At 35.4% G+C, this 115,343-nt stretch carries 115 protein-coding genes (2 of these 115 cut by a window edge); 72 read left to right on the top strand and 43 right to left on the bottom strand.

Annotated features, from left to right (window positions below; genetic code table 11):
• Both SIB89_RS06320 and gldJ read right to left on the bottom strand, forming a co-directional pair.
• Positions 1–250 carry the 5' portion of a Mur ligase family protein gene (locus SIB89_RS06320; protein WP_412561578.1) on the bottom strand. It extends 221 nt beyond the left edge of the window, so the window shows 250 of its 471 coding nt (coding positions 1–250); it begins with the start codon at positions 248–250; its stop codon lies off the left edge, out of view.
• Positions 251–313: 63 nt separating this feature from the next.
• Complete coding sequence (gene gldJ / locus SIB89_RS06315) at positions 314–1,993, bottom strand: gliding motility lipoprotein GldJ (RefSeq protein WP_412561577.1); 1,680 nt, start codon at positions 1,991–1,993, stop codon at positions 314–316.
• A gap of 326 nt (positions 1,994–2,319) precedes the next feature.
• Here gldJ and porU point away from each other — a divergent pair, with 326 nt between their 5' ends.
• The 8 genes from porU to SIB89_RS06275 all read left to right on the top strand — a co-directional run bounded on the left by porU (position 2,320) and on the right by SIB89_RS06275 (position 12,587).
• The gene (porU, locus tag SIB89_RS06310; RefSeq protein WP_412561576.1) at positions 2,320–6,171 is read left to right on the top strand and encodes a type IX secretion system sortase PorU; all 3,852 of its coding nucleotides are present in this window, start codon (positions 2,320–2,322) and stop codon (positions 6,169–6,171) included.
• Between the two features lie 64 nt (positions 6,172–6,235).
• Positions 6,236–7,465, top strand: a complete 1,230-nt coding sequence (porV, locus tag SIB89_RS06305; protein WP_412561575.1) for a type IX secretion system outer membrane channel protein PorV — start codon at positions 6,236–6,238, stop codon at positions 7,463–7,465.
• An 80-nt stretch (positions 7,466–7,545) separates the two neighbouring features.
• Positions 7,546–8,028, top strand: coding sequence for a cytidine deaminase (cdd, locus tag SIB89_RS06300; protein ID WP_412561574.1), 483 nt, complete (start codon positions 7,546–7,548; stop codon positions 8,026–8,028).
• Between the two features lie 92 nt (positions 8,029–8,120).
• A complete protein-coding gene (gene pdhA / locus SIB89_RS06295) occupies positions 8,121–9,122 on the top strand; it encodes a pyruvate dehydrogenase (acetyl-transferring) E1 component subunit alpha (protein WP_412561573.1) in 1,002 nt (333 codons plus the stop codon).
• A gap of 4 nt (positions 9,123–9,126) precedes the next feature.
• Positions 9,127–10,800: a pyruvate dehydrogenase complex dihydrolipoamide acetyltransferase gene (locus SIB89_RS06290; protein WP_412561572.1), complete on the top strand. Its 1,674-nt coding sequence runs from the start codon at positions 9,127–9,129 to the stop codon at positions 10,798–10,800.
• Between the two features lie 105 nt (positions 10,801–10,905).
• A complete protein-coding gene (locus tag SIB89_RS06285) occupies positions 10,906–11,064 on the top strand; it encodes a hypothetical protein (protein ID WP_412561571.1) in 159 nt (52 codons plus the stop codon).
• A 7-nt stretch (positions 11,065–11,071) separates the two neighbouring features.
• Positions 11,072–11,911, top strand: coding sequence for a M28 family metallopeptidase (locus tag SIB89_RS06280; RefSeq protein ID WP_412561570.1), 840 nt, complete (start codon positions 11,072–11,074; stop codon positions 11,909–11,911).
• On the top strand, positions 11,904–12,587 hold the full coding sequence (locus SIB89_RS06275) for an SDR family NAD(P)-dependent oxidoreductase (RefSeq protein WP_412561569.1): 684 nt from the start codon (positions 11,904–11,906) through the stop codon (positions 12,585–12,587). Before SIB89_RS06280 ends, SIB89_RS06275 begins: the two co-directional genes overlap by 8 nt.
• A 4-nt stretch (positions 12,588–12,591) precedes the next feature.
• On the opposite strand, the gene SIB89_RS06270 is transcribed toward SIB89_RS06275, so the two are convergent.
• Both SIB89_RS06270 and SIB89_RS06265 read right to left on the bottom strand, forming a co-directional pair.
• Entirely contained in the window at positions 12,592–12,888 is a 297-nt protein-coding gene (locus SIB89_RS06270) for a chaperone modulator CbpM (RefSeq protein ID WP_155090023.1), read from the bottom strand.
• Positions 12,889–12,890: 2 nt separating this feature from the next.
• Positions 12,891–13,805, bottom strand: coding sequence for a DnaJ C-terminal domain-containing protein (locus tag SIB89_RS06265; protein ID WP_412561568.1), 915 nt, complete (start codon positions 13,803–13,805; stop codon positions 12,891–12,893).
• Between the two features lie 215 nt (positions 13,806–14,020).
• Between SIB89_RS06265 and SIB89_RS06260 the strand changes: the two genes are divergently transcribed.
• The 4 genes from SIB89_RS06260 to SIB89_RS06245 are packed head-to-tail and all read left to right on the top strand — an operon-like array spanning position 14,021 to position 21,249.
• Complete coding sequence (locus SIB89_RS06260; RefSeq protein ID WP_412561567.1) at positions 14,021–18,064, top strand: FG-GAP-like repeat-containing protein; 4,044 nt, start codon at positions 14,021–14,023, stop codon at positions 18,062–18,064.
• Between the two features lie 32 nt (positions 18,065–18,096).
• A complete protein-coding gene (locus tag SIB89_RS06255) occupies positions 18,097–18,699 on the top strand; it encodes a SprT-like domain-containing protein (protein WP_412561566.1) in 603 nt (200 codons plus the stop codon).
• Entirely contained in the window at positions 18,689–19,771 is a 1,083-nt protein-coding gene (locus tag SIB89_RS06250; protein ID WP_412561565.1) for a mannose-1-phosphate guanylyltransferase, read from the top strand. The genes SIB89_RS06255 and SIB89_RS06250 overlap by 11 nt, the downstream gene beginning before the upstream one ends.
• Positions 19,772–19,773: 2 nt before the next feature.
• Complete coding sequence (locus SIB89_RS06245; protein ID WP_412561564.1) at positions 19,774–21,249, top strand: DUF389 domain-containing protein; 1,476 nt, start codon at positions 19,774–19,776, stop codon at positions 21,247–21,249.
• Here the strand turns inward: SIB89_RS06245 and SIB89_RS06240 are convergent, their stop codons facing one another.
• Together SIB89_RS06240 and SIB89_RS06235 are read right to left on the bottom strand one after the other, a co-directional pair.
• Entirely contained in the window at positions 21,250–22,017 is a 768-nt protein-coding gene (locus SIB89_RS06240; protein WP_412561563.1) for an ABC transporter ATP-binding protein, read from the bottom strand. It lies immediately after the preceding gene.
• Entirely contained in the window at positions 22,017–22,754 is a 738-nt protein-coding gene (locus SIB89_RS06235) for an MlaE family ABC transporter permease (protein WP_155090017.1), read from the bottom strand. The genes SIB89_RS06240 and SIB89_RS06235 overlap by 1 nt, the downstream gene beginning before the upstream one ends.
• Before the next feature lie 112 nt (positions 22,755–22,866).
• Here SIB89_RS06235 and pafA point away from each other — a divergent pair, with 112 nt between their 5' ends.
• Positions 22,867–24,534, top strand: a complete 1,668-nt coding sequence (pafA, locus tag SIB89_RS06230; RefSeq protein WP_412561562.1) for an alkaline phosphatase PafA — start codon at positions 22,867–22,869, stop codon at positions 24,532–24,534.
• A gap of 61 nt (positions 24,535–24,595) precedes the next feature.
• Here the strand turns inward: pafA and SIB89_RS06225 are convergent, their stop codons facing one another.
• The 4 genes from SIB89_RS06225 to SIB89_RS06210 form a co-directional block, all read right to left on the bottom strand.
• Positions 24,596–26,185 (bottom strand): T9SS type A sorting domain-containing protein, encoded by a 1,590-nt coding sequence (locus SIB89_RS06225; RefSeq protein ID WP_412561561.1) that lies wholly within the window; start codon positions 26,183–26,185, stop codon positions 24,596–24,598.
• Positions 26,186–26,366: 181 nt separating this feature from the next.
• Positions 26,367–26,978, bottom strand: coding sequence for a hypothetical protein (locus SIB89_RS06220; protein WP_412561560.1), 612 nt, complete (start codon positions 26,976–26,978; stop codon positions 26,367–26,369).
• Positions 26,979–27,054: 76 nt separating this feature from the next.
• Complete coding sequence (locus SIB89_RS06215; RefSeq protein ID WP_412561559.1) at positions 27,055–29,766, bottom strand: CHAT domain-containing protein; 2,712 nt, start codon at positions 29,764–29,766, stop codon at positions 27,055–27,057.
• 65 nt (positions 29,767–29,831) lie between these two features.
• Positions 29,832–30,482, bottom strand: a complete 651-nt coding sequence (locus SIB89_RS06210; protein WP_412561558.1) for a hypothetical protein — start codon at positions 30,480–30,482, stop codon at positions 29,832–29,834.
• Positions 30,483–30,583: 101 nt separating this feature from the next.
• Between SIB89_RS06210 and SIB89_RS06205 the strand changes: the two genes are divergently transcribed.
• Positions 30,584–31,147 (top strand): RNA polymerase sigma factor, encoded by a 564-nt coding sequence (locus tag SIB89_RS06205; RefSeq protein WP_412561557.1) that lies wholly within the window; start codon positions 30,584–30,586, stop codon positions 31,145–31,147.
• Between the two features lie 2 nt (positions 31,148–31,149).
• A complete protein-coding gene (locus SIB89_RS06200; RefSeq protein ID WP_412561556.1) occupies positions 31,150–31,935 on the top strand; it encodes a hypothetical protein in 786 nt (261 codons plus the stop codon).
• Between the two features lie 5 nt (positions 31,936–31,940).
• Here SIB89_RS06200 and SIB89_RS06195 read toward each other — a convergent pair whose 3' ends face one another.
• The 4 genes from SIB89_RS06195 to gcvP form a co-directional block, all read right to left on the bottom strand.
• The gene (locus SIB89_RS06195) at positions 31,941–32,789 is read right to left on the bottom strand and encodes a glycosyltransferase (RefSeq protein WP_412561889.1); all 849 of its coding nucleotides are present in this window, start codon (positions 32,787–32,789) and stop codon (positions 31,941–31,943) included.
• A 74-nt stretch (positions 32,790–32,863) separates the two neighbouring features.
• The gene (locus SIB89_RS06190) at positions 32,864–33,385 is read right to left on the bottom strand and encodes a methyltransferase (protein WP_412561555.1); all 522 of its coding nucleotides are present in this window, start codon (positions 33,383–33,385) and stop codon (positions 32,864–32,866) included.
• A 31-nt stretch (positions 33,386–33,416) separates the two neighbouring features.
• A complete protein-coding gene (locus SIB89_RS06185; protein ID WP_155090014.1) occupies positions 33,417–34,472 on the bottom strand; it encodes a 3-oxoacyl-ACP synthase III family protein in 1,056 nt (351 codons plus the stop codon).
• Positions 34,473–34,578: 106 nt separating this feature from the next.
• The gene (gcvP, locus tag SIB89_RS06180) at positions 34,579–37,428 is read right to left on the bottom strand and encodes an aminomethyl-transferring glycine dehydrogenase (RefSeq protein WP_412561554.1); all 2,850 of its coding nucleotides are present in this window, start codon (positions 37,426–37,428) and stop codon (positions 34,579–34,581) included.
• Between the two features lie 123 nt (positions 37,429–37,551).
• On the opposite strand from gcvP, the gene SIB89_RS06175 reads away from it, so the two are divergent.
• Entirely contained in the window at positions 37,552–38,385 is an 834-nt protein-coding gene (locus SIB89_RS06175) for a hypothetical protein (protein WP_412561553.1), read from the top strand.
• Here the strand turns inward: SIB89_RS06175 and SIB89_RS06170 are convergent.
• From SIB89_RS06170 to SIB89_RS06130, 9 genes are all read right to left on the bottom strand, one after another.
• On the bottom strand, positions 38,368–38,625 hold the full coding sequence (locus tag SIB89_RS06170; RefSeq protein WP_155090011.1) for a hypothetical protein: 258 nt from the start codon (positions 38,623–38,625) through the stop codon (positions 38,368–38,370). The two genes, SIB89_RS06175 and SIB89_RS06170, sit on opposite strands and share 18 nt — an antisense overlap.
• A gap of 39 nt (positions 38,626–38,664) precedes the next feature.
• A complete protein-coding gene (locus tag SIB89_RS06165) occupies positions 38,665–39,219 on the bottom strand; it encodes a sigma-70 family RNA polymerase sigma factor (RefSeq protein WP_273289529.1) in 555 nt (184 codons plus the stop codon).
• A gap of 67 nt (positions 39,220–39,286) precedes the next feature.
• Positions 39,287–40,165, bottom strand: a complete 879-nt coding sequence (locus SIB89_RS06160) for a methyltransferase domain-containing protein (protein ID WP_412561552.1) — start codon at positions 40,163–40,165, stop codon at positions 39,287–39,289.
• 3 nt (positions 40,166–40,168) lie between these two features.
• The gene (locus SIB89_RS06155; RefSeq protein ID WP_412561551.1) at positions 40,169–40,606 is read right to left on the bottom strand and encodes a hypothetical protein; all 438 of its coding nucleotides are present in this window, start codon (positions 40,604–40,606) and stop codon (positions 40,169–40,171) included.
• A gap of 383 nt (positions 40,607–40,989) precedes the next feature.
• Complete coding sequence (locus SIB89_RS06150; protein ID WP_273289526.1) at positions 40,990–41,493, bottom strand: GbsR/MarR family transcriptional regulator; 504 nt, start codon at positions 41,491–41,493, stop codon at positions 40,990–40,992.
• Positions 41,494–41,540: 47 nt separating this feature from the next.
• Entirely contained in the window at positions 41,541–42,311 is a 771-nt protein-coding gene (locus SIB89_RS06145; protein WP_412561550.1) for a hypothetical protein, read from the bottom strand.
• 94 nt (positions 42,312–42,405) lie between these two features.
• Positions 42,406–44,442 carry a M3 family metallopeptidase gene (locus SIB89_RS06140; protein ID WP_412561549.1) on the bottom strand — a complete coding sequence of 679 codons (2,037 nt, stop codon included), beginning with the start codon at positions 44,440–44,442 and terminating at the stop codon, positions 42,406–42,408.
• A gap of 186 nt (positions 44,443–44,628) precedes the next feature.
• Positions 44,629–45,108, bottom strand: coding sequence for a 5-(carboxyamino)imidazole ribonucleotide mutase (gene purE / locus SIB89_RS06135; protein ID WP_412561548.1), 480 nt, complete (start codon positions 45,106–45,108; stop codon positions 44,629–44,631).
• A gap of 3 nt (positions 45,109–45,111) precedes the next feature.
• A complete protein-coding gene (locus SIB89_RS06130) occupies positions 45,112–46,266 on the bottom strand; it encodes a 5-(carboxyamino)imidazole ribonucleotide synthase (RefSeq protein ID WP_412561547.1) in 1,155 nt (384 codons plus the stop codon).
• Between the two features lie 154 nt (positions 46,267–46,420).
• Here SIB89_RS06130 and SIB89_RS06125 point away from each other — a divergent pair, with 154 nt between their 5' ends.
• The 5 genes from SIB89_RS06125 (at position 46,421) to SIB89_RS06105 (ending at position 50,755) form a co-directional block, all read left to right on the top strand.
• The gene (locus SIB89_RS06125; RefSeq protein ID WP_412561546.1) at positions 46,421–47,530 is read left to right on the top strand and encodes an adenylate kinase; all 1,110 of its coding nucleotides are present in this window, start codon (positions 46,421–46,423) and stop codon (positions 47,528–47,530) included.
• A 93-nt stretch (positions 47,531–47,623) separates the two neighbouring features.
• Positions 47,624–48,622, top strand: coding sequence for a GTPase ObgE (gene obgE / locus SIB89_RS06120; RefSeq protein ID WP_412561545.1), 999 nt, complete (start codon positions 47,624–47,626; stop codon positions 48,620–48,622).
• 18 nt (positions 48,623–48,640) lie between these two features.
• Positions 48,641–49,354 (top strand): ion transporter, encoded by a 714-nt coding sequence (locus SIB89_RS06115; RefSeq protein ID WP_412561544.1) that lies wholly within the window; start codon positions 48,641–48,643, stop codon positions 49,352–49,354.
• Positions 49,355–49,425: 71 nt separating this feature from the next.
• Positions 49,426–49,947 carry a DUF4136 domain-containing protein gene (locus tag SIB89_RS06110; protein WP_412561543.1) on the top strand — a complete coding sequence of 174 codons (522 nt, stop codon included), beginning with the start codon at positions 49,426–49,428 and terminating at the stop codon, positions 49,945–49,947.
• A 79-nt stretch (positions 49,948–50,026) separates the two neighbouring features.
• On the top strand, positions 50,027–50,755 hold the full coding sequence (locus tag SIB89_RS06105; RefSeq protein WP_412561542.1) for an SDR family oxidoreductase: 729 nt from the start codon (positions 50,027–50,029) through the stop codon (positions 50,753–50,755).
• A gap of 183 nt (positions 50,756–50,938) precedes the next feature.
• On the opposite strand, the gene SIB89_RS06100 is transcribed toward SIB89_RS06105, so the two are convergent.
• Positions 50,939–57,043, bottom strand: coding sequence for an alpha-2-macroglobulin family protein (locus SIB89_RS06100; protein ID WP_412561541.1), 6,105 nt, complete (start codon positions 57,041–57,043; stop codon positions 50,939–50,941).
• A 317-nt stretch (positions 57,044–57,360) separates the two neighbouring features.
• Between SIB89_RS06100 and SIB89_RS06095 the strand changes: the two genes are divergently transcribed.
• The 6 genes from SIB89_RS06095 to SIB89_RS06070 all read left to right on the top strand — a co-directional run bounded on the left by SIB89_RS06095 (position 57,361) and on the right by SIB89_RS06070 (position 64,999).
• Entirely contained in the window at positions 57,361–58,314 is a 954-nt protein-coding gene (locus SIB89_RS06095) for a tetratricopeptide repeat protein (RefSeq protein ID WP_412561540.1), read from the top strand.
• Between the two features lie 116 nt (positions 58,315–58,430).
• On the top strand, positions 58,431–59,105 hold the full coding sequence (locus SIB89_RS06090) for a TetR/AcrR family transcriptional regulator (protein WP_273289515.1): 675 nt from the start codon (positions 58,431–58,433) through the stop codon (positions 59,103–59,105).
• Positions 59,106–59,107: 2 nt separating this feature from the next.
• On the top strand, positions 59,108–60,766 hold the full coding sequence (locus SIB89_RS06085; protein WP_412561539.1) for a peptidase domain-containing ABC transporter: 1,659 nt from the start codon (positions 59,108–59,110) through the stop codon (positions 60,764–60,766).
• 11 nt (positions 60,767–60,777) lie between these two features.
• Positions 60,778–62,127, top strand: coding sequence for an HlyD family secretion protein (locus SIB89_RS06080; RefSeq protein ID WP_412561538.1), 1,350 nt, complete (start codon positions 60,778–60,780; stop codon positions 62,125–62,127).
• Positions 62,128–62,130: 3 nt separating this feature from the next.
• A complete protein-coding gene (locus SIB89_RS06075) occupies positions 62,131–63,534 on the top strand; it encodes a TolC family protein (protein WP_412561537.1) in 1,404 nt (467 codons plus the stop codon).
• Between the two features lie 112 nt (positions 63,535–63,646).
• The gene (locus SIB89_RS06070; protein WP_412561536.1) at positions 63,647–64,999 is read left to right on the top strand and encodes a UDP-N-acetylmuramate--L-alanine ligase; all 1,353 of its coding nucleotides are present in this window, start codon (positions 63,647–63,649) and stop codon (positions 64,997–64,999) included.
• Between the two features lie 217 nt (positions 65,000–65,216).
• On the opposite strand, the gene SIB89_RS06065 is transcribed toward SIB89_RS06070, so the two are convergent.
• The 6 genes from SIB89_RS06065 to SIB89_RS06040 all read right to left on the bottom strand — a co-directional run bounded on the left by SIB89_RS06065 (position 65,217) and on the right by SIB89_RS06040 (position 69,889).
• Positions 65,217–65,456 (bottom strand): hypothetical protein, encoded by a 240-nt coding sequence (locus tag SIB89_RS06065; protein ID WP_412561535.1) that lies wholly within the window; start codon positions 65,454–65,456, stop codon positions 65,217–65,219.
• 9 nt (positions 65,457–65,465) lie between these two features.
• Entirely contained in the window at positions 65,466–65,804 is a 339-nt protein-coding gene (locus tag SIB89_RS06060) for a hypothetical protein (RefSeq protein ID WP_412561534.1), read from the bottom strand.
• Positions 65,805–65,927: 123 nt separating this feature from the next.
• On the bottom strand, positions 65,928–67,772 hold the full coding sequence (locus SIB89_RS06055) for a cystathionine beta-synthase (RefSeq protein ID WP_412561533.1): 1,845 nt from the start codon (positions 67,770–67,772) through the stop codon (positions 65,928–65,930).
• A gap of 79 nt (positions 67,773–67,851) precedes the next feature.
• Complete coding sequence (locus SIB89_RS06050) at positions 67,852–68,739, bottom strand: dienelactone hydrolase family protein (RefSeq protein ID WP_412561532.1); 888 nt, start codon at positions 68,737–68,739, stop codon at positions 67,852–67,854.
• 40 nt (positions 68,740–68,779) lie between these two features.
• Positions 68,780–69,370 carry an FMN-binding negative transcriptional regulator gene (locus tag SIB89_RS06045; RefSeq protein WP_412561531.1) on the bottom strand — a complete coding sequence of 197 codons (591 nt, stop codon included), beginning with the start codon at positions 69,368–69,370 and terminating at the stop codon, positions 68,780–68,782.
• Positions 69,371–69,445: 75 nt separating this feature from the next.
• Positions 69,446–69,889 carry a DUF1569 domain-containing protein gene (locus tag SIB89_RS06040; RefSeq protein ID WP_412561530.1) on the bottom strand — a complete coding sequence of 148 codons (444 nt, stop codon included), beginning with the start codon at positions 69,887–69,889 and terminating at the stop codon, positions 69,446–69,448.
• 62 nt (positions 69,890–69,951) lie between these two features.
• On the opposite strand from SIB89_RS06040, the gene radC reads away from it, so the two are divergent.
• Genes radC through SIB89_RS06015 form a run of 5 tightly spaced genes read left to right on the top strand, consistent with a single transcriptional unit; the run spans position 69,952 to position 74,281 of the window.
• Positions 69,952–70,650: a RadC family protein gene (radC, locus tag SIB89_RS06035; RefSeq protein WP_412561529.1), complete on the top strand. Its 699-nt coding sequence runs from the start codon at positions 69,952–69,954 to the stop codon at positions 70,648–70,650.
• 43 nt (positions 70,651–70,693) lie between these two features.
• Positions 70,694–71,989 carry a polysaccharide deacetylase family protein gene (locus SIB89_RS06030; protein WP_412561528.1) on the top strand — a complete coding sequence of 432 codons (1,296 nt, stop codon included), beginning with the start codon at positions 70,694–70,696 and terminating at the stop codon, positions 71,987–71,989.
• A complete protein-coding gene (locus SIB89_RS06025) occupies positions 71,986–72,669 on the top strand; it encodes a YjjG family noncanonical pyrimidine nucleotidase (protein ID WP_412561527.1) in 684 nt (227 codons plus the stop codon). Before SIB89_RS06030 ends, SIB89_RS06025 begins: the two co-directional genes overlap by 4 nt.
• Positions 72,670–72,677: 8 nt before the next feature.
• Positions 72,678–73,448 (top strand): hypothetical protein, encoded by a 771-nt coding sequence (locus SIB89_RS06020; RefSeq protein ID WP_412561526.1) that lies wholly within the window; start codon positions 72,678–72,680, stop codon positions 73,446–73,448.
• Positions 73,449–73,450: 2 nt separating this feature from the next.
• Positions 73,451–74,281, top strand: a complete 831-nt coding sequence (locus SIB89_RS06015) for a hypothetical protein (RefSeq protein ID WP_412561525.1) — start codon at positions 73,451–73,453, stop codon at positions 74,279–74,281.
• A 6-nt stretch (positions 74,282–74,287) separates the two neighbouring features.
• Here the strand turns inward: SIB89_RS06015 and SIB89_RS06010 are convergent, their stop codons facing one another.
• A complete protein-coding gene (locus tag SIB89_RS06010) occupies positions 74,288–75,565 on the bottom strand; it encodes a replication-associated recombination protein A (RefSeq protein ID WP_412561524.1) in 1,278 nt (425 codons plus the stop codon).
• A gap of 104 nt (positions 75,566–75,669) precedes the next feature.
• Here SIB89_RS06010 and SIB89_RS06005 point away from each other — a divergent pair, with 104 nt between their 5' ends.
• Positions 75,670–76,422, top strand: coding sequence for a rhomboid family intramembrane serine protease (locus SIB89_RS06005; protein ID WP_412561523.1), 753 nt, complete (start codon positions 75,670–75,672; stop codon positions 76,420–76,422).
• A gap of 9 nt (positions 76,423–76,431) precedes the next feature.
• On the opposite strand, the gene rlmB is transcribed toward SIB89_RS06005, so the two are convergent.
• From rlmB to SIB89_RS05990, 3 genes are read right to left on the bottom strand one after another with little or no spacing between them, the layout of a single operon-like run.
• Positions 76,432–77,166, bottom strand: coding sequence for a 23S rRNA (guanosine(2251)-2'-O)-methyltransferase RlmB (gene rlmB / locus SIB89_RS06000; protein WP_155089975.1), 735 nt, complete (start codon positions 77,164–77,166; stop codon positions 76,432–76,434).
• A 49-nt stretch (positions 77,167–77,215) separates the two neighbouring features.
• Positions 77,216–78,841, bottom strand: a complete 1,626-nt coding sequence (locus SIB89_RS05995) for an aryl-sulfate sulfotransferase (protein WP_412561522.1) — start codon at positions 78,839–78,841, stop codon at positions 77,216–77,218.
• Positions 78,842–78,893: 52 nt separating this feature from the next.
• Complete coding sequence (locus SIB89_RS05990) at positions 78,894–80,582, bottom strand: POTRA domain-containing protein (protein ID WP_412561521.1); 1,689 nt, start codon at positions 80,580–80,582, stop codon at positions 78,894–78,896.
• 188 nt (positions 80,583–80,770) lie between these two features.
• On the opposite strand from SIB89_RS05990, the gene rpsL reads away from it, so the two are divergent.
• From rpsL to SIB89_RS05805, 37 genes are all read left to right on the top strand, one after another.
• Positions 80,771–81,145: a 30S ribosomal protein S12 gene (gene rpsL, locus SIB89_RS05985; RefSeq protein WP_008269190.1), complete on the top strand. Its 375-nt coding sequence runs from the start codon at positions 80,771–80,773 to the stop codon at positions 81,143–81,145.
• A 22-nt stretch (positions 81,146–81,167) separates the two neighbouring features.
• The gene (gene rpsG, locus SIB89_RS05980) at positions 81,168–81,644 is read left to right on the top strand and encodes a 30S ribosomal protein S7 (RefSeq protein ID WP_155089972.1); all 477 of its coding nucleotides are present in this window, start codon (positions 81,168–81,170) and stop codon (positions 81,642–81,644) included.
• 5 nt (positions 81,645–81,649) lie between these two features.
• On the top strand, positions 81,650–83,779 hold the full coding sequence (gene fusA, locus SIB89_RS05975; protein WP_155089971.1) for an elongation factor G: 2,130 nt from the start codon (positions 81,650–81,652) through the stop codon (positions 83,777–83,779).
• A gap of 12 nt (positions 83,780–83,791) precedes the next feature.
• Positions 83,792–84,097, top strand: a complete 306-nt coding sequence (gene rpsJ, locus SIB89_RS05970; protein WP_155089970.1) for a 30S ribosomal protein S10 — start codon at positions 83,792–83,794, stop codon at positions 84,095–84,097.
• Between the two features lie 194 nt (positions 84,098–84,291).
• Positions 84,292–84,909, top strand: a complete 618-nt coding sequence (gene rplC, locus SIB89_RS05965) for a 50S ribosomal protein L3 (RefSeq protein ID WP_155089969.1) — start codon at positions 84,292–84,294, stop codon at positions 84,907–84,909.
• On the top strand, positions 84,909–85,538 hold the full coding sequence (rplD, locus tag SIB89_RS05960; protein WP_155089968.1) for a 50S ribosomal protein L4: 630 nt from the start codon (positions 84,909–84,911) through the stop codon (positions 85,536–85,538). Before rplC ends, rplD begins: the two co-directional genes overlap by 1 nt.
• Positions 85,539–85,545: 7 nt before the next feature.
• Positions 85,546–85,836, top strand: coding sequence for a 50S ribosomal protein L23 (gene rplW, locus SIB89_RS05955; protein WP_162306983.1), 291 nt, complete (start codon positions 85,546–85,548; stop codon positions 85,834–85,836).
• An 8-nt stretch (positions 85,837–85,844) separates the two neighbouring features.
• Positions 85,845–86,672, top strand: a complete 828-nt coding sequence (gene rplB, locus SIB89_RS05950) for a 50S ribosomal protein L2 (RefSeq protein ID WP_155089967.1) — start codon at positions 85,845–85,847, stop codon at positions 86,670–86,672.
• A gap of 10 nt (positions 86,673–86,682) precedes the next feature.
• Positions 86,683–86,961, top strand: a complete 279-nt coding sequence (gene rpsS / locus SIB89_RS05945) for a 30S ribosomal protein S19 (protein WP_008269180.1) — start codon at positions 86,683–86,685, stop codon at positions 86,959–86,961.
• A gap of 5 nt (positions 86,962–86,966) precedes the next feature.
• A complete protein-coding gene (rplV, locus tag SIB89_RS05940; protein WP_155089966.1) occupies positions 86,967–87,374 on the top strand; it encodes a 50S ribosomal protein L22 in 408 nt (135 codons plus the stop codon).
• A gap of 9 nt (positions 87,375–87,383) precedes the next feature.
• Positions 87,384–88,097, top strand: coding sequence for a 30S ribosomal protein S3 (gene rpsC, locus SIB89_RS05935; protein ID WP_155089965.1), 714 nt, complete (start codon positions 87,384–87,386; stop codon positions 88,095–88,097).
• A gap of 20 nt (positions 88,098–88,117) precedes the next feature.
• Complete coding sequence (gene rplP / locus SIB89_RS05930; protein WP_155089964.1) at positions 88,118–88,537, top strand: 50S ribosomal protein L16; 420 nt, start codon at positions 88,118–88,120, stop codon at positions 88,535–88,537.
• Between the two features lie 12 nt (positions 88,538–88,549).
• Entirely contained in the window at positions 88,550–88,741 is a 192-nt protein-coding gene (gene rpmC / locus SIB89_RS05925) for a 50S ribosomal protein L29 (protein WP_155089963.1), read from the top strand.
• 17 nt (positions 88,742–88,758) lie between these two features.
• On the top strand, positions 88,759–89,016 hold the full coding sequence (rpsQ, locus tag SIB89_RS05920; RefSeq protein WP_155089962.1) for a 30S ribosomal protein S17: 258 nt from the start codon (positions 88,759–88,761) through the stop codon (positions 89,014–89,016).
• Between the two features lie 2 nt (positions 89,017–89,018).
• Positions 89,019–89,387, top strand: a complete 369-nt coding sequence (gene rplN, locus SIB89_RS05915; RefSeq protein WP_155089961.1) for a 50S ribosomal protein L14 — start codon at positions 89,019–89,021, stop codon at positions 89,385–89,387.
• A 12-nt stretch (positions 89,388–89,399) separates the two neighbouring features.
• Positions 89,400–89,711 carry a 50S ribosomal protein L24 gene (gene rplX, locus SIB89_RS05910; protein ID WP_155089960.1) on the top strand — a complete coding sequence of 104 codons (312 nt, stop codon included), beginning with the start codon at positions 89,400–89,402 and terminating at the stop codon, positions 89,709–89,711.
• Positions 89,712–89,713: 2 nt separating this feature from the next.
• Entirely contained in the window at positions 89,714–90,265 is a 552-nt protein-coding gene (gene rplE / locus SIB89_RS05905) for a 50S ribosomal protein L5 (protein WP_155089959.1), read from the top strand.
• 2 nt (positions 90,266–90,267) lie between these two features.
• Positions 90,268–90,537, top strand: a complete 270-nt coding sequence (gene rpsN, locus SIB89_RS05900; protein WP_007094975.1) for a 30S ribosomal protein S14 — start codon at positions 90,268–90,270, stop codon at positions 90,535–90,537.
• A 62-nt stretch (positions 90,538–90,599) separates the two neighbouring features.
• Complete coding sequence (gene rpsH / locus SIB89_RS05895; protein ID WP_155089958.1) at positions 90,600–91,001, top strand: 30S ribosomal protein S8; 402 nt, start codon at positions 90,600–90,602, stop codon at positions 90,999–91,001.
• Between the two features lie 12 nt (positions 91,002–91,013).
• Positions 91,014–91,556 (top strand): 50S ribosomal protein L6, encoded by a 543-nt coding sequence (gene rplF, locus SIB89_RS05890; protein ID WP_412561520.1) that lies wholly within the window; start codon positions 91,014–91,016, stop codon positions 91,554–91,556.
• 10 nt (positions 91,557–91,566) lie between these two features.
• The gene (gene rplR / locus SIB89_RS05885) at positions 91,567–91,923 is read left to right on the top strand and encodes a 50S ribosomal protein L18 (RefSeq protein ID WP_155089956.1); all 357 of its coding nucleotides are present in this window, start codon (positions 91,567–91,569) and stop codon (positions 91,921–91,923) included.
• Between the two features lie 6 nt (positions 91,924–91,929).
• A complete protein-coding gene (gene rpsE / locus SIB89_RS05880; RefSeq protein WP_155089955.1) occupies positions 91,930–92,454 on the top strand; it encodes a 30S ribosomal protein S5 in 525 nt (174 codons plus the stop codon).
• A gap of 7 nt (positions 92,455–92,461) precedes the next feature.
• Positions 92,462–92,641, top strand: a complete 180-nt coding sequence (gene rpmD / locus SIB89_RS05875) for a 50S ribosomal protein L30 (protein ID WP_114300031.1) — start codon at positions 92,462–92,464, stop codon at positions 92,639–92,641.
• Between the two features lie 15 nt (positions 92,642–92,656).
• Entirely contained in the window at positions 92,657–93,109 is a 453-nt protein-coding gene (gene rplO / locus SIB89_RS05870; RefSeq protein ID WP_155089954.1) for a 50S ribosomal protein L15, read from the top strand.
• Between the two features lie 10 nt (positions 93,110–93,119).
• Positions 93,120–94,487, top strand: a complete 1,368-nt coding sequence (secY, locus tag SIB89_RS05865; RefSeq protein ID WP_155089953.1) for a preprotein translocase subunit SecY — start codon at positions 93,120–93,122, stop codon at positions 94,485–94,487.
• A gap of 79 nt (positions 94,488–94,566) precedes the next feature.
• Entirely contained in the window at positions 94,567–94,782 is a 216-nt protein-coding gene (gene infA, locus SIB89_RS05860; protein ID WP_007094967.1) for a translation initiation factor IF-1, read from the top strand.
• 26 nt (positions 94,783–94,808) lie between these two features.
• Entirely contained in the window at positions 94,809–94,925 is a 117-nt protein-coding gene (gene ykgO, locus SIB89_RS05855) for a type B 50S ribosomal protein L36 (protein ID WP_008269159.1), read from the top strand.
• Positions 94,926–95,023: 98 nt separating this feature from the next.
• Positions 95,024–95,398 (top strand): 30S ribosomal protein S13, encoded by a 375-nt coding sequence (gene rpsM, locus SIB89_RS05850; protein WP_155089952.1) that lies wholly within the window; start codon positions 95,024–95,026, stop codon positions 95,396–95,398.
• A gap of 101 nt (positions 95,399–95,499) precedes the next feature.
• Positions 95,500–95,883, top strand: coding sequence for a 30S ribosomal protein S11 (rpsK, locus tag SIB89_RS05845; protein ID WP_155089951.1), 384 nt, complete (start codon positions 95,500–95,502; stop codon positions 95,881–95,883).
• 178 nt (positions 95,884–96,061) lie between these two features.
• Entirely contained in the window at positions 96,062–96,667 is a 606-nt protein-coding gene (gene rpsD / locus SIB89_RS05840) for a 30S ribosomal protein S4 (protein ID WP_155089950.1), read from the top strand.
• Between the two features lie 95 nt (positions 96,668–96,762).
• Positions 96,763–97,755 (top strand): DNA-directed RNA polymerase subunit alpha, encoded by a 993-nt coding sequence (locus SIB89_RS05835; protein ID WP_273289491.1) that lies wholly within the window; start codon positions 96,763–96,765, stop codon positions 97,753–97,755.
• 140 nt (positions 97,756–97,895) lie between these two features.
• A complete protein-coding gene (gene rplQ / locus SIB89_RS05830; protein WP_155089948.1) occupies positions 97,896–98,372 on the top strand; it encodes a 50S ribosomal protein L17 in 477 nt (158 codons plus the stop codon).
• Between the two features lie 152 nt (positions 98,373–98,524).
• The gene (gene carA, locus SIB89_RS05825; protein WP_412561519.1) at positions 98,525–99,628 is read left to right on the top strand and encodes a glutamine-hydrolyzing carbamoyl-phosphate synthase small subunit; all 1,104 of its coding nucleotides are present in this window, start codon (positions 98,525–98,527) and stop codon (positions 99,626–99,628) included.
• A 158-nt stretch (positions 99,629–99,786) separates the two neighbouring features.
• Positions 99,787–101,079 carry a phosphopyruvate hydratase gene (eno, locus tag SIB89_RS05820; protein WP_412561518.1) on the top strand — a complete coding sequence of 431 codons (1,293 nt, stop codon included), beginning with the start codon at positions 99,787–99,789 and terminating at the stop codon, positions 101,077–101,079.
• 180 nt (positions 101,080–101,259) lie between these two features.
• Positions 101,260–103,908: a T9SS type A sorting domain-containing protein gene (locus SIB89_RS05815; protein ID WP_412561517.1), complete on the top strand. Its 2,649-nt coding sequence runs from the start codon at positions 101,260–101,262 to the stop codon at positions 103,906–103,908.
• A 219-nt stretch (positions 103,909–104,127) separates the two neighbouring features.
• Positions 104,128–105,414 (top strand): citrate synthase, encoded by a 1,287-nt coding sequence (locus tag SIB89_RS05810; RefSeq protein WP_155089945.1) that lies wholly within the window; start codon positions 104,128–104,130, stop codon positions 105,412–105,414.
• A gap of 65 nt (positions 105,415–105,479) precedes the next feature.
• On the top strand, positions 105,480–106,391 hold the full coding sequence (locus tag SIB89_RS05805; RefSeq protein WP_273289487.1) for a dimethylarginine dimethylaminohydrolase family protein: 912 nt from the start codon (positions 105,480–105,482) through the stop codon (positions 106,389–106,391).
• 2 nt (positions 106,392–106,393) lie between these two features.
• Here the strand turns inward: SIB89_RS05805 and SIB89_RS05800 are convergent, their stop codons facing one another.
• The 6 genes from SIB89_RS05800 to rsfS all read right to left on the bottom strand — a co-directional run bounded on the left by SIB89_RS05800 (position 106,394) and on the right by rsfS (position 111,179).
• A complete protein-coding gene (locus tag SIB89_RS05800) occupies positions 106,394–106,660 on the bottom strand; it encodes an acyl-CoA-binding protein (RefSeq protein WP_155089943.1) in 267 nt (88 codons plus the stop codon).
• Positions 106,657–107,310 carry a phosphatidylserine decarboxylase family protein gene (locus SIB89_RS05795; RefSeq protein ID WP_273289486.1) on the bottom strand — a complete coding sequence of 218 codons (654 nt, stop codon included), beginning with the start codon at positions 107,308–107,310 and terminating at the stop codon, positions 106,657–106,659. Before SIB89_RS05795 ends, SIB89_RS05800 begins: the two co-directional genes overlap by 4 nt.
• Positions 107,300–108,121, bottom strand: a complete 822-nt coding sequence (locus SIB89_RS05790; RefSeq protein WP_273289485.1) for a phosphatidate cytidylyltransferase — start codon at positions 108,119–108,121, stop codon at positions 107,300–107,302. The genes SIB89_RS05795 and SIB89_RS05790 overlap by 11 nt, the downstream gene beginning before the upstream one ends.
• Complete coding sequence (locus SIB89_RS05785; RefSeq protein ID WP_273289484.1) at positions 108,121–108,729, bottom strand: LUD domain-containing protein; 609 nt, start codon at positions 108,727–108,729, stop codon at positions 108,121–108,123. Before SIB89_RS05785 ends, SIB89_RS05790 begins: the two co-directional genes overlap by 1 nt.
• A gap of 102 nt (positions 108,730–108,831) precedes the next feature.
• Positions 108,832–110,775, bottom strand: a complete 1,944-nt coding sequence (gene ftsH, locus SIB89_RS05780) for an ATP-dependent zinc metalloprotease FtsH (RefSeq protein WP_155089939.1) — start codon at positions 110,773–110,775, stop codon at positions 108,832–108,834.
• Between the two features lie 32 nt (positions 110,776–110,807).
• Positions 110,808–111,179, bottom strand: a complete 372-nt coding sequence (gene rsfS, locus SIB89_RS05775) for a ribosome silencing factor (protein WP_155089938.1) — start codon at positions 111,177–111,179, stop codon at positions 110,808–110,810.
• Between the two features lie 93 nt (positions 111,180–111,272).
• On the opposite strand from rsfS, the gene SIB89_RS05770 reads away from it, so the two are divergent.
• Positions 111,273–112,004 (top strand): biotin--[acetyl-CoA-carboxylase] ligase, encoded by a 732-nt coding sequence (locus tag SIB89_RS05770; protein ID WP_273289483.1) that lies wholly within the window; start codon positions 111,273–111,275, stop codon positions 112,002–112,004.
• Here SIB89_RS05770 and SIB89_RS05765 read toward each other — a convergent pair.
• Entirely contained in the window at positions 112,001–112,396 is a 396-nt protein-coding gene (locus tag SIB89_RS05765; RefSeq protein WP_273289482.1) for an SRPBCC family protein, read from the bottom strand. The genes SIB89_RS05770 and SIB89_RS05765 overlap by 4 nt on opposite strands.
• Before the next feature lie 110 nt (positions 112,397–112,506).
• Positions 112,507–113,151 (bottom strand): orotate phosphoribosyltransferase, encoded by a 645-nt coding sequence (gene pyrE / locus SIB89_RS05760; protein WP_273289481.1) that lies wholly within the window; start codon positions 113,149–113,151, stop codon positions 112,507–112,509.
• 122 nt (positions 113,152–113,273) lie between these two features.
• Between pyrE and SIB89_RS05755 the strand changes: the two genes are divergently transcribed.
• Complete coding sequence (locus tag SIB89_RS05755; RefSeq protein ID WP_155089934.1) at positions 113,274–113,855, top strand: NUDIX hydrolase; 582 nt, start codon at positions 113,274–113,276, stop codon at positions 113,853–113,855.
• 116 nt (positions 113,856–113,971) lie between these two features.
• Here the strand turns inward: SIB89_RS05755 and SIB89_RS05750 are convergent, their stop codons facing one another.
• Positions 113,972–115,343, bottom strand: the 3' portion of a protein-coding gene (locus tag SIB89_RS05750) for an isocitrate lyase (RefSeq protein WP_273289479.1). The gene runs 260 nt beyond the window's last position; the window shows 1,372 of its 1,632 coding nt (coding positions 261–1,632); the start codon falls outside the window, past its right edge — the gene reads right to left on this strand; its stop codon occupies positions 113,972–113,974.

Here is a 115,343-nt window from a genome sequence, read left to right as displayed (position 1 = left end):
GGTATGTCGCTAAGTTCTGTAGTGTTGTTAATACATCATCTACTATAAAACAATCATCGTTTAGTACAGCCTTATTATTATCAACTACACAATATTTTGCACCTCCGTTAAAAGCTTGTTCCACAAACTCATTACCATCAAAATTATCGCCTTTTAGTGCGAAGTACATACAACCTTCAGAGAGTTTTCTGGTATCAGTTGATATGCCTGAACTCTTTTTGAACTTTTGATATAAGCTTTCAATTTTCATTGTCTAAAAATAAAAAAGTCCTGATTAACAAATCAGGACTTTTCTAAATATTATTTAACGATTTTAATTACGTTTCTTTTGTGATTTCACAGATTTTGAACCTACTCTAGATACTGCACATCTAAACCCGATGTAGTCCGTTGCCATATCCTGAGGGAAATAACGACGTTGCGCAGGATCAATCCAGTATGCTCTGTCTCTCCAAGAACCACCTTTGTAAACTCTCACTTCGTCATTGATTAAAGATGTTCTATTATTGGACTTATCATATTCTCTAATAAGTTTACCTTCAACAGAATCTACTTCAACTCTATGTCTAGGTGAATTGTACATTTTGTCTGTGGCATTAACTCTATCATCACCTTCATCAAAACTTTCTCTGTAGTAACGCGAAGAACGCTTATCACCATCTCTAAAGTTTCTATTATCACTCTTATCGAACTGAGTTCTTAAATAAGTTTCTTTTTCATCAACAGGTATTTTTGCAATTTCACCAGGTAAGTTTCTTGCAACGATTTTACCATTGCTTAAAGTATCGTAAACAATTTCATCTACGGTAACTACCTTCACAGTACCATCTTCGTTTAAGGCATTCTTTGTATAAACGTTACCTCTATAGTAGTTGAAGTCATTAAACTCATCATCAACGATAGGACGATAAACATCAGCTACCCATTCAGCAACATTACCAGCCATATCATATAAGCCATAATCATTAGGCTCGTAAGATTTTACTTCTGCAGTAATATCTGCACCATCATCAGACCATCCGGCAATTCCGCCATAGTCTCCTTTACCTTGCTTAAAGTTTGCTAACTGATCGCCACGATTTACACGCTTACCAGATCTAGTGTATTGACCATCCCAAGGGTATTTTTTACGCCCTCGGTATACGTTATAACTTCTTAGATCACTCATCCCAAGAGCGGCATATTCCCACTCAGCCTCCGTTGGGAGTCTAAATTTTACTGGGATTAATCCAGATTCTCTGTTAGCGTAAATATTTATTGGATTGCCATCAGCATCAGTTTGTTGTCTTCTTTTACCGCCTTGTAAAACCTCTTCGCTTCCGCCATAAGTTTCTGTAGGGGCATTAATATAGGTGTCAACATCAAATGTGCTTTCTGCACTTAAGTCAGTATATTGCGCATCTCTCTTTATGTAACCAGCTTCTTGTAATGATTGCTCAGCAACGCGGTTAGATCTCCAGTTGGCATATTCAACAGCTTGAATCCAGCTTACACCTACAACAGGGTAATTAGCATATCCTGGATGACGCAGATAGTTTTCTGTCATCATTTCATTATAACCTAAACGGTTTCTCCATACTAAGGTGTCTGGAAGTGCACCTTTGTATATTAAGGCATAATTTGGATCGTCTGGAGGATATACTCTCTTTAAATAATCTAAATAGAACAAGTAGTTGAGGTTAGTCACCTCATTCTCGTCCATGTAAAAAGACTGTATGTGCTGCTGTGTGGGAGTGTTGTTCCAATCGTGCATAGGGTCATCCTGTACTTTACCCATTGTAAACGTTCCTCCTTCTATAAAGGCAGTGCCTGGAGGTGTTTCTTGTTCTTTAAAATTGGTATTGTACTGAAAGCCGCCATTTTTATCATTGATTTTCCAGCCTGTAGCACTATCTACATTGCTAGAATTTGATGATCGCTTACAGCTAACTATGCTAGCACAGACTGCTAAAGCGATTAAAAATTTGAGGTTTGAGACATTTTTCATATCCATACGTTTAAGTAAGCTCGTTAAATATTAGTTCCGCAATATAACAATTAAAGGTAAACTGACAACTTTTTTTTGCATGAAAAATCAAAAAATCGTGCATTTCATCCTTTTTTTTGAACACAATAACGGATTTTTTGCATAATATCGGTGTATTTTGCTCTTTAATAACGAGCCTTGAAATAAAATATTGTTGTATTTTTGAAATAAAAGTCAAAGCCTCATAATAACACTTTATATTAGGCGTTATTTTACTGTAAATTTATATCAAAGTCAGGTTAGTGATGTTTTAAAGTGAAATTTACGGAAAAAACCAAACCATCGAATCTTAAATGAAAAATTGCTATATCTTATTTTTTTTGCTTTTAGCTATGCTTTCTTATGGGCAGCAAAAACAATTCAATATTAATTGGAGTGGTGAAAAAGAACTTGAAACTGCTTACGGCAAGATGGTTGTTCCTGCTTTTGAGAAGACGCACTTTAATTATGATGATAAAAAAGGCTTAACATTTTTTGCACAATGGGATAGTAACGGAAATGCAATTGACGAAAATTCAGTAACGCTATCTAACGTTTCCTATGAAACCATCAGCGAATCCGATTTAAAGAACCTAAATTCACAGCTTATACCTAAATCGCCCAAGTATAAATTTTACAACACTAACGCTAGAGGAAAGAGAGCTTACTATTTTGAAATTAGCCCTATTGTAAATGATAGAGGTGTATATAAAAAAATCACGTCTTTTTCCATTAACTATAACACATCAGCGAGTAGAACACAAACGGCATCAAGAAATGAAATCACAAATTCAGTATTAAGTAGTGGCGAATGGTATAGATTTTATATAGAAGAGTCTGGCGTGTTCCAATTAACAAAGGGTTTCTTGAATAGTTTGGGTGTTAACACAAATTCTGTAGATCCCAGAAATGTGAAAATTTATGGTAATGGTGGTAGAATGTTACCCTTGTTGAATTCTGCTGAATATCCTTTTGATGTTGTAGAGAATGCTATAAAATTTGTTGGTGAAGAAGATGGCAGTTTTGACAATAGTGATTATATATTATTCTATGGTGAAGGACCAACCACATATAGTCAAGAAAGTGGTACCAACTTAAATCTATATACGGATAAGACGTATTACTATGTTAATGTAAGTCCGGGAAATGGAAAACGTATTCAGGCTATGCCAAATATAGTTGCAGCTGCAGACATCGAGATTGATACATTTCAAGATTATCAATTTTACGAAGTTGATGAACACAACTTAGCGAAATTGGGTCGTCGATGGTTTGGTGATGATTTCGATATAGAAAATCAACGTGTTTACAATTTTCAATTTCCAAATTTAGTGGCTAGTGAACCTGTACGTTTTGATATAGCCGTTGGTTCTGTTTCAGAAACAGCTGGTTCTACAATGGGAGTCACTATTAACGGTAATTTCGTTTCGAGCTTAAATTTAGGGGTAATCAGTCCAGGTTCGGTTTTAGGAACTTCAGCATCATTTGGGGAGAACCTTAATATTTCGTCCGATGCCATTACAGTGACATTAGATTATAACAATAACGGAAATCCTTCAGCAAATGCGTACTTAGATTTTATTAATATAGAAGCAACAAGAGGATTGATCTATGAAGGAGAGCAATTAGTGTTTAAAAACAGAGATGTTGTAACTACACCTGGTATTGCACAATATAACTTGGCTAACGCTTCTGGTATTCAAGAAATATGGGATATCACCGACCGATTTAATGTTGCAAATCTACTCAACACAGACAGTCAAGGTAACTTATCTTTTAAAGCCCAGTCTGGTGAGGAGCGCATTTATTTGGCATTTTCTACTTCAAATACGTTGCAGCCTAAAAAAGACAATAATTCTGTTGTAGCCAATCAAAATTTAAAAGGAACCATCTTCAATAATGCTCAGGGAGCTTTTGAAGATATTGACTATATCATTTTAACTCCAACTCAGTTGTTATCTCAGGCTGAGCGTTTGGCTCAAATTAATAGAAATCAGTATAATTTAAATGTAAAGGTTGTAGACCTACAGACTATATATAATGAATTTAGTACTGGCAGTCAGGATATAGCAGCCTTAAGAAATTTTGTGAAATACGTCTATGATAATGCCAGTACTCCAAGTAATAGATTGAAATATTTATGCCTGTTTGGTGAAGGTTCATATGACTATAAAGATAGAATTACTAATAATACCAATTTAGTGCCTTCTTGGTATTCCACTCAAAGTTTTAGCCTTACCAATTCTTTTGTGTCAGATGATTTTTATGCCATGTTGGATTTCAATGAGGGCTCAATGAGTAATGCGGATAGAATGGATATTGCCGTAGGAAGAATTTTAGCTGAAGACGTTCAGCGCGCTAAGGAAATGGTAGATAAGATAGATGCGTACTATCAACCTGAAGCTTATGGGAGTTGGAGAAACAATGTGCTGCTCATTTCTGATGACGTAGATATACAGTGGGAAAGAATTTTACAGGAAACTACTGATGGCATAGGTGCAGAGATAGAGGATGAAAAACCATTTTTTAATGTCGTGAAAATTCATACGGATGCTTTTGAGCAAGAATCCTCGGCGGCAGGAAATAGATACCCAGAAGTAAATAATGCAGTTAAGGATGCTATTGAGGTTGGTGCGTTAGTCGTAAATTATTTCGGACATGGTGGTGAGGACGGATTAGCTAAAGAACGAATCTTTGATAAGTTTGATGCGCAAGAAGTAAATAATGTATGTAAATTCAACTTATTCATAACTGTAACTTGCGAATACACCAAATTTGATGATCCTCAAAGAGATACAGCAGGTGAGTTTACATTCTGGAACAAAAATGGCGGTGCAATTGCGCTTATTACAACTACTAGGCAAATTTTTGTGACAGTAGGCGTGGCTTATAATGAAATACTTGACGATTATTTATTCGCTTTTGGCTCAAATGATTATCCAACAATTGGTGAAGCCTTAAGACTTACAAAAACAGATAATAGTATATCTGGGATTACACAGAAGCGTTTGGTGTTTTTAATTGGTGACCCAGCAATGAAACTGGCTTTTCCTAAGCCCGATATTAGGTTGACTAAGGTTAATGATGTAGTAATCACACAACCTATCGATACACTCAAAGCACTGAGTTATACAAAACTGGCAGGAGAAGTGACCGATGTCAACGGAAACTTATTATCTAATTATAACGGGACTTTAACGGCAACTGTATTTGATAAAGAAATTGATCGCCAAACTTTAGCAAATGATGGTGTAACCGATAGCAACGGGGAAATAATCTTAGACTTTACCACTCTGGGTGAGATTATATTTAGAGGACAAGCTACGATTGAAAATGGGCAATTTGAGTTCGATTTTGTTGTCCCTCGAGATATTGGTATTCCAGTAGGAAATGGTAAAGTGAGCTTTTATGCACAGACAAATAATCCACTATCAGATCAAACAGGTGCCAACTTCGATATAAAAGTTGGAGGCATAAACGAAAATGCACCAGAAGATAATATTGGGCCAGTAATTAATTTATTCATGAACGACGAGAATTTCGTTTCTGGTGGTATAACCAATGAGTCTCCAAATTTATTGGCTAAACTTCAAGATGATAATGGTATAAATACCGCAAGCGGTATAGGTCATGATATAACGGCTATTATTGATGGTGATGAAACCAACCCAATAGTCTTAAATGATTATTATCAGGCCAATGTAGATGATTATACTAACGGTACGGTAAGCTACCCTTTTAGAGATTTAGAACCTGGCTTGCATACGCTAACCCTAAAGGCTTGGGATGTTTATAATAATTCTTCTACAGCAGAAATTCAGTTTACTGTATTCGATAAAGATGAAGAACTTGTAGTTACCAATGTATTAAATTATCCAAATCCTTTTGTTAACTATACAGAATTTTGGTTTAACCACAATAGTATAGAGCCTTTAGACGTTTCAGTACAGATATTTACAGTTTCCGGTAAATTAGTAAGAACTTTAAACGGACAAACTACTGGAGGCAGTAAGTCCGTAAGCTCTCTATCTAAAGACATTGTATGGGATGGAAGAGACGATTTTGGAGATAAAATAGGAAAAGGTGTCTATGTCTATAAACTAAAAGTGAGATCTAACCGTTTAAATAAGCAAGTTGAAAAAATTCAAAAACTTGTCATACTCTAATAATAAATTATATTTGCAAACCAATTGATGCTAAGGCATTAGCATTAATAACTTAATATTTAATATGAATAAATACGCAATAACCCTTATCGTTTTTGTAACGCTTAGCTTTACTTTTGCTCAAGAAACCATAACATTTCCTGACCAATCTTCTGTAATAACTACAGGAGTTCCTTTTATGCTCATAGCGCCAGACGCAAGATCTGCCTCAATGGGAGATATGGGAGTCGCTACGTCAATGGACGGGTTTTCACAACAATGGAATCCGGCAAAATATGCCTTCTCAGAAGCTAAATCTGGAGTAAGTTTAAGTTACACTCCATATTTAAGCAAATTGGTTAATGATATATCAATCAGTTATGCCACCTATTTTAATAGAATAAATGAATATAGTGCAGTCTCTGCAAGTTTCAAGTATTTTAGTTTAGGTGAAATTACATTAACACAAAGTGAAAATGATCCTGGTGTAAACGTTAAGCCTAATGAATTTACGGCTGATGTAGCATATACTTTAAGATTAGCAGATCAATTTGCTATGGCAGTAGCTGTGCGATACATGAGGTCTGATTTAAGAATAGATCAAGTTGATCCTAATGCTGATGCTGCAAGTACATTTGGTGCGGACCTAACAGGTTATTATCAAAGTGAAGAAGAAGCCTATAACGATTTTAATGGTCGTTGGAGAGCAGGTTTTGCGATTCAGAATTTGGGACCAAAGTTTAAATACGATGATGGTGGTAGAGAAAACTTTCAACCAACAAACCTTAGGTTAGGTGCTGGCTTTGACTTTATATTCGATGAATATAGTAAGTTAGGAATCACTGCTGAGGTAGCTAAATTACTGGTGCCAACACCACCAAAGTTTGGTTTTGTAGATACCAACGGAGACGGTGAACAAACGGAAGATGATCCGAGTACACCAGATGTAAATGAAAATGAGCCAACCATAATAACCCAAGGACAAGATAATAATGTAAGTTTTTTAAATGGAATTTTTCAATCCTTTGGTGATGCACCAGGTGGATTCAGTGAAGAGCTAAGAGAGTTTACTTGGGCATTGGGAGCTGAATACACTTATCAAGAAAACTTTGCATTTAGAGCAGGTTACTTTAACGAAGCTGAAGATAAAGGAGCTCGTAAGTTCTTTGCCTTAGGAGCAGGATTTAAATACACTACTATTAATATAGATTTGTCATATTTGTTCTCGGCATCAAGGGTGCAAAGTCCGCTTGAGAATACATTGCGTTTTTCTCTTACTTTCAATTTTGGAGATGGTGAATATGATGAGTATTAGAAATTAAAAATAATCATAACACAAAAAACTATTGTTTTACAAAAAGCAATAGTTTTTTTGTCTAAAATAAAGTCAAGATTATGAAGGAAGTGAAAATAGAAACTGAACTAAAGGTTTATGATGATGTTAGCGAACTTCCAACTGATGTTCAAGAATTAATGAAATCGGCCCTAGAGGCTAGGGAAAATGCCTATGCTCCTTATTCTAAATTTAAGGTTGGTGCCGCAATATATTTAGATAATAATGAGGTTGTTATTGGTAGTAATCAAGAAAATGCGTCTTACCCTTCGGGCTTATGTGCTGAGCGAACAGCGATATATTATGCTGGTGCTAAACATTCCAATGCCAAAATCTTAAAAATGGCATTAACGGCTTCTTCACAAAATCAAATTACAGACACACCTATTCCACCTTGTGGAGCCTGTAGACAAGCTATTGCAGAATACGAAATTAAACAAAATCAACCCATTGAAATTTATTTTATGGGTGCTAAGGGAAAGGTTGTAAAATCAAACTCATTGGCCAATTTATTGCCTTTAGGTTTCGATAGAAGTTTCCTGTAACGTTTTCGTAACAAATTTTACTATTTTCAGTTTCTCCTTTAGTTTCTAATATGTTATTTTTGTTAATCCGATAATAAAGAACGAATCAAAAAATGCAAAAAATAACTAAAGAGGTTTACCTAAAGTGGTATGAGGATATGTTATTCTGGCGAAAGTTTGAAGACAAACTTGCTGCAGTCTACATTCAGCAAAAAGTAAGAGGATTTCTTCATTTGTATAATGGACAAGAGGCTGTTTTAGCCGGAGCCTTACATGCCATGGATTTAACCAAGGACAAAATGATTACTGCTTATCGTAATCATGTTCAGCCTATAGGTATGGGAGTAGATCCAAAGCGCGTAATGGCAGAATTGTATGGTAAAGCAACAGGGACATCTCAAGGCCTTGGTGGATCTATGCATATATTTTCTAAAGAACACCGTTTTTATGGAGGTCATGGTATCGTAGGTGGGCAAATCCCTTTAGGTGCTGGTATTGCATTTGGGGATAAATATCACGACAGTGACGCCGTAACTCTTTGTTGTTTTGGTGATGGTGCTGCGAGACAAGGTTCGTTACACGAAACGTTTAATTTAGCAATGCTTTGGAATTTACCAGTAGTTTTTGTTTGCGAAAACAATGGATATGCTATGGGAACTTCAGTGGAGCGTACAGCCAACCATTCAGATATTTGGAAGCTTGGTTTAGGTTACGAAATGCCATCAGGTCCAGTTGATGGAATGAATCCTATTAAAGTAGCCGAAGCTTTTGATGAAGCTATTCAACGTGCTAGAAAAGGTGGTGGACCATCTTTCTTGGAGGTTAAAACATACCGTTACAGAGGACACTCTATGTCTGATGCACAACATTATAGAACAAAGGATGAAGTTGAGGAGTACAAGAAAATAGATCCTATTACCCAGGTGAAAGAAGTTCTTTTAGAAAAGAAATACGCTACAGAAGAAGAGATTAAGGCAATTGATAAGCGTGTGAAGGCTCGAGTTTCTGAATGTGAAAAATTTGCAGAGGAATCACCATTTCCAGAAAAGAGTGTGATGTACGATGCTGTTTATGAGCAAAAGGATTATCCATTTATAGACCATAAAATAAGATAAAACTATGGCAGAAGTAATAAATATGCCGCGTTTGAGCGACACAATGGAAGAAGGAACTGTTGCTGCTTGGTTAAAGAAAGTTGGTGACAAAATTGAGGAAGGAGATATTTTAGCTGAAATTGAAACTGATAAAGCGACCATGGAGTTTGAATCTTTCAACGAAGGTACTTTACTTCATATTGGTATTGAAGAAGGTGAGACTGCCAAAGTAGATACACTTTTAGCAATTATTGGTGAAGAAGGAGAGGATATTTCGGACTTAGTAAATGGAAGTGCTTCAGAAGCTGAAGCGAAGGAGGATACAGATAAAGACGATTCTAAAACTTCAAACGAAAAATCTGAGGAAGATTCGTCAGAAGATACATCTGAGGACAGCTCAAAATCAGAAAGCGAAACTGAATTGCCAGAAGGTGTTACTGTGGTTACTATGCCTCGTTTGAGTGATACCATGGAAGAAGGAACTGTGGCAACATGGTTAAAGAAAGTTGGGGATGAAGTAGAGGAAGGTGACATTTTAGCTGAGATTGAAACTGATAAAGCCACTATGGAGTTCGAATCATTTCAATCGGGTACACTTTTACATATTGGATTAGAAGAAGGTGAATCTGCAAAAGTAGATGCGCTGTTAGCAATAATCGGTCCTGCAGGAACTGACGTTTCAGCTATAGCCAAAAACTTTAAATCAGGAGGTGGATCTTCAGAGGAAAAGAAAAAAGAAACACCTAAGAAAGAAGATAAGAAAACCGAATCTAAGAGTGAAGAACCAAAGAAAGAGCTTAAATCCAATGACTCTGTCACGTCGAGCGCAGCCGAGACGTCTTCTGGAGGACGCATTTTCGCTTCGCCATTGGCTAAAAAAATGGCAAATGAAAAAGGCATCAATCTTAATCAAGTCAAAGGTTCAGGTGAAAACGGTAGAATAGTAAAACGAGATATCGAAAACTATACACCAAGTTCTTCAACAGCATCTGTTGGGAAATTTGTGCCAACTGGCCAAGAGGATTATGATGAGGTTGCCAATTCTAATATGCGTAAAGCCATTGCCAAAAATTTAGCGAAATCTAAGTTCAGTGCACCGCATTATTATTTGAATGTGGAATTTGACATGGAAAACGCCATTGCCTTTAGAGCGCAATACAACTCTTTACCAGATACTAAAATATCTTATAACGACATGATTGTTAAGGCTTGTGCCTTAGCATTAAAGCAGCACCCACAAGTCAATTCACAATGGTTCGACGATAAAATGCGAATGAATAATCATGTACATATTGGTGTTGCGGTTGCAGTGCCAGATGGTCTTGTTGTGCCAGTTGTAAAATTTGCAAATGAGCAATCTTTACCACAGATCAATGCTGCAGTAAAGGAATATGCAGGTAAGGCAAGAAACAAGAAATTAACGCTTGATGAAATGGAAGGTAGCACCTTTACGGTTTCAAATTTAGGAATGTTTGGTATCGAAAGTTTTACCTCTATTATTAATCAACCAAATTCGGCGATACTTTCTGTTGGTGCCATTATTGAAAAACCAGTGGTTAAAAACGGGCAAGTTGTTCCTGGGAATACAATGAAATTATCCATGGCATGTGACCACAGAACAGTTGATGGTGCAACGGGAGCACAATTCCTTCAAACATTAAAAGGGTATATTGAGAATCCTGTAACCATGTTGGTTTAATGCGACATGTCATTCTGAACTCTATTCAGAACCTATAATATTATAAATCCTGTTTTATCTTTTTGAAACAGGATTTTTTTATCTTTAAAATCTAAACACAATTCTATGAAACAAGTAAAATTCTTTATTCTCTTTTTTGTTGTAGTGGCATGCTCATCGACCCAAAAAAAGATTGATAGTCAGCCAGAAGAAAAGAGTCTGCCACAAGAAGTGATTGTAGCTTCAACACCAGCATTCCCTATTGTAAACACCCGAGGCGATTAAAGAAAGTATGGAGTATTTGGCTTCCGACGAGTTAGAAGGTAGGGCTACTGGTAGTGAAGGTATAGAAAAAGCAGCTGTTTTTATTGAGAACTATTTTAAGAAAAATAATATCAAACCATATTTTGAAACTTATCGAGACACTTTTAAGCTTGGTGACATTATTGGTTATAATGTAGTAGGGATGATAGAAGGGAATGATCCAAAATTAAAAGATGAGTTTATCATATTAGGTGGGCATTACGATCATATTGGAGAGGGTAAAGAGGTCAACGGTGATAAAATTGCCAATGGAGCAAACGATGATGCCTCTGGTACTATTGCAGCTATGGAGTTTGGAAAACACTTTGCTAATTCAAAAACCAACAAGCGCAGTATTTTAATAACATTATATGCTGCAGAAGAAATGGGATTAAAAGGCTCTGCTCATTTGGCTAAGCGACTAAAGGATAATGGCTTAAACGCATATACAATGATAAATTTTGAAATGATTGGTGTACCAAGATCTGAAGATAAGACCATGGCATATATGAGTGGTTATAATCGCTCTAATTTTGCGCCAACTTTAAATAAATATGCGGGTGAGGAGGTCGTTGGTTTCTTTCCAAAGGCTAAGGAATTCAATTTGTTCTTTAGATCAGATAACTTTCCTTTCTATAAAGAGTTTAATATGCCAGCACACGCCATATCAACATTCGATTTCACGAATTTTGAGTATTATCATCATGTAGATGACGAAGCCGATAAGATGGATTATAACCATATGGCAAGTTTTATCAATAAAATGATTCCCGGATTAGAAGGGATGATGAATGCTCCAACCAAAGAAGTGACTTTAAGCGATGAGTAAAAATATAATTATCACAGGAACTAGTAGAGGTATGGGTTTTGAGTTGGTGCACTTGTTTGCCAATCAAGGGCATAATGTTTTGGCATTATCTAGAAATGCTCAGCCAGTAAACAATTTGAATTTTGATAACATCACATCTTTCGCTTTTGATTTATGTAAACAAGAAGACTATTTAAAAGTTAAAGAATTTATTGAAACAGAATGGGAACAAGTTGATATTCTTATAAATAATGCAGGCTTATTATTAAATAAACCTTTTGCGGAAACTAGCTTTAAAGATTTTACGCAAGTATATCAAACTAATGTTTTCGGTGTTGCTGAAATGACCAGAATCGTATTGCCGTTTATGAAGAACGATGGGCACGTAGTGACCATCAGTTCCATGGGTGGTATTCAAGGCAGTGTAAAATTTGCGGGACTTTCTGCATATAGTTCTAGTAAAGGAGCTGTGATTACCTTAATGGAACTTTTAGCTGAAGAATACAAGGAATCAGGTCCTCAGTTTAATACATTAGCTTTAGGTGCTGTGCAAACCGAAATGCTTGCTGAAGCATTTCCTGATTATAAAGCTTCTACTTCTGCGCCTCAAATGGCAGAATATATTCATGATTTTGCGCTCAATGGCAATAAATATTATAATGGTAAAACGCTACAGGTTTCAAATTCTACTCCTTAGTTATTTAAATATCCTCAAAACGTTTTAACCGATTTTTGGTCCTGGTCAATTCTTGTTTTAGGTGGTCAATTTTCTTTAGAAGATTAAAAACGGTATCGATACCTTCAAAATTTAAGTTGAGCTCTTGGTGCATGCGAATCATTTTTTCAACATCTGCAATATGATCGCGATGAAGACAATGTTTTTTTTCAACGGTTATGGTTTCTATAAGCCCGTATTCTTTTAGCCCATTAAAAAAAGACATTTCAATTTGATAATGTGTGCATAATTCTGGTAATGCTATATAATATGTGTCTTTCATTGTTATTGTAGTTTTGCTAATTCTTCAAAAAGTTCTTTTTCCTTAGAGCTTAGTCTTTTTGGAAGCTCAACATTGTATGTGACATATAAGTCACCATATTCATTTTCTTTTTTATATTTAGGAAATCCTTTGCCTTTCAGTTTAACTTTCGTGCCATTTTGGGTAAGTGGCTTAACCTTTAATTTAGCTTTACCATTAAAGGTTTCAATTGTGATTTCCCCTCCTAATACAGCCGTATATATATCTATATTTTCTGTTTTATAGAGGTTAGCACCGTCTCGTTTAAAGGGCGTGTTATTCAAAATTTTAAACTCAATATAAAGATCGCCGTTTGGCCCATTATTTACACCTGGTCCACCTTTACCCTTAATTTTTATGACCTGACCATCTGTAACTCCCGCTGGTATTGTAAGTCTAATGTTTTTACCGTTGACAGTGAGTACTTGCTTTTGGGATGTATAGACATCTGTAAGGTTGAGCTGCAATTGTGCATTAAAATCCTGACCTCTAAATTTTATGTTTTGTCCTCTACCTCTCCCTGAAAAGCTTCCGCCAAACATGGATTCAAAGAAATCTGAATAATCAGACCCAGCACCAAACCCTTCAAATCCTTCAAACCCTTCAAATCCATCGGCACCTTGATATTGACCACGAGATTGTTGTTGCTGTCTAGCCTGTTCGTAAGCTTCACCTTCTTTCCAATGCTCTCCGTATTTATCGTATTTCTTTCTAAATTCTGGATTGCTCAATACTTCATTGGCCTCGTTGAGTTGTTTAAATTTGATTTCTGCCTCCTTGTCATTAGGATTTAGATCTGGATGGTATTTTCGTGCCAGTTTCCTATATGCTTTTTTAATTTCAGATTCTGAAGCATCTTTATCTACACCGAGAATTTTATAATAATCAATAAATGCCATGAATTTTTTAAACTATTTAAATTTGAACGATTACTAAGTTAAAAGATTTTTTGCGCTTTTTCAATGAATTTATTGACTGAATAAGAGTATTGTCTAATTGTGTTATGTGTGTTAAAAAGTAAAAAACATCGATAAAAATAAAAGGAGTCTGTTAAAACAATAATATATATTTAATTATTTAGTATTATTATTATATTTATGAAAAATTTGAGGATATGATAAAACAACTACTCGACTATAAACTATATCTTTCTTCAATATTCATTGCATTAACCTTTATGTTCAATGGTTACGCTCAGACTTTTGACCGTGTGGAAACCATCGTAGGATTAGGTGAACTGCAAAATAACAACGGAATCGCAGTTGCCGACTACGATGGCGATAATGACCTCGATATATTTGTTGTGGCAAAAGCAATCGATGATCCTGAGAATCCTATAACACTTAGCAGACTATTTAGAAATAATAATGATGGATCTTTCACGGATGTTACTGAAGAGGCCGGTTTTTCCGAAATGTACGCTCCAGAAATGGAACCTGAAGAATTTACAGGTCTAGATGGTTATAAATTTGGAGCATCCTGGGGCGATTATAACAACGATGGTTTCCCAGATTTATTTATGACGTTTCTCGATGAGGTGCAGTTATGGCGAAACTTGGGCAACGGAACGTTTGCAGATGTAACAGAGATTTCAGGTATAACAAGTGTTAATGATTGTGGCAATACAGGCGCAACTTGGTTTGACTATAATAATGATGGTTTTTTGGATTTGTTTATCGCAGATTGGGCAAGATGTTCAAAAAGTACACTGTATTTAAACGATGGCGATTCAACATTCACGGATGTTAGCCAAACTACGGGTATTTCTAACATTAACATATATGCGAGTTTTGTAGGATTACCTTTTGATTTTAACTCTGATGGTTTTATCGATCTATATGTTTCTAATGATCTCGGTGAGCCTAATGAATTATTTATAAACCAAAGTGGAACTAGCTTTGTTGATGAGGCTGTAAGCTATAATGTCAACACAACAGGAGATGATATGGGAATAGCTGTTGCTGATTACAATTTAGATGGCTTGTTTGATATTTTTGTTACTGCTATAGATGACAATTTTCTGTTAACAAATAATGGCGATGGTACTTTTTCAGAATTGGCAGATGCTAATGGCGTTGGTAACTCATTATGGTCTTGGGGAACACGTTTCTCGGATTTTGATTTAGATGGTGATGAGGATTTATTTGTTGCAAACGGATTTGTTCCTAACCGTAGAGGTGAAGAACCAAATTTTTATTATAGAAATATGGCTTCACAGGGTTCGAGTTCATTTGTTGATTTTTCTTCTCAGTTGGGTTTAAATGAACTAGGAATAAGTGTTGAAGCTAACGATTTTGATTATGACAATGATGGAGATGTCGATTTGCTGGTTACCAATAGTGATAGATCTGTATTCTTTTATGAAAACAAAACGCTCAACTATGATGACACCGTAAGTACTTTAAGTTGGTATAAGGTGGTTTTACAGGGAACAACGTCTAATAGAGATGCCATAGGAACAACGGTTACTTTAACGACTGATATAGGTGTATTTAAAAGATATTACGCAGGAGTTGGTTTTTTAAGTCAGAATCTACAACCATTGCATTTTGGGTTAAATAACGCAACAGAAATTACACAGATACAAATTGAGTGGCCTTCTGGATTGGAGGAAATATACAATAACTTAGAAACAAATAAAACCGTTAAGGTTGTTGAAGGTCAAGGAATTGAGGTGTTAGATATTCAACCTAGTCAAAAAGTGTATGGTTGTACAGACCCTGTATCCTGTAATTATAATCCGGATGCAACCTTAGATGATGGCTCGTGCACCTATTTGCCATCACAAGTAATAATAGGTAATACAAATTCTTCTTTTCTAAGAACCGAAACTTATTCTTACAACATTGCACCAGGTTCAACAGCTAATTGGCAAGTTTCAGGAGGAGAGATTTTAAGTGGACAAGGAACAAATAGTATAATGGTAAAGTGGCATTTAGAGGAATCAGGGCGCGTAGCTGTTACTGAATCTGACGATGAATGCTCAAGTTTAGAAGCCTCGATTGACGTAACATTAGGTGTTGATAATCTTCCCGAAGGTATATCCATTGCAAGATTGTGGAATGAAGCCTTGCTTGAGGCAATCAGGGATGATTTTGCCAGACCAACGGTACATGCCAGAAACTTGTTTCATACCAGTGTAGCTATGTATGATATTTGGGCAATTTATGATGACGTTGCTACACCTTACTTAATTGGTAATACGGTCAATGGTTTCTCGAGTACACTTGAAGAATTCACACCAACTGAAGATTTAGAGACTTCTTTGAGCAAGTCCATTAGCTATGCTATGTATCGTTTAATGTTACATCGCTTTCAGAATTCGCCAGGATTAGAGGAAACTCAAGCAAGATTGAATTTATTAATGGAAAAATTGGGCTATGATACAAACTTTACATCGTTAATGTATGAAGACGGAGATGCAGCAGCCTTTGGGAATTATGTAGCACAAAATTTAATTGACTATGGTTTACAAGATGGCTCTAGGGAAACCACAGGCTATGATAATGCTTATTACGAACCGGTTAACGATCCGTATGCTTTAGATGCTAATAGTGGAGAGAATCCACCGATTATAGATCCTAATCGCTGGCAACCGTTGGCACTAAACATCTTCATAGATCAAGGAGGTCAAATTATTGATGAAGACACTCCACCGTTTTTGAGTCCAGAATGGGGAAATGTATCTGGATTTGCTTTATCCGAAGACGATAAAGTAACGTTTCAAAGAGATGGTAATGATTTTCATGTTTTTCATGACCCTTCAGATCCGCCTTATATCAGCTGGACAGAAGATAACGTAGAAAGCGATGCCTATAAATGGGGATTTTCAATGGTTTCGGTTTGGCAATCGCATTTAGATCAAAATGATGGAGTGATGTGGGATATCTCCCCAAATTCCATCGGTAATGCTGATATCAGTACGTTCCCAACAGACTATGCTGACTATCCCAGTTTCTATAACTTTTTTGAAGGAGGTGCCAATGGCAACGGCCATGCTTTAAATCCTGTAACAGGTAACCCATACGACGTTAATATGGTACCACGTGGAGATTATGCAAGAGTATTGGCAGAATTTTGGGCAGACGGCCCAGATTCTGAAACTCCTCCTGGCCATTGGTTTACAATTTTAAACTATGTGAATGATCATCCACAATTCGAAAAGCGTTTTGAAGGTGAAGGAGACATTTTAGACCCTTTAGAATGGGACGTAAAAGCGTATTTTATTTTAGGAGGAGGTATGCACGATTCAGCGATTTCAGCGTGGAGCGTTAAGGGTTGGTATGATTATATTCGACCGATTTCTGCAATTCGCTCTATGGCAGAACGAGGACAGAGCACAGACAATACTTTAGATAATTACGATGTTGGAGGCATTCAGCTTATTGATGATTATATAGAAATTGTTGAGGAAGGTGATCCTTTGGCAGGTTTTGCCAATCAACACGTTGGTAAAATAAAATTATACACTTGGAAAGGTCATGATTTTATTGGTAATACAGAAACCGACCAAGCAGGAGTAGGCTGGATTTTAGCAGAGGATTGGTATCCGTATCAACGCCCCACATTTGTTACACCGCCATTTGCTGGCTATGTGTCTGGGCATTCTACTTTTTCAAGAGCTGCGGCAGAATTGATGGCTATGATGACGGGTAGCGAATTTTTTCCAGGTGGATTGGGAGAGTTTACCGCAAAAGCCAATGAGTTTTTAGTATTCGAAGAAGGTCCTTCAGTGGATGTAGTCTTGCAATGGGCAACCTATAGAGATGCATCTGACCAAACGAGTTTAAGTAGAATTTGGGGAGGCATTCACCCACCAGCAGATGATATTCCTGGTCGTTTTATAGGTCAAGTGGTTGCAGAAGATACTTTTGATTTTGCCGTGCCATATTTTAGCGGACAACTAAGTGTTGAAGAACTTGATGCGCCTATCAAGATATATCCAAACCCAACTGTTGATAGGGAAATTTTTATTGGTCAAACAGATGGTAGTGAAACTATTGAGGTTTTTGATATCAGTGGGAGACGAATAGAGTTAGCCAATAGAACTTATGACGAATTAAATCATACTACCTCACTAAAGTTTAATGATACAGCCTCTGGATTGTATTTGATAAGGGTTAACGATACTTCTAAAATGATTGTGGTTAAGGATTAGGAGTCTAAATAATTACAATTATTTTTGCGTCAATGCGAACACAGCTTTTAGATTTTATACCTACAGAAGCGCAACCACAGGTCGATACCTTATTGGCTGAAGATAATCTTGTCGTTAAAGTTAAGAACGAACGGAAGACTAAACATGGTGACTATAGGCAGTTGCCCAATGGTAAGCATCAAATTACGGTAAATGGTAATTTAAATCCGTATCGTTTTTTAATCACGTTGATTCATGAAATAGCACATTTTGAAGCTTATAACAAATTTGGTCGTTTTATAAAACCACATGGCAAAGAATGGAAGCATACCTTTCAGTATTTAATGTTACCATTTTTACGACCAGAAATCTTTCCAATGGAATTATTACCATTATTGGCAAGCCATTTCAAAAATCCAAAAGCATCTAGCGATACCGACACAAAATTGGCTTATGCCTTAAAACAGTTTGATGAAGGTGAAGACAAAACCTTTGTGTTTGAAGTACCTATTGGAAAAAATTTCAAATTATATAACGGTAGAATTTTTAAACGTGGGAACCAAAGAAGAAAACGTTTTGAATGTGTAGAAGTTAAAACAGGTAAGTTATATTTGTTTAATCCTAATGCAGAAGTAGAATTATTTGATGAAAAATAAAAATTATTACGCCATACTAATGGCAGGTGGAGTTGGCTCTAGATTTTGGCCTATAAGTACGCAAAACTTTCCGAAGCAGTTCCATGATATGCTGGGTACAGGAGATACCTTGATACAAAAAACCTTTAATCGTCTGGCAAACCTTATTCCAGAAGAAAATATTTTCATTCTAACCAATGAGCGATACAATGATTTGGTGTTTGAACAATTACCTGGTGTCACTAAACGTCAGGTGGTTTTAGAGCCAGCTATGCGAAATACAGCGCCATGCATTCTGTACGCATCTTTAAAAATTCAGAAGGAAAATGAAGATGCCGTAATGATTGTAGCACCTAGTGACCATTGGATTGAGGACGAAGAGGCTTTTTCAAATAATGTAAAAACAGCCTTTGATTTTTGTGAATCTAACGATGCGTTAATGACTTTAGGAATTACGCCAACATTTCCGAATACAGGTTATGGCTATATTGAGTACGATAAATCTTCAACTTCAGAAATTAAGTCTGTAAATCAATTCAGGGAAAAACCAGACTACAACACAGCGAAGTCGTTCTTAGAGCAAGGCAATTTCTTATGGAATGCTGGTATTTTTATGTGGAGTGTTAAAACTGTGATTTCTGCTTTTAAAAATAATCAACCTGAATTATTTCAACTATTTGAAAGTGGTTATAGTGTCTATAATACTGAATTTGAAGATGACTTTATAAGGGATAATTACGGTAAGGCTGAAAACATCTCAGTCGATTATGCGTTAATGGAAAAGAGCGATAATGTTTATGTAATTCCGGCAACCTTTGATTGGAATGATTTGGGCACTTGGGGAAGTCTTTATGATAAATTGGATAAGGATGAAAACAACAATGCAGTAGTAAATTCTAAAGTCCTGGCGGAAGATGCATCTGGTAATATGATTAGATCTAAAAAGGATAAAATTGTTGTTATTGATGGTTTAAAAGATTATATCATTGTAGATAAAGATGAAGTTTTACTTATCTTTCCTAAGTCTAAAGAGCAAGATATTAAGAAAGTACTCCAAAATGTAAAAGCCAATTTTGGGGAAGAATATGGTTAATTATGAGTGACGAAAATAAATTCAACTTTTCTGAAGAAGAACAACAGCAAGTAGATAAGGAAAAGGCTGTTGAAGAAAAAAAGGAAGCCGTAAAGAAGGATGCGAAAGGGTTAGTTGCCAGTATTTCTAACTTTTTGAGTGAGCTTTTAGATTTTAGGGAAGATACAGATAGAGATGCTACAATTGCTGCAATTAAGGCAGATATTCCTTTTAAAGGTGCAACAGCTTGGATTTTGGTCTGTTCTATTTTCGTAGCTTCCGTTGGTCTTAATGCAGATTCACCTGCTGTTGTTATTGGAGCGATGTTAATTTCTCCATTAATGGGCCCTATTCTAGGCCTTGGTCTCTCAATAGCCATAAACGATATAGACACCTTAAAACGGTCACTGATCAATTTGGCCATAATGATTGTATTGAGCTTATTAACTGCTTTTTTATTCTTCAAGTTTTTTCCTACTGCAGATATAATGACAACTGAGTTGTTCGGTAGAACTAAGCCAGATTTGAGGGACGTCCTCATAGCGTTTTTTGGTGGTGCGGCACTTATTATTGCTCGTACAAAAAAGGGCACTATAGCGTCAGTTATATTTGGTGTGGCAATTGCAACCGCACTTATGCCTCCATTATGTACAGCAGGCTATGGACTCGCTCATGACTTTGATTACTTTAAAGGAGCGATGTATCTCTTTACTATTAATACCATTTTTATAGCTTTAGCAACCTTCTTAATACTTAAGTTGCTGCGATTTCCTATGCTTAAATATGCAAATTCCAAAAAACGTAAATTCATCGCAAGATTGGCTTCTGTTATCGCTATTTTAGTTATGGCACCTGCTATTTGGACATTCATTAATGTCCTTAATGAAAAGAATTTTGAAAGAGATGCCATAAGTTTTATAGATAATGAACTAGAAGGCTTGCCTCATTCGGAATATATTAAGGCTAATGCTTTTCATGACTATAAAAGAGATTCCATTTCCAGGATCACGTTAAATACGTTTGGTCTAGACGAAATATCCGAGACATCAATAAGCTTACTAAGAGGTAGAATGAAAGAGTATAGCGCTTTAAATGAAACCGAACTGATTGTTAATCAAAATAAACTAAGGAATTTGGATAACATTCGCTATATGGAAGAATTACGTTCAAGGGATTCTTTGCAATTGATGAGTCAACAAGAAAAAATTGCATTTTTAGAAAACAAGGTGCAAAGTCTTTCTAAACTAGAACGAGATCAAATTCCGTTTCAGGATATTATTAAGGAGTTAAAGATCAATCACGAAAATCTAGAGAGTATAACTTTTTCTAATGAAATATCTTCAAATTTAAAGACTTTAGACACGCTAAAAGTGTTTAGATTAAAATGGAATGACTCTTTGATAAATTCAGAAACAAAACAAAAAGAAACCCAAAAAATAAAAGCCTTCTTAAAGGAAAGGCTAGATTTGGATACGCTAGATGTACAAATAAGAAATTAATTACTGATTTTCTTCTATATACATCTTACGTACTTTTTTAAACAGTTCTGAAGAATACACAAAATCAGTCACAACTTCATTATCTGTTCTAAATATGGTTTCTTTTGAGCCTTCCCAAGCTTTAAGACCATCTTTTAAGAAAACGATTTTCTCGCCTATTTCCATAACGGAATTCATATCGTGAGAGTTTATGACTGTAGTGATTTGATATTCGTCTGTGATTTCTTGTATAAGATTATCTATAACTATAGCTGTTTTTGGGTCTAGCCCAGAGTTGGGTTCATCACAAAATAGATACTTAGGATTGTTAACGATGGCTCTTGCAATAGCAACTCGCTTTTGCATTCCACCAGATGCTTCACTGGGCATTTTATGATGCGCATCATCTAAATTAACACGTTTTAAAACAAAATCTACCCGATCTTCCATTTCGCTTTTACTCTGTTTAGTGAACATTCTTAATGGGAACATCACATTTTCTGCAATGGTCATGGAGTCAAAAAGCGCACTGCCTTGAAAGACCATGCCAATTTTTGATCTTAATTCTGTTTTTTCATCGGTACTTAGTTTGCTAAAAACTTTACCATCGTATGAAATACTGCCTTCTTCATATTCAAATAGGCCAAGTAAGCATTTTAAAAATACAGTTTTACCAGAGCCACTTTGACCAATAATGAGATTGGTTTTTCCTTTTTCAAAAGAGGTAGAAATGCCCTTTAGAATATGAGCATCACCAAACGATTTATGTAAGTCTTTCACCTCTATCATTAGCCCAAGAGTAAACTGGTTAGTAAAAAGTTCAATAAAATAATCACAACACTAGTCCAAACAAAAGAGGTAGTACTAGCCTTACCAACTTCAAGTGCTCCACCTTTCATAAAATAGCCATAGAAGGATGGAATCGTAGCAAGGATAAATGCAAAGACCATAGTTTTTATAAAGGCATAGACCATATGAAATGGTATAAAGTCATTTTGCACACCTTCAATATAGTTTTCCAATGTTCCATAACCACCATACACACATGCTGCTAAGCCACCTAAAATCCCCAGAAACATAGCAATGGAAATCACAAAAGGATATAATGTTAAAGCAACAAATTTTGGAAATACTAAATAATTAATGGCATTAATTCCCATAACCTCGAGAGCATCTATTTGTTCAGTAACTCTCATAGTGCCTATGCTCGATGTGATAAATGATCCGACTTTACCAGCCATTATTATGGAAATAAAAGTAGGAGCAAATTCTAAAATTATAGATTGGCGCGTAGCAAAACCAACCAGGTATTTTGGAATCAGTGGATTGCTAATGTTTAAGGAGGTTTGTATGGCAACAACTCCTCCAACAAAAAATGCAATAAAAGCAACAATACCCAGAGAACCTATGATAAGATCATCAATATCTTTAAGAATTAAGGGTTTCATCACAGACCACTTGGTAGGTTTGCGGAAAACATTCTTAATCATTAAAAAGTAAGCGCCAATATTATGGAGGTAACTCATGCAAGAATTTATTATGCTAAAGTATGAAAAAAGATGAGTTTATTAATGTTAATTTAAATTAAGATAGTCTAAAAAACGTATTTTTGAAACTCAAAAGAATGACAATTTTATAATGAAAAACATCTTCACAATAATCTTATCTATGACTTTGGTTTTGTCTTGTGGGTCACAAGAAAAGACAATGAATTCAAATGAAGACATAAAAAAAAGTGACTCTAATTCTAAACCAAAATTGGTTGTTGGTATTGTTGTGGATCAGATGCGCTATGATTATTTAACTCGTTTTGAATCTAAGTTTGGTGACGGTGGTTTTAAGCGTATGATGCGAGAAGGGTTTAATTGTAAGAACAATCACTTTAATTATGTACCTACTTATACTGGGCCAGGGCACGCATCGGTTTTTACTGGTACAGTACCAAAATACCATGGAGTGATTGGTAATAATTGGTATGATAAGCAGACGAAAGAAACGGTGTATTGTGCAGGTGATGATAAGGTTGAATCGGTTGGTACAGATCACATGGCAGGTAAAATGTCTCCGCATAGAATGCAAACTACCACATTTGCAGACGAAAACCGTTTATTTACGCAATTACAAGGGAAAACCATAGGTGTTTCTTTAAAAGATAGAGGTGCTGTGTTGCCTGCTGGCCATACAGCGAATGCGGCATATTGGTTTCATGGAAGGGACGAAGGGGTTTGGATTACTAGTAGTTTTTATATGCAAGATTTACCAAATTGGGTTAAGGAATTTAATGCTTCTGACATAGCAGAAACTTACTTTAAAGTTTGGAACACGCTTTATGACATAACTACTTATACCGAAAGCGGTACAGATGACAACACGTTTGAAGGAGGATTTAATGGAAAGGAAAAAGCAACGTTTCCTTATGACTTGCAGGCCTTACGTGAGCACAATCGCAATTTTGAAATCCTTAAAGCAACACCTTACGGCAACAGTTTAACTACAGATTTTGCAATAGCGGCTATAAAAGGTGAGCAATTGGGTGAGGATGATGTTACGGATGTCCTTACACTTAGCTTTTCGAGTACGGACTATGTTGGTCATAATTTTGGGGTAAATTCAAAAGAGGTAGAAGACACTTACATTAGGTTAGATAAAGATTTGGAACGTTTTTTCAATTATCTCGATGAGACAGTTGGGGTGGGAGAGTATACGGTATTTTTAACAGCTGATCACGGTGCAATAGATGTACCTAACTATTTAAGAAGCTTAAAGATTCCTGCTGGGTATTTAAACAACATGGCGACAAAAACCAGATTCGAAGAATATTTACTGCGCACATTCAATAATTCTGATTTGATTGAAAATGTAAGTAATAATCAAATATTCCTAAATAGAAAGCGCATTGATAGTTTGGGACTAAATATTAACACAGTGACCGAGCAATTCGTTAACGAATTAATACAGTATGAACATGTCGATAAAGTATATTCTGCAAAAACCATGACGACGACGGATTTTACTCAGGGAATAGAAACACTACTTCAAAATGGTTTTAACCAAAAACGGTCTGGTGATATTATATTGGTGCCAGACCCAGATTATATTTCTTACGGAAAAACGGGCTCTACACATGGTAGTGGATTAAACCACGACACTCATGTACCGCTTTTATTCTTCGGAAAAGGCATAAAGCATGGTGCCACATTTGAAAAAACGGTAATACCAGATATTGCACCAACAATGTCTGCTTTGTTGGGCATTAGTTTTCCTAATAGTGCAACAGGAAGTGTTTTGGGTTTTGTGATTGATTAGTTATATAGAAAAAGGCTTTGAAATTAATCAAAGCCTTTAACATAACTAAAAAAAAAGGATACTATTTTACGATAATTTTCTTTTGAATAATACCCTGTTTAGTTGATATTTTAATAAAGTAAATACCTGTATTAAGGTTGCCTAATCTAATCGAATCAGCTTTTGTTTTTTGTGTAAATTTTATATTGCCAAACATGTCTACCACTTCGATGGCATTTACGTCATAAGACTCTAAACCTTGAATCTTAATACTAGAACCAGCTTTTACCGGATTTGGCGATACCTTAATGGATTCAGCTTTTTTTCCGAAGCCACCTCCGTTTCCATTACATTCTGGGAATGTATTGCCATTGGCATCAGTATTTGGTATAGCACAGGCAAAAGTTTTGCTCACGGTTTCTGTACACTCCTCATAAGAAACAGTTACAGTTGCTGATACAATTCTGTCATTTATTGATGCCGAAACCAAAATAGTATCTCCACCACTATATGATTGCGTTAAACCACTCTGACGTGTAGTTGTCCAATTATAAGTAGCACCAGACGGATAATTGCCATTTGCCATTAAATACACATTGTCAGAACCACTCTGTGTACCATCTATATATTCATCTAAAATGGCCACCCAAGAGCTCTCGCATTCATCTTCCTCTTCACAATCAATGAATGTTATCTCCTTACCTTGATGTCCAAAAGCGGCACCAGTATTATCAGAAAAGTTAGCTATAACCACTAAATCGTACTCTAGTGTTGGGTCTAAGTTAAGACTCAAGGGATTAATGGTAAACGAATAATTAGGATTTGTGAAATCTCTTTGAGCAATAACTTCGGATGAAACATATTCTCCTGTTAGAGAATTGAAAGAATCAAGATATAATGTTACGTTAGCTTCATAAGTAGCATCGCAACTCGGAATTATATAATATCCAGACACGATAAATCTTTTTGACGGACAATTGATTTTAATTAGGTCCATATAAACACTACCTTCTTCACAAGGTCCAGCAGTTTTTTCTTTTTTAGACAAACCTCCTCCACCTTTTCTATTACATTCTGGAAATAAATCACCATTGGCGTCAGAATTAGGGATTGCACAAGCAAATGTTCTATTAACGGTCTCAGAGCACCCTTGGTAAGAAACTGTTACTGAAGCAGAAGTAATTCTATTATTTATTGACGCATCCACTAATCTTGGATTGTCCGTAGTTGTAGCGTAAGTTTGTGTTAACCCACTCTGGCGTGTTGTTGTCCAGGTATAGGTAGCACCAGATGGATAATTGCCATTTGCCATAAGATAAACGTAATCTGACCCACTCTGGGTGCCATCTATATACTCATCTAAAATTGCAACCCAATAGTCATCACAGCTATTGCCACCACCGCAGGTATAGGTTTCACAGGCTTCTATACAATTACCATTTATAAAGCGTGTTACTTTAATTTTAAAAGTTCCGCTAGAACAACTTACATTAACTGTTTGGGAAGTATTAGAGCCTTGAATTGTGGCATTACCTTCGCATATTTCCCAAAAGTAAGCCTGAGCACTTGTAGCTTCAAAAACATTATCTGAAATTTCTGAAATTACATTAGATGGATCTGAGCAATTGCTGCATTGAGCATAAGATGTTATCCCTCCTAAGAAAAGTAACATAATAAAGATAGTTTTTTTGATTCTCATAATTTTGATTATTTAATTGAACAATTTGTTTTATGCCCTATTGTTCCTAATTAATTAGTTTGTTACCCAATTACTTTCTGATATTATCATATATATAAAAAAAGGTCTTTCAATTATTTGAAAGACCTCTTCTGTTATGTTTAATAACCTGGTTTTATTCAAACCCAGTATCGTTTCCATTATCTGCATCTATATCATCGCATATACCATCACCATCTTGATCATTACCCTCTGCACAAGGACTTGAAGACTCGCATTTAGGAAGTTCACCAGTAGTGGTTCTCCATGAACAACTGTTATCAAATGTTGAATTTGATAAGTTAAGAACGTTGGCAATTTTCACTGTAACAGCAACTGTTTCTATACCATCATACTCTGGATCTTGCCCTAAACCGTCACCGCAATCAATTACCGCTGCATTATTAGATACATTTTGGTTAGCAGGAATGGTCACATAGGCTACATCAGCAACAACTTCATTGCCCTCTTCGCTTAGCATGGTCAAATAAATTTCAACTCTTCTATCGTAGTTTTTAGTATTTGTACCAGTTGATGCATAAACTGTGTAAGGTGCACCAGTGGCGGCAGTTTCGTCTACAACCATTGCTGGAGTAATTATACAACCAGTAGGTGGGTTTCGTTCTTGTAAGGATAAATCTGTTGTGTTTTTTTCGGATTCAATAAAGTTATCTTCTACACTGTCCTTAGAGCAGGATGTCATAAACAATAAAGTAAAAAGAATCAGTACAATTGAATTTGTTTTCATAATGTTAAATATTTAATTAGACAATTTGTTTTATACCCTACTGTTCCTAATTAAATATTTTGTTACCCTATAAAACCTAATTCTTTTTTAGTCTGACTATTAAAAATATGATTATCAATGCGATAAGTCCTAAAACAAAATAGTGAAGTGTTGTAAATCCCGTATTTAAATCTATGGTATTAGCATCACCCAAAAGGATAAACGAAGACCAATAGTATGGTGAAGCTTCAGATAAAGAGTGGGATGAAATGTAGTTAAGCTTGGCTTCTCTTAATGCTTCTGATTTAGACTTGCCATCTTTGAGTTTTTTGTAAAAATCTTTCATTAAGAATGATGTAGATTTATCGTTGACTGTCCAAAGTGTGGTCAAAACACTTTGAGAACCACTATAAAAAAAGCCTCTGGCCAAACTCATTACACCTTCACCTGTATATATTTCTCCTAGGGAAGTGTTGCAAGCACTTAGTACCACTAAATCTGCTGAAGTGTTATGATTAAATAACTCGTTAAGGTGTAATTTTTTATTATGGAAGGAAATCCATGGACTTATTGTGTCACTGGCATTGGCATGCGATGCAATATGTATAATTTTGGCATTCTCGCTGTTTTTGTAAAAATTAGATTTACTGGCATCTTCGTAAAGAAAGAGATTAGATGAACTTAGTTCGTTTAAGGATTTTAGCTCTTCTTCTGTATGAGTTAAACGGGCTAAATTATCCTCAAAATTTATAGGTGCAAATGCTACGATACTGTTATCATTTTCTCTTTTTAATTCCCTGTTTTTTATTAAGAATGTTATCGAATATGAGTAGTTAATCTCATTTCGAAATATTAAATAACTTCTGGCATCCTCTTTATTAATTATTAACGATTCAAAAGGTATGTTTTGTAAATTGTTGTCTGGGATTATGGTGATTACTTTTTGACCTATTGCCTCTCTTATATCTTCTGGGAATAATATATTATATAAGGTATGAGATGTTTCAGTAAACTGATCTAAGTCGACGTTGTTTGTAATTGGAGTGTTGAGGTACTTTCTGTAGTTAATAGTGAGATCTTTTAATTGGTCGGCATTAGGTATTTCAAAAAGGATGAGATCACCTTTAGAGATTAACAGACCATAACCTATTTCACTATCATGTATATATGCTATATAAACCTCATTTGGTGATAAATGATTTTGATTTAAGGTATCAAAATCAATTACCTCTATAGGCTTTTCTAATTTGTATAATAATTTTACATCTTTATCTAAGCCATCAATAAATTTGTTATAATTTTCTTTGGCAACAATTAATTTTCTACTTATTTCTGCTGTTGGTGTTGTGCTTTTTAGTGTTTCTAATTTTGTGATTTTAGCTTTTAAAGCTTTCTCTTTTTTAGAAATAGTATTTGGTATTTGTGTAGTTTCTCTTATGGACTTTAAATTGACATCTTCCAGTAACTGCAAGGCTTTGCTTTTTTCAATATAATAAAAGGCATCCCTTGGTCTATTAGTCTTATAGCAAACCTCTACAGCTAGTAAATACAAATCTGTAGCTGTTTTTCGCCAAAATAATTTCGATTTATATTCAATATCAGATAACCTAGCATTATCAATTAGCCAATCCCCTAATTCTATAGTTTTAATGGCTTGTTCATAATAGTAATCTTTTTTAGAGTTTACTTCAGCTAACTCTAACCAGATATCAGCTTTTGCGATAAGACTTGAAATAAGTTGATTTTTAAATTTATTGGAAATTAAAGTTTCTCTATTTGGTAATTCTTCTAAATTATTAGTTCGTTTTGAGATTAGAGGTTCAATGGATTTTTGAGCACTTTTTATGGCAAAGTCAAAGTTTTCAAAATGTTTATAATGCTTAGCTAAATTTCTTTGTATGACGGCATACATTTCTTTGCTCGTTCTACATTTTAAGGCTTTTTTAAAAAAGTTTTCAGCCTCTGGTCGTTTATCTTTTAAATGAATTAACCCAAGATCATTATTAATTAAACAAACTTCTTTGATGTTGTCAGTACTTTCTGCAATTTTTAAAGCTTTATTGAAGTTTTGTATTGCTATATCAAAATTGTAATCACTTCTGTCTGAATGTAAGTTACCGAGTAACTTATAGATTTGTATAATATACTTATCAGATATTTTCATAGAGGGTGAATTTTCTATATAGTCAATAGTATTTGACGTAATGCTGATTGCTTCTTGAATAGATTTATCTGTATTAATAATTAGATTAGATTTGCCAATGCCTAAGGTTGACATAGCTAAGTACGTATCGTTATTAAGTTTTTCTGAGATTAACCTGCAAAGTTTATAATACTCTAAAGATTTATAGTAATCACCTACTATATCATAGTATATTTCCGCAATTTGGAACGCTCCCCTTAAGGCATATTCATCAGATTCGTTATATCTCAGTAATCTCTTTAAAGTGTTTAGTGCATTTTCCGTTTCTCCTTGTCTGGATTCATAAAATCCTAGACTATAAATATTGCGTCTGTAAAAAGCCTTGTCCTCATATTTTATGGAGTCCATTATAGCTAAATTCCTTCTGTTGAGTTTAATTGCTTTCATTAAATCATCAGTTCCCCTATACCACCTTATAATTTCAAAGGATTCAATAACTAAGGAATCAAATTTTTTTTCTTGGATATATCGTTGCATCAAGGAGTCAAACTTCTCACTTTTTTCTTCATTAGTTAAACTTTGATTATTGTATATGGATTCAAAGTTATTCTGAGAAAATGAAGAACTAAAGAAAAATATCAGTAGAATGATAAAAAGATTTTTCATAATTATCCAAAATAGAAAAACGGATAGTAATTACCTATCCGTTCTTATAGAATTATCAATTAATTTTAAAAACAGCCCTCATATTCAGTAGGTACTAAATTATCCTTAGGTTCTACATCACCATCATCTGGATTCGTTCTAGGTTTAGGATTAGTGGTTACATTACCATCTTCATCTCCCCAACCTTCATCTGGTTCTGTATTGCTGCTACCTGATGATGTACTAGAATTGTTATTGCCATCTCCATTGTTAACTGCAGAAACACCACTGTGGTATCCACCAATAGAATCAACATAAATATCGTATTCTTCTTTGGAAACAACCCAACGTTCTATGTTTCCGCAACTAGCATTGGCATACTCTACAGTATGTATTGTAAAATGATTAGACATTTCGTTGAAGTAATGTTGACTAAAGGAACCAAAATACTGGCCATTGTAATTAGCTTCTATATAATCCATGTCTAAATAAAGCGAGTAAGTTTCTACCGGATTACCATTTTCGTCGTAGTAATTCACCTGAGAATTATCTACATTTCTTTGATAAGAAGTAGAACTAGCTTTAGTGTCTGATTTTGAACTGGATTCTTTAAACTTTTCGTTAATATCGGAAATTTCTATACTTTCCTCTGTTGGTGATAGGTACAATTCTTCCTTTTCACATCCAAAACTTACTGCCACTAATGCCAATAAGCATACATAAATTAAATTTTTCATCGTTTTTTTATTTTAAAGTTACAACCCTATGTTCAAGGAAAATAAAATTGTTACCCATAAATATAAAAGTTTATTTTTGTTTTGTAGTATAAATTATACAAGTGATTGACAATTCTCTTTATTTAAAAGCTTTGCTTAATAATGATTCTAAAATTATTAAGCATATCTATAATGATAATTTTTTTAAGGTTAGGGCTTTTGTGGTTAAAAATAAAGGGCAGCAGCAAGATGCAGAAGATATATTTCAAAAAGCATTACTGCAATTGGCAGTACGATACAAGAAAGAAAAGTTTATTATAAAGACGAGTTTTGAGGCTTATTTATTTACGGTTTGCAAAAATCTTTGGAGAAGGGAGTTAAATAAATCCAAAATTAAGGTAACAAACAATGAATTTATAGAACCTAAGGATGAAAATGAAGATATAGCATTAGCAGTTTTAGAACAAAAGCGTTGGGAATTATTTACAGAATGCCTAGAGCTTATTTCTGAAAATTGTAAACAAATATTGAAGTTATTCTTTGCTAAAACCTCTTATGCCAAAATGGTTGAGCTATTTGGTTATAACTCAGAAACTGTGGTGCGGCAACGAGTTTTTAAGTGTAAAACTAAATTGAAAGAATTAGTAAAAAAGGATAAGCGTTTTGCAGCTTTGATTGAACTATAACAATGGAAGACGAAATTTTAATTGATAATTACCTAAAAGGTGAGTTGTCTAAAGATGAAGAGAAAGCATTTTTAGAACGACTAGAGTCTGATATTGCTTTTAATGAAAAGTTTCAACTAGAAAAACAACTGTTTGATGCTTTGAATGAGGATAGCTGGAGCTTCACTAAAAAAAGGAACAAAGAACTAGAAACGTATAAAACACTGTTAGAGTCAGAAGATATAGAGGCTTTAAAAGATACTTTAAAAAGTACTACTGCAAGTTTTAACACATCTGATCAAAATAATAAGAGCAGAAGAATTTATTATCACCTAGCGGCTGCGTCTGTTGTAGTATTCTTGGGCTTTCAATTCTTTTTTAATCAGAATGTTTCTAATCAAGATTTGTATAATGATTATGTTGGGTTAAGTGATTTACCATCCTTTGTTTCTAGAAATGATGAAGCAAATACACTATCTGAAGTTCAAAACTTGTTCGAAGCCAAAAAGTATGACGAGGCATTGACTATTTTTCAATCGCAGCCAGATGATGTTGAGAATAAAAGTATTGTGTTAATATACCAAGGGATTGCTCAAACCGAACTTGGTAGGTATAAGGAAGCAGAAGTAACATTCAACAGCTTAATAAACAGCGATCTTTTAGATGCTAACAAAGGATACTGGTATAAGGCGTTGATGTATTTAAAACAGAGTAGGGTAGAAGACACCAAAGAGATTTTAAACAGAATTGTTTCTGAAAACTTATTCAATAAAAAGAAGGCGCTAGACTTATTAAGTGAATTGCAATAGTTGAGTTAGCTCAACTTATTATAGATTCCCTTCCAACGTAGTTTTCTGATGAATTTTCCCTCGTCTTTTGAGACTAAGAATTCCGTTCTATTGGATTTAGCTTTAAAGTAACCTTTCATATAATCCTTAAATAATCCAAAGCTCCTTTTTTTATAGGCGAATTTTACTGCCGAAATGAATGTAATCCAAAATCCATAGCGCATTTTATACATGGCTTCACCTTGCAGATATTTTGAAGCCTTGTTGTAAGATTTTCCAGTTGGCTTTAGGTGTTTTACTTTAAGAGATTCATCTGTGAGAATTTCCCAACCGTGATATTTGGCTAATAGCTCATCGACTGTATCCCAACCCATTGATGGTTTAAGTTGACCAATCTGCTCAAAACATGTTTTGCGATAAGCTTTCAATGCACCTCTAACATGGTCCTTGTTGGTTAAATTTTCCAAAACCCAATCTCCATCTTTTTCAATGAAACAGAAACCGGATGCCATACCAAGTTGTTTATTGGTTTTGAAATGATTTGAAATCACTTTTAGATAATCTCTCGGAAAGATTAAATCAGCATCAAATTTACAGATAATGTCGAAATTGTCATCTAAGGTTTCTAGTCCTTTGTTAAAGGCATGGATAATTTTGGATCCTGGTAGATGCTTATCTGATGAGGTGATTTTGACTAAAGAAATCCAGTTGTATCTTGAAGCAAAATCTTTTACAATATTTTCGGTTTTGTCAGTAGAATTATCATTAACCACAACAACTTGTTTTGGCAATTCAGTTTGCTCCACCAGAGATTGCAAGGTCTTGCCAATATAATCTTCTTCGTTGTGTGCTGGTATGATGATATAGAAGTTCAAATCCCAATTATTAAATTTCAAAAACCAAAACTACGCAAACCCATTTGGAATTTAGAGTTTTAGGTTTTGGAATTTTAAAACCTTTCTGCATAGACGATATAATAACGTGGAGTGAACCTCCTAAGAATTGGTCTTATACCAAGCTTCTTTACAGGGTTGGTCCATTTTTGTCTGTCTTTAATTTTCCATCCGGTTTTTTCTAATAACCAGTCGAGTTGCCAATCTTCAAACTCATGGTAATGTCTATCCCACTTGTCGGTCTTGCTCTTATATGCAGAGGCAAACCATAATCGCAAAGGGACACTTATAACAAGTTTTTCAGATTTTATGGATTTTAAAACTTCATAAGGAGAGAGCAAATGTTCAAAAATTTCAAAAGCTGTTACTACGTCTGCTGACGAATTTCCCAAGGCAGAACGGTCTTCGTCCAGATCTTCTCCTGTTGTATTTTCAACCGAAAAACCTTCAGAAATCAGAATTTCTGAAAAGGGATTTTTAACGCCTAAATCTAAAATAGATTCAGAGGTTTTAATGTGTTTTTTTAGGAATTGAAGCGTAAGTTTATAACGCTTATTCGGATATGTTTTTTCGTACATGTTATTACCGCGAAAGCGTTATATTTTAAAATCAATACCTATACGTCATTGCATTTATATGCATTCCTGCACCAACGCTAGCAAAGATGATAACGTCACCTTTTTCAATACTATGGTCTTTCATTTTGTTCTTTCTGATAAGGTCAAAAAGTGTTGGCACAGTGGCGACAGAACTGTTACCCAACTTATGGATGCTCATTGGCATAATGCCCTCAGGAACTGGTGTTTTGTATAATCTGTAGAATCGCTTTATGATGGCCTCATCCATTTTCTCATTAGCCTGATGAATCAATATTTTCTTAACCTCAGAGATGTCAATTCCACTATTATCCAAGCATGTTTTCATGGCGTTGGGAACATTGTTCAATGCAAATTCATAAATCTTTCGGCCATGCATTTTAATGTACTTTGTATCCTTGCACAACTCTTGGTTGTTCGATTTTCCGAAGAATAAATAATAAGCCTCGTCGTACGTAAAACTGGCAGTTTCGTGGGCCAAAATTCCTTCTTCTTCCGATGCCTCAACAATTGTCGCTCCAGCACCATCTGAATAAATCATAGAATCTCTATCGTGCTTATCTACTACACGAGATAATGTTTCAGAACCGATAACCAAACAACGTTTAGCTATTCCTGCTTTGATAAAAGCTTGTGCCTGTATAACGCCTTCTAACCAACCAGGACATCCAAAAAGAATATCATATGCAACACACTTTGGGTTTTTGATTCTTAAGCTATGTTTTACTCGAGATGCCAAACAAGGCAGTAAATCACTTTGAATGGTATTGGCTTTTACATCACCAAAATTGTGGGCGCAAATAATATAATCTATTTCTTCTGGGTTAACATTAGCGTCGTCAATAGCTTTTTGAGCCGCTAAAAAACCAATATCAGATGAGGTTAGTTGCTCATTTGCATAACGTCTCTCAGCTATACCAGTAATAGCTTTAAACTTATCTACAATGATTTCATTTGGATAGTCGATAGATGTCCCATCTTGATTGAGAAATCTATGCTCATGAAAATCTTCATTCTTCTCTATACTCTTCGGGATATAACTACCTGTTCCCGTTATTTTAACATTCATAATACCGTGTCTGAAATTATATTTTGCAAATCAACCTACAATTTAACTATATTTTATTTAATAGTTTTTAAAAAATGTTCAATTTTACGATGTTCAACAGCAAAAATTATGCCTCAATAAAATCTTCTATTGGAGCACAACTACACATTAAATTCCTATCGCCATAGGCATCATCTACACGTCTAACACTAGGCCAGAACTTATTGTTTTTTACATAGTCTAATGGAAATGCAGCTTCTTGTCTAGTGTATGGCAACAACCATTCATCTGAAGTCAACATATCCATGGTGTGTGGAGCGTTCTTTAACACATTGTTTGGTTCATCTTTAGAGGTACGGTCTATCTCTTTGCGTATAGAGATCATAGCGTCACAAAAACGATCCATTTCTGCTTTGCTCTCACTCTCAGTGGGTTCTATCATCATAGTACCAGCAACTGGGAAAGATACCGTAGGCGCATGGAATCCATAATCCATTAAACGTTTTGCAATATCCGTGACTTCGATACCATTGGCTTTAAAATCTCGGCAATCTACAATCATTTCGTGGGCAGCACGTCCATTTTCACCTGTGTAAAGTGTGTCGTAATAACCTTCTAATCGCTCTTTGATATAGTTGGCATTAAGTATGGCTGCTTCCGTCGCTTTTTTCAAGCCATCAGCTCCAAGCATTGTTATATAACCATAGGAAATTATACATGCTAGTGATGAACCGAACGGTGCTGATGAAATAGCGGAAATAGCTTGATGACCACCAGTTTTTATGATTGGATTTCCTGGTAAAAATGGCACTAACTGCTCTGCAACACAAATTGGTCCAACACCTGGGCCACCACCACCATGTGGAATAGCAAAAGTTTTGTGTAAGTTAAGATGACACACATCAGCTCCGATATTTCCTGGATTGGTTAAGCCTACTTGAGCGTTCATGTTGGCGCCATCCATATAAACTTGTCCGCCATTATCGTGAATGATTTGTGTAATTTCTTTTATGGCCGATTCATATACTCCATGTGTTGAAGGATAGGTAACCATTATAGCTGCTAAATTGTCTTTATGCAACTCTGCTTTTTCTCTTAAATCATCAACATCTATATTACCATTTTCAGATGCTTTGGTCACAACTACTTTCATACCTGCCATTACAGCACTTGCAGGATTTGTACCATGTGCTGATGACGGAATTAAACAAATGTTTCTATGATGGTCACCACGAGATTCATGGTAAGCTCTAATAACCATAAGACCAGCAAACTCACCTTGAGCTCCAGAATTTGGCTGCAATGAGGTGGCTGCAAATCCTGTGATTTCAGTCAACTGATTTTCTAAAGCATTTAGCATTAATTTGTAGCCAGCAGCTTGGTCAGCTGGTGCAAAAGGGTGCATATTTCCCCAACTTGGCCAGCTTAATGGTAGCATTTCTGATGCTGCATTAAGCTTCATAGTACAAGACCCAAGCGAAATCATAGAATGATTTAAGGCTAAATCTTTTCGTTCTAATCGCTTTATGTAGCGCATCAATTCTGTTTCAGAATGATATGAATTAAACACTTCAAAGGTTAGAAAATCGGTCTGTCGTTTCAATTCGCTTGGAATAATATCACCTTCAATGAGTTCAGTAATTTTATCAGCTTTATTTTCAGTAACGATTTCAAAAATTGAAACAATTTCATTTAGATCTTCAATAGTAGTGGTTTCATTTACAGAAATAGTTACAGTGTTACTGTCTGGATAATAAAAGTTGACTTCTTTTTTCTCCGCATAATATTTCACATTAACAGGATCAGCTTTAACCTGAAGCGTATCAAAATAATGTGAATTGACTTGTTCTACACCAAGACTTTCTAAAGCTTTAGCTAATGTTGAAGCCGTATTTTTTACTTTATCTGCAATAAACTGTAAACCTTTTGGTCCGTGATATACTGCATACATCCCAGCCATAACGGCTAATAATACTTGTGCTGTACAAATATTAGAAGTTGCTTTATCGCGCTTAATATGTTGTTCTCTGGTTTGTAATGCCATACGCAAGGCTCTGTTGCCATTGGCATCTTTGGTCACACCAATTATACGTCCAGGAACATCTCGTTTATAAGCTTCTTTTGTGGCAAAATATGCGGCATGTGGACCACCATAACCCATCGGAATACCAAATCGTTGTGTAGTACCAACAACCACATCAGCACCAAATTTCCCTGGTGCTTCAAGCTTAACCAAGCTTAAAATATCTGCAGCTACGGCAACTTTAATGTTAACGGCATTTGCTTTTTCTATAAAGGACTTTATATCCGTAATCTGGCCATTTTTACCAGGATATTGCAGTAAGGCACCAAAATACTCGTCCGAAAGATTGTATTCGGCTTCATTTCCGATTTCTAATTCAATTCCAATTGGTGTTGCTCTGGTTTCTAACAGGTCAATCGTTTGTGGCAGTACTAAATCTGAAACAAAAAACTTATTGACACCAGCTTTTTTCTGGGCTCTGTCCCTTACAGCAAATAGCAAGCTCATCGCTTCTGCTGCAGCTGTACTTTCGTCTAAAAGTGAAGCGTTGGCAATTTCCATTCCTGTAAGATCTATGATCATTGTCTGGAAATTTAAAAGCGCCTCCAATCGACCTTGAGCTATTTCAGCTTGATACGGAGTGTAAGCCGTGTACCATCCAGGATTTTCTAAAATATTACGCTGAATAACCGCTGGCATATTAGAGGGATGATATCCCAGACCTATGTAAGACTTATAGACTTTATTGAGTTGAGACAGCTTATTGATATGGTTTAGGTATTCTTGCTCGCTCATGGCAGGCTCTAAATCCAAATCTTTTTCTAAACGTATTCCCGCAGGAATAGTTTCAGAAACCAATTGGTCTATACTACTCACGCCAATGGTATTTAGCATTTCTTTTTGTTCTTGAGAACTTGGGCCTATATGTCTAAGCGCAAAAGAGGTTGTGTCCATTAAAAAAATGTTGTGTTTGTTTAGTTTTGCAAAAATACAGCTTTACCTCTTTTAATTAGTTAATGAAAACTAAAGTTTTTAACGGAAAGCAAGGGTTATTAACACATTGCCTATTTTTGTTTTATGAAGGTTTTAAAAGCCATTGTTGATTTTTATCTTAATAGCAGTATACATGTAGCACTGGCTGTATATGCCTTTACTTGGATAACCTTGTTACAGTTTGGACTGAATTATGATGAAAGTGTGCTTTACTTTGTCTTTTTTGCAACCATTACAGGTTATAACTTTGTAAAATATTTTGGAGTGGCTAAGTTTCACCATAGAAGTTTAGCAGGATGGCTAAAAGCTATTCAAATATTCTCACTTCTTGCATTTGTTGCTATGTGCTATTATGCACTTCAGCTCAATCTAAAAACCTTGATATATTTATCCGTGTTTGGTCTTATTACGTTTTTGTATGCTGTGCCTTTATTGCCTATGAGTTATTTTAGGGACAGCCAGATGAATTTAAGAGAGATTAGTGGGTTGAAAATTTATGTTATAGCTTTGGTTTGGGCGTTTACAACTGTGCTTTTGCCTTTGATTGAATTGGGCGTTGCGATTGATTCTGATGTTATAATAACAACTGTACAGCGCTTTATTTTAGTCATTGTATTAATGTTGCCTTTTGAGATAAGGGACTTGAATTTTGACAGTTTAAAATTGGGAACCATTCCTCAAAAAATCGGAATCAAAAACACAAAAATCACAGGTGTTTTATTGTTAATGGTGTTTTTCTTTTTAGAGTACTTTAAAGATGAGATGTCAGCAAATGCAATACTTTCTACATTAGTAATGGTATTTGTGACGCTTCTGTTTGTGGTGTTTTCCAATAAGCGCCAATCTATATACTATAGTGCTTTTTGGGTGGAGGGTTTGCCGATTATGTGGCTCGTAATATTATTGGTACTTGGCTAATTCTTCTTCAAACTGTTGTTGAAGCTTACTTCGCTCATCATTTCTTAAATAACTGACTTCAGCCTTCTGTAGCGCTTCAGTTAATTTGTTGTTTTTGCTGGAATATGCTCTAGTTATACGACACCAAGAAAGCCTAAGAGCAAGTTTAATTCGCTCCAATGTTGTAGCTTCAGCATATTGTCTTTTGTCACAAATATGCTTTGCTTCCTCACAACTTATAAATAAAAAACTTTTTTTCATTTCTATCCTAGCCTTCCTAAGAGAAGGGTTTATTATATTTTAAAACCATTTTTCTTCCATGCAATCTGCCAAAGCTGTTCTTGCTCTGTGAATGATTACCCAAAGATTAGACGCAGTGATATTTAATTCATTACAAATTGTTTCAGTTTCGTAGCCTAAAATTGTTTTCATTTTAAAAACTTGGGCTTGTTTTTCAGGTAGTTTGGAGATACAATCGTAAATGGCATCGCCCAATTCTGAATTTTCCAATCGATCTTCGGCCGTTTTATCAAAAGGGTCTGCAACACGTTCTTCTAGCCAGTCACCCTCAGCATCTGTATGGTTACTATAGCTCATTCTAACTTCTGCCTGGCCTTTTTTAGAATTTATTTTGCGATAGTAATCAATGATCTTACGCTTTAAAATTGAAATTAGCCACGTACGCTCACTAGCTTCACCCTTAAAGTTTTTCATAGCCTTAAGTCCTGCCAAAAATGTTTCAGAAACCAAATCTTGAGCAATCTCCCTATTGTTAACTCGCGAAATCGTGTAGTTAAAGAGATAGTCAGAATAAAGTTTTATCCAGTTATTGGGATCTAGTTTATGATTAGTCATTTAGAATATCATTGCAAGACCAAAAATAGGATAAAATATTAACTTCTAATATAAGCCAACTTATTAATTAGCTTTTGGTAGCACTGATGATATAATACCCGAAACTTCTCATATGAAGGCCAGATAGCAAGGCGTAAAATGACCCTTTTAGATTATGAAAACTTTCTTGCTTTAATCTTTTAAAGTTAAAGAGCTTTTTTAAGATAAATCCTGTAATGGCAAAAGGTACGTGCAAAACTGAAGGTGCAACCTTAAATGAAACGTTTTCTACTTTAATGTCAATAAAGCCTAGTGCTTCTAGTTTTTCTCTTATGTAGCCATGTGTTTCTAATTTTTCTAAGCTCCAATGGCTACATAGTTTTTTATAAGCGTATTTGCCACCTCTACACAGCTTAGATTGATCTTTTTTCAAGAAAGCATCTGCAATGACAAAGCGTCCGCCAGGTTTTAAAATACGATATGCTTCCTTTAATGATTTATAATCATGACCAGAATGACATAAACTTTCTATAGCGACCGCTGAATTAAACGTGTTGGATTGAAATGACGTATGGTTATAGTTTTCTTTGAGTATAATTCCGTTTTTGCCTTTAAGAAGTTCATTACCTTGTTTCACCTGAAAATCGGAAAGTGTTATTCCATAGGCAATGATATTTTTGTATTGCTTTAGGGCTTGTCTCATTGTGGCTCCCATGCCGCAGCCCATATCAACCAAACGGGTTTTGGATTTACCAATATGTAAGCGTTTAAGTACTTGACTATTCATTTCATTGAGCATAGAATCACGTTTAAACGGATTGGTTTTAAACGGGATAAAATACCCAAAGTGCATATTGTAATCGTTGCTCCAGAATTCGTAGTCTTCGGTAGCTTCGTTGTAGAAATCTACCATTTCTATTTTGTTCTGTTCAGAATCCGTTGTGTATGTAATTGATTGTGCCTTCATGATTTAAATGGTTTCGTAAATGTTATATAGCAGAAGCCATGTATAAACTACAGCGAATAGTGTAAATAGAAAGTTCATGAAATAGCTTCCAATTTTAAAGATAACTTTTTGAGGTATTTCATACATGGGATAATAGGCAATTTGAGTAGCTACTTTACCCACCCAATAAGCTGCAATGAGACCTGTTATTGCAATTGATAAATTTGTTCCATTTTTTAAATCAGATGGAATAATGATTGCAATTAGACCAAAAGAGAAATTAAGCCCTTGTATGTATCTACCATAGGTTTTAGCGATTTCTTGATTCAAGGGTTTTAACTGTTTAACATCATTATACCAATCAAAAACCTTATGTCTTATGTACGGATAAATAAGCGCTGTGAATATTTGACCGCATCCACCAAGAATAATGAGCCAATTAGGAATATCTGTTTTCATCATTAATATTTTTTAAATTATTTAATAACCAAACAAAATAGATAGCAATAGACATTGGAATAACTATAATACTTAACCACCAAAAATCGTTGAGCTGGATTTCTGATAACCAGGCAATTCCATAAAGAGATACCAAGATCCAGTATATTAAAAATTGCTTTTTATGGTTATCTTTAAACTTCTTCCATATGAAAAAAAGTCCTATTGCACTTATAACTTGAATTCCACCTAATACAATTTGAGCATATAGTCCAAAAAAGAAGGTTAGGTAAAGGATTAGGTTTATAATTAAACAGATCTTGTTAAATTGGTATAATAACTTCATAACTTAATTGTTTTTAAACTTTCAGAAAAAATTGAAAGTTTGATTTAAAAAAATATATTGACTACTTCATCAGTTTAAAAACCGATTTTGTTAACCAATTTTGTTTTTGATTTACAAGCTTGTTCATCAGTGTGTCCAAATCATCTGTCAATTCTCTCAAAGCTTTAGTTTGTTTTATCAATTCTTTGGTGTTTTCTGTACCGTCATCTTTAATGGAAGAGACTTCGTCCAAAACTTTTATCACGGGTTTTATTTCCCTTCGGCTTCGTTCTTTGGCAACGATACGCGCCAACTCTTGTACGTCTTTTTCTGTAGTAAAATATTCTCTGCGCTCACCAGATACCAACACTTTGGTTACAATTCCCCAATCCATGAGTTGTCTTAAATTCATGCTGGTGTTACCACGAGAGATTTTAAGATCCTCCATAATGTCTTCCATAGACAGAGGTTTTGTGGAAATAAAAAGCAAGGCCTGTATCTGTGCCATGGCTTTGTTTATGCCCCAAAGTGAGCCTAAACTTCCCCAAGTGCTAATAAATTTTTCTTTTGCCTCTTTGTATTCCATAATACAAATATACAATAATTTTTAAACTTTCAATAATAATTGAAAGTTTATTTTATTTGTAAATGGATATGATCATCATGTCTTACAGCTTGGCAGCCATGAAATCTAATTTTAGTTTCATTCTCTAAACTTAAAGATTGTTTTAAGTAGGGCTCAATGAATACTTTTTGAGTTTCAGAATGAGAGGATAGGGTTTTTATTAATGTTCTTGTTGATTTAGAATCAAATTCTAGATCGTTATGTAATCCAAATGCTAAATACTTTGGGAAATCATATTGCCAATATCCTTTTTCTAAACAGCTTTTAGATGTCCTGTTATTAGAATTTACATAAGTGCCATAACCCAAGAGTGATGGTTTTTTATTGGTTTTTGTCCCATCTTCATTGGTATATTGAAAACTTAAATCAACTTTTTTACCATCGTCATGACTTAGATGGGGTAGTAGTGAAAAACCATCTAGGAAGGGAAAATTAGCATCGAGATATGTTATTTGTATTCCACTTGACTTAGAACTTTTCAAAAGTAAGTCTCGTAACTCTGGATTCACATAGTTCCTGAATGCTAAAGGATAAAACCAATTTCTAGGTGCTAGATTGTCATTAAACCAAGGAAGTTGTACTCTCCCGAAAAGCGAAGCGACAGGTGGTACAATGATGAGGTTGCATATTAAATACAGGCCAAGAAATACATAACGTTTCTTCTTTCTGAATTTTATAGCAATGATAAGAGATATTAGCCATATAATTCCACCAACTTGAGTAAGGATGGTCAGTATCAAAACAATAGATAAATGACCAAGAAATTTTACAAGCTTCATAGATAGATAACGAACAAACTAATCACTTATTTCTTTAGATTAGTACGTTTCGTCTAGACTTTGGCGTCAAATTCTAGCAAATTTTTTCTAAAATTTACCGCTTCTCAATCAATCCAGCACGTCTTAATAAAGCATCTGGTTGTGGTTCTTTTCCTCTGAATTTTTTATACAACACCATCGGGTTTTCTGTACCTCCTTGCGATAAAACAAAAGACTTGAATTTTTCCGCAACTGTTTTGCTAAAGATGCCTTCCTCCTTAAAATACTCAAAGGCATCTGCATCCAAAACTTCTGCCCACTTGTAACTGTAATACCCAGAAGAATAACCTCCCTGAAAGATGTGTGCAAAAGCGGTACTCATACAATTCTCGGCAACATCTGGATAAAGTTTTGTGCCTTCAAAAGCCTTTAGTTCATGTTGTTTTACATCACTGATACTTGAAGGGTCGATACCATGCCAAGCCATGTCCAGTAATCCAAAACTAATCTGTCTTAAGGTCTGCATACCCTGATGAAAGGTAGAGGAGGCTTTAATTTTTTCAATCAGATCCATCGGAATAACCTCTCCGGTTTCATAATGGGTGGCGAATAATTTTAGCGATTCTTCCTCGTAACACCAGTTTTCTAAAACCTGACTTGGTAATTCCACAAAATCCCAATACACATTGGTGCCAGATAAACTCGGATATGTTGTGTTTGCCAACATACCATGTAAAGCATGACCAAATTCATGGAATAGAGTTGTTACCTCATTAAAGGTTAATAAAGAGGGCTTGCTTTTGGTTGGTTTTGTAAAGTTGCAGACAATAGAGACATGAGGCCTTTCATTCTCACCGTTTTTAACCATCTGTGGTTTGTAGGACGTCATCCAAGCTCCATTGCGCTTACCTGCTCTCGGGAAAAAGTCGGCATAAAAAATGGATACCAATTGGCCTTCACTATCAGTCACTTTATATGTGAGAACATCCTCGTGATATTTGTCTATGGTTTTGATGTCTTCAAACTGCAATCCATATAATTTTTTAGCAACGATAAACGCACCATTGATGACGTTTTCGAGTTTAAAATAAGGCTTCAATTTTTCGTCATCCAAATCGAATAATTTTTGTTTCAACTTTTCAGAATAGTAAGCCGAATCCCATTTTTGAAGTTGATCTATGTGGTCTAAATCTTTAGCAAAACTTTCAAGTTTTTTGAATTCGTTTTCTGCTGCAGGCTTTGCCTTTTCCAATAATTCTTCTAAAAACGCATTGACTTTTTCAGGTGTTTCCGCCATGCGCTCTTCTAGTACAAAATGCGCATGGGTTTTATAGCCCAAAAGTTGTGCGCGCTCAAAGCGAAGATTCGCAATTCGCAATACAATATCTTGATTGTCCAATTCATCATTATGAAAACCTTTGCTGCCGAACGCCTTTGATAGTTTTTCTCGCAACTCACGATTGTCTGCATAGGTCATAAACGGAATGTAGCTCGGATAATCTAAAGTAATCAGCCAACCGTCTTTACCTTTAGATTCAGCCAATTGCTTTGCGGCTTCTTTTGCACCATCTGGCAATCCTGAAACTTCAGATTCATCTGTAAGGTGCATTTCAAATTTGTTGGTTTCAGCTAAAATGTGCTCTCCGAACTTTAGTTTCAACTGACTTAATTCTTTGTCTATGGCACGCAATTTTTCCTTTTTGTCTTTGGGTAGATTCGCACCATTTCTTGAAAAACCTTTATATTTTTTATCGAGAAGTGTCTCTTGCTCTGTGGTTAAATCTAAATTTGATTTTGAATCATAAACCGCTTTAACGCGTTTGAATAAATCTTTATTTAAAGTTATGTCATTACTAAATTCTGAAAGTAAAGGTGATACCTCTTGTGCGATCTTTTGAATTTTATCGTTGGTTTCAGCTGAATTCAAATTGAAAAAAATGCTCGAAATTCGGTCTAATTCCTCACCAGAATAATCTAAGGCTTCAATGGTGTTTTCAAATGTTGGATTTGCTTCATTGTTAGCAATAGCATCAATTTCTGATTTGGCTTTTTTAATAGCTTTTTTAAAAGCAGGAAGATAGTCTTCGTCTTTTATTTTTGAAAAAGGTGCAGAATTATATTTGGTGCCAAATGGCTGATTTAGAATAGTCATATTATGAAATGTCTAATTTTTCTTACTTATCTAATTGATTATCTGAATTTTAACGCATATTTAAGAACGTAATAATAGATTAAGAACTTAAGTTTGGTTATTTTTGCAGCATATTTTCAGAGTGATAATGGTTTACTCTGAGAAATTGGTTAATAGCTTAAAGCCTCGACTCCGGTTGAGGCTTTTTTAGAGGTCTTTGGCAGAATCTATTACCTTGGCTTTTAACCCTTCTTTATAGGCCATGATTTTGTCTAAAATACATTGGTCTGAGCTACCTAGAATCTGCGCTGCTAAAATTCCAGCGTTCTTTGCTCCATTTAGAGCTACGGTAGCTACAGGAACTCCACCAGGCATTTGCAAAATGGAAAGCACCGAATCCCATCCATCAATTGAATTACTACTTTTTACAGGAACACCAATTACAGGCAAAGGTGATAGAGAAGCGACCATTCCTGGTAAATGTGCAGCTCCACCAGCACCAGCAACAATCACTTTTATACCTCTGGTATGGGCATTTTTGCCATAGTCAAATAACTTATCTGGTGTACGATGTGCTGAAACGATATCGACCTCCACTTCAATATCAAAACCTTTTAAAATATCTATAGCGTCTTGCATCACTGGCAAATCGCTTTTACTTCCCATTATTACGCCAACTTTACTCATGATTTATTCACTGATTACTTCAATTGTTCGTTTTACCTTTTCTGCCACTTCACGTGCTTTTGCAATATCTTTATCAACTATTGTAACATGACCCATCTTTCGGAAAGGTCTTGTTTGTTTTTTTCCATAGATATGAGGTGTGACTCCGTCCATAGCCATAATGTCCTCAATATTTTTGTAAAGTACATTTCCTGTATGACCTTCAGCACCTACCAGGTTGACCATAACTCCAGCGACTTTGCTTTCCGTGTTGCCTAACGGTAATCCTAAAACACATCGAAGATGCTGCTCAAACTGGTCTGTATAACTGGCTTCAATACTATAGTGACCAGAGTTATGAGGTCTTGGTGCTACTTCATTAACCAGAATTTCATCATTTTCGGTTTGAAACATCTCTACAGCCAACAACCCAACATGCTTAAAGGCAGATGCAACTTTTAAAGCTACTAATTCTGCTTTTTTGGCAATAGCGTCAGGAATACGAGCTGGGCAAATCACATATTCTACCTGATTGGCTTCAGGATGAAACTCCATCTCAACCACAGGGTAGGTTTTTAAATGCCCTTCTGTATTTCTGGCAACAATAACAGCCAATTCATTTTTAAACGGAATCAATTTCTCTGCTATACATTCCACATTTGGTAAATCAACCAAATCCGTAGCACGTCTAATAACTTTAACACCTTGACCATCATAGCCAAATCGAGCACTTTTCCATACAAAAGGATAACTTAAACCTCCATTATCCACAGCATCTTCAATTTCTGAAGGATGAGCGAATCTCGAAAAATCTGCTGTCGGAATATTATGATCGCGATAAAATAATTTTTGAGTCGCTTTATTTTGAATGGTCCTTAATGTCTTTGAAGCTGGAAAAACCTTTACACCTTCATCTTCAAGTTTTTCAAGCGCATCAACGTTAACGTTTTCAATTTCGATGGTGAGGACATTGACATTTTTTCCGAAGTTAATCACAGTGTCATAATCCATTAGATCACCTACTGTAAACTCATCACAAGCCAATCTTGCAGGTGCTTCTTTGTTTGGGTCTAACACACAGGTGTAAATATCAAATTTACGTGTGTTGTAAAGTATCATTTTGCCCAATTGGCCACCACCAAGAATACCTAATTTAAAGTTTGAAGAAAAGTAATTCATATTTATTCTCCAGATAGGAGGGAATCTTTAAAAATTCAATATTTATTCGTTACAAAAATACATTAAATATGAGACATGCATTTAAATTCGTATTTCAAAAAATCGTCAATCCTCAATCATTTGATTATCTTTGCATTTCTAAAATAATTAGGCTGTGATAAAGCTTCACGATTTATACTTTAAACCTTTTATCTCTGAGCAAGAAATTGATGCTGCGGTAGATAAAATGGTGGATGCTATTTCTACAGACTTAGGAGACGAAATGCCAGTTTTTGTGGGTATTTTAAATGGGTCATTTATGTTTGTGAGTGATTTTGTAAAGAAGTATCCAAAACCTTGTGAAGTCACATTTATTAAGTTGGCATCTTACGAAGGAGTTAAATCCACTGAAGATATTCAACGATTGATTGGGTTGACCCAAGATTTAACAGGCAGAACCGTCGTTATTTTAGAAGACATCATAGATTCTGGTAAAACGCTAGAGGAAGTACACCGCATTTTCAAAAATGAGAATGTAAAAGAACTGCTAATAGCCACCTTGTTTTACAAACCTGAAGCCTATGACAAAGATTTTAAACTTCATTATGTAGGTATTGAAATTCCGAATAAATTCATTGTCGGTTACGGACTCGATTATAATGGATTGGGAAGGGATTTACCAAACGTATATCAATTAAAAACAACACAACACATGACGAACATCGTGCTATTTGGACCTCCAGGTGCAGGAAAAGGGACACAAGCTAATTTCTTAAAGGAAAAGTATGATTTAATACACATTTCTACAGGAGATGTCTTTAGATTTAATATCAAAAATGAGACGGCCTTAGGTATGTTAGCAAAGTCCTATATGGATAAGGGGGAATTGGTTCCAGATCAGGTGACTATTGATATGCTGAATAAAGAGGTTGAAAAAAATGCCGGTGCTAGAGGTTTTATTTTTGATGGTTTTCCAAGAACCAACGCACAAGCTAAAGCGTTAGATGAGTTGATGGATTCAAAAGATTCTCAAATTAATGCTATGGTTGCTTTAGAAGTTGATGATGAAGTTTTGGTAGAACGCTTGTTAAAACGAGGCGAAACTAGTGGAAGAGCTGACGATGCTGATGAAAGTATTATCAGAAACCGTATCAAGGAATACTACAACAAAACGGCGATATTAAAAGACTACTATTCAGATCAAGATAAATACTTTGGTGTTGATGGTGTTGGAAGTATAGAAGACATTACAGAACGTTTAAGTACCGTTCTTGATAAACTCTAGTTAATGCGTTTATTCGTTTATTTGATAAAGTGAAATGTTTCGAAGTTTCTTCTCAAATAAACGACACAACGAATAAACAATTAAACGTATTAGATGACTGAAGGAAATTTTGTAGACTACGTAAAAATGCACGTCTCTTCCGGTAACGGAGGTAAAGGCTCTACGCATTTACATCGCGAAAAATATATAGCAAAAGGCGGACCAGATGGTGGAGATGGTGGTCGTGGTGGCCATGTTATTATAAAAGGAAATTCTAACCTTTGGACACTCATTCACTTAAAATTTAAGCGCCACATTAAAGCTGGCCATGGTGAACATGGTAGTTCTGGAAGAAGTACAGGCGCAGATGGAGAAGACGCAATTGTAGAAGTGCCACTAGGAACGGTTGTAAGAGATACGGAAACCAACGACATACTTTTTGAAATTACCGAAGACGGTGAGGAAAAAATAGTCGCTGAAGGTGGTAAAGGTGGTCGTGGCAATTGGCATTTTAAAAGTTCGACCAATCAAACTCCACGTTATGCACAGCCAGGTATTCCACAACAAGAAAGAAATATCACTTTAGAGCTTAAGGTATTAGCTGATGTTGGTTTGGTGGGATTTCCAAATGCAGGAAAATCGACTTTATTGTCGGTATTAACTGCCGCGAAACCTAAGATTGCAGACTATGAGTTTACGACTTTAAAACCAAATTTAGGTATTGTAGAGTATCGCGATTTTCAATCGTTTGTAATGGCCGATATTCCTGGTATTATTGAAGGAGCAGCAGAAGGTAAAGGGCTTGGCTATTACTTTTTAAGACATATAGAACGGAACTCCATTCTATTGTTTTTGATTCCTGCAGATGCCAAGGATATAGTTGAGCAGTATGAAATTTTGGTCGATGAACTTAGACGATATAATCCTGAGATGTTGGATAAGCAGCGTTTTGTCTGCATATCAAAATCCGATATGTTGGACGAAGAACTCAAATCTGAAATTTCTACTATATTAGACAAAGATTTAGAAAGTGATTATATGTTTATCTCTTCTGTAGCACAGCAAGGATTAACCGAATTAAAAGATAAACTTTGGAAAATGTTGAATGACTAAACTCTCATTTGCGCTTCAATGAAAGAAACCGTCAAAAGCATCGTAGAATATAACGACAATAAGCTCAGTAAGAGCTTTGCGGTTTTTATTCAGGTGTTGATTGTTTTATCGGTTATCACATTTTCTACTGAAACCTTACCCAACTTAAAACCAGAGACTAAAGTTATACTCAATTCTATTGAGATTTTTTGTGTCATTGTATTTACGCTTGAATATTTAGCCAGAATCTACGTAGCAGATAACAAACCAAAGTTTATTTTCAGCTTTTTTGGTCTAATAGATTTCTTCGCCATACTGCCATTCTATCTGTCATTTGGTGTGGATTTGCGCTCGTTGCGAGTATTGCGAATGTTCAGATTGTTTAGACTTTTAAAATTGGTGCGCTACAATAAGGCCATGCGTCATTTTACCAAAGCAATGATTTTGGCAAAAGAACAGATTGTCCTTTTTATGGGTGTCACTTTGGTCTTAATATATTTTGCGGCCATTGGGATCTATTATTTTGAAAACGAAGCACAACCAGAGCATTTTTCATCTATTTTCGACAGCCTTTGGTGGTCTATCGTCACCTTGACTACCGTAGGATATGGTGATGTATATCCTATTACGGTTGGTGGGCGAGTCTTTACCTTTATTATTCTCCTTATTGGCTTAGGTATCGTTGCTATACCAACCGGAATCATTTCTTCATCTTTGACCAAAGTTGTTGAGCCTGGTTCTGATGAAGAGTAGTTAAAGTATACCTTTGAGTCTTGACGTGCTTGATGCTGAACCTATTTTTCGTTATCTTTAAAATAAAAAGCATGAAGACCTTCAAATTTATTTTACTGGCATTAGTATTCGTTTCCTGTGGAACTATGGTCAACTACGACTACGAAAAATCTACAGACTTTGCAAAATATAAAACCTACAACTATTTTGATGATATGAAAACTGGCTTGAGTCAGTTAGACACTAAAAGATTAATGCGAGCCATTGATGCTAACTTGGCTACAATGGGCTTGACACGTTCCGATAATCCAGATTTTTTTATCGATATTCAAAGTCAGGATATTATGAATAGAAATAACTCTAATGTTGGAGTGGGAGTGGGCGGAACTGGCAGAAATGTTGGTGGTGGTGTCTCCGTTGGAATTCCTTTGGGTGGTAATCAGTATACAAGAGAGATTGTTATAGATTTTGTGGATAAAAGTGAAAATGAAAAACTCTTTTGGCAAGCAGTGAGTGAAAGTAAATACAGACAAAATGCTACACCTGAACAACGACAGGAATATTTTAATGCCTTAGCAGATAAAATTTTTGAAAAATATCCACCTAAACAATAACTTTACCATTTCCCTAACATTTTAAACTTCAGGTTTCCTCATTGGTTTCGTAATTTTGAATGAAATCAAAAAAATAGACATGGACAATTTAAAAGGAAAAGTAGCACTCATTACAGGTGGTACAAAAGGTATAGGATATGGTGTGGCAGAAGCTTTGCTCAATCAAGGCTTAAAAGTAGTTATAACCAGTAGGAGCAAAGATGCAGCAGACGAAGTTGTAGAAGAATTAGCTTCAAAAACCAATAGTACAGGATCAATCATTGGAGTTCAAGCAGATGTGAGGCAACTGGATAGCCAAGAAGAAGCGGTTAATCAAGCCTTAAAGACCTTTGGGCAATTGGATATTGTTATTGCCAACGCTGGTCTTGGTCATTTTGGAAGTATAGAGGATTTAACTTCAGAGCAATGGAACCAAGTTATAGACACTAATCTTACAGGTGCTTTTAATTCTATAAAAGCAAGTGTCGATGCACTTAAAAACACAAAAGGGTATTACATCACCATTTCAAGTTTGGCAGGGACTAATTTCTTTGCTGGTGGCTCTGCTTATAATGCGAGTAAATTTGGTGTAACTGGATTTACGCAAGCGGTAATGTTGGATTTGCGTAAGTATGGAGTAAAAGTAAGCACCATTATGCCAGGTTCTGTTTCTACACACTTTAATGGTAATGAACCTAGCGATAAAGATGCGTGGAAAATTCAGATTGAAGATATCGGTGAATTGGTTATTGATTTATTGAAAATGAATCCGAGAACTTTACCTAGTAAAATTGAAGTGCGACCAACGACGCCTCCTAGTAGTAAATAGAATTGCCACTCCTATTTGTGAAAATGACATTAAGTTTGGTGGGATTTAACAAACAACTTGTTTGTATGTTACACCCCTAAAGTCCCCTCAAGGGGACATCTTAGAAATAAAAATCGAAACAATTGTCCCCTCTAGGGGACTTTAGGGGTGTTTATTTTCCTTCATAAGAGATTATTTTATAGACTATTCAATATTAACCCTAACTCCCTCACTATGACTACTAAACTCAGGTGCATACATAGACTGAATTGTACTAATACCATTGCTCATATCGCCAGCATTGTTTGCTCTTAGGTCGTATTCAAAAACATAAACACCTTTTGGTAGATAATCCATAAAGAAATTGGTAGCGGCATCTTTCGTGCTTTCGTAATAACCCAATCCATCTTGCCATTTGTATTTTGATAACACATTGATAGGCTCAAAACCTGCGGCACGCATATCCTTAAGATGTACAAATTCCATAGAGCGATCCGTTCTTAGTTCTATTCGCACTCTAACCAAATCACCAACTTTTAGTTTGGTTTCTGGTGTGATTTCAGTGATTTCCTCTCCTTTATCTGTATTGGTTTTCAAGAACAATTTTTTACTCAGTTTTAAAGGAGTCTCTGCTGAGGTGATTTTATCCAAATCCTCAAAATATTGCCAGTATAGCGCTCCCCATGCAATACCATCTCCCTTTTTGGAAATGGTAACATCTGCCAATTCTGGTTTAATTTCAGAACCTGTCCATGATGTTTTATAGTAGCCAGTACCAGCTTCAATTTTTACGTTGTCTAAAGTCTCTGGTGAAATGGTTTCATCACCAACTTTTACATCAACCATTTCGGTAACGCTTAACCAGTCACTTCCTTGTAGCAATAAAGCGTAAACAGCTTCCGTCGTTGCTTTTGTGGTTTTCCAGCTATTGGTTTGCTTGTTTTTTAGCAACCAGATTTTTAGGTTGTCGATGTCTTCGAGATTCTTCGCTTCGCTCTGAATGACATTACCAACTTCAGCAAATGCTTCAATCAACAAGGCTTGGGTTTCAATTGGTGCTTGGTACCAATACCATGAGTTGGTATTAGATTTCCAATACATACCTAATTCCTCTGAAGTGATGCTGTTTTCTTTTAATGATTTTAGAATCTTGCCTGCAGTGGCATCATCGTTCATTCTGTGCATGGTTAAAGTCATTAAACCTTTGGCATATAAAGAACGCTTTAACCAATACTTTTGAATCTGACCTTTGTAATAATCCATGATGGTTTCTACCTCTTTTGAAGCTTTAATTTCAGGATAAAAACTGCGAACATACAAATAATGCAATTGCATGTGAGACAGATGGTCTTTGCTTAAATCAACATCCTTATTATACTTTCTAATGTCTTTGTATTCTTTTACGAATTGGTCATCTAGGTATTGAATGGCGTTTTGAATCATTTGAGATGCTTCGTTGTTCCTCTGAATGACATTGAGCTGTTTCAAGTGACCAAAACCAGAAATAATATGTTGTGTAATGTAACGATTCGCATAACCACCATTAAACCATGGCCAAGCACCATATGGTAATTGGTTTTGTTTCAGTTTGCGTAAAGCAGAACTCAGTTCATTGTTCATTTTGTTAAGATCGAATAGCAATCCGATTCGCTTTTTCTGTTCCGTTTCAGATTGCGCATCACGTAGCCAAGGTGTTTCTTGAATTAATATAGATTTCAATTCTTCATTCTTTTCCAGATTACTTAACAACGCATCTGATGACTTCCACTGGTTAAAGACGGCTTCAATTTTTGGGTTCGATTTTACAATATGTTGTGCCAACGCATTTGAATAGTAACGTGCAAACGTCTGCTCATTACAATCATAAGGATATTCCATTAAGTAAGGCAACGCCTGAACTGCATACCAAGCTGGGTTGGACGTCATCTCTAAGGTCAACTTATGGTGACTTAGCGTCGTCGATGTCTGGTTTTTCAATTTATCTAACGTAAACATCTTCGTCTGATTAGAACGTACCCACATAGGTAGTGTTTCTGTCACTAGCATTCTGTTGCTTAAAACAGGTAGTGCGTTTTGCTCACCATCACTGAAATCACCAGCTTTTGCAATGACTTTGTATTGTACGGCTTGTAAACCTTCTGGAATTGCCAAAGACCATAAGACTTGTGTGTTTCCATTTGCGTCGACAGAAAAGTTCTGGGCGCTGAGCGAAGTCGAAGTGCCATCTTCAGAATTGTCGTTTCGACTACGCTCAACGACCAGTATGTCCTTAGAAATATCTTTTCCAGTAACAGCATCTGTCAATTCTAATTTAGCCATACCAGTTAGCTCATTCTCAGTAAGATTAGCAATTTTAGTACTAATGGTAATTTGATCACCTTCACGTAAAAAACGTGGAGCATTTGGAATCACCATCAATTCTTTTTGGGTAACGGCTTCCAATTGTGTGACAGTACTTTCTAAAGTTTTTGTATGTGCCAATAATTGCAGTTTCCATTTGGTTAGGGCTTCTGGAGCTTTAAAATTAAAACTTACATTACCTTCTGCATCGGTTTGCAATTGTGGAAAGAAAAATGCGGTTTCGTTTAGGTTTTTTCGGATTTGGATGTCACTAGAATCTAACTTATTTTTATTTGTTGGTTTATCACCATCTCTGAATTCATCATCCATAAAATCAATACCAAAATCAGATTCTGCTAAGTAACCTCCAACAGTAAGTTCCTCCATTTCTGCTGAATCTTGAACCCTCATTGCTATTTCAGGTGCTGCTGAATTTTTAGCTCTGAACAAGAAACGATTTTGTCCAAAATAAAATCCAAACCAATTCAATTGGTCATAGTTTTGTGAGCTATAATTCCCAATTTGTTCAAAACGGTTAAATACCCTAAAACTCGTATTCCCAAAACTCTGCCTATGGTTTTTGTTTATTCTACCAGAGTAATATCTTTTGTGAATAGGATTAAAATTCCAGTCATGTGTTCTAAATTCATCCAATGAGGCATCGTACATGCTTGCTAATAATTCAGCAGAAACCTTATCTCCTTTTGGACCTTTAATTTTAAAGCTCCACGTTTCATCTTGTCCTGGCTGTAGCTTATCCCTAAACGTGGTGGTTTCAATCTCTAAATCGGTTTTTGGATAAGGCACGTTCACTTCAAAACGCTGTGCTATATAGCTATTGAAAGCCGCAAAACTAGCATGAACTTCAAAACCTCCGACATCACCTTCTAAAACAGGAATGGTTATCGTTTGCTTAGAATTGCTCAGTTTTACCAATTGCGTGACAATGATTTTACCATCTTTTTCAACTTCAACCGTAACGGTAATATCTTTGGCAGCAGAGCCCAAGGTTAGCTTCGCTATATCACCAACGTTGTAACTGTCCTTATCTAAAGTGGCTTCAAATAATTGGTTGTCGGCAACGGTTTTGTCATCATCGCTATAAAGTGTGGTAAAGACTTCATCTTTTACCTCTTGCCCAAACTTGTCTTCACTTTCGGCAACAATGATATACTTACCAGAATCCCATTTTCTCAACTTTTTGAGCGTGATGGTCTTTTCTTCTTCAGTATCGAATGTAGTACTAAAAACTTCCTCGCCTTTTTCCCAATGAGTCATCAGGTGTTCATTATTGAAAGAATCGTGCGGAAATAAGCGTTTAAATTCCTCCTTGGAAATCACTTGGTAATCTGGTGCATTCCATGGTCTTTCTCGCAATACCTGTTCTGGTGCGCTAAGTTTATAAACCTTCAATGTACCCTTTGCAGGAACTTCCTCTCCATTTAAATTCATAGAATTTAGAGAGATTTCAATCTCTTTTTTCGATTTATCAATCGTATTTGGTGCAGAAATCTGTAAAGTCATGGCGTGGTAACCCACATTAACCGTAGTACTTACGGAACGTGTTTCACCATTAATATCGGTAACATCTGCAGTGACTTCGTATCTAAAAATTGGTAAATTGTCTTTTGAGACACTCTCATCTGGAATGGCTTTAAAGGTAATTTCAAACTCACCTTTATCATTGGTTTTAGTTTCGCCAAACGTGATTTCTTGGGCTTCGGCATTAAAATGTCCTGGTCGTCTCCAGTACCACCAAGTTGGGTATTGTACTTGGCGATTCACACGGTAAACCACCTTGGCATCTGTAATATTGCTTCCGGCAAAAGCCTTGGCTAAACCCTTTACGGTAATACTGTCGTTAACTTTGAAGGTTTCGGTAATAGGTTGAAATTCTGGTTTAAATTTCGGGCGTTTGTATTCCTCAACTGAAAAATAGGTATAGCCATTTCTTCCGCTGAACATCTCTATGGAGTAGTTGCCAGTAAGTCCATCGTTAGGTAAAATAAATTCACCACTCACCGAACCGAATTCATTGGTTTTTAATGTGAGTTCACTAACCACTTCACCGTTTACGTTTTTGAGTTTTACTTTGGCATCTTCATTCGCAAAAACCTCAGTATTTCCATCTTTGGTAGCTGTGGCAATACCTTTAAAATAAACGGTTTGTCCAGGTCTGTAAATGCCACGATCCGTAAATAGAAAAACGGTGTATTGGGTGTCGTTGTTTTCTCGTGTTTGGTATTTTCTGCCAATATGGTAATCACCAAAGTAGGCGGTTTCGTCTTTGTGATTCACACGGACTTCTACAGCTCTGTAATAACTACTGTTTTTGTTGAACTTAAATTTTCCGAAACGATCTGTAGTGTATGTTTTGGATAACAGTTTGTTTCTATTGTTTCTGTAGGTAATGTTAATCGCAGCACCAACAATTGGTGCTCCATTGTTTCTGTTGATGAGCTGATAATTCACCACATCATTTTGATTGCTTTCCAATAACGCTAAATCCGTCACCTGAATATGAGAAGCCGCAAAAACATCATTGGTTTTGGTATCTGCTTTTATAAGATATAGGCCATTTGCCAATTCTGGCACAATGATTTCCGTACTGTGTTCTTGGTAGTCGTTTTCGGATTTTAAAGTGTTGGAAAATGATTTTATTGGACTCAACTTGCTGAAAAACTTACTTTTTTCTTCAGCATTATAAGACTTATTATAGTTCTCTAATTGGTTTTTACTGACCTTATAAATCTTGAAATCTAAACTGGTGAGATTGCTGTAGCTCACTAAAATTCGTGATGCAGAATTGATCGGAATATATTCTTCAGCCTGAAGTCTTATGTTAGGCAACAGAATTTGCTTTTTTAGGATTTTACATTGTTTTGCTCCATCACTTTCAGGAAATTTTGAAATAACACTTTCACATATTTCCAAAGCCTCTTTTAGCTTCCATCGATAGGTGTCATCCACTTTACCGGCATTTGGATTACTATTGTAGCGGTTTCCCATTGCTTTGTAAACCGAGGCAATTTCAAAATTATAAAGTGATGAAAGCGGATTGTTTTTAAGAGCGTCTGCCTTGCCTTTTAAAGTTTCGAGCAATAAGGCTTCTTTATTCTGAAAGGTGGCATGTTGCGCCACAAACTTTAAGCGTTCTAAATCTACATCAACAAAAGCTTTTGTAATGGCATCATCACGATGAAACTTTAAAAGGCTTTGATAAATTTTTAAAGCCTGTAGTTGAAGCGATGTTGAATCTTTTGAGGTTAGATTCAAGTTGATGAACTGTTCGCTATCCGCAATAAATTCAGGTTGGTCAATGGCGAATTTATAGGCAGGTTGCGTAATGCTGTTCTCACTGGTTTTATAAAACTGAAGTGCATTATGACTCAACAAATCGTATAAGGTTGGTCTGTAGGTTTTAGAGCCTTCGGCTTCGTGTAGAAGCACACTATAGTTATCTAAAGATTCTTGTTGTAGAATTAAACCATTCTCAAGTGAACGTTGAAAATACACATGGATTTCATAGAATAAGGTTTCCAAATCCCAAGTCCTAAAATCCACATTATCTACTTTTTCGGCTGTTTTAGTACGATTATAAAACTTATATCGGTTTTGCTGAAAATATTGCCAATACATGGTTGCCAGCATATTTTCTAAAAGGTGCTTGGTGACGATGCTTTCAGAAGCTTTAATTTCTGACTTAAAAAGATTAACGATATTCAGTTGTGCATCTTCTTCGAGCACAAGCATATATTTACTCTTGTGCAATAAAGCCTTTATTTGTTGCTGCTTATTTTTAGCTTCAAAAGCGTCATTGTAGATGGTGTCAACTAGTTCTGCAGCGCTTTTAGTCAGCCCATCTTTTTCGAGTTTGATGACTTTTTCCCATTGACTTTCAAAATCGTTTTGGGCATTAGAAAAAGAAGCAAAGCAAATTAGCATTAGTATTGAGAAAAAAGTTTTCATGAATTCGTTTCGTTTTGTACAAAATACCTTCAAAAGGTATTCCAAAAAAAGCTTTAAAACGTGAATGTGTCGTTTCAATGAGTTAAGTTAAACAATTTGTGAGTGAAACGAAACGACAATACTACATTTGTATTAAATTTTCACACTAAAAATTGTCCTTTTTCGTTAATACTTCAAAATAAAAAGAAGTTGTAGTTATTACTATGTCTTATTTTTCTTTTTCGTCTAAACAAAAAAATCCTGATTTTGATTTGTGTAATTCAATCCAAAAGTGCTATTATTAAATTGTATTTTTGAAAAAAAAAGCCCTTAAACCTATGAAACAATTTCTGTGGATTTTCTTTGTGTCCTCTGTATGTTTTGCTCAAACTTCAAAAGAGAAGGCTAAAACATATTTAGCTGAGAAAAACTTTATTAAAGCACAACAGGAAATGCTGACTTACTTAGCATCAAATGCTGATGATAAAGAGGCTATTGAGCTTTTGGGAGATGCTTATGGACATCAAAAAAAATGGGATAAAGCCATTGAACAATACGAAAAATTAAAAGAGACTTACCCAAACAATGCCAATTACCATTATAAATATGGTGGAGCTTTAGGTATGAAGGCCTTAAGTACTAGTAAACTGAAAGCACTGACCATTATAGGTGATGTTAAGAGCTCTTTCTTAAAAGCTGCTGAACTAGACCCAAAACATATTGATGCACGTTGGGCTTTGGTAGAATTGTATGTGTCTTTACCAGGCATAGTAGGTGGTAGTAATTCTAAAGCGCTAAAGTATGCTGATGAACTACAGAACTTGTCTAAAGTTGATGGCTACTTGGCTAAAGGTTATGTCTATGAATATGATGACGAACCAGAACTCGCCGAAAAATATTATAAACTCGCCATTAAAGTTGGTGGTTCAGTAACCTGTTACGAAAAACTGACCACTTTTTATGAAACCCAAGATAAGCCGAACGAGGCTATCGGTAATTTAGAGGAAGCGCAACAAAAGCTCCAACGCAACGCTATGCATTACCAAATCGGTAAAGTCTGTGCCGATTACAATTTACAGCTCGATAAAGGTGAAAAATGCCTTAAAGCCTATTTAGCCAACCACTCTGCTAAAGATGGAGTACCAAAGGAATGGGCTTATTACCGTTTGGCGCAAATCTATAAACACCAAAACAAAAAGACCGAAGCCTTAAAATGGATAGATAAAGCCATTACCGGCTTACCAAAAATTGAGGTGTTTAAAGATGAAAAAGAGGCTATAGAAGGGCTTTAGACCATAATCATTAAGTTAATATCATATTTTATGCTAGTGTATCACTAGCATAATTTTTTGTTAAAAATTTAAAATTAATAGTAATACTATTATCTTTGCAATTAAATATTTTAATTATGATAAATTTACTTTCAAATTTAAAAATAGCAGTGCCTGATAAAATATATATCAAAGATCCCGAGTCTTCTGATTTGGGTAAGCGTATAATAGAGCACGGTATTTTGCTTATAGATGAGATTGGGTTCGATGGTTTCACGTTTAAAAAGTTGGGCGCTAAAATAGGTTCAAACGAAAGTTCAATCTATCGTTATTTTGAAAGTAAACATAAGCTCTTATTGTACTTAACCTCGTGGTACTGGGCATGGGTTGAGTATCAATTGGTGTTTGCCACTCACAACATGCCAGATGAAAAACAGAAACTCTTTAAGGCCATTGAAATAGTTACCAAAACTATTGAGGAGGATGTGATGTTTACACATGTCAACGAGGTTGTGCTCAATAAAATAATCATTAATGAATATTCAAAATCATATTTAACCAAAGAAGTAGATGAGGAAAACAAAGAGGGTTACTTTGTAGTCTATAAGCGATTGATAAAACGTTTGAGCGATATGATTTCTAATGTCAATCCAAATTATAAATTCGCTTCTAGTTTGGCTAGTACAATTGTAGAAGGTGCACTTCATCAACATTTTCTTAAAGAACACTTTAGGTCCATAACAGATTGTGACTCTAAAACAACTCCAACAGAATTTTTCAAGGATTTAACCATCAATGCTATAACCGATTAGGTATGAACAAAAAAGAATTAATGTCTCCTTGGGAAAGGCTTGTAGGCCTTTTAAAATTAGAAAAGAGAGATTTATTACAAGTGGTTTATTATGCTGTTTTCTCAGGGATTTTAGCTTTGACTTTACCACTAGGAATACAGGCCATAGTAAACTTAATCCAGGGAGCTCAAGTAAGCACATCTTGGGTCATTCTGGTGATTTTGGTAACGGTGGGTGTGGCATTTGTGGGCATATTGCAACTCATGCAAATGCGCATCATAGAAACCATTCAGCAACGTATTTTTACCAGAGCCTCTTTTGAGTTTACCTACAGGTTCCCAAAAATAAAAATGAATGAATTACGCAACTACTATCCACCAGAGTTGGCAAATCGTTTTTTCGACACCCTGAACATTCAAAAAGGTTTGGCGAAGATATTGGTGGATATTCCCGCTGCAGTCTTACAGATTATATTCTCTTTGATTTTACTGTCGTTTTACCATCCGTTTTTTATCGCTTTTGGCATTCTGTTGCTTTTGTTGGTGTATGTGGTATTTAATTTCACGGCCAAAAAAGGAATGGAAACGAGTTTAATGGAATCCCAAAACAAATATAGGGTGGCGCATTGGATTCAGGAAGTTGCTAGAGCCATAGTAAGCTTTAAACTTTCAGGAAAAACGACTCTTGCCGTCGATAAAAATGACGAGTTGGTCAACGACTATTTGGTGGCCAGAGAAAGCCACTTTAGGATTTTAGTTTTGCAGTTTATACAAATGATAGGCTTCAAGGTAATTGTCACAGCTGGGCTGTTGTTAATTGGTGGTTTATTGGTATTGAACCAAGAGATGAATATCGGACAATTTGTCGCTGCTGAAATTATCATTCTTTTGGTTATCGGTTCAGTTGAAAAATTAATTCTTGGTCTAGAGTCCTTTTACGATGTATTGACATCATTGGAAAAAATGGGTCAGGTTGTAGATAAAGAGTTAGAAATGCACAACGGAGATAGACCAGAGTTTAAGGACGACTTCTGCATAGAATTGAACAACGTCTCTTATAACGTTCCTAATAGGGAAGAGGATATTCTGAAAAACGTATCATTAAAGATTCACCCTAAGAGCCGTATTTTGGTTAAAGGTGAAAGTGGAGCAGGTAAATCAAGTTTACTGCGATTAATTGGAGGAGTCATTGAGCCTACCAAAGGTAAAATATACCTCGATAAGTATATGCTCAGTAACATCAATTTAAACCATTATAGATCACATTTTGGAATGTCCTTGGCAGATGAAACTCCGTTTGAAGGAACGATAAGGGAGAACATTACTTTTGGAAATACAGAAATATCAGATGAACAATTAATGTGGGCAATTGAAAATGTTGGTTTAACACAATTCATCAAGGAAAGTCCACAAGGTTTAAATACGGTTCTCTATCCAGAAGGGAAACAAATTTCATTCAGTGTAGCCAAAAAGATTGTATTGGCTAGAGCTATTGTAGATAAACCACGAGTACTCATTTTAGAAGATCCATTAGAGCAATTTGAGGAAAATGAAGTGAAGAAAATCATTGACTTCCTTACTGACGATGCTAATCCCTGGACCTTAATTGTTGTAAGTACAAACAACGACTGGTCGAGCAACTGCACACAGGCTATTACACTAAACAAAGGTGAAATCATTTAAAAAGAACAACGATGCTAAATATATCACATAACCAGCTTAATAAATCTGTGGATATTTCCGATTCTAAATCTGGAAAACGTGTATTCCACGGTCGCTATTATAAGTACTTTAATCGATTTCTTGGAGCATTTACAATCATAGGTTTTATCATTTTGTTTTTGCCATGGACACAAAATATTACAGGTAGAGGGCAAGTCACAACCTTAACACCAGATCAACGTCCGCAGAGTATTCAATCTCCAATTCCTGGTCGTATAGAACAGTGGTTTGTGCGCGAAGGGGATTTTGTTGCGAAGGGAGATACCATTATGAAAATCTCAGAAATCAAAAGCGAATATTTCGACCCTAATCTAGTAGAACGAACAGCACAGCAACGTGATGCTAAAGCATTGTCTGTTGGTTCCTATGGTGAAAAAGTGAAAGCATTAGACCGACAAATAGCTGCATTGATAAATGAGCGAAAATTAAAACTAGAGCAGGCCAAAAATAAATTGATGCAAGCGAAGCTCAAAGTACAGAGTGATAGTATCGATTTAGAAGCTGCTAAAACCAACAAACAAATTGCGCAACGTCAGTTCAACCGAACTGTAACTTTGCAGGAGGAAGGTTTTAAAGCTACCAAGGACGTTGAGGATAAGCGTTTAAAACTTCAGGAAACAGAGGCAAAATTAATCTCTCAAGAAAATAAATTATTAGCGAGTAAGAACGAGGTTATTAATGCGCAGTACGAGATTTCTCGTGTCAATGCCGAGTATTCCGATAAGATTTCAAAAGCGCAAAGCGATAAGTTTACGGCCCAATCGAGCCAGTTCGATACCGAAGCACAAGTGTCTAAGCTAGATAACGAATACTCTAACTACAAGCTGAGAAACGAACTTCAGTACATCACTGCACCTTACGATGGCTACATCAATAAAGCGCTCAGAGGTGGAGTAGGGCAAACATTTAAGGAAGGGGAAGCCTTGGTTGGTATTATGCCTGCACAAGTAGATTTAGCAGTAGAAACTTTTGTCGAGCCCATAGATTTGCCACTGCTCAACATTGGAGAAAAAGTGCGTGTACAGTTTGATGGTTGGCCTGCAATTGTCTTTAGCGGTTGGCCAAATGTATCTTACGGAACCTATGGAGCAAAAGTGGTTGCGATTGAGAATTTTATAAGTGATAATGGCAAGTTTAGAGTGTTGTTGGCACCAGATGAGGAAGATAATCCTTGGCCAAAGGATATACGAGCAGGCTCAGGCGCTTTTACCATGGCTTTATTGGATGATGTGCCAATTTGGTTTGAGCTATGGCGAAAACTTAACGGCTTCCCACCAAATTATTATCAACCAGAGACAACGTCAAACACTAAAACAAAATAACAGATGAGAGATCTATTGACGGTACTTTGTATTTGTTTTGGAGCATTTGGTTTTGCACAAACCGAAGAATTATCTAATGTACTTCGTTTTGATGAGTATTTGGGCTATGTGAAGAAATTTCATCCTATTGTAAAACAGGCCGAATTGGTCATTGATGAAAGTCAGGCGAAACTCATGAAATCTCGTGGAGCATTCGATCCAAGATTGGAGGTAGATTATGATCGAAAGAAATTCAAGAATACAGAATATTTTGATAGGCTAAATGGAATGTTTAAAATCCCGACATGGTTTGGTGTAGAGTTAAAGGCTACATTTGAAGAAAATACAGGCGACTTTCTAAACCCTCAAGCCTTTGTGCCCGAAGATGGACTTTACAGTGCTGGTGTTTCCGTACCGCTTGGTCAAGGTCTGTTGATTAATAATAGAATGGCAGCTTTAAAACAAGCTAAATTGTTTAGGGAGCAGGCTAAAGCAGATCGCGATATTTATGTCAATAAGATTTTGTACGAGGCCTCCTTGGTGTACTTTAAATGGTTGCAGGCTTATAATGAATTACAGTTGTTCGAAAACTTTTTGGTCAATGCCCAACAACGTTATCAAGGTGTTTTAAAGGGAGTGGAAGTTGGGGAAAATGCCGAAATCGATGCCACGGAAGCCAGAATTGCTGTAAATAATAGAAAGTTGGGTCTGGAACAGTCTAGAGTGAAGTTAATGAAAACAGCTTTAGAACTCTCAAATTTTTTATGGTTAGAGAATAATGTTCCTGTGGAGTTACAACCCAATGTTGTTCCAGATGTGGATACGGAGCCCATTGTAGATGCAACTTTTAATATCGACCAATTGCGAAGCGAAGAAACCATTATAGAGTCCCATCCCAAAATGGTATCTCTAGATTACAAATTACAAAGCCTAGAGGTTGATACGCGTTTAAAAGCCAACAAGTTGTTGCCAAGAATCGATGTTCAATATAATTTTATCACGGAAACTCCAGAGGTAGCTAGAACGCTCAATACTGCAGATTACAAAGGCGGATTTAATATCAGTTTTCCATTATTTTTAAGAAAGGAACGCGGAGATTTAAAACTGGCACGAATAAAACAGAACGACACAGAATTTGAAATCGATGCGACACGTATTAACCTTAAAAATAAGATTAATGCACTAAAGCAAGAATTGCAATCGTATGTTGTGCAAAATGAAATCACACAGCAAATGGTTTCCGATTACCAAAGAATGCTACAGGCAGAAGAACGTAAGTTCCAATTGGGAGAAAGCTCGTTGTTCTTGGTTAATTCTCGTGAGTCAAAATTAATTGATGGTCAATTAAAAGCCATTGAGATTCAGAATAAATTCTTTAGTACAAAGGCGAAATTATTTAATAGTTTGGCTGTGAATCCAGAGTTGTAGATTCTAGAATAAAGAGACTAGAAAAAAGAACAGAGATAGAAAAAGTAATCGAGATTTACCTTTTTCTATCATCTCTATTCTTTAATCTCTTATCTATATTTATATTTGTTTTATGAACGTACATTTTATCGCCATTGGTGGTGCAGCGATGCACAATTTAGCCATAGCACTTCACAATAAAGGTTATAAGGTCACAGGTAGTGATGACGAAATTTTTGACCCATCCAAATCACGGTTGGAGGCTAAAGGTTTATTGCCTGAAACTTTTGGTTGGTATCCTGAAAAAATAACGTCTGATTTAGACGCTATCGTATTAGGTATGCATGCCAAAGCCGATAATCCTGAATTGCTAAAAGCCCAGGAACTCGGTTTAAAAATCTACAGTTATCCTGAATTTTTATACGAACAAGCCAAACATAAAACCCGTGTGGTTATTGGTGGAAGTCATGGGAAAACGACTATTACCTCAATGATCTTGCACGTGATGCATTATCATGATAAAGATGTAGATTATATGGTTGGTGCGCAGTTGGAAGGTTTTGATGTCATGGTAAAACTTACTAAAGATAATGATTTTATGGTGTTGGAAGGTGATGAATATTTGAGTTCGCCAATTGACATGCGACCAAAATTTCATTTGTACAAACCTAATATTGCATTGCTGAGCGGCATTGCTTGGGACCATATCAATGTATTTCCAACGTATGAAAACTATGTGGAGCAGTTTAAGATTTTTGTAGATTCTATTGTCACTGGTGGAAGTATTAATTATAACGAAGAAGACGAAGAAGTAAAACGCGTAGTGGAAGCCTCTGAAAACCAAATCAGAAAGATTGCTTACCAAACTCCAGAATATACGGTTGAAAATGGTGAAACCCTTTTGGAAACTCCAGAAGGTCCAATGCCAATTGAAGTGTTTGGAGCACACAACCTGAACAACTTAGCTGGTGCCAAATGGATTTGCCAACACATGGGTATTGATGAAGATGATTTCTACGAAGCCATTTCTACCTTTAAAGGAGCAAGCAAACGTTTAGAAAAAATTGCTGAAACCTCAAAAAGTGTTGCCTATAAAGATTTTGCACATTCACCAAGTAAGGTAGAAGCCACAACCAAAGCCGTAAAAGAACAATATAGCGACAGAACTTTGGTCGCGTGTTTAGAATTACATACTTACAGTAGCTTAAACGCCGAATTTTTAAAAGAATACAAAGGTGCTTTAGATGCTGCAGATGTTGCTGTGGTGTTCTATTCTCCACACGCCGTAGAAATTAAAAAACTCGAAGAAGTCACCAAACAGCAAATTTCCAATGCTTTTGAACGTGATGATTTAATTATCTATACCAACCCAGAAGAATTTAAAGCCTTTTTGTTCTCTCAGAATTTTGATAATAAATCCTTGTTGTTGATGAGTTCTGGTAATTATGGTGGTTTGGATTTTGGTGAAGTGACGAAATTATTTTAATATTTTTATCATCCTGAATTGTCGCATTGAGCGCAGTCGAAGTGTTGTTTCGGGATCTCATTAGTAATTCTTATTAACTTGTGGATTAGTTTACGCTGAATCTTCGATTTCCGCATCGAGTGCTGAATGACGTATAAAGTTTGGTTTTAGGTGACGCAAGAATTTTCACTTAGGCAAATCACAAGCAGTTAATTATGCACGTTATTGGCAAACGTTTTTATTTTTCCATACAAGCATTATACATCATTAAATCAAATTCTATTCCTTCATCATCTATATCTCCAATTAATTTGAGAGGTTTTTTCTCATTTAAAGTTGGTTCCTCGGTTTTGTCAGAGAATAGAATTACCAATCTTCTGCGATTTCCTTTATAATAAATTTCAGTTAAGATATAGTTGTGTCCGCCATCCGACACTGTTCTTTGAACTTTATAATTTTCTACGATTAATTTCGTCATTGCATTCAATTACTTCGTAAAGACTGCATTTTTAAGTTTTCCATTTTTGAAGTCTAACTCGCAAATAAAGCAACCGAAATTCCAAAGTTTATTTCCTCGTCCTTTCATAAATTCCACGTAAGAGTCAGCAGTGATATTTGTTGGATGTTCAGCTGTCCAAATTAATTCGCCATTGCTGTTAAAAGCTTTACAGTTTCGAAACTGCCTGTCTCTTGGTGCGTTTTGGTCGAAATCATAAATCACAACAGCCAAATTGTCAATTTTCCGGACATCTTTTATTCGGTGATCCAATTCAAATTGTTTTCCGTCAATAAATAATGTTCTATTATTGAATTTTACTTTCTTCAATGTGTTTTCTTAATGTGTACTAACTTTATAATATGAAGCCATTTCAATGACTCACATCAGGCAACAACGAAGTTCGGTCAAATTATCAAGAAAGTCAAATTATAAAAAATTGAATATTAGTATTTAAATCCCTTCAGCAAACTCCAAAAACACGTCTTTATGTTTCTCCAAATCTAAATCTGGAGATAAGGAAACACGAGCTATATAATCCTTGTCACCTTCTTTGGTAGTGCCTTGTGTTGAGGTTGCTGGGATGGTCCAGTAACACCCTTTTAGTTGTCCGTAACTGACGCAGTATTTGCTTTCGTTAGGGATTTTGGTAATCATTAGGTTAATGAGCCTGAGGTTTAATGCGCGTTTATACTGTTCACGTTCTTCATCAGTGTTACCTTTGGTAGGTAAGTCCAACGAAAACACAGAAGGAGTAAAGCCTTGTGCGGCCAATTCCTCAGACACAAAATTGATTTTAGCTTCGGGTAATACCTCTTGAATATAGTTTACAAATGCTCTTGTGTTTTTGTAAGCGTCTGCAATACGCGTTAGCATGGATGGCATTTGTGCTGCTAGAATTTGGTATTGTAAAGCTGTAGCTTCGTTATCGCAAAGTTTGAGATGTGTGGCGATAGGCTGAATTAAGTGTTCTGCTTTTGCATTGGCAACGCAATAACCAGCAGTACACTTTCCACCACTCGGGAATTTTGAGCCACTCACATAAGCAATGGTTTTTACGCCAGACAATATACCGTCTTCACCTAAAAACTGCACGTTAGGACAAAAGGTCTGATCTAAAATAAATACTGGTGCAATCGCTGTCTCTCCATTTGGTGTTTGTCGTCCTTTGCTTAATGCTGCTTTTAAATTTTCTAAATCAGGAACTTCTACACGCGGATTGGTCGGGATTTCTGCAATGATGTATGGTACGGCATCTTCTTTTGCGAGTTGTGTTAATGCATTTTCTACGCTATTTACCATATCGTTGTCTCCATCTACAGGTAGATCTACAATGTCAACATTATCCAAACATGCAGCTACACGTCTGGCTTGGTCGTTGGTGCCACCATAACAGTTGGGCGGAACCACAAATTTTATGGCTTTACCAGGATATTGTTTTTGGGCATCGTCAATTAATCCCATCATTATGGTATACTGCACCGATAAACCGCTAGATGCTACCAAGGCGTCGCCAGAAGTTGCGTTGATATCATTGATTAAAGATTTTACTGTAGCCTTATGACTTTTAGTATCTAGGTTGTCAGTTGAAAAAGTGGTTTGTTCAGCATATGCTTTTAGTGCAACTAAACAATTGGCTGGTGTCATGGCAATGGTTTCACGGCGTCTTACATGTTGTATATCTGAAATGAAACTGGTTTTTGCTTGTCCTGAAATCAATAACACGCTACCTAAACCTTTATACAGATTTACGTAAAAATCGATGTTATCATTCTGAATATTCGATTCGATGTTTTGATGGTTAGAAATCAAAATTGTTGAACCATCAAAATGATCTACTTGGTTGATATCTTGAATTTTTTCAACTTCAAAATTATAATTGTACACCGATTTTAGAAGTTCTGCATTAAAAGCTTTTGGCAAGCTTTCGGTATATAGAATTCTTGTATTTCTGCTGGCTAACAAATTGGTACGTAAAACGGCTAACACAGGAATAGTTTCCGAAGAAAAACTAATCACATTTTCAGCATTTAAATTGTTGAGTTTGGCAAGAGTCCATTCTAATACGGAAGATAAGGGATGTCCTAGTCTTATATAATCGTATGCCGTTGGTAATTCGCTTAAAGCTTTGGTGCTGGTATTTTCTGCCGAATACAATTTTTCAAACTGTGTAACAAACTGTGTTTTCGCCAGTTTTTCGTTGTAAATATCCAAACGATGGGTCGTTAGGTTTAACCAATCGGCAGGTATGTTTACTATTATGTCTTGTATATAATTGAGGACTTTTTGATGTTGCATGAATTTTTTGTTACTAATGGGTTGTAAAGATACATTAGTTAACATTTTATCGTAAATCTTACAGGAAGTTTCGAGTATTTTATTTTAAATGCTTGTTGAAAAAAGCTATGGTTCTGTCCCAAGATAATTGTGCAGCTTCCTTATCGTATCTTGGTGTGGTGTTGTTATGAAATCCGTGATTGACACCAGGATAGATGTAAGCTTCGTACTCAATATTGTTTTCTTGAAGCACTTTTTCAAAGGCAGGCCAACCAGCATTAACTCTGGTATCTAGCTCGCCATATTGAAGTAGGAGTGGAGCTTTAATTTTTTTAGCATCTTCGGCTTCAGGCTGTCTGCCATAATAAGGTACTGCAGCTCCTAATTCTGGTAATCTTACAGCCATCATGTTAGAAATCCAACCTCCGAAGCAAAACCCAACGACACCAACATTGCCATTACAATCTTTGTGATTTTTAAGATAGTGGTACGCGGCAATAAAGTCTTCGAGCATTTCATTTCGGTCACGCTTTTTTTGCATGGTTCTGCCATCGTCGTCATTTCCTGGATAACCTCCCAAAGGGGAAAGTGCATCTGGTGCCAATGAGATAAAATTGGCTTTTGCTGTTCGCCTGCCCACATCTTCAACATAAGGGTTGAGTCCTCTGTTTTCGTGTACCACGACAACACCTGGTAATTTACCGTCTATATCCTTAGGTTTGGATAATAGGCCTTTTATTGTTCCGCCACCTTTAGGCGATACGTATTCAATAAATTTAGAATCTAATGTTGGGTCATCTGGTTTTACCAACAGGCTATTGACATAATCAGGTGACATAAAACTCAAAAGCGAAGTTACCGTAATACCACCTACAGCATAAAGCGATAGTTTTTCAACAAACTGGCGTCGGTTGAGTTTATTGTGTGCGTAATCGTCGTAAAGATCAAACACTTCTTGTTTGATGTCTTCTTTTTTGAGATCTTTCATGGTTATGGCTTTAGAAATTGTTCTCTAAAGTTACTGATTTTCAGAATACTTTATCTAAAAATGCTTTTACACTTTTTTGGTTTGCCCTCAACAATTCCTCTCGAGCTAATTTGGTGTCTTTTGGTTTTTTATCCTGTGATAGTTTAAATTTCCCTTCCCAATGGGTAATGGAAATTTCAAACATTTCAATATAGTTGAGGTTTTTATCTAATCTTGGGTTGTCTGGTTTGAGTATATACTTATGGTCTGGCGCTTCCAAAAATTCGGTCATTGTAATTAAGGATTGCTTTAAGGCTTCCTTACTTTCAATGGCCTTTACTTTTCCTTTTAAGTGGACTTTTATATAGTTCCAAGTGGGTAATTGGGTTGTGGAATAGACCGTAGGCGAGATATAACATTGTGGTCCGCCAAAGATGAGCGTCACATCATTATCGTCTTTGAGCAATTCTTTCTGTGGATTATAAATATCAATATGTCCTATAAGTTTTTCGTTATCATAAATTAACGGCAGATGCGTAATCAACGGTTGATTATCCTTAACTGAAATAACCGTAGCCAATGGATAGGTTTTAATAACCTCAATTATGTGATTGATGTCGTCGTCTTGGTGATGTTTAGGAGGATAATTCATATAATGACTAATGATTATTTAATAATGTTTAATGGAAAAATAATTCGTCATTCTTCAATTGAAAATAATCAATAACTAAACTCCAAATTGCTTTAAGTGATGATCTAAATGCTTATACTGCATTTGTCCCCATTGCTGAGCTGTAAAATAACCAAAGGCAGGATGTGGTTCCCACTCGGTTTTGTCTCTTTGGGAATAAGCTTCATCTAATAAAGCTTCGAGTTTTGTTTTTTCGGCATTGAAATCTTTTTGTTCTTGTGTTTTTAAAAACTTAGCCGTTGGCAATCCTTTTCGCCATGGTTTATCATTGTAAAGTGATTTTTTAAAGAATACTTTTGCGAGCCAGTTGGGTTTCATACCATAATGATCTTTACCAAGTATGATGTTAAAAGGACCTTGACAGTGCCAGGTCATTTGCCCGACATTCATTTTGCCCCATTTGGCTTGTGTGTTTTCATCGAGGTTTGAGATGCGTTCCTTAATTTCGTTATAAGTGTCTTCTTCAAAAATAGATTTCATTTTGATTGATTTTTAGTCGAATTATTTAGACGCTTAAATTTACAATTTTTTATCTTTAGCACATGTCAGAAAAACAGACGTCATTTTCCATTAAAAACTGGTCACAAGATGATCAACCAAGAGAAAAATTAAGAGATAAGGGTAAGGCTGTATTGAGCGATGCAGAATTGGTTGCCATTCTTATTGGTTCGGGAAGTCGGGAAGAAAGTGCTGTGGACTTGTGTAAGCGTATCTTGGCAAGTGTAGACCATAATCTTAATGCTTTAGGCAAACTTTCCATAAAACAGTTAATGCAATTTAAAGGCATAGGCGAAGCAAAGGCCATAACCATTGCCGCAGCTTTAGAACTGGGTAGACGAAGACGCATAGAAGACACGGTCAATGAAGATAAGATAGAATCTAGTCGTTCAGTTTTTGATATTATGCAACCTATGCTGGGAGAATTGCCTCATGAAGAGTTTTGGATTTTGTATCTCAACAATTCAAATAAAGTCATTCAGAAAAATCAATTGAGCAAAGGCGGTATTACTGGCACTTTGGTCGATGTACGCTTAGTGCTAAAGAATGCTCTAGAAGTAGGCGCTACGGCTTTAATCCTCTGTCATAACCATCCATCTGGAACCTTAAAACCAAGTAATGCCGATAGGGATATTACCCAAAAATTAAAAACGGCAGCCCAAAGTTTAGATATTAAAGTGCTAGATCACCTTATTGTTACAGAGAAAGCGTATTTTAGTTTCGCTGATGAAGGCATTCTTTAATTTTAAAACTGCAAACTGCTACTGAATACTGCAAACTGAAAAAATGCTATTAGTTTACACCCATAAAATTACGCCACGTTTAAAATATGTTTTCAAGCATATATGTAAGCGTATATTGGGTTTAGAAGTAAAATTTACATCCAAAGTAGAGGATTTTATTGCTCACGATAGCCTTAAGATGTCTTATGCCAAGCAACCTTTAAGCAATGAGTTGTTTGTAAGAAGTAACGAGTTGTTGTTTGAGCAAGGCCTGTCTGACATAGACATACAAGTGCATCAATGGGACAACACCAAGGGCTTTTTTGCAGCAAGTGAACGCAGTGATTTACCTTTCGATATTTTTGCGGCATCATTTTATTTGTTGAGTCGATATGAAGAATATTTGCCTCATGTAAAAGATGACTACGGACGATTTATGGCTAAAGAGAGTATAGCTCATAAACATCGATTTTTAAATCAGCCTGTTGTTGATATTTGGGCGTATAAACTGCAAACCGTTTTAAAAAGTCGTTTTCCTGATTTTGATTTTCCGAAACGAGATTATAAGCTTCAGCCCGTTATAGATGTGCCATCGGCTTACTATTTCAGAAAAAAAGGATTATTGCGCACTATTGGTGGAACCTTTTCTGATCTAGGAAGACTTAGATTAAGACAACTGTATCAGCGCTATTTGGTACTTATGGGTTTTAAGCGCGATCCTTATGATAGTTTTAAATGGATAATAAACAAGCAAAAGCAAAGTGACTTTAAGTTTATGGTGCTGTTTCTAATTGGAGATTATTCTACTTATGATAAAAATATCAGTATCAATAAAAAGGAATTTGTATCGCTCATAAAATCCGTTGCTGATTATTGCGATATAGGAATAAAAGCCTCATATTTTGCTCTAGAGGATATTTCAATCCTAAAGAAAGAAAAGCTTAAAATGGAAGCCATTATCAATACCGAATTAAAAGCGGTTAGGCATTCATTTTCTAAGCTCAACCTTCCGCAATCTTACAGAAATTTAATTGAGTTGGAAATCAATGAAGATTTTACGATGGGCTATATTGATACACTTGGTTTTAGAGCAGGAACTTGTACACCTTTTCAGTTTTACGACTTGGACTATGAGGTACAAACACCGTTAAAAATTAACCCATATCATTGTTTGGATTTTGCACTATTAAAGTACCAATCCCAGTTGGATAAACAAGAGCACTTGCAAAAATTGATTAACGAGGTGAAAGCTGTTAACGGTACTTTTACACCAGTATTTCATAATTATACCTTTAGTGGTTTTAATCAATGGGAAGGCTTTAGAGCACTTTTTAATTTAATACTAGAATCTGCCGAATGAAACGGAATATAAAACACGTTTTTTTTGATTTAGATCATACCCTTTGGGATTTTGATAAAAATTCTGGATTGACATTTCAGAAAATTTTTGAGTTAAATAATATTAATGCAAAGCTTGATGATTTTTTAGGAGTTTACGAGCCTATAAATCTAAAATATTGGAAGCTTTACAGAGAAGAGCGTGTGTCTAAAACAGATTTACGCTACGGAAGGTTAAAAGAAGCTTTTGATGCTTTAAGTATTAAGATTGAAGACAATGTGATCAATAATCTATCCGTCGCATACATAGATCACTTAACCACTTTTAATCATTTGTTTGAAGGCACTTTTGAAATCCTCGACTATCTCAAAGACAAATATGAATTGCATATAATAACCAATGGGTTTGAGGAAGCACAAGAACGAAAAATGAAGAGCTCTAACATTAGAGACTACTTTACAACTATTACCAATTCCGAAATGGTTGGGGTAAAAAAGCCTAATCCAAAAATTTTTAATTTTGCTATAGATATAGCAAATGCTAAGGTAGAAGAAAGTATAATGGTTGGCGATAGTTTAGAGGCCGATATAGAAGGTGCGGATAAGGTAGGGATGGACACCGTTCATTTTGATTATAAAAATGCTCATCGTCATCACTACAAAAGAATAATTCAATTAAAGGATTTAGTAAACCATTTATAACCTATATTATGTTGAGAAAAGCAGTATTTACAGTATCCATCACTTTAATGTGTTTGAGCGGGTTTGCACAAACGAGTATTAATGATTATAAATATATACTAGTGCCAAAACAGTTTGAGTTTTCTAAAAGCGCTGATGAATACCAATTAAGCTCACTCACTAATTTTTTGTTCAATAAATATGGTTATCAATCTTATCTCATTGACGAGGAGTTGCCCGAAGATTTAAAAAATGATAGATGTTTGGCATTAATGGTAGACGTGTCTAACGATAAAAGCGGAATTTTTAAAACAAAAATAGAAATCGCCTTAAAAGATTGTTTTGATAATGAGGTGATGGTCTCTAGAGTTGGGGAATCTAGATTAAAGAAGTTTGATAAAGCCTATAATGAAGCTTTAAGAGATGCTTTTGAGACTTTTAAGAATGTAAACTATAACTATAGCCCAAAATCTGAAGTCAATGCAACGACAGTAGAAAAACAAGAACCTCAGTCTAATGATGAAAAAGAATCGGAGGTGAAACAACCAGATGAAGTTGTTGAAACAATTAATGAAGCAGGAGGCAATGCCCAACTCTATTATGCCCAAGCTGTAAAAGACGGTTACCAATTAGTGGATTCCGAACCTAAAATTATTATGCTTTTAATTCATACAGGTGCAAAAGATGTGTTTATGGTAAAGAACAAGAATGCCATTGTCTATAAGGAAAATAACCAATGGGTTTATTACGAAAATACCAATGGGGACATCACCAAGTACACTATGAACATAAAATTTTAGAGATGAAAAAAATCCTCATATTATGTATCCTTATAACTTTTGCCTTTAAATCTGAAGCGCAAACAGATATAAACAATTATAAATACATCGTTATTCCACTTCAGTATGAGTTTCTAAAAGGCAAAGACACTTATAGATTAAACACAGTGACAAGAGTTCTGTTTAAGGGCGAAGGCTTTGATGTCTATTTTAACGAGGAGCAATTGCCAGAAGATTTGTTTAATGATAGATGCAAGGCATTGTATGCCGATGTAAAGGAGGTAAAAGGCGGATTTAGAAAAACCAAGTTAGAGATTATTCTAAAAGACTGCAATGGTAAACTTGTTCTAAAGAGTGATGTTGGGCAATCTGGAGAGAACAATCATGAGAAAAGGCATCGTGAAGCTTTAGCAGATGCATTTAAGTCTATTGAAAAGCTTAATTACAGCTATAAACCTAAGGAAAAGCAAGAACTTAATATTGAAGAAAAAGTAGCCGTAAAAAATGTGGAAGAGAAGGTTGATGCCGTAACGGTTTTGGAGATTGAAGACTTAAAAAGAGAAAAAGAGATTGAAAAGGAAAAACCTGTTGTTAAAGTTGAAACTAAAAAAGAAACAGAGAAAACACCCACTACTAAAGATACTAATAGATTAATTGCAAAAAGTATTCCTCAAGGATTTCAAATTTTAAATGCCGAATCTAAAATTGTTATGACCTTGTTGAAAACAGCAGCAGAGGATGTCTATATCGTCAAAGGAGAAGATGCTATAGTTTTTAAGAGTGTTATAAAATGGATGTATTCGGCAAATGATGGAACTTCAAAAGTTTCAAAAGAGTTGGATATTAAATTCTAAACACCTCTAATAACCGTACTTATCTTTCCAAAGCGCCTTTAAATAATTGCGTTGTGCCTGCTCTCGAGCATTATTACCTGGATTATAAAGTGTCGTATTTTTAATTTCATCTGGTAAAAACTCGTGATCAGCAAAGTTATTCTCGTAACTGTGGGCATATTTGTACTGGTCACCATAACCCAGTTCTTTCATTAATTTTGTTGGAGCATTTCTTATGGATAAAGGAACTGACAAATCACCAGTCTCTTTAACTAGTTGCTGCGCTTTTTTAATGGCTTCGTAAGCTGCATTACTTTTAGGAGAACTTGCTAAATAGGTGGCGCATTGGCTCAAAATAATCCGAGATTCAGGATTGCCAATTACAGAAACCGCCTGAAACGTATTGTTTGCAATGACCAATGCCGTAGGGTTGGCATTGCCAATATCTTCACTGGCCAAAATAAGTAAGCGCCTAGCAATGAACTTTACGTCCTCACCACCTTCAATCATTCGTGCTAAATAATATACAGCTGCATTAGGATCACTACCACGGATGGATTTTATAAATGCTGAAATGATATCGTAATGTTGTTCACCAGTTTTGTCATATCGAGCAGCCTTGCTCTGCACTTGTTTCATCACCAGATCATTGGTAATAACAATTGGTTCGTCTTCAAATGAGGTTACTAAAAGCTCAAAGATGTTCAATAGTTTTCTGGCATCACCTCCAGAAAATCGTAACAACGCCTCAGATTCCTTTAGTTCGATATTTAATTTAGAAATGATTTCATCCTCTTTCATGGCGCGTTGCAACAAGGCTTCTAGATCCTCTTTACTGAATGCGTTTAAAGTATAAACCTGACATCTTGAAAGTAATGCCGAAATCACTTCAAAACTTGGATTTTCGGTTGTGGCACCTATTAAAGTCACCCAGCCTTTTTCGACAGCTTCCAATAGTGAATCTTGTTGCGATTTACTGAATCTATGGATTTCATCAATAAACAAAATAGGGTTTTTTGCAGTAAACAACCCGCCACTTTTTTTGGCTTTGTCAATAACATCCCTAATGTCCTTAACTCCTGAATTTATAGCGCTCAATTTAAAAAAAGGACGTTCAGACTCATTGGCAATAACATTAGCCAATGTGGTTTTGCCTATACCAGGAGGTCCCCAAAGAATAAGGGAAGGAATGACTCCACTTTTTATTTGTTGATAGAGCATACCTTCTTTCCCTACTAGGTGTTGTTGGCTTAAGTAGTCTTCGAGAGTTTTTGGTCGTAGCCTTTCAGCTAAAGGAATATTCATAATTCAAAATTACAAAATGAGAACTGAAAGAAAGTGTTCGTGACAATATTTCATAAAATTCTACTTTGGTTGTAAATTTGAAGCTCCATAACCAAAAGTGTAGTATGTCTTCACAGCAACAATTTAGATACTCTAATAGTATCATCATCTACCCATTATTAATGGTATTACTAATATGGATAGTGTTTTGGTACCAGGTAAGTGTTGATTATGGTATAAAATCTTTTGGCATAAGACCACAAAAGCTCGAAGGGCTTATAGGGATTTTTACTAGCCCTTTTTTGCATGGAGATATCGATCACCTTTATAATAATTCCATTCCGCTTTTGGTGCTTTCATTGGCGCTGTTCTATTTCTATAATAAAATTGCATGGAAAGTTATTCTTTATGGTATTTTATTATCTGGATTTTTAACTTGGATAATTGGAAGTTCGGGTAACCACATTGGAGCAAGTGGATTAATTTATGTATTGGTTAGCTTTATATTTTTTAAAGGAATATTTGCTAAACATTATAGGCTAATAGCTTTGTCTCTAATGGTTATATTTTTATACGGAAGCATGATTTGGTACGTGTTTCCTATAAAAGAAGGTATGTCTTGGGAAGGGCACTTAGGAGGCCTGATTACTGGTCTGCTGTTTGCCGTAATATTTAGAAAAGAAATTGCAAAACCAGAGCGTTACAAATGGGAACAACCAGACTACAACGAAGAGGATGATCCTTTTATGCGACATTTTGATGAAGATGGAAACTTTATTGAAACTCTACCTGAAGATGAAATTGAGGGTGATCCAGAACTTGAAAATGAAAGCGCCACAACGATTAGATATATTTTTAAAAAGAAGGTTGAAGATTAGAATTGTCCGCTAAGAACGCTGCCTAACCGCTTCATATAAAAAAGCACCACAAGCCACAGAAACATTCAGTGATTCTATTTCACCTAGAATCGGAAGCTTTGCCTGATTATCTACAATTTTTAAAACCGAAGGATTAATACCTCTGCCCTCAGAACCCATTATAATTGCACATGGTTCTTTAAAAGAAACATCGTATAAAAAGTCCTCGGCTTTTTCCGTTGCAGCGATGACTTTAATACCAGAGGACTGCATATGAAATACGGCATCTTTAATATGGTCGACCTTACAAATAGGAATTTTAAAAATCGCTCCTGCGCTTGTTTTTATAGTGTCTCCGTTAATAGGAGCTCCACCTTTCTTCTGAATAATAATTCCTGAAACACCAGTACATTCAGCAGTACGTACAATGGCTCCAAAATTACGGACATCGCTCAGTTGATCCAATAATAGAAACAAAGGTGTTTTTCCAGATTCAATAACATTGAGCACCAAGTCGTCGATATCGTGAAATTCAATAGGAGAAATTTGAGCAACAGCACCTTGGTGATTTCCGCGAGTTAGCCTGTTTAATTTCTCAATGGGTACGTAAGATGAATTAATGCCTTCAGACCTTAACAAATACTCTAGTTCTTGAAAAAGTTCGCTACGTACACCTTTCTGAACAAATACCTTGTCAATGGTTTCTCCAGATTTAATAGCTTCAATGATAGCGCGTATTCCAAATATGGTAGTCTCTTTTTCCATTATTTAAGAAGTAAAATAGTTTATTATAATCAATGCGTAATTAAAATGATTAACCCTTAATCACTTTTTTACTCACCATATTTGTGTCTGAATAAATTTTCAGAAAATATACACCATCTGAATTATTAGATAGGTCAATAGTTTTAGATGTTGTTTCACCTATCTTACTTCCCATCATATTATATATTTCAACTCTATCAATAACAGTTGTGGAGTTGATTTGAATTCTATCTTTCGTAGGGTTAGGGTATAAACTTACTATTGAATTTTCGAATTCAGAGACACTCAAATTATTGCAAGGAGTTAAATCTGGATTTGCTTCTAGAGGATCGCCAGGTGTTAAATCTCGACCTATAAATGCAGGATAATCAGGGCTGAACTTTGTAGCTCTAAATGAAAAATTATTTGGTGGAGATGGTTCTCCTTGTTCATAAACGGTACCGTCTGCATTACTAATTGGCGAAATATATTCCCAAACCACATTTTCGTTAGAATCTATTTCAAAGAAATGAGCCTCTCTACCTTCGCATATTAAAATGTTGCCATTTGGTAACTGTCTGGCACTACTTACAATCGCAGAGTAAAAATCTGAGGGTTCTGTCGGTGGTGTACCAGGAAATGTATAGAATGTATCAGTTGGTCCATAGGCAGTATCTGCAACATAAGTGTAATTTCCATTAATATCTACAGGTGGTTCGATAATATCAACTTGCGAATATTCTGGCGTTCTCTGAAACCCATTATTGAATATCATCAGTTTCCCTTCGTTTGGAAGGCCAGTCGGGATATAATACGGAGTGTGTTGTCCGTAGAGTTTTCTGTCCATTTCCGTACCTTGTCCATAAGCCTGAGGATTTCCCCATCGATACAATATATCACCAGCAGGTCCTGCGGCTTCAGAAGTTGTAGTATTATGGTCAATAACCCAAACTTCACTCATTCGTCTTGAGCTGATTACAATCTGATCAAACTCTTCATAATATTGTATGGCATTAAAATGCAACCAGTTATTTATAGGGTCAAATCCATTTAAAAAGTTGATGTCTATTTTACCTGGGTTATCTTCAACAATACCGAAGTTGTCTTTTGAGGCATCAATATTCTGTATAACGTGGTCCATAACATTCCATTCCCAAACAATATTCCCTCCAGTCGCTCCGATAGGTTCTACTTCGTAAATACGCTCATTATACAATTGGTTGTCTGTGAGTAAATTTGGATCTCTACCTGCTTGTATAGCATCAGCGCCGTCAACCACAGTAGCGGCTAAAATGAGAACGTTTCCATTAGGTAAGGGAAATACATCATGGTGCGCTCTAGAGGTGTCAGAACTATCCGTCCATGTCCAAATGACGTTTCCATCCCAATCAAACATTTCTATTACACCTCCTGCACCGCCAAGTGCTACTGGGTCAGGACTCTGCACTAATCTTCCCGCTCTAAGTAAATTGCCGTTGGGCATTAAATAAACAGCATTACCAGGAACGTAAGAACTAGACCATGAGTTTATTTCGCGACCACAGTTATCTATTAAATAGGCTTTGGTATGTGTTGAGAATAGTGTATATCCTTCATAGGCATCTTCCGTTATTAAAATTGTACCCATTGTATTTTGCCCAAAACTTAAATTTAAGGCAAGTAAGATAATAAGATGAAAAAGTAATTTTTTTATCATTCGATTTTCCTTTTTTGTAGCGCCTCAAATTTATTAGAATATTTCGTATTAATCAAAATGTGGCCGTTAAACTTACGTGTACCTTAGAATCTGATAATCTAAACTGTCTGTTTTCAGATTTTCCGCTTGAATAGTTTAATCGAAATAAACCAGCATTTGTTAGTAAACCCAGTCCAAAACCAAAACCAAAAAGCTTTTCTTTAGTGTCAGTTATTTGGTTTTCAAAATAAGCAGCATCCAGTACGGAGTGTACATATATGCTATTACTTAATCGGTATCGATATTCCGTATTTATAACTCCGTATAGATTTGCTACTAAACTATTCTCTTCAAAACCACGAATGGAATTAATACCTCCAAAGCGAAACAGCTCATTGTCTAAATAATCATCCGAGTTTAAAATCGCACCATTAAACCTAGTGTATACACTATTTTTAGGATTAAGGTTAAAAATTTTATAAGTATCTAAATTGAAAACAGTTTGACTTTGATTACCCATATCATTCTCGCGGTCACCAAAACCATATGATAGATCGAACCAAAAATTTATAGGAAATAAAGGGTCATAAAACTGAGGTTCTGTAAAGTTATAGTTTAAGGTGTAATAATTGCTTTTGTAATCATTTAATATAGAAGTATCATTATCTAAGAGGTTAGTGGAGTTGGTTGAGGTGATTCCTGCACCAATTCTATGCCGTGCATTTATTTGATAGTTGATTTTAGCATATTGTTTAGCGTTGGAAAACGTAGTGTCTTTTCTAAAAATGTTCAATCCAACCTGCAACCCAACTGGTGAGCCAAATAGATAAGGTAAATCAGAATCTACTCTAAATGTTTGTTGATCAATCTCATCACTTTTATAAAATAAGTTAAGGGTTTCACCAAAGTTTAAATTATTAATGAGTCTTAAATCTAGATAACCATCAAACTCAATTTTATTTGTGTTTTCGTTGGTGCCAAAACCTAGGTAGCCATCAAAATTATTGGTTTGCTTTTTTTCTACATATAAATAGAGTGTTGTTGAATCTTGAGTAAAAAGAACTTCTGGGTCTTTAATTTTATTAGCAAAGCGTAAATCTTCTAAGAGTTCGACTTTGTTTTTGATTTCGTTGAGATTGAAAGTTTTCCCAGTTCTTAGTTTCATAAATCGCTTTATATATGATTGTGGAAATTTCTCATACCCTTTAACAATGATCTTGTCTATTCGTCTTTTTTGGTTGTTGACAATTTTTAACTGCGCTGAAATTAAATCTGGATTGAGTTTATAGATATTAATTAATTGAAGTGTTGAAAACGGATCGCCTTGTTCTGCGATTTTTGAATTTAACTGGTTTAGGGAACTTTCGAGCTCTGTAATATCTAGTTCAAAATAGTTCTCATCTTTAGTATGATTAATAAAGTTTAATAACTCAGCATTAAAATTTGAATCGTAAACTATTCTTATTCTATTGATTTTGTTTCCCAAAAAAAGACTGGCTTTAAATAGAGTATCATTTTGTTTTATAATACTATCAATGGTGGTATCTACAAAGCCCAATCTTGTTAGTCTGTATTTTAGGCTGTTTAGTTCTGATTCAATACCATTATAATTATCAAAAGAAGTTGAATACCCAATTGAATCGATAATGGCTGTTTTGTTTTTGTCTTCACCACTCACATCGAGGTTCAAGGTCTGGGCATTGAACTGAAGTGCATAAACCAATGCTAAAGCCGCAAAAATTGAACGATGAATGTTTAACATTTTAGATTTGTCTAGGTCTTTTTTTTCTTAGGAATGATAACGTAAAAATAGACCATATTATATATGTGTAAAATGAATAGTGATATTTCTTTGAAAAATAAATTCTCAAGTGTTTGAATTATAAATATATATTTCTACCTTTGCAGCCCTCAAAAGTGAGGGTTCAATAAATTATTATATAGAAATATATGCCAACAATTTCACAATTAGTACGAAAAGGAAGAGCCAAAATAACCAAGAAGAGTAAATCGGCTGCTTTAGATTCGTGTCCTCAAAGACGTGGTGTATGTACTCGTGTTTATACAACGACACCTAAAAAACCAAACTCAGCAATGCGTAAGGTGGCAAGGGTTCGTTTAACAAACGGAAACGAAGTAAATGCATACATCGGTGGAGAAGGTCACAATCTACAAGAGCACTCGATAGTATTGGTTAGAGGTGGAAGGGTAAAAGATTTACCAGGAGTTAGATATCACATCGTTCGTGGTGCATTAGATACAGCAGGTGTTGCTGGTCGCACACAACGTAGATCTAAGTATGGTGCAAAACGCCCTAAGAAGTAATTTAAAACTTTAAGAAGAAGACATGAGAAAAAGAGCAGCAAAAAAGAGACCGCTTTTACCAGACCCAAGATTCAACGATCAGTTAGTGACGCGTTTTGTTAACATGATGATGTGGGACGGTAAAAAGTCTGTAGCTTTTAAAGTATTCTACGATGCAATTGATATTGTTGAGGAGAAAAAGAATGACGACGAAAAAACAGCTTTAGAGATTTGGAAAGAAGCTTTATCTAATGTGATGCCTCACGTAGAAGTACGTAGCCGTCGTGTTGGTGGTGCAACATTCCAAATTCCAATGCAGATTCGTCCAGATCGTAAAGTTTCTACTGCGATGAAGTGGTTAATTAGCTACGCACGTAAAAGAAACGAAAAATCTATGGCACAACGTTTAGCTTCAGAAGTATTAGCTGCTGCTAAAGAAGAAGGTGCGGCCGTTAAGAAAAGAGTAGATACTCACAAAATGGCTGAAGCAAATAAAGCATTCTCACACTTTAGATTTTAATTAGAATGGCACAAAGAGATTTAAAATATACAAGAAATATAGGTATTGCCGCACATATTGATGCTGGTAAAACTACAACTACAGAGCGTATCCTTTATTATACAGGTGTATCTCACAAAATTGGTGAAGTACATGATGGAGCGGCTACTATGGACTGGATGGAGCAAGAGCAAGAAAGAGGTATTACAATTACTTCTGCTGCTACAACTTGTACATGGAAGTTCCCTATGGAAAATGCACAACCATTACCTGAAACTAAGGATTACCACTTTAACATTATCGATACTCCTGGTCACGTTGATTTTACCGTTGAGGTAAACAGATCATTACGTGTATTAGATGGTTTAGTATTCTTATTTAGTGCGGTTGATGGTGTTGAGCCACAATCTGAAACTAACTGGAGACTTGCTGACAATTATAAAGTGCCTCGTATTGGTTTCGTAAACAAAATGGACCGTCAAGGATCTAACTTTATGGCAGTTTGCCAGCAGGTTAAGGACATGTTAGGGTCTAATGCTGTACCAATTGTAATGAACATTGGTGACGAAATCGATTTTAAAGGTATTGTGGACTTGGTGAAGAACCGTGCTATTGTTTGGCATGATGAAACACAAGGAGCAACGTTTGATGTTATCGATATTCCTGAAGAATTAAAAGCAGAAGCTGCAGAATTAAGAGGTAAACTTATTGAAGAAGTTGCAGCTTATGATGAGAATCTGTTAGAAAAATATATGGAGGATGAAGATTCTATTACTGAAGACGAGGTGCACGCTGCACTTAGAGCTGCAGTAATGGACATGTCTATCATTCCAATGATTTGTGGTTCTGCATTTAAAAACAAAGGTGTACAGTTCTTATTAGATGCTGTATGTCGTTACTTGCCTTCTCCAGTAGATAAGGAAGGTATTGTTGGTGTAAACCCAGATACTGAAAAAGAAGAAATTCGTAGGCCAGATGTAAAGGAGCCGTTTGCTGCTTTAGCATTTAAGATTGCTACAGATCCTTTCGTAGGACGTTTAGCGTTCTTTAGAGCTTACTCTGGTCGTTTGGATGCAGGTTCTTATATTTTGAACAACCGTTCAGGTAAAAAAGAGCGTATCTCTCGTATCTATCAAATGCATTCAAATAAGCAAAATGCTATCGATTTTATCGAAGCTGGAGATATTGGAGCTGCAGTAGGATTTAAAGACATTAAGACTGGTGATACCATGTCTGATGAAAAACATCCTATCGTTTTAGAATCTATGGACTTCCCAGATCCAGTAATTGGTATTGCGGTTGAGCCTAAGACTAAAGCAGATGTTGATAAGTTAGGTATGGCTTTAGGTAAGCTTGCTGAAGAGGATCCAACATTTACAGTAAGAACCGATGAAGCTTCAGGTCAGACAATTATTTCTGGTATGGGTGAGCTTCACTTGGATATTATTGTAGATCGTTTAAGACGTGAGTTCAAAGTTGAGGTTAACCAAGGTCAGCCACAAGTTGAGTATAAAGAAGCTATTACTAGAGTTGCACAACATAGAGAGGTGTACAAGAAGCAATCTGGTGGTCGTGGTAAATTCGCAGATATCGTATTTACACTTGAGCCAGCTGAAGAAGGTAAAGTAGGTTTAGAATTCGTTTCTGAAATTAAAGGTGGTAACGTTCCTAAAGAATTTATCCCTTCAATTGAAAAAGGATTTAAGCAAGCTATGGTAAATGGTCCGTTAGCGGGTTATGAAGTAGATGCTATGAAAGTTACGTTGACTGATGGTTCTTATCACGATGTGGATTCTGATCAATTATCATTCGAATTAGCTGCTAAGTTAGGATTTAAGAATGCTGCAAAAGCTGCTAAGGCTGTAATTATGGAGCCAATTATGAAATTGGAAGTAATTACACCAGAAGAAAACATGGGTGATATCGTTGGTGATTTAAATAGAAGAAGAGGACAAGTAAGTGATATGGGTGATAGAGCTGGTGCAAAAACCGTAAAAGCTACTGTTCCATTATCTGAAATGTTTGGTTATGTTACTACGTTGAGAACACTGTCTTCAGGTAGAGCAACATCAACAATGGAATTCTCTCACTATGCTGAGACACCATCTAATATATCGGAAGAAGTAATCAAAGCAGCAAAAGGCGTAGAAGCTTAAAACTAAAAGAAAATGAGTCAGAAAATTAGAATAAAATTAAAGTCTTACGATCATAATTTAGTTGACAAGTCTGCTGATAAGATTGTAAAAACAGTAAAAAACACAGGTGCAGTAGTAACGGGACCAATTCCTTTACCAACACACAAGAAAATTTTCACTGTGTTACGTTCACCACACGTTAATAAGAAGTCTAGAGAACAATTTCAATTAAGCTCTTACAAGAGATTATTAGATATTTACTCTTCTTCTTCTAAGACAATTGATGCTTTAATGAAGCTTGAATTACCAAGTGGAGTTGAAGTAGAGATTAAGGTGTAATTATAAAACTTCGGTCGCTTAGCGATGTCGAAGTGAACATGTCCGGAGCTGCGAGCGAAGGAAAAACGGTAAAAAAATACAATTCAAGGCTGAAACGTATTTTTCAGCCTTGAAATATTTAAATAAGTAAATTAATAATTGATTGAAGATAAATCGAGAAATCGTGAATCAACAATCGTAAATCGTAAATTAAAATGTCTGGGTTAATTGGAAAAAAAATCGGTATGACCAGCATCTTCGACGAAAATGGAAAGAACATTCCATGTACAGTAATCGAAGCTGGACCATGTATCGTTACCCAAGTCAGAACTGAAGAAGTGGATGGTTATAATGCACTTCAATTAGGTTTCGATGACGCGACAGAAAAAAGCGCTACAAAAGCAGCTCAAGGGCATGCTAAGAAAGCGGGTACTTCTGTTAAACGCAAAGTCGTAGAATTTAATGGTTTTGATGAGGAGTACAAATTAGGTGATGCTATCACTGTAGAGCAGTTTATCGAAGGTGAGTTTGTGGATGTTTCCGGAACTTCAAAAGGTAAAGGTTTTCAAGGTGTAGTAAAACGTCACGGATTCGGTGGTGTAGGTCAAGCAACGCATGGTCAGCACAACCGTTTAAGAGCTCCAGGTTCTATTGGTGCAGCTTCATATCCTGCGAGAGTATTCAAAGGAATGAAGATGGCCGGAAGAATGGGTGGTGAAACAGTTAAAGTTCAAAATTTAAGAGTTTATAAGGTAGTTCCAGAAAAGAACTTACTTGTTGTTAAGGGATGTGTTCCTGGTCACAAAAACTCTTATGTAATTATTGAGAAGTAATGAAGGTAGCAGTTTTAGATATAAACGGAAAAGATACGGGAAGAAAAGCTGAGCTTTCTAAAGACGTATTCGCTATAGAGCCTAATAACCACGCTGTCTATTTAGATGTTAAGCAATACTTAGCAAATCAAAGACAAGGTACGCATAAGGCTAAAGAAAGAGCAGAAATTACTGGAAGTACGCGTAAGATCAAAAAACAAAAAGGAACTGGTACAGCTCGTGCAGGTTCTATAAAGTCTGGTCTGTTTAAAGGCGGAGGTCGTATGTTTGGTCCAAGACCAAGAAATTATGGTTTTAAGCTTAATAAAAACGTAAAGCGACTAGCACGTAAATCTGCATTAAGCATCAAGGCAAATGATAAGTCAATAGTAGTATTAGAAGATTTTAACTTCGATGCTCCAAAGACTAAAAATTTCGTGGATGTATTGAAAGCATTAGAGATAGACAACAAAAAATCTCTATTTGTGTTGGGTGACTCAAATAATAACGTATATTTGTCGTCGCGCAATTTGAAAGGCTCTGAAGTTATAACTAGCTCAGAATTAAGTACTTATAAAATAATGAACGCTAATAAAGTTGTTGTTTTAGAAGGTGCGTTAGAAGGAATTGAATCGAATTTAAGTAAATAAAACACAGATGAGTATCTTAATTAAACCTATCATCACAGAAAAAGCAACCATGCAAAGCGAGGTGCTTAACGCTTATGCGTTTGAAGTGAATACAAAGGCGAACAAGGTAGAAATCAAAAAAGCGGTAGAAGCTGCTTATGGTGTTTCTGTTGAAAAAGTTCGTACGATAAATGTCCGTCCAGATAGAAGGACTCGTTTTACAAAAACGGGTATTCAACATGGTAAAACAAATGCTGTTAAAAAGGCAATTGTACAACTGGCGGAAGGTGAGACAATAGATTTATATGCTAATATGTAATTAGACTTATGTCAGTAAGAAAATTAAAACCGATCACATCAGCTCAGCGATTTAGAGTAGTAAATGGATTTGACGCCATCACTACTGATAAGCCGGAGAAAAGCTTGCTTGCTCCGAAAAAGAGATCTGGTGGTAGAAACAGTCAAGGAAAAATGACCATGCGCTACAAAGGTGGTGGTCATAAGAAGAAGTATCGTATTATTGATTTTAAACGTAACAAAACTGGAATTCCAGGTGAGGTTAAATCAATAGAGTACGATCCAAACAGAACAGCATTTATTGCTTTGTTAAACTATCAAGATGGTGAGAAAAGATACATCATCGCACAGAATGGTTTAAAAGTAGGACAGAATGTTGTGTCTGGTGAAAGTGGTGTTGCTCCAGAAATTGGAAACGCAATGCCATTAAGTGAAATACCTCTAGGTACTATTATTTCTTGTATAGAGTTACGTCCAGGTAAAGGTGCTGTTATGGCACGTAGTGCTGGTGCTTTTGCTCAGTTAATGGCAAGAGATGGTAAGTTTGCTACGATTAAATTACCATCTGGTGAAACTAGAATGGTATTAGCAACGTGTATGGCTACAATAGGTGTTATTTCTAACTCAGATCATCAATTGTTAGTATCTGGTAAAGCAGGTAGAAGCAGATGGTTAGGAAGACGTCCACGTACAAGACCAGTAGTAATGAATCCAGTGGATCACCCAATGGGTGGTGGTGAAGGTAAGTCTTCAGGTGGGCACCCAAGATCTAGAAACGGTATTCCTGCTAAGGGTTATAGAACGCGTTCTAGAACGAAAGCGAGTAACAAGTATATTGTAGAACGTAGAAAGAAATAATTAAGATAGTATGGCACGTTCATTAAAAAAAGGACCTTATATCCACTATAAATTAGAAAAGAAAGTTGCAGAAAATGTAGCTTCAAACAAAAAGACGGTAATTAAGACTTGGTCTAGAGCATCAATGATTTCTCCAGATTTCGTTGGTCAGACAATTGCAGTTCACAATGGTCGTCAATTTGTTCCGGTTTATGTTACTGAGAATATGGTAGGTCACAAATTAGGAGAATTTTCACCAACAAGATCTTTTAGAGGTCATGCAGGTGCTAAGAATAAAGGTAAAAAATAAGAATCATGGGAAGTCGTAAAAAACAAATGGCGGAAGCTATTAAGGCTGAAAAGAAGCAGATTGCTTTTGCTAAGCTAAATAACTGTCCTACATCTCCAAGAAAAATGCGCTTAGTTGCGGATTTAGTAAGAGGTGAAAAGGCTGAGAAAGCTCTTCAGATTCTTAGATTTAGCCCAAAAGAAGCGTCTCGTCGTTTAGAGAAATTGGTTATGTCTGCAATTGCAAACTGGCAAGCTAAAAACGAAGATGCTGATGTTGAGGAAGCTAATCTATTTATCAAAGAGATTAGAGTAGATGGTGGATCTATGTTAAAGAGATTACGCCCTGCACCTCAAGGTAGAGCACATAGAATTAGAAAGCGTTCTAATCACGTAACAGTGGTTGTAGATGCATTAAATAAAACACAAAGCTAAGATAGAGATATGGGACAAAAGACAAATCCAATCGGAAATCGCTTAGGTATTATCAGAGGATGGGAATCTAACTGGTATGGCGGAAATGATTATGGAGATAAACTTGCTGAGGACGATAAAATCCGTAAGTATATCCATGCTCGTTTATCTAAAGCTAGTGTGAGTAGAGTAATTATTGAGCGTACGCTTAAACTTGTAACCGTTACTATCACTACTGCTAGACCTGGTATTATTATCGGTAAAGGTGGTCAAGAGGTAGATAAGTTAAAAGAAGAGCTTAAAAAGATTACTGGTAAAGAGGTTCAATTGAACATCTTTGAAATTAAAAGACCTGAACTAGATGCACATTTAGTAGCGGCAAGTGTTGCTCGTCAAATTGAAAGTCGAATCTCATACAGACGTGCAATAAAAATGGCTATCGCTGCAGCAATGCGTATGAATGCTGAAGGAATCAAAATTCAAATTAGTGGTCGTTTAAACGGTGCTGAAATGGCACGTTCTGAGCACTATAAAGAAGGACGTATTCCGTTATCTACATTTAGAGCTGATATTGATTATGCTCTTGTTGAAGCACATACTACTTATGGTAGATTAGGTGTAAAAGTGTGGATTATGAAAGGTGAAGTATATGGAAAAAGAGAACTTTCTCCATTAGTAGGTCTTTCTAAGCAAAAAGGAAAAGGTGGACGTGGTGGAAACAAGAACCAACGTCGTAGAAAGTAATTTTTTAAAGAAAAGAAAAAATGTTACAGCCTAAAAGAACAAAATTTCGTAAGCAGCAAAAAGGTCGTATGAAAGGCAATGCTGGAAGAGGCCATAGATTATCAAATGGTACTTTTGGTATTAAATCATTAGACTCGTCTTTTGTAACTGCTCGTCAAATAGAAGCTGCACGTATTGCCGCAACTCGTTACATGAAGAGGGAAGGTTCTATCTGGATTATGATTTTTCCAGACAAACCGATTACAAAGAAACCTCTTGAAGTACGTATGGGTAAAGGTAAAGGTGCCGTAGAATATTGGGCAGCCGTTGTAAAGCCAGGACGTGTATTATTTGAAGTAAGTGGTGTGCCAATTGAAACAGCGCAAGAAGCGTTACGTTTGGCAGCTCAAAAACTTCCAGTAAGAACTAAGTTTGTCATAGCTAGAGATTACGAAGCTTAATAAAATAATATTATGAAGCAATCAGAAATTAAACAGCTTTCAACAGCTGAGTTACAAGAAAAACTTAGTGAGACTAAAAAGAGTTATGCAGACCTGAAAATGGCTCACGCAATTTCTCCTTTAGAAAACCCAATCCAGTTACGTCACGCACGCCGTACTGTAGCTAGAGTGGCGACAGAATTAACTAAAAGAGAAGATCAATAATTGTATTCTGCTGAAAGATGGAAAAAAGAAACTTAAGAAAAGAACGTATAGGAGTAGTTACTAGTAACAAAATGGAGAAATCTATTGTAGTTGCTGAAGTTAAAAAAGTAAAACACCCTATGTATGGAAAATTCGTGTTAAAGACAAAGAAATATGTCGCACACGATGAGACAAACGACTGCAACGAAGGAGATACTGTAAAGATCATGGAGACAAGACCTATGAGTAAATCCAAATGTTGGAGATTAGTAGAAATAATTGAAAGAGCGAAGTAATTATGGTACAACAAGAATCAAGATTAAAAGTAGCTGACAATACTGGTGCAAAGGAAGTTTTAACTATCCGTGTACTAGGAGGAACTAAAAGACGTTATGCGTCGGTTGGAGACAAGATTGTAGTATCTGTTAAGGATGCGACTCCAAACGGGAACATCAAAAAAGGTGCTGTTTCTACAGCCGTTGTTGTTCGTACAGCAAAAGAGGTAAGAAGACCAGATGGTTCTTACATTAGATTTGATGACAACGCATGTGTATTATTAAACCCAACGGGTGAGATGAGAGGAACACGTGTTTTTGGGCCTGTAGCTAGAGAACTTCGTGATAAACAATTCATGAAAATTGTATCATTGGCACCAGAGGTGCTTTAATTGATAAATAAGATGACAAAGCTTAAAATAAAATCAGGAGATACAGTACAAGTTATTGCTGGAGACCATAAAGGTTCAGAAGGCAAGGTGCTTAAAGTATTAAAAGATAAGAACAAGGCTATCGTAGAAGGTGTAAACATGGTGAAGAAACATACTAAGCCAAGTGCACAAAACCCTCAAGGTGGTATTGTAGAGAAGGAAGCATCAATTCATATGTCTAACTTGTCGTTGTTAACTTCAAAAGGGGAAACAACAAGAGTAGGTTATAGAATGGATGGAGACAACAAAGTAAGATTTTCTAAAAAATCTAATGAAGTAATTTAATTATGGCTTACGTTGCAAGATTAAAACAAGAGTATAAGGATAAAGTAATCCCAGCTCTTACAGAAGAATTTGGATATAAAAATGTGATGCAAGTACCTAAGCTTCAAAAGATAGTTTTATCTAGAGGTGTTGGTGCTGCTGTTGCAGATAAGAAGTTAATTGATCACGCAGTGGATGAGTTAACAAAAATCACTGGACAAAAAGCAGTTGCTACTATGTCTAAGAAAGACGTTGCGTCTTTTAAGTTACGTAAAGGGATGCCAATTGGCGCTAAGGTAACTTTAAGAGGGGAGCAAATGTATGAGTTCTTAGATCGTTTAGTGACTTCTGCTTTACCACGAGTAAGAGATTTTAACGGTATCAAAGCTTCAGGTTTTGATGGTCGTGGAAACTATAACTTAGGTGTAACAGAACAGATCATTTTCCCAGAAATTGATATTGACAAAATCAACAAAATCAATGGTATGGATATTACATTTGTGACTACTGCCGATACAGATAAAGAGGCAAAGTCATTGTTATCAGAACTAGGATTACCATTTAAAAAGAATTAAGTATGGCTAAAGAATCAATGAAAGCTCGTGAGGTGAAGCGTGCAAAGATGGTTGCAAAATATGCTGAAAAACGTAAAGCTTTAAAAGAAGCTGGCGATTACGAAGCATTACAAAAGTTACCAAAAAACGCATCACCAGTACGTATGCACAACCGTTGTAAACTTACAGGAAGACCAAAAGGTTATATGAGACAATTTGGTATCTCTCGTGTGATGTTTAGAGAAATGGCTAACAAAGGGTTAATTCCTGGAGTAAAGAAAGCAAGTTGGTAAAATTATAAATTGGTTTCAGGTTTGGTAATAGTGCCAAAAACCGCTACCGCAAATTAATAACTATGTACACAGATCCAATAGCGGATTATTTAACGCGAGTTAGAAATGCTGTGAAAGCAAACCACAGAGTGGTTGAGATTCCTGCATCTAACTTAAAAAAGGAGATAACTAAAATATTGTTCGATCAGGGCTTTATTTTAAGTTATAAGTTTGATGACAAATCTACTGCACAAGGTACAATTAAGATTGCCTTAAAGTATAACAAAGACACTAAGGAGTCTGTTATCAAAAAAATTCAAAGAATCAGTAAACCAGGTTTACGTAAGTATGCTGGCTCTAACGAAATGCCAAGAATCTTAAATGGTTTAGGTATTGCAATTGTTTCTACGTCTCACGGTGTGATGACAGGTAAACAAGCGCAAAGAGAAAACGTTGGTGGCGAAGTATTATGTTACGTTTACTAAAAACAGGAAATTATGTCAAGAATAGGTAAAAATCCGATAACAATTCCTGAAGGTGTTACAGTTGAAGTTGAAGATAACGTAATTACCGCTAAAGGTAAATTAGGTGAATTAACTCAAGAGTATTCAGAAGTTGAAATTAAAATAGAAGACGGTACAATTACATTAGAACGTCCGTCTGAGAAAAAAGATCACAGAGCAAAACACGGTCTTTACAGAGCGTTAATTGCTAACATGATAGAAGGTGTTTCTAAAGGCTGGACCAAAGAATTGGAATTAGTTGGTGTAGGTTACAGAGCATCAAATCAAGGACAGAAATTAGATTTAGCAATTGGTTTCTCTCACAACATCGTAATGGACATTGCTCCAGAAGTAAAAGTTGAGACCGTTTCTGAAAAAGGAAAAAACCCAATTGTTAAATTAACATCTCATGACAAACAATTGGTAGGTCAGGTAGCCGCTAAGATTCGTGGTTTCCGTAAGCCAGAACCTTACAAAGGAAAGGGTATCAAGTTTGTTGGTGAAGAAATTAGAAGAAAAGCAGGTAAATCAGCTTAATAATTAAGTTATGGCATTGACAAAGAACGAAAGAAGAACAAGAATAAAAAACAGAATCCGCAAGGTAGTATCTGGTACTTCAGAAAGACCAAGATTAGCTGTTTTTAGAAGCAATAAAGAAATTTATGCTCAAATCGTGAATGATGTAACTGGTGAAACTATAGCTGCTGCATCTTCAAGAGATAAGGATATCGCAAAGTCTAAAGGAAACAAAACTGAGGTTGCGGCTTTAGTTGGTAAGGCTGTTGCAGAAAAAGCTATGAAAGCTGGTGTTGAAACTATTTCTTTTGATAGAGGTGGTTACTTATATCATGGAAGAGTAAAATCATTAGCAGAAGGTGCTAGAGAAGCAGGACTTAAATTTTAAGACATTATGTATCAAAAATATAAAAACGCAGAATTAGTAAAACCAGGCGGATTAGATTTAAAAGATCGCTTAGTTGGTGTACAGCGTGTAACTAAAGTAACAAAAGGTGGTAGAGCATTTGGTTTTTCTGCTATTGTTGTTGTAGGTGACGAAGCAGGAGTTGTAGGACAAGGTTTAGGGAAATCTAAAGACGTTGCTACTGCAATTGCTAAAGCTGTTGAAGATGCTAAGAAAAACTTAGTGAGAATTCCTATTATAAAAGGAACATTACCACACGAGCAAAAAGGTAAGTATGGTGGAGCTAGAGTAAACATTATCCCAGCTGCACCTGGTACAGGAGTTATTGCTGGTGGTGCTGTAAGAACAGTACTTGAAGCAGTTGGTGTACATGATGTATTATCGAAGTCTCAAGGATCTTCTAACCCTCATAATGTAGTAAAAGCAACTTTTGACGCTTTATTACAATTAAGAGATGCTAAATCTATAGCTAAAGAACGTGGAATTTCACTTGAAAAAGTATTTAAAGGATAAACACAAGATGGCAAAGATTAAAGTAACTAAAGTAAAGAGTGCAATCAATCGTACTAAAAGACAAAAGCTAACATTAGAGGCTTTGGGTCTAAAAAAGATTGGTCAAGTAGTAGAGCACGATGCCACACCAAATATCCTTGGTATGGTAAAAAAAGTTGAACATTTAGTTTCTGTAGAGGAAGCTTAAAAATATAACTTAAAAATGGATTTAAGTAATTTAAAACCTGCAGAAGGTTCAGTAAAAAATCAAGGAAAGCGTGTTGGACGTGGTCAAGGATCTGGTAAAGGTGGCACTGCGACAAGAGGACACAAAGGTGCAAAGTCACGTTCTGGTTATTCTAAGAAATTAGGATTTGAAGGTGGTCAAATGCCTTTGCAAAGACGTGTTCCTAAATTCGGATTTACTAATATTAATAGAGTAGAGTACCAAGGTGTAAACTTAGATACTTTACAACAGTTAGTAGACGAAAAGAAAATTAAGGATACTGTAGATTTTGAAACACTTGTATCATTGGGTAAAGCTGGAAAGAACGATCTAGTTAAAATCTTAGGTAGAGGTGAATTAAAATCTAAATTAAAAGTAACTGCTCATAAATTTACTGCTACGGCAAAAGCTGCTATTGAAGCTGCTGGTGGTGAAGCTGTAACTTTATAAGAATATAAGGATGAAAATAATAGATACATTAAAAAACGTTTGGAAAATCACAGAACTTAAGGATAGAATCATTCTTACCTTAGGTTTGTTATTAGTTTACCGTTTTGGTGCTCAGGTTGTATTACCTGGTATTGATATTGATAAATTAGGTGGTTTACAAGCAGGAGTTGATGGTGGTATTTTAGGATTGTTAAATGCTTTTACAGGTGGTGCATTTGCTAATGCATCCGTATTTGCTTTAGGAATTATGCCTTATATTTCTGCGTCCATCGTTGTTCAGTTAATGGGTATTGCGATTCCTTATTTACAGAAACTTCAGAAAGAAGGAGCTAGTGGACAAAAGAAAATCACACAGATTACACGTTGGTTAACTATAGGTATTTGTTTAGTACAAGCACCTGGTTACCTAGCGAGTGTCCCAGCATTATCTGGAGCACAATCTATGAGTAATTTATTGGTTCCTGGTTTTTCTGAAAACATCTTTTACTTTTCTTCAGTAATTATCTTGGTAACTGGTTGTGTATTCGCAATGTGGTTAGGTGAGAAGATTACAGATAAAGGTATTGGTAATGGTATATCATTATTAATTATGGTTGGTATCATTGCAACTATGCCACAGTCATTTATACAAAATGCGGCTTCTAGATTAGAAGGTGGTAATGGTGGATTTATGATGATACTAATTGAGATGGTGATTTGGTTCTTAATCATTTTAGCATCAGTGTTCTTAGTGATGGCAGTCCGAAAAATTGCCGTACAGTATGCAAGAAGAACTGCATCTGGTGGTTATGAGAAAAATGTATTTGGATCTCGTCAATTCTTACCATTGAAGTTAAACGCATCAGGTGTAATGCCAATTATCTTTGCACAAGCAATTATGTTTGTACCAGGATTAATAGGGCAGGCATCATTTTTGGAAGGTACTGATACAGGACAATGGCTACAGGCAGAATTTGGTAACAACCTATTCGGATTTTGGTACAATCTTGTATTCGCATTATTGATTATTGTATTTACATACTTCTATACAGCGATAACTGTACCTACTAATAAAATGGCTGATGATTTAAAACGCAGTGGAGGATTTATTCCGGGAATAAGACCAGGTACCGAAACAGCTGAGTATTTAGACAAGATAATGTCTCAAATTACATTACCAGGATCTATTTTCTTGGCTCTGGTAGCAGTATTCCCAGCATTTGTATTTCAATTTGCAGGTGTACAGCAAGGTTGGTCATTATTCTTTGGTGGTACATCACTATTAATTATGGTTGGTGTAGCTATTGATACAATGCAGCAGATTAATTCTTATTTATTGAATAAGCATTATGACGGCTTGATGAAAACGGGTAAAAACAGAAAATCTGTTACCGCATAACTATAAAACTTAGAAAGTTCAGTCACCAAAAAAACGGCAAGGTATTTGCTAATTGAGGATTGAATACTAAAAATTATTTATGGCAAAGCAAGCAGCAATAGAACAAGACGGAACGATAATAGAGGCATTATCTAATGCTATGTTCCGTGTAGAATTAGAAAATGGTCACATTGTGACTGCACACATATCTGGTAAAATGCGTATGCATTACATTAAGTTGTTACCAGGAGATAAAGTAAAATTAGAAATGAGTCCTTACGATTTAACTAAGGCTCGTATAACTTATAGATACTAAATACTGGTATTTTAAAACAGAAACAGATGAAAGTAAGAGCATCAGTTAAAAAGAGAAGTGCTGATTGTAAATTAGTACGTAGAAAAGGTAGACTTTACGTCATTAACAAAAAGAATCCTAGATTCAAACAAAGACAAGGATAAAAAAAAGTCATTAGTAATTAGTAGTTAGATGAATCTGTTCGAAATCGAAAGGTTTAGGATTCTAACAACTAAAAGCTAACAGCTAAAAACTAAATTATATGGCAAGAATTGCAGGTGTAGACATACCAAAACAAAAAAGAGGAGTAGTATCCTTAACTTATATCTATGGAATAGGTAGAAGTAGAGCTAAAGAAATTTTAGAAACTGCTAAAGTTGACGAAAGCACTAAAGTACAAGATTGGACTGACGACGAAATAGGAGCGATCCGTGAAGCTGTTGGTACTTTCAAAATCGAAGGTGAATTACGTTCTGAAACTCAGTTAAACATTAAGCGATTAATGGATATCGGATGTTACAGAGGAATTCGTCACAGAGCTGGTCTTCCATTAAGAGGACAACGTACTAAGAATAACTCTCGTACAAGAAAAGGAAGAAGAAAAACAGTTGCTAACAAGAAAAAAGTAACTAAATAATAACAGACATTAGTCATTAGTTTAGAAGTTAGATGAATCTGCCTGAAATGTAAAAGTTTAGGATTCTAACAACTAAAGCTAACAACTAGAAACTAAAAAATATGGCAAAGTCAAGTACAAAAAAACGCAAAGTAATTGTTGATGCAATAGGAGAAGCTCATATCACAGCATCTTTTAACAACATCATCGTTTCTTTAACAAATAAAAAAGGTGACGTTATTTCTTGGTCATCAGCTGGTAAAATGGGCTTTAGAGGTTCTAAAAAGAATACTCCTTATGCAGCGCAATTAGCTGCAGAAGATGCTGCAGGTGTAGCTAAAGAAGCTGGTTTAAAGAAAGTGAAAGTATATGTAAAAGGTCCTGGTAACGGTAGAGAATCTGCTATCAGATCTATTCATAACTCAGGTATAGAAGTAACTGAGATCATCGATGTTACTCCAATGCCGCACAACGGTTGTCGTCCACCAAAAAGACGTCGTGTATAATTTACACCATTAAGAAGATTAATATCAGTCGTTTATTCGGTTGATATTAATTTTTTTATACGTAAATTTGCAAACTGAAAAAATCGAATTTATTAACAAGTATCAACGAGAGACAAACGTTTTTTGAAGGATAAGATTAAGACCTTAATTCACTAAACACTCTCAAAACAAATTAAAAATGGCAAGATATACTGGTCCTAAAACTAAAATCGCTCGTAAATTCGGGCAAGCTATCTTCGGAGAAGATAAAGCATTCGAAAAAAGAAACTATCCTCCAGGACAGCACGGAAACAACCGTCGTCGTGGAAAAAAATCTGAATATGCTATCCAGTTAATGGAGAAGCAAAAAGCAAAATATACTTACGGTATTTTAGAGCGTCAATTCAGAAACATGTTTAAAAGAGCAACTGCTGCTCAAGGTATCACAGGTGAGGTATTACTACAATTATGTGAATCGCGTTTAGACAATGTTGTTTTCAGAATGGGTATTGCTCCAACAAGAAGTGGTGCTAGACAATTAGTTTCTCACAGACACATTACTGTAAATGGTGAAAAGGTAAACATTCCTTCTTACCAATTAAAAGCTGGAGATGTTGTTGGTGTTAGAGAAAAATCTAAATCATTAGAAGCTATTCAAAATTCATTAGCTAATTCTAGCAATGTTTACGAATGGATTACTTGGAATAAGGACAAAATGGAAGGAACTTATGTTTCTGTTCCTGCTAGAATCCAAATTCCAGAACAAATCAACGAGCAATTCATCGTTGAACTTTACTCTAAATAATAAATTAATCATATTGGGATTTAGCCAAAGGGTTTATTGGTCTTCTTCAAACTTTTAGACCGCGCAACTAAATAACAATTAAAACGAAGAAAAAAATGGCAATATTAAATTTTCAGAAGCCTGATAAAGTAATCATGATTGATTCTACTGATTTCGAAGGTAAATTCGAATTCAGACCACTAGAACCAGGATACGGATTAACAGTAGGTAATGCTCTTAGAAGAGTTTTATTATCATCATTAGAAGGTTTTGCAATCACTTCAGTGAGAATCGAGGGTGTAGATCACGAGTTTTCTACAATTTCTGGTGTAGTTGAGGATGTTACTGAAATGATCTTAAACTTAAAGCAAGTTAACTTTAAGCGTCAGATTGATGAAGTCGATAACGAAACAGTTACAATTTCAATTTCAGGTCAAGAGCAAATCACTGCTGGTGATTTTCAAAAGTTTATTTCTGGTTTCCAAGTATTAAATACAGATTTAGTAATCTGTAACTTAGATCCAAAAGTAAACATCAATATGGAATTAACTATCGAGAAAGGTAGAGGATATGTTCCTGCTGAAGAAAACAAAAAAGCTTCTGCACCAATCGGAACCATCTTTACGGATTCTATTTACACTCCAATAAAGAATGTAAAATACAGTATCGAAAACTTCCGTGTTGAGCAAAAAACGGATTATGAAAAGTTAATTTTCGAAATCCAAACTGATGGATCTATTCATCCAAAGGATGCTTTAACTGAAGCAGCTAAGATATTAATTCACCACTTCATGTTATTCTCTGATGAGCGTATTACTCTTGAAGCTGATGAAATAGCACAAACTGAAACTTATGATGAAGAATCACTTCACATGAGACAACTATTGAAAACCAAATTGGTGGATATGGATCTTTCTGTACGTGCATTAAACTGTTTAAAAGCAGCAGAAGTAGATACTCTAGGTGACTTAGTATCGTTCAACAAAAATGATTTAATGAAATTCAGAAACTTTGGTAAGAAGTCTTTAACTGAGCTAGAAGAATTAGTGAATGTAAAGGGTCTTAACTTCGGGATGGATTTAAGCAAATATAAATTAGATAAAGACTAAGGATTGACGATTGCTGATTTACGAATGACGATTTTTTAAAACTCATTCGTAAATCTAACATCGTAAATCAAAAATTAATAATTAATCATATTTTGCTCCTCGAATAAAGAGTTTGGTAGCAAGATGATAAAACAAATGTCATGAGACACGGAAAAAAATTCAACCACTTAGGTAGAAAGACTGCACACAGAAGAGCAATGTTAGCCAATATGGCTTGTTCTTTAATTGAGCACAAGCGTATTAACACAACAACTGCTAAAGCTAAAGCTTTAAAACAGTTTGTGGAGCCTTTAATTACTAAATCTAAAGAAGACACTACTCACAATAGAAGAATTGTGATGTCTAGATTAAAACAAAAAGAGGCTGTTGCTGAATTGTTTAGAGATGTTGCTGCAAAAGTAGCTGATCGTCCAGGAGGCTATACACGTATCATCAAATTAGGAAATCGATTAGGTGATAACGCTGATATGGCAATGATAGAGTTGGTAGATTACAACGATATCTATACTGCTGGTAAGCCTGAGAAGAAAACACGTAGAAGTAGAAGAAGAGGTGGTAAGAAGAGCACTGCTGCTGTTCCACCAGTAGAAACTAAAGCTACTAACGAAGAAGAATAATCGAGTGTTGATAACGATTAATAAATATAGAGGATAAACTTTTTAAGTTTATCCTTTTTTTTTGGAATTTTGCGTTGCACTGAGTGTAGTCTAAGTGCAATTAATAGAAGAGACTAAAACAAGGCATAGCTTAAAAAACAATAATACAACACATGAAATATACACAAAGAAAAAAAGCCCTTATTCTATTAGCTGATGGCACAATTTTCTACGGAAAATCCATAGGAAAAGAAGGTACGGCATTTGGTGAAGTATGTTTTAATACTGGTACTACAGGTTATCAGGAAATTTTCACTGACCCTTCTTATTATGGGCAGTTAATGGTCACCACAAATGCCCATATTGGTAATTATGGTACTAAAGAAGATGAGAATGAATCGGATACAGTAAAAATTGCTGGATTGATTTGTAAAAATTTCAGTTTTGAATATTCGAGACCTGCAGGTGATGCCGCATTAGAAGATTACTTTGAGAAGCATAATACTTTAGCCATTGCAGATGTCGATACAAGAGCTTTGGTAAGTTATATTAGAGATCATGGCGCAATGAATGCTGTTATTTCTACAGAGGTGGATAATATTGAAGGTCTAAAGAAACAATTGGCTGAGCAGCCAGAAATGGAAGGTTTAGAATTAGCTTCTAAGGTATCTACGAAGGAGCCTTATTATTTTGGAGATGAAAATGCAACCTACAAAATAGCTGCTTTAGATATTGGTATAAAAAAGAATATCCTTAGGAATTTAGCTAAGCGAGATGCGTATATCAAAGTGTTTCCTTACAATTCAAAGTTTGAAGATTTAGAAGGGTTTAATCCAGATGGTTATTTCTTATCAAATGGACCTGGTGATCCAGAGCCGTTGGTCGAGGCTCAAGCTGTGGCAAAGGAAATTATATCTAAAAACAAACCTTTGTTTGGTATCTGTTTAGGACATCAGGTTATAGCTTTGGCAAATGGTATTTCAACCTATAAAATGCATAATGGCCATAGAGGTATTAATCATCCGGTTAAAAACCTAATAACCGGTAAAGGTGAAATTACGTCTCAGAACCATGGTTTTGCTATCAACAGAGAAGAAACAGAAGCTAATAGTGATGTAGAAATTACGCATGTACATCTAAATGATGATACAGTAGCAGGTATTAAGATAAAAGACAAAAACTGTTTCTCAGTACAATACCACCCAGAAGCAAGCCCTGGTCCAAATGATTCAGGGTATTTATTTGATCAGTTTATTGAAAATATAAAAAATAACTAATATCAAATTGGCAATGAAACCTAAAGTTCATTGCCAATTTTGTTTTACGAAAACATTATAGTTAAGATTTAATGCAATTCTAATATCTAGAGATATTAATTAGGTCAACTATTTTGTAAATTTGATTTTCAAAATTAAAATAACTTAAACCAAACATAATGAGCATTATAATTAATGTACACGCAAGACAAATTTTAGATTCAAGAGGAAACCCAACCGTAGAGGTAGATGTTGTAACTGAAAATGGAAATATGGGACGTGCAGCAGTACCTTCTGGTGCTTCTACAGGTGAACATGAAGCTGTTGAATTAAGAGATGGAGGCGATGCTTATATGGGCAAAGGCGTGTCTAAAGCTGTAGAAAATGTTAATACGATTCTAGCTCAAGAACTTATGGGAGTTTCTGTGTTTGAGCAAAATGCCATAGATAATCTAATGATAAAATTAGATGGTACACCAAACAAATCTATTTTGGGCGCCAACGCTATTTTGGGAGTATCATTAGCGGTTGCCAAAGCAGCAGCAAATGAACTAAATATGCCATTATATAGATATGTTGGCGGTGTTTCGGCAAATACCTTACCGTTACCAATGATGAACATTATCAATGGAGGTTCACATAGTGATGCGCCAATTGCGTTTCAAGAATTTATGGTTATGCCTGTTAAAGCAAAAAACTTTACACATGCTATGCAGATGGGAACAGAGATTTTCCATAACCTTAAAAAAGTATTGCATGATAGAGGTCTAAGTACTGCTGTTGGAGACGAAGGAGGTTTTGCACCAAACTTAGAAGGAGGAACAGAAGATGCCTTGGATTCCATTAAAGTTGCTGTTGAAAAAGCAGGATACACCTTTGGCGACGATATTAAAATTGCACTAGACTGTGCGGCAGCTGAGTTTTTTGTAGATGGAAAATATGACTATACTAAATTTGAAGGAGACTCAGGTAAAGTAAGAACATCAGCAGAACAAGCTGAGTACTTAGCTGAACTTGCTTCAAAATATCCAATTATATCAATTGAAGATGGTATGGATGAAAATGATTGGGACGGTTGGAAGTTATTGACCGATAAAATTGGGGACAAAGTACAATTGGTTGGTGATGATTTGTTCGTGACAAATGTAGAGCGTTTATCGCGAGGTATTGAAAATGGCATAGCTAATTCCATATTAATTAAAGTAAATCAAATAGGTACATTGACTGAAACCATTTCGGCAGTGAATATGGCACATAACGCAGGCTATACATCTGTAATGTCGCATAGATCTGGTGAAACAGAAGACAATACCATTGCAGATTTGGCAGTAGCATTAAATACAGGACAGATTAAAACAGGTTCTGCATCGCGTAGTGACCGTATGGCGAAATACAATCAGTTATTACGTATTGAGGAAGAATTAGGTGATGTAGCTTATTTTCCGCAAGAAAATGCGTTTAAGGTGAAATAATAATCTATAAAATATACTTGGAGAAGCCTATTCATTTAATTGAATAGGCTTTTTTATAGGTAACAAATTCGATATTTAGTAAACTGTTAAACATAAGATTTGTTAAAAAATTCTTAAATTAAATTGATTTTTGACGCAACCATTTTCATTTAATAGCATCTATACTATAAACTATCAACTATGAAATCACTTTTACTCCTTTTCTTTTGCGTTTTTAATTTAGGAAATATCGAAGCCCAAATTGTAGATATTCCTGACCCAAATTTTAAAGCAAAATTACTACAATCTGCCCCTTGGAATGATATAGCTTTAGATTCTAATGATAATAGCGTAGCCATAGATATTAATAACAATGGTGAGATAGAAGTTTCAGAGGCACTAAGTATTTTTAAATTAGATGTTCAATACGAAAATATAACAGACTTAACAGGTATTCAAGCGTTTGTTAATTTAGAATACTTACAATGCAGGGACAATTATCTATCGGTAATTGATATATCCCAAAATCCAAACCTAACATATTTAAATGTATCAAGAAACCAATTAACGGATATAGATGTATCTCAAAATAATAATCTAATAACTTTAGATCTTTATTTTAATGAGTTAAGCAATTTAGATGTTACTCAGAATATAAACCTTGAATATTTAAACTGTGAAAGGAATGACCTCACAACCCTCAATGTATTGCATAACATCAATTTAAAAACATTACGATTTGGTTCTAATGAGATTGGCTATATGGATATTTCACAAAATCTCAATTTGGAGTATTTAAATGGTTGGTTTAATAATCTAACAACTATTGATGTTAGTCAAAACCTCGATTTGAAAACATTAATTATTAATAGCAATTATAATCTCACAACCCTTGACGTGACTCACAATGTTAATTTAGAAGTATTATGGGTTGGTATCAATGATCTAACGACTCTCGATGTAAGCCAAAATACTAATTTGGAGAGTTTAAGTGTAAGCGGAAATGATAATCTCATAGCTCTTGATATAACTCAAAATATAAATTTGAATCAATTATCAATTGTAGGGAATGATTTTACGGCCTTAGACATTTCTCAAAACATTAATCTGGTAAGTTTAGATTGCCGTAATAACGATCTAACAACTCTTGATTTATCTCAAAACCCTAATCTCGAGTATTTAGACTGTCGTAACAATAATCTCATAAATCTTGATTTATCTCAAAATCCTAATTTGGAGAGCTTAAGTTGTAGTAATAATCAGCTGACAGAATTAGATTTAAGTAATAACGGTGAATTGATATGGTGGAGATGTGATAATAATCAAATAACGAATATTAATATAAAAAATGGTGGGTTTTCATTTGATGAGAGTGCAATTTCATTTAATGAATTAAACGTTGAGAACAATCCTATTGAGTTTATTTGTGCCGACGAGGAAGAGATTTTAGCGCTTCAAGAACTTACAAATTATCAAGGGCCTATAAGTAGTTATTGTTCATTTTCACCAGGTGGGGAGTATAATACTATTTCAGGTGATATTATTTTTGATGCAGATAATAATAGTTGTGATACCTCAGATTATAATTTCCCAAATTTAAGAGTACTGATAGATGATGGTACAACTTCAGGTTCTGCGTTTTCAAATCAATCTGGAGATTATACATTTTATACTGATATAGGAAATCATGAACTAATACCAGAATTTGAAAATCCTGATTTTTTTAATGTTGACCCGTTAAATACAATCATTGATTTTACTGATCTAAATAATACAATCAATCAAGATTTCTGCGTTACTGCAAATGGTATCCATAATGATTTAGAAATCGTTATTGTACCAACGATACCTGCACAACCGGGTTTTGATGCTTACTATCAATTGGTATATAAAAATAAAGGGAATCAAGTTCTCTCAGGCAGTATTGATTTTTCTTATGATGACGGTGTTTTAGATTATGTATCAACATCAGAGGTCCCATCAATTCAAAATTCTGGAAATCTCTCATGGGAATATGTAGATTTAAACCCGTTTGAAAGTAGAGTTATAGAAGTTGTTTTAAATGCTAACTCACCAATGGAAACACCAGCTGTTAACATTGATGATATCTTAAATTTTACGGCTGCAATTAATCCAGTTTCTGGTGATGAAAATTCAGAAGATAATACATTTACTTTAGAACAGGTTGTAGTAGGTTCATACGATCCAAATGATATCATCTGTCTAGAAGGTAATATAGTGTCTCCAGATAAAATAGGTGAGTATCTACACTATAATATAAGATTTGAAAATACAGGTACTGCTCCTGCCACATTTGTAGTCGTTAGAGATGACATTGATGAAACACAATATGATTTAAACACTTTACAGATATTGAATTCATCTCATAATATGTATACAAGAATTACTGAGAATAGAGTAGAGTTTATATTTGATAATATTAATCTAGCTCCAACAGAAACTGGTAATGTGGTTTTTAAAATAAAAACCTTAGATACGCTAACGGTAGGTGACGATGTTGAACAACAAGCCGAAATTTACTTTGATTATAATTTTCCAATTATTACCAATATTGCTCAGACAAATTTTCAAGCTTTGTCAATTGATGATGTTAGTCTAAATAGTACTATAAATATTTTTCCAAATCCAATTAGTGATGTTGTTGAAGTTAAGAGTAAATCAGTTATCGAGTTACTTAGAATATATGATATACACGGACGACTAACATTTCAAAAAGTATTTGATAAAAATGAGGCTTCAATTAAGGTCAGTCAATATGAAAGTGGAGTATATTTTATAGAAATCACTTCTTCTTCAGGACGTATTACTAAACGTGTAATCAAAAAATAAAACCGTTGAATCTTATAAAGTTCATATTTGATTTGTATAAAGGAAATTATTGAGAAATACTTATTTTAAAAAGCGATTATCCCAAAAGATAATCGCTTTTGTTTTCTATAGAAAAACCAAATACTTCAATTGTTAAAACGATTATAATTCTACTTCCAAAATCACTTGATATTTCGTAATTTTACAATCCTTTAAAAATTACAAAATACACAACTACATATGTCAGATAAAGCGACCTTAGAAATTAATGGTGACAAGTACGAATTTCCAATTAAAGTTGGTACAGAAAACGAAGTTGCCATTGATATTAAAACCTTAAGAAATGCAACAGGAGGTGTTATTACTATAGACCCTGGTTATAAAAACACAGGAAGTTGCGAAAGCGCCATTACGTTTTTAGATGGTGAAAAAGGTATTTTAAGGTATAGAGGGTATTCTATTGAAGAACTCGCTGAAAAAGCAGATTTCTTAGAAGTGGCTTATCTTTTGATTTTTGGTGAATTACCTACCCATGAGCAATTAAACAAATTCGAAGCTGACATAAAGGAAAGATCTGTTGTAGATGATGATATTAAAAAGATTTTGGATGCATTTCCAAAGTCGGCTCACCCAATGGGAGTATTATCATCATTAACAAGTGCATTGACTGCATTTTACCCGTCTTCGGTTGATGTAAAATCAGAGGAGGCGATGTACAATGCCATTGTGAGGATATTGGCAAAATTTCCAATACTTGTGGCATGGACCATGCGTAAAAAGCAAGGCTTACCATTAGACTATGGTGACAAAAATTTGGGTTATGTGGAGAATGTTCTTAAAATGATGTTTAAGAGCCCAAATAGTGAATATGAGCAAAATCCTATTTTGGTGAATGCGTTGGATAAATTGTTAATACTTCACGCAGACCATGAGCAAAATTGTTCTACATCTACTGTAAGAATAGCAGGTTCATCTCATGCAGGTTTATTTGTATCTCTTGCTTCAGGTATATCGGCACTTTGGGGACCATTACATGGTGGAGCAAACCAAGCGGTATTAGAAATGCTTGAAGCCATTAAAGAAGATGGTGGTGATACTAAGAAATATATGGCTAAGGCTAAGGACAAAAACGATCCTTTCCGTTTAATGGGCTTTGGTCACCGTGTGTATAAAAACTTCGATCCAAGAGCCAAAATTATTAAAGTGGCTGCAGATGAGGTATTGGGAGATTTAGGTGTTGAGGACCCTATTTTGGATATTGCCAAAGGTCTTGAGCAAGAAGCATTAAAGGACCCGTACTTTGTGGACAGAAAACTATATCCTAATGTAGATTTCTATTCTGGTATTATATACAGAGCAATGGGAATCCCAGTAGAGATGTTTACCGTGATGTTTGCACTTGGCCGACTTCCAGGATGGATAGCTCAGTGGCGCGAAATGCGCATGCGAAACGAACCGATTGGTCGCCCAAGACAATTGTATATTGGTGAAACCTCTAGAGAGTTTAAGTCTATCGATAAAAGATAAATTCCTGGATTAAGAATAATAAGAAGCTTCATATATTTATGGAGCTTTTTGTATTTTCGTTACCTATGAAATTGAATATACAAAACGAGACTTCAAGACTTAGAGCTGTTGTTTTAGGGACAGCCAAAAGCGTTGGTCCAGTTCCATCAATAGAAGAAGCTTACGACCCAAAATCAGTTGAACATATAAAAGCAGGGACTTATCCCAAAGAAGCTGATATGGTCAAAGAAATGGAAGCCGTAGCTAAAGTTTTTGAAAAATATAACGTTAAGGTTTACAGACCAAAAGTAATTGAAGATTATAACCAAATATTTTCAAGGGATATTGCTTTTGTTATAGAAGACAAATTTATTAAGGCTAATATTTTACCGGATCGAGAAGGAGAGTATCAAGCCATTCAACATGTTATAGAGCAGATTGATAAGGATAAAGTTATTATCCTACCAGAAGAGTGCCATGTTGAAGGAGGAGATGTTATGCCTTGGAACGACTATATTTTTATTGGCACTTATACAGGTGCCGATTATCCGGATTATATCACAGCTCGTACTAATATTGAAGCAGTTAAGGCTATTCAAGAATTGTTTCCTCATAAAACTGTAAAAGCTTTTGAGTTAAGAAAATCCAATACTAATGCAAAAGAAAATGCATTGCATTTAGATTGTTGTTTCCAGCCCATAGGAAAGGATAAAGCAATACTTCATAAAAACGGATTTTTAGTAGAAAGCGAGTATGAGTGGTTGGTTAATTTTTTCGGAAAAGAAAACGTATTCGAAATCACAAAAGAAGAAATGTACAATATGAACAGTAATGTATTCTCCATTTCGGAAGATGTGGTAATTTCTGAAAGAAATTTTACACGACTTAATACTTGGCTAAGAGATAATGGCTTCACGGTTGAGGAAGTCCCTTATGCTGAAATCGCTAAGCAAGAGGGCTTGTTGCGTTGTTCAACGTTACCTTTAATAAGAGATTAGATTTACTTTCTATACAAAAAGTAATTATTAACAAGATCTATATACTCTTGTTTGGCCTCATCTTCAGTAATATCTTGTACTTGAAATAATGCATTGGTCTTAAAGGCATTTATTATGGGTTTACGACTACTAGGTCTTCCATAATCATTAGTAGCTTTTTTATAATAGGCATACAGACGAAGTAAAAAATCTGCAGGAAAAGGTTCTGTATGAGCATTGATACGCTCTACAGCTGCTTCAAATTCTATATTTAATTCTTCTGATGTCATTTCATTTCTGCAATGATACTTTCTCCTCCTCGTACTTTTTGGTTGAGTTTTACCTTTATCTTAGCATCTAAAGGTAAAAATAAATCTACTCTAGACCCAAACTTTATAAACCCTGAATCCGCCCCTTGAATAGCAGTAGAATCTTTTATGGCATAATTTACAATGCGCTTTGCCATTGCTCCAGCAATTTGCCTGTAAAGCACTTTACCAAATCCATCGTTCTCTACAACCACAGTTGTACGTTCATTTTCTTCACTTGCCTTAGGGTGCCAAGCAACTAAATACTTTCCTGGATGATACTTGCTATAAGTGATATTTCCGCTGATTGGATATCTAGTAACGTGAACATTAATAGGCGACATAAAAACAGACACTTGTATGCGCTTGTCCTTAAAAACTTCATTCTCCATTACCTCTTCAATAACCACAACTTTTCCATCTACTGGTGATAAAGCGTGTTTTTCATCAGCATGTGTATGTCGTTTAGGGTTTCTAAAAAATTGAAGAATTAAAATAAAGAATATCAGGATGGCAATCATTAAACCCGTTCTCAACCATTCGTTTGTAATGAATTCATCAATCAAAAAAAATGAACCAACGACGATTACAAGTGTGAAAAATATTATTTTATGACCTTCTTTATGAAACATAACTTACAATTCTTAAAAATAAATAGATAAATGGCGATGCAAAGATAAGACTATCTAAGCGATCCATGAGTCCACCATGTCCTGGCATAATCACTCCACTGTCCTTAACTCCAGCCTGACGTTTAAACTTAGATTCAATTAAATCACCAAACGTACCAAAAACACTAACTATTATCGCTAGGACCAACCAATGTGTGGAATTTAGAGCCTCAGTATATAGTGCTATAAAATAACTTGCTATGCAAGCAAAAAATAGTCCTCCTAAAAATCCTTCAACGGTCTTTTTTGGGGAGATTCTTGGAAACAGTTTCTGCTTTCCAAAATTTTTACCAATTAAGTAAGCGGCACTATCATTTACCCAAACTAAAATGAATGCACCCAATAACAATAATGGCGTAAAGACATTTTGAAAGTTGGCAATCAGCAGCATAAAAATAAAACCACTACTTAAGTAAAACGTAGTAGTAATGTAGCGCTTGGTCTCAAAAAGAGGTATTTTCTTAAAGGTGAATAAGTCTTTTAAAAGTATGAGGTTAACAAATATAGTCACTACAAGTAAAATATTGATGGCTTCACCGCTCCCTACAAAATCAGTTTGATACACACAGATATACCAAAACAGAAAATACAGGAATATGAATATGATATATTGAACATAGGCGTTTAGTTTAATCAATTTACTAAACTCTACTAAACTTAATATACCGAAAACTGCGAGTAGAATGATGAGTCCTGTCTGAAAATATAGTGACCCAATAAGTAATAAAACATATATAGCACCAGAAATAGCTCTAATGGATAGTTCTTTCATTATAAATCTTCTAATAATATCAGGTATAGATCCTTAGCACTACTACCATAAGTAAGAAAGTCTTTATCATCGGCAGTTTTAAAATGCTTTATCGTTGTGATATTTGTAGGAATAGAAGTTTTGCTTTTTTCCTTTATACCTTTTAAACCCTCACCAATATTTTCTACAAACTGACTTGTGGTCGCATAAATAATAAAGTGCTCAGGTAATTCTTTAAGCTTTTTCTCAGCAATTTGATTTGAAGAAATTAACAACGAACCATCATCTGAAATAAGATACTCACAGGTAGATAAGAAATAAGAACTTTCAGAAACCTTCTTAGTAGCATTAAGATTAAAGTCCTTAAACAAAGATGACAAACGCTCATCAATTAGAAAAACCTTGTCATTGTGCCATTGGTTTTCATCCAAAATAGAATTGAAGCTATCCTTTACTTCTTTCATGTTTTCGCAATACAAGAATTTTCCGCCGTTTGCTTTAAAGTTTATGGTAAAACGTTCATCAGCAGGCAACTTAACTTCAGGCATATATTTGCCACGCTCTTGATTTGGTATTTGTTCTTCGGACTGATCAGATTTTTTTCCGAAGAGTTTACGAAATAAGCTCATTCAATTGTTGCTATTAATCTTGTAATTAGTGCATTTATCAAATATAAAAAAACTTAAACTAACATTAAGTCAATTTAAGTTTTTTATAAGTCTGTAGAGCTATTACTCTTCTTCTTCTATAATCGTTTCTTCCTTATCAAAAGCACGTTTTCCGAAGATTTTTTCGAGGTTATCCTTGAATATCACCTCTTTATCTAGAAGAACTTCAGCAAGTTCGGTAAGCTTATCTTTATTTGCTTCTAAGAGCTTTATAGCACGTTCGTACTGCTCTTCTATGATATCTGAAATCTCTTTATCAATAAGTTCTGCTGTTTGTTCACTGTAAGGTTTTGTGAATCCATATTCAGATTGACCAGATGAGTCATAATAGGTTAGGTTTCCAACCTTGTCACTAAGACCATATATAGTAACCATAGCTCTAGCTTGTTTGGTTACTTTTTCTAAATCGCTTAATGCACCAGTAGAGATTTTGTCAAAAATAACTTTCTCAGCAGCTCTACCACCTAAAGCAGCACACATTTCGTCTAACATTTGCTCAGGGCGAACAATTAAGCGTTCTTCAGGTAAATACCAAGCAGCTCCAAGGGAACGCCCTCTAGGAACAATGGTTACTTTTACCAAAGGAGCAGCATGCTCTAACATCCAACTTACTGTAGCATGACCAGCTTCATGGAATGCAACTGCACGTTTTTCGTCTGGAGTTATAATTTTGTTCTTCTTCTCTAAACCACCGATAATTCTATCAACAGCATCCAAGAAATCTTGTTTGTTAACTGCTTTTTTGCCCTTTCTAGCGGCAATCAAAGCGGCTTCATTACAAACATTGGCGATATCAGCACCAGAAAAACCTGGAGTTTGTTTTGCCAAGAAGTCAATGTCTAAAGTTTCTTCTTTTTTAAGTGGACGTAAGTGAACCTCAAAAATTTCTTTACGCTCTCTTACATCTGGTAGATCTACATAAATCTGTCTATCAAAACGACCAGCACGCATTAAGGCACTATCTAATACATCAGCTCTATTGGTTGCGGCAAGTACAATAACATTGGTGTTTGTACCAAAACCATCCATTTCGGTTAATAGCTGATTCAAGGTGTTTTCACGTTCATCGTTAGAACCAGAAAAGTTGTTTTTACCTCTAGCTCTACCAATAGCATCAATTTCGTCAATGAATATTATAGAAGGTGATTTTTCCTTCGCTTGTTTAAATAAATCTCTTACACGAGATGCACCTACACCTACAAACATCTCCACAAAGTCAGAACCTGATAAAGAGAAGAATGGTACTTTGGCTTCACCTGCTACAGCTTTTGCTAATAAGGTTTTACCAGTTCCTGGAGGTCCTACAAGCAATGCTCCTTTTGGTATTTTACCACCTAAAGCTGTATATTTTTCTGGGAATTTTAAGAAATCAACAATTTCCTGAACTTCCTCTTTTGCCCCTTCTAAACCAGCAACATCCTTAAATGATGTTTTAGTATCTGATTTTTCATCGAATAGCTTGGCTTTAGATTTTCCAATATTGAAAATCTGTCCACCAGCACCACCTCCGCCACCAGAGGACATACGACGCATAATGAAGATCCAAACACCAATTATTAAAATAAATGGTAGTAAGGTCAATAAGAAATCTCCCCAAACATTTTGTTCGGTTTCATACTTAACCTCAGTATCTAAATTATTCTGTTCCTTAATCTCACGTATATCTTTCTCAAAATTTTGAAGATCACCAAACTCAAATTTGTAGTTTGGGACAGGAGTCATTGAAGGCAAAATGGATTTTGGCTTCGATTTTTTATGTACTTCTTGCTCTTGTGCTTCTTTGGTTAAGTAAACTCTTGCTTCTCGTTTATTTACTATTTCAACTTTTTCAACATCACCATTCTCTAGGTATTGTAAGAATTGAGAAGGAGTGGTTTGTATTCCTGTAGAACCGCCAAAACCGCCAGAAAATAATTGTATGGATAAGAACACAGCAATGATAACGCCATATATCCAATACGGATTTACTTTAGGTTTTTTATTTGGATTTTTATTGTCTTTTGCCATCTTGTTTCCGCAAATGCGGTCATCTGTTTAATTTAGTAACTTGTTTCTATTTGCGTCATTTTAGCGTCTCCCCAAAGACTTTCAATGTCATAGTACTCTCTAATATGCTTTTGAAACACATGTACAACCACATTAACATAGTCCATTAAAACCCACTCGGCATTATCTGTACCTTCAATATGCCAAGGTTTATCCTTAAGGGTTTTACTAACTTGTTTTTGTATGGAGTTGACGATAGCGTTTACTTGTGTATTAGAAGTACCTTCACAAACTATAAAATAATCGCAAACCGTATTTTCAATATCTCTTAAATCTAAAATTGTAATTTCTTTTCCTTTAACCTCTTCTATTCCTCCAATGATTGTTGTAATGAGTTGGTCTGCACTGGTTTTTTCTTTCGTCATTAAATTGAATTAAATTTATGCAAAGTTATTATTTTTTTAGTTCTTGTAAGCCCTATTTGTCATAAGAAAACTATAAAATAAAACGCTGTTTAAATGTATATTATCAAACTTGATGCCATTGACTCAACAAACTCGCATCTAAAGGCTATGGCATCGGTTGCTCTGCCTAAGGATTACACGGTTGTAGTCGCGGAGCACCAGACTGAAGGACGAGGGCAAATGGGTACAATATGGCAAACGGAAAACGGTAAAAACCTTACAGCTAGTGTGTTTAAGAAAATGATAGGGTTTAAGGTTAGCAATCAGTTTTACATTAGTATGGTGGTTTCATTGGCGATTTGTAAGGTGCTTAAAACCTTTCAAATCCCTAAAATTAGTATTAAATGGCCTAACGACATTTTGTCAGCAGATAAAAAAATATGTGGGATTCTGATAGAAAACGTCATTAAACATAACAAGTTTCAAGGGTCTGTCATTGGTTTTGGACTGAACGTCAACCAGAAGTTTTTTGACAACTTACCACAAGCTTCATCAATGAGCTTATTAACTGGAGTTCTCTACAATAAAGACGAAGTTTTATCAAAAATTTTAAAGGAGCTTCAATTTTATTTTAAACTTTTGGAATCTCAACAATTCGAGCAATTAAAGTCTGAATATGAAGCATTGCTATTCAGAAAAGATAAGCCGTCAACCTTTAGCACTTCAAAGGACGAAACCTTCTCTGGCATTATAAAAGGAGTTAGCAAATCTGGAAAACTAAAAGTTTGGACAGAAGATGAAATTATAAAAACCTTTGATCTAAAGGAGCTGACACTGCTTTACTAAATAGCAGTTTTCATATTGGTGACAAGAGTTTCAATAAACTTGCTGATTGGTCCCTTTATCATCATGGCCATCATGGCATTAAATTCACCATTAAATGATAATTGAACATCGCTTTTATCTTGTTCAGCTCTTGTAATGTCTGCTGTTAATGAAAAATCCAATTTTCCGCCGGCAGCACCTAAAACAATTTTATTATAAGGAACAGCTTCCTTTTTTTTAAGGATAATCTCTGGCATTCCTTTTAGGGCGAAGAGAAATTTGTCGTCTTCCAAAACTTCAAATTTACTGATGTTTTCTGGCATTAAGCTTTCGAAATTTTTTACGTCAGACAAAAAGTTGAACGTTTCTTCAGGAGACTTATCTAAGGTTACTTTTGGCGATTCTAAATTCATGTTTAAGAATGTTAAGTTGTTTATTTGTTTGTGCGTTAAATTGATGCCGTTTTACCTTTTTTTTAATAAAATTGAACGAATCAAAAATTACACGACTCAGCGATAATATATCAATTAGCGTTCCACTCGCTAGGATTGGCATTCCATTGCGCTAAAATGTCTTGTTGTTTTTGGGTGATGTAACGCGTGTCTAGGGCTTGTTCTAACAGATTTTCATAATTGCCCAGCGTATGTAATTCTACATTGGCGTCTTCAAAATTTTTCTTTGCCACATCAAAACCATAAGAAAAAATTGCCACCATTCCTTTTACATTCACTTCTGCTTCGTTAAGCGCTGCTACTGCATTTAGGCTACTTTTTCCTGTACTGATTAAATCCTCAACCACTACAACGGTTTGCCCTTTATCAAGGTAACCCTCAACTTGATTTTGGCGACCATGCTTTTTAGCTTCTGGTCTTACGTAAACAAACGGAAGGTTGAGATAGTCTGCCACTAACGCACCAATACCAATTGCTCCTGTTGCTACACCTGCAATAACATCTGGCTTACCATACAGATCCTCAATTTCTCGAGCCATAGTTTCTCTTATGTAGTTTCTAATAAGAGGATAGGATAAAACGATTCTGTTATCGCAGTAAATGGGTGACTTCCATCCAGATGCCCAGGTAAAAGGATCATTGGGCTGTAGTTTTATAGCATTAATCTGCAATAAAACTTCTGCGGTTTTTTTAGCGGTTTCTTTATTAAAAATCATGGCGCAAAATTAATGATTTTTGCAAGTATTATATTTTTTAATTGTAAATTAATTTTTGATACTAAGCGATTACGCTAAAAAATAATATTTTTACAAGTAGAAAGTAATAACGGACCAAATCCATGCACACTATTTATGTAGGTGATAAGCCTATAATATTAACTACAGAAATTAAGCAAGAAACCGACTTTAAGAATTTTTTGTTGAAATCGGTAAATATTGGCAAGGTGATTAAAACCCTTAACAATACCGACTTAAACGCTGTACACCTTATCCATAAAAACCCTGATAAGCTTTTAAAAAAGTTTTTGAAGCTATTGCCAAACGTTGTTGCAGGTGGAGGAAAGGTTTACAATGATAAAAACGAAGTTCTTTTTATTTACCGAAACGATAAATGGGATTTACCAAAAGGAAAAGCAGAGCGAAAGGAATCCATTGAAGAGACTGCAATACGGGAAGTGGAAGAAGAGACAGGCGTTAAAGAGTTGAAAATCACTAAACCACTCTCAACCACTTATCACATTTTTAAGCGCAACGGCAAGCACAAAATAAAAATCACCTATTGGTTTGAAATGACGACCAGTTTTGAAGGCAAACTATCACCAGAAAAAAGCGAAGGCATTACCAAGGTAAAGTGGTTAGATGAAAAAGCATCCGAAGAAGCTTTGGAGAATAGTTATGCTAATATTCGGGTTTTGGTGTAAAGCTAGAATTTCTGCGAAGGTTATAATCTTTCAATATTTCCATATAGAATGTAAAAAAAGGCAAATTATCGATTAAAATAATTTGCCTCTTACTATTAATTAATTTGACATTTTATCTAGGCAACCACACCTAATTTTTTCTTCTTCTTTTGGTTTTCTGGCTTTAACTTAAATTGATTGGATGTGTTCTTCTCACCTCCAGCTTTCAAGGCCTTGTCACCAGCAAAAAATGTTTTGTGGTCGTCACCAAGGTCAGAGCCTGCCATTCTTTGGTGCTTAACACAAGATACGCCTTTTCGGATTTCCTGTCTTTGAACACCTCTAACATAAGCCAACATACCTTCATCGCCAAAATAGTCTTTGGTTAAATCATCCATATGAAGTGCTGTAGTATGATACGTTGGAAGTGTAATTAGATGGTGGAAAATCCCAGCTTCTCTTGCTCCGTCCTTTTGAAATGTTTTAATCTTTCGGTCTGCGCGATAGCATAACTCAGTACCATCATATTCTGCTGCCATTAAATTGTTTCTGTCATAAGCGGTCATGTTCTCTCCTTCTGCCACCATTTCTTCATAGGCTTGCTTACGGAAGTTCAGTGTCCAATTAAAAGAAGGTGAATTGTTATATACCAATTTTGCATTAGGAACAACGGCTCTAACTCGGTTTACCATATTGGCAATTTGCTTCACATTTGGTGTTGGAGTTTCAATCCAAAGTAAGTCAGCACCATTTTTAAGACTGGTAATACAATCCAAAACTACACGATCTATATTTGAACCTTCCTTAAATTTATACAAGCCATTTGGCAAACGTGTTGGACGAACCAATTTGTTGCCTCTTTTTATAAGCACGTCATTTTCATCAGCGTCTTCAATAGCAATTTCTTTAGCTTCAACAAAATCCAAATATTGGGATGCCAAATCGCCAGGTGTTTTGCTCACAGGCAGTTTTTGTGTTAAGCCTGCTCCTTCTGAATCTGTTCGTGCTACGATAATCCCGTCATCTACACCCAATTCTAAAAAGGCATATCTAATGGCATTCAATTTTGCCACAAAATCCTCGTGAGGTACGGTAACCTTACCGTCTTGGTGGCCACACTGCTTTGCATCGGATACCTGATTTTCAATTTGAATGGCACAAGCACCAGCTTGAATCATTTTTTTAGCCAATAAATACGTGGCTTCCTCATTGCCAAAACCTGCATCAATATCTGCTATGATTGGAACGATGTGAGTTTCAAAATTATCGATTTCATCCTGTACGTCCTCACCATTTTCTTGTCTTCTGAATAAATCGTTTAGCTCTATCGCATCAGCTTGTCTCAGAAAATCATAGATTTCTGCAATGAGACCAGAAACAGCAGTTTTTTCGTGCATGGATTGGTCTGGTAACGGTCCAAATTCTGAGCGTAGTGCAGCCACCATCCAACCCGAAAGGTAAAGGTATCTTTTGCTTGTTGTTTTATGATGTTTTTTAACAGCAATCATT

Origin of the sequence: Winogradskyella sp. MIT101101 (assembly GCF_047126865.1) — a bacterium.
GTDB classification, from domain to species: Bacteria; Bacteroidota; Bacteroidia; order Flavobacteriales; family Flavobacteriaceae; genus Winogradskyella; species Winogradskyella ouciana.
Note: the sequence above shows the minus strand (reverse complement) of the source record. Positions and strands in the feature narration are given on the sequence as shown.

Excerpts from the sequence above, each read along its gene's own strand:
- gldJ (WP_412561577.1), bottom strand. The coding sequence starts at position 1,993 with ATGGATATGAAAAATGTCTCAAACCTCAAATTTTTAATCGCTTTAGCA.
- porU (WP_412561576.1), top strand. The coding sequence starts at position 2,320 with ATGAAAAATTGCTATATCTTATTTTTTTTGCTTTTAGCTATGCTTTCT.
- porV (WP_412561575.1), top strand. The coding sequence starts at position 6,236 with ATGAATAAATACGCAATAACCCTTATCGTTTTTGTAACGCTTAGCTTT.
- cdd (WP_412561574.1), top strand. The coding sequence starts at position 7,546 with ATGAAGGAAGTGAAAATAGAAACTGAACTAAAGGTTTATGATGATGTT.
- pdhA (WP_412561573.1), top strand. The coding sequence starts at position 8,121 with ATGCAAAAAATAACTAAAGAGGTTTACCTAAAGTGGTATGAGGATATG.
- SIB89_RS06290 (WP_412561572.1), top strand. The coding sequence starts at position 9,127 with ATGGCAGAAGTAATAAATATGCCGCGTTTGAGCGACACAATGGAAGAA.
- SIB89_RS06285 (WP_412561571.1), top strand. The coding sequence starts at position 10,906 with ATGAAACAAGTAAAATTCTTTATTCTCTTTTTTGTTGTAGTGGCATGC.
- SIB89_RS06280 (WP_412561570.1), top strand. The coding sequence starts at position 11,072 with ATGGAGTATTTGGCTTCCGACGAGTTAGAAGGTAGGGCTACTGGTAGT.
- SIB89_RS06275 (WP_412561569.1), top strand. The coding sequence starts at position 11,904 with ATGAGTAAAAATATAATTATCACAGGAACTAGTAGAGGTATGGGTTTT.
- SIB89_RS06270 (WP_155090023.1), bottom strand. The coding sequence starts at position 12,888 with ATGAAAGACACATATTATATAGCATTACCAGAATTATGCACACATTAT.
- SIB89_RS06265 (WP_412561568.1), bottom strand. The coding sequence starts at position 13,805 with ATGGCATTTATTGATTATTATAAAATTCTCGGTGTAGATAAAGATGCT.
- SIB89_RS06260 (WP_412561567.1), top strand. The coding sequence starts at position 14,021 with ATGATAAAACAACTACTCGACTATAAACTATATCTTTCTTCAATATTC.
- SIB89_RS06255 (WP_412561566.1), top strand. The coding sequence starts at position 18,097 with ATGCGAACACAGCTTTTAGATTTTATACCTACAGAAGCGCAACCACAG.
- SIB89_RS06250 (WP_412561565.1), top strand. The coding sequence starts at position 18,689 with ATGAAAAATAAAAATTATTACGCCATACTAATGGCAGGTGGAGTTGGC.
- SIB89_RS06245 (WP_412561564.1), top strand. The coding sequence starts at position 19,774 with ATGAGTGACGAAAATAAATTCAACTTTTCTGAAGAAGAACAACAGCAA.
- SIB89_RS06240 (WP_412561563.1), bottom strand. The coding sequence starts at position 22,017 with ATGATAGAGGTGAAAGACTTACATAAATCGTTTGGTGATGCTCATATT.
- SIB89_RS06235 (WP_155090017.1), bottom strand. The coding sequence starts at position 22,754 with ATGAGTTACCTCCATAATATTGGCGCTTACTTTTTAATGATTAAGAAT.
- pafA (WP_412561562.1), top strand. The coding sequence starts at position 22,867 with ATGAAAAACATCTTCACAATAATCTTATCTATGACTTTGGTTTTGTCT.
- SIB89_RS06225 (WP_412561561.1), bottom strand. The coding sequence starts at position 26,185 with ATGTTACTTTTCTTAGGAGGGATAACATCTTATGCTCAATGCAGCAAT.
- SIB89_RS06220 (WP_412561560.1), bottom strand. The coding sequence starts at position 26,978 with ATGAAAACAAATTCAATTGTACTGATTCTTTTTACTTTATTGTTTATG.
- SIB89_RS06215 (WP_412561559.1), bottom strand. The coding sequence starts at position 29,766 with ATGAAAAATCTTTTTATCATTCTACTGATATTTTTCTTTAGTTCTTCA.
- SIB89_RS06210 (WP_412561558.1), bottom strand. The coding sequence starts at position 30,482 with ATGAAAAATTTAATTTATGTATGCTTATTGGCATTAGTGGCAGTAAGT.
- SIB89_RS06200 (WP_412561556.1), top strand. The coding sequence starts at position 31,150 with ATGGAAGACGAAATTTTAATTGATAATTACCTAAAAGGTGAGTTGTCT.
- SIB89_RS06190 (WP_412561555.1), bottom strand. The coding sequence starts at position 33,385 with ATGTACGAAAAAACATATCCGAATAAGCGTTATAAACTTACGCTTCAA.
- SIB89_RS06185 (WP_155090014.1), bottom strand. The coding sequence starts at position 34,472 with ATGAATGTTAAAATAACGGGAACAGGTAGTTATATCCCGAAGAGTATA.
- gcvP (WP_412561554.1), bottom strand. The coding sequence starts at position 37,428 with ATGGACACAACCTCTTTTGCGCTTAGACATATAGGCCCAAGTTCTCAA.
- SIB89_RS06175 (WP_412561553.1), top strand. The coding sequence starts at position 37,552 with ATGAAGGTTTTAAAAGCCATTGTTGATTTTTATCTTAATAGCAGTATA.
- SIB89_RS06170 (WP_155090011.1), bottom strand. The coding sequence starts at position 38,625 with ATGAAAAAAAGTTTTTTATTTATAAGTTGTGAGGAAGCAAAGCATATT.
- SIB89_RS06165 (WP_273289529.1), bottom strand. The coding sequence starts at position 39,219 with ATGACTAATCATAAACTAGATCCCAATAACTGGATAAAACTTTATTCT.
- SIB89_RS06160 (WP_412561552.1), bottom strand. The coding sequence starts at position 40,165 with ATGAAGGCACAATCAATTACATACACAACGGATTCTGAACAGAACAAA.
- SIB89_RS06155 (WP_412561551.1), bottom strand. The coding sequence starts at position 40,606 with ATGATGAAAACAGATATTCCTAATTGGCTCATTATTCTTGGTGGATGC.
- SIB89_RS06150 (WP_273289526.1), bottom strand. The coding sequence starts at position 41,493 with ATGGAATACAAAGAGGCAAAAGAAAAATTTATTAGCACTTGGGGAAGT.
- SIB89_RS06145 (WP_412561550.1), bottom strand. The coding sequence starts at position 42,311 with ATGAAGCTTGTAAAATTTCTTGGTCATTTATCTATTGTTTTGATACTG.
- SIB89_RS06140 (WP_412561549.1), bottom strand. The coding sequence starts at position 44,442 with ATGACTATTCTAAATCAGCCATTTGGCACCAAATATAATTCTGCACCT.
- purE (WP_412561548.1), bottom strand. The coding sequence starts at position 45,108 with ATGAGTAAAGTTGGCGTAATAATGGGAAGTAAAAGCGATTTGCCAGTG.
- SIB89_RS06130 (WP_412561547.1), bottom strand. The coding sequence starts at position 46,266 with ATGAATTACTTTTCTTCAAACTTTAAATTAGGTATTCTTGGTGGTGGC.
- obgE (WP_412561545.1), top strand. The coding sequence starts at position 47,624 with ATGACTGAAGGAAATTTTGTAGACTACGTAAAAATGCACGTCTCTTCC.
- SIB89_RS06115 (WP_412561544.1), top strand. The coding sequence starts at position 48,641 with ATGAAAGAAACCGTCAAAAGCATCGTAGAATATAACGACAATAAGCTC.
- SIB89_RS06110 (WP_412561543.1), top strand. The coding sequence starts at position 49,426 with ATGAAGACCTTCAAATTTATTTTACTGGCATTAGTATTCGTTTCCTGT.
- SIB89_RS06105 (WP_412561542.1), top strand. The coding sequence starts at position 50,027 with ATGGACAATTTAAAAGGAAAAGTAGCACTCATTACAGGTGGTACAAAA.
- SIB89_RS06100 (WP_412561541.1), bottom strand. The coding sequence starts at position 57,043 with ATGAAAACTTTTTTCTCAATACTAATGCTAATTTGCTTTGCTTCTTTT.
- SIB89_RS06095 (WP_412561540.1), top strand. The coding sequence starts at position 57,361 with ATGAAACAATTTCTGTGGATTTTCTTTGTGTCCTCTGTATGTTTTGCT.
- SIB89_RS06090 (WP_273289515.1), top strand. The coding sequence starts at position 58,431 with ATGATAAATTTACTTTCAAATTTAAAAATAGCAGTGCCTGATAAAATA.
- SIB89_RS06085 (WP_412561539.1), top strand. The coding sequence starts at position 59,108 with ATGAACAAAAAAGAATTAATGTCTCCTTGGGAAAGGCTTGTAGGCCTT.
- SIB89_RS06080 (WP_412561538.1), top strand. The coding sequence starts at position 60,778 with ATGCTAAATATATCACATAACCAGCTTAATAAATCTGTGGATATTTCC.
- SIB89_RS06075 (WP_412561537.1), top strand. The coding sequence starts at position 62,131 with ATGAGAGATCTATTGACGGTACTTTGTATTTGTTTTGGAGCATTTGGT.
- SIB89_RS06070 (WP_412561536.1), top strand. The coding sequence starts at position 63,647 with ATGAACGTACATTTTATCGCCATTGGTGGTGCAGCGATGCACAATTTA.
- SIB89_RS06065 (WP_412561535.1), bottom strand. The coding sequence starts at position 65,456 with ATGACGAAATTAATCGTAGAAAATTATAAAGTTCAAAGAACAGTGTCG.
- SIB89_RS06055 (WP_412561533.1), bottom strand. The coding sequence starts at position 67,772 with ATGCAACATCAAAAAGTCCTCAATTATATACAAGACATAATAGTAAAC.
- SIB89_RS06050 (WP_412561532.1), bottom strand. The coding sequence starts at position 68,739 with ATGAAAGATCTCAAAAAAGAAGACATCAAACAAGAAGTGTTTGATCTT.
- SIB89_RS06045 (WP_412561531.1), bottom strand. The coding sequence starts at position 69,370 with ATGAATTATCCTCCTAAACATCACCAAGACGACGACATCAATCACATA.
- SIB89_RS06040 (WP_412561530.1), bottom strand. The coding sequence starts at position 69,889 with ATGAAATCTATTTTTGAAGAAGACACTTATAACGAAATTAAGGAACGC.
- radC (WP_412561529.1), top strand. The coding sequence starts at position 69,952 with ATGTCAGAAAAACAGACGTCATTTTCCATTAAAAACTGGTCACAAGAT.
- SIB89_RS06030 (WP_412561528.1), top strand. The coding sequence starts at position 70,694 with ATGCTATTAGTTTACACCCATAAAATTACGCCACGTTTAAAATATGTT.
- SIB89_RS06025 (WP_412561527.1), top strand. The coding sequence starts at position 71,986 with ATGAAACGGAATATAAAACACGTTTTTTTTGATTTAGATCATACCCTT.
- SIB89_RS06020 (WP_412561526.1), top strand. The coding sequence starts at position 72,678 with ATGTTGAGAAAAGCAGTATTTACAGTATCCATCACTTTAATGTGTTTG.
- SIB89_RS06015 (WP_412561525.1), top strand. The coding sequence starts at position 73,451 with ATGAAAAAAATCCTCATATTATGTATCCTTATAACTTTTGCCTTTAAA.
- SIB89_RS06010 (WP_412561524.1), bottom strand. The coding sequence starts at position 75,565 with ATGAATATTCCTTTAGCTGAAAGGCTACGACCAAAAACTCTCGAAGAC.
- SIB89_RS06005 (WP_412561523.1), top strand. The coding sequence starts at position 75,670 with ATGTCTTCACAGCAACAATTTAGATACTCTAATAGTATCATCATCTAC.
- rlmB (WP_155089975.1), bottom strand. The coding sequence starts at position 77,166 with ATGGAAAAAGAGACTACCATATTTGGAATACGCGCTATCATTGAAGCT.
- SIB89_RS05995 (WP_412561522.1), bottom strand. The coding sequence starts at position 78,841 with ATGATAAAAAAATTACTTTTTCATCTTATTATCTTACTTGCCTTAAAT.
- SIB89_RS05990 (WP_412561521.1), bottom strand. The coding sequence starts at position 80,582 with ATGTTAAACATTCATCGTTCAATTTTTGCGGCTTTAGCATTGGTTTAT.
- rpsL (WP_008269190.1), top strand. The coding sequence starts at position 80,771 with ATGCCAACAATTTCACAATTAGTACGAAAAGGAAGAGCCAAAATAACC.
- rpsG (WP_155089972.1), top strand. The coding sequence starts at position 81,168 with ATGAGAAAAAGAGCAGCAAAAAAGAGACCGCTTTTACCAGACCCAAGA.
- fusA (WP_155089971.1), top strand. The coding sequence starts at position 81,650 with ATGGCACAAAGAGATTTAAAATATACAAGAAATATAGGTATTGCCGCA.
- rpsJ (WP_155089970.1), top strand. The coding sequence starts at position 83,792 with ATGAGTCAGAAAATTAGAATAAAATTAAAGTCTTACGATCATAATTTA.
- rplC (WP_155089969.1), top strand. The coding sequence starts at position 84,292 with ATGTCTGGGTTAATTGGAAAAAAAATCGGTATGACCAGCATCTTCGAC.
- rplD (WP_155089968.1), top strand. The coding sequence starts at position 84,909 with ATGAAGGTAGCAGTTTTAGATATAAACGGAAAAGATACGGGAAGAAAA.
- rplW (WP_162306983.1), top strand. The coding sequence starts at position 85,546 with ATGAGTATCTTAATTAAACCTATCATCACAGAAAAAGCAACCATGCAA.
- rplB (WP_155089967.1), top strand. The coding sequence starts at position 85,845 with ATGTCAGTAAGAAAATTAAAACCGATCACATCAGCTCAGCGATTTAGA.
- rpsS (WP_008269180.1), top strand. The coding sequence starts at position 86,683 with ATGGCACGTTCATTAAAAAAAGGACCTTATATCCACTATAAATTAGAA.
- rplV (WP_155089966.1), top strand. The coding sequence starts at position 86,967 with ATGGGAAGTCGTAAAAAACAAATGGCGGAAGCTATTAAGGCTGAAAAG.
- rpsC (WP_155089965.1), top strand. The coding sequence starts at position 87,384 with ATGGGACAAAAGACAAATCCAATCGGAAATCGCTTAGGTATTATCAGA.
- rplP (WP_155089964.1), top strand. The coding sequence starts at position 88,118 with ATGTTACAGCCTAAAAGAACAAAATTTCGTAAGCAGCAAAAAGGTCGT.
- rpmC (WP_155089963.1), top strand. The coding sequence starts at position 88,550 with ATGAAGCAATCAGAAATTAAACAGCTTTCAACAGCTGAGTTACAAGAA.
- rpsQ (WP_155089962.1), top strand. The coding sequence starts at position 88,759 with ATGGAAAAAAGAAACTTAAGAAAAGAACGTATAGGAGTAGTTACTAGT.
- rplN (WP_155089961.1), top strand. The coding sequence starts at position 89,019 with ATGGTACAACAAGAATCAAGATTAAAAGTAGCTGACAATACTGGTGCA.
- rplX (WP_155089960.1), top strand. The coding sequence starts at position 89,400 with ATGACAAAGCTTAAAATAAAATCAGGAGATACAGTACAAGTTATTGCT.
- rplE (WP_155089959.1), top strand. The coding sequence starts at position 89,714 with ATGGCTTACGTTGCAAGATTAAAACAAGAGTATAAGGATAAAGTAATC.
- rpsN (WP_007094975.1), top strand. The coding sequence starts at position 90,268 with ATGGCTAAAGAATCAATGAAAGCTCGTGAGGTGAAGCGTGCAAAGATG.
- rpsH (WP_155089958.1), top strand. The coding sequence starts at position 90,600 with ATGTACACAGATCCAATAGCGGATTATTTAACGCGAGTTAGAAATGCT.
- rplF (WP_412561520.1), top strand. The coding sequence starts at position 91,014 with ATGTCAAGAATAGGTAAAAATCCGATAACAATTCCTGAAGGTGTTACA.
- rplR (WP_155089956.1), top strand. The coding sequence starts at position 91,567 with ATGGCATTGACAAAGAACGAAAGAAGAACAAGAATAAAAAACAGAATC.
- rpsE (WP_155089955.1), top strand. The coding sequence starts at position 91,930 with ATGTATCAAAAATATAAAAACGCAGAATTAGTAAAACCAGGCGGATTA.
- rpmD (WP_114300031.1), top strand. The coding sequence starts at position 92,462 with ATGGCAAAGATTAAAGTAACTAAAGTAAAGAGTGCAATCAATCGTACT.
- rplO (WP_155089954.1), top strand. The coding sequence starts at position 92,657 with ATGGATTTAAGTAATTTAAAACCTGCAGAAGGTTCAGTAAAAAATCAA.
- secY (WP_155089953.1), top strand. The coding sequence starts at position 93,120 with ATGAAAATAATAGATACATTAAAAAACGTTTGGAAAATCACAGAACTT.
- infA (WP_007094967.1), top strand. The coding sequence starts at position 94,567 with ATGGCAAAGCAAGCAGCAATAGAACAAGACGGAACGATAATAGAGGCA.
- ykgO (WP_008269159.1), top strand. The coding sequence starts at position 94,809 with ATGAAAGTAAGAGCATCAGTTAAAAAGAGAAGTGCTGATTGTAAATTA.
- rpsM (WP_155089952.1), top strand. The coding sequence starts at position 95,024 with ATGGCAAGAATTGCAGGTGTAGACATACCAAAACAAAAAAGAGGAGTA.
- rpsK (WP_155089951.1), top strand. The coding sequence starts at position 95,500 with ATGGCAAAGTCAAGTACAAAAAAACGCAAAGTAATTGTTGATGCAATA.
- rpsD (WP_155089950.1), top strand. The coding sequence starts at position 96,062 with ATGGCAAGATATACTGGTCCTAAAACTAAAATCGCTCGTAAATTCGGG.
- SIB89_RS05835 (WP_273289491.1), top strand. The coding sequence starts at position 96,763 with ATGGCAATATTAAATTTTCAGAAGCCTGATAAAGTAATCATGATTGAT.
- rplQ (WP_155089948.1), top strand. The coding sequence starts at position 97,896 with ATGAGACACGGAAAAAAATTCAACCACTTAGGTAGAAAGACTGCACAC.
- carA (WP_412561519.1), top strand. The coding sequence starts at position 98,525 with ATGAAATATACACAAAGAAAAAAAGCCCTTATTCTATTAGCTGATGGC.
- eno (WP_412561518.1), top strand. The coding sequence starts at position 99,787 with ATGAGCATTATAATTAATGTACACGCAAGACAAATTTTAGATTCAAGA.
- SIB89_RS05815 (WP_412561517.1), top strand. The coding sequence starts at position 101,260 with ATGAAATCACTTTTACTCCTTTTCTTTTGCGTTTTTAATTTAGGAAAT.
- SIB89_RS05810 (WP_155089945.1), top strand. The coding sequence starts at position 104,128 with ATGTCAGATAAAGCGACCTTAGAAATTAATGGTGACAAGTACGAATTT.
- SIB89_RS05805 (WP_273289487.1), top strand. The coding sequence starts at position 105,480 with ATGAAATTGAATATACAAAACGAGACTTCAAGACTTAGAGCTGTTGTT.
- SIB89_RS05800 (WP_155089943.1), bottom strand. The coding sequence starts at position 106,660 with ATGACATCAGAAGAATTAAATATAGAATTTGAAGCAGCTGTAGAGCGT.
- SIB89_RS05795 (WP_273289486.1), bottom strand. The coding sequence starts at position 107,310 with ATGTTTCATAAAGAAGGTCATAAAATAATATTTTTCACACTTGTAATC.
- SIB89_RS05790 (WP_273289485.1), bottom strand. The coding sequence starts at position 108,121 with ATGAAAGAACTATCCATTAGAGCTATTTCTGGTGCTATATATGTTTTA.
- SIB89_RS05785 (WP_273289484.1), bottom strand. The coding sequence starts at position 108,729 with ATGAGCTTATTTCGTAAACTCTTCGGAAAAAAATCTGATCAGTCCGAA.
- ftsH (WP_155089939.1), bottom strand. The coding sequence starts at position 110,775 with ATGGCAAAAGACAATAAAAATCCAAATAAAAAACCTAAAGTAAATCCG.
- rsfS (WP_155089938.1), bottom strand. The coding sequence starts at position 111,179 with ATGACGAAAGAAAAAACCAGTGCAGACCAACTCATTACAACAATCATT.
- SIB89_RS05770 (WP_273289483.1), top strand. The coding sequence starts at position 111,273 with ATGTATATTATCAAACTTGATGCCATTGACTCAACAAACTCGCATCTA.
- SIB89_RS05765 (WP_273289482.1), bottom strand. The coding sequence starts at position 112,396 with ATGAATTTAGAATCGCCAAAAGTAACCTTAGATAAGTCTCCTGAAGAA.
- pyrE (WP_273289481.1), bottom strand. The coding sequence starts at position 113,151 with ATGATTTTTAATAAAGAAACCGCTAAAAAAACCGCAGAAGTTTTATTG.
- SIB89_RS05755 (WP_155089934.1), top strand. The coding sequence starts at position 113,274 with ATGCACACTATTTATGTAGGTGATAAGCCTATAATATTAACTACAGAA.